83 protein-coding genes are annotated in these 88,507 nt (G+C 38.0%); 48 read left to right on the top strand and 35 right to left on the bottom strand.

Translation table 11 applies throughout. The features are described 5' to 3' along the window. Positions 1 to 443 precede the first annotated feature (443 nt). Positions 444 to 602 (top strand): hypothetical protein, encoded by a 159-nt coding sequence (locus F6K54_RS01755; RefSeq protein WP_293073623.1) that lies wholly within the window; start codon positions 444 to 446, stop codon positions 600 to 602. Positions 603 to 891: 289 nt separating this feature from the next. On the opposite strand, the gene F6K54_RS01750 is transcribed toward F6K54_RS01755, so the two are convergent. Next, a complete protein-coding gene (locus F6K54_RS01750) occupies positions 892 to 2,001 on the bottom strand; it encodes an NAD(P)/FAD-dependent oxidoreductase (protein ID WP_293073621.1) in 1,110 nt (369 codons plus the stop codon). 130 nt (positions 2,002 to 2,131) lie between these two features. On the opposite strand from F6K54_RS01750, the gene F6K54_RS01745 reads away from it, so the two are divergent. Together F6K54_RS01745 and F6K54_RS01740 are read left to right on the top strand one after the other, a co-directional pair. Then, complete coding sequence (locus F6K54_RS01745; protein WP_293073618.1) at positions 2,132 to 2,953, top strand: YaaW family protein; 822 nt, start codon at positions 2,132 to 2,134, stop codon at positions 2,951 to 2,953. A gap of 279 nt (positions 2,954 to 3,232) precedes the next feature. Next, positions 3,233 to 3,982, top strand: coding sequence for a hypothetical protein (locus tag F6K54_RS01740; protein WP_293073615.1), 750 nt, complete (start codon positions 3,233 to 3,235; stop codon positions 3,980 to 3,982). A 401-nt stretch (positions 3,983 to 4,383) separates the two neighbouring features. Here the strand turns inward: F6K54_RS01740 and F6K54_RS01735 are convergent, their stop codons facing one another. The 4 genes from F6K54_RS01735 to F6K54_RS01720 form a co-directional block, all read right to left on the bottom strand. After that, positions 4,384 to 7,485: a CHAT domain-containing protein gene (locus F6K54_RS01735; RefSeq protein WP_293073612.1), complete on the bottom strand. Its 3,102-nt coding sequence runs from the start codon at positions 7,483 to 7,485 to the stop codon at positions 4,384 to 4,386. Positions 7,486 to 7,558: 73 nt separating this feature from the next. Beyond that, positions 7,559 to 7,930, bottom strand: a complete 372-nt coding sequence (locus tag F6K54_RS01730) for a type II toxin-antitoxin system VapC family toxin (RefSeq protein WP_293073609.1) — start codon at positions 7,928 to 7,930, stop codon at positions 7,559 to 7,561. Continuing rightward, entirely contained in the window at positions 7,924 to 8,139 is a 216-nt protein-coding gene (locus F6K54_RS01725; protein WP_293073606.1) for a hypothetical protein, read from the bottom strand. The genes F6K54_RS01730 and F6K54_RS01725 overlap by 7 nt, the downstream gene beginning before the upstream one ends. A 104-nt stretch (positions 8,140 to 8,243) precedes the next feature. Further along, a complete protein-coding gene (locus F6K54_RS01720) occupies positions 8,244 to 9,128 on the bottom strand; it encodes a hypothetical protein (RefSeq protein ID WP_293073603.1) in 885 nt (294 codons plus the stop codon). 289 nt (positions 9,129 to 9,417) lie between these two features. Between F6K54_RS01720 and F6K54_RS01715 the strand changes: the two genes are divergently transcribed. After that, positions 9,418 to 10,083, top strand: a complete 666-nt coding sequence (locus F6K54_RS01715) for a Dna2/Cas4 domain-containing protein (protein ID WP_293073600.1) — start codon at positions 9,418 to 9,420, stop codon at positions 10,081 to 10,083. 137 nt (positions 10,084 to 10,220) lie between these two features. Here the strand turns inward: F6K54_RS01715 and F6K54_RS01710 are convergent, their stop codons facing one another. Then, positions 10,221 to 10,979, bottom strand: coding sequence for a DUF561 domain-containing protein (locus F6K54_RS01710; protein ID WP_293073598.1), 759 nt, complete (start codon positions 10,977 to 10,979; stop codon positions 10,221 to 10,223). A gap of 61 nt (positions 10,980 to 11,040) precedes the next feature. Between F6K54_RS01710 and F6K54_RS01705 the strand changes: the two genes are divergently transcribed. From F6K54_RS01705 to F6K54_RS01670, 8 genes are all read left to right on the top strand, one after another. Then, entirely contained in the window at positions 11,041 to 11,163 is a 123-nt protein-coding gene (locus F6K54_RS01705) for a hypothetical protein (RefSeq protein WP_293073595.1), read from the top strand. A gap of 504 nt (positions 11,164 to 11,667) precedes the next feature. Beyond that, the gene (locus F6K54_RS01700; protein ID WP_293073592.1) at positions 11,668 to 13,005 is read left to right on the top strand and encodes a cytosine deaminase; all 1,338 of its coding nucleotides are present in this window, start codon (positions 11,668 to 11,670) and stop codon (positions 13,003 to 13,005) included. 301 nt (positions 13,006 to 13,306) lie between these two features. Beyond that, positions 13,307 to 13,675 (top strand): hypothetical protein, encoded by a 369-nt coding sequence (locus tag F6K54_RS01695; protein WP_293073589.1) that lies wholly within the window; start codon positions 13,307 to 13,309, stop codon positions 13,673 to 13,675. Between the two features lie 1,192 nt (positions 13,676 to 14,867). Next, positions 14,868 to 16,076 carry a phosphotransferase family protein gene (locus F6K54_RS01690; RefSeq protein WP_293073586.1) on the top strand — a complete coding sequence of 403 codons (1,209 nt, stop codon included), beginning with the start codon at positions 14,868 to 14,870 and terminating at the stop codon, positions 16,074 to 16,076. Positions 16,077 to 16,482: 406 nt separating this feature from the next. Then, the gene (locus tag F6K54_RS01685; protein ID WP_293073583.1) at positions 16,483 to 17,592 is read left to right on the top strand and encodes a T3SS effector HopA1 family protein; all 1,110 of its coding nucleotides are present in this window, start codon (positions 16,483 to 16,485) and stop codon (positions 17,590 to 17,592) included. A gap of 186 nt (positions 17,593 to 17,778) precedes the next feature. After that, complete coding sequence (locus F6K54_RS01680; protein ID WP_293073580.1) at positions 17,779 to 18,087, top strand: hypothetical protein; 309 nt, start codon at positions 17,779 to 17,781, stop codon at positions 18,085 to 18,087. A 61-nt stretch (positions 18,088 to 18,148) separates the two neighbouring features. Beyond that, positions 18,149 to 18,385, top strand: coding sequence for a transposase (locus F6K54_RS01675; protein ID WP_293073577.1), 237 nt, complete (start codon positions 18,149 to 18,151; stop codon positions 18,383 to 18,385). A 185-nt stretch (positions 18,386 to 18,570) separates the two neighbouring features. Beyond that, positions 18,571 to 18,798, top strand: coding sequence for a type II toxin-antitoxin system HicB family antitoxin (locus F6K54_RS01670; RefSeq protein WP_293073574.1), 228 nt, complete (start codon positions 18,571 to 18,573; stop codon positions 18,796 to 18,798). A 117-nt stretch (positions 18,799 to 18,915) separates the two neighbouring features. On the opposite strand, the gene F6K54_RS01665 is transcribed toward F6K54_RS01670, so the two are convergent. Continuing rightward, positions 18,916 to 19,038 (bottom strand): type II toxin-antitoxin system HicB family antitoxin, encoded by a 123-nt coding sequence (locus tag F6K54_RS01665; RefSeq protein ID WP_293073571.1) that lies wholly within the window; start codon positions 19,036 to 19,038, stop codon positions 18,916 to 18,918. Between the two features lie 154 nt (positions 19,039 to 19,192). Continuing rightward, the gene (locus tag F6K54_RS01660) at positions 19,193 to 21,031 is read right to left on the bottom strand and encodes a serine/threonine-protein kinase (protein WP_366558022.1); all 1,839 of its coding nucleotides are present in this window, start codon (positions 21,029 to 21,031) and stop codon (positions 19,193 to 19,195) included. A gap of 1,027 nt (positions 21,032 to 22,058) precedes the next feature. Here F6K54_RS01660 and F6K54_RS01655 point away from each other — a divergent pair. The 3 genes from F6K54_RS01655 to F6K54_RS01645 all read left to right on the top strand — a co-directional run bounded on the left by F6K54_RS01655 (position 22,059) and on the right by F6K54_RS01645 (position 24,462). Further along, positions 22,059 to 23,489: a form I ribulose bisphosphate carboxylase large subunit gene (locus tag F6K54_RS01655; RefSeq protein WP_124155538.1), complete on the top strand. Its 1,431-nt coding sequence runs from the start codon at positions 22,059 to 22,061 to the stop codon at positions 23,487 to 23,489. 139 nt (positions 23,490 to 23,628) lie between these two features. After that, on the top strand, positions 23,629 to 24,009 hold the full coding sequence (locus F6K54_RS01650; RefSeq protein ID WP_293073563.1) for a chaperonin family protein RbcX: 381 nt from the start codon (positions 23,629 to 23,631) through the stop codon (positions 24,007 to 24,009). Between the two features lie 117 nt (positions 24,010 to 24,126). Then, entirely contained in the window at positions 24,127 to 24,462 is a 336-nt protein-coding gene (locus F6K54_RS01645) for a ribulose bisphosphate carboxylase small subunit (protein WP_293073561.1), read from the top strand. A gap of 304 nt (positions 24,463 to 24,766) precedes the next feature. Here F6K54_RS01645 and F6K54_RS01640 read toward each other — a convergent pair whose 3' ends face one another. Then, a complete protein-coding gene (locus F6K54_RS01640) occupies positions 24,767 to 24,889 on the bottom strand; it encodes a hypothetical protein (RefSeq protein ID WP_293073558.1) in 123 nt (40 codons plus the stop codon). Positions 24,890 to 26,001: 1,112 nt separating this feature from the next. On the opposite strand from F6K54_RS01640, the gene F6K54_RS01635 reads away from it, so the two are divergent. Continuing rightward, positions 26,002 to 27,771 carry a methyltransferase domain-containing protein gene (locus tag F6K54_RS01635; protein ID WP_293073556.1) on the top strand — a complete coding sequence of 590 codons (1,770 nt, stop codon included), beginning with the start codon at positions 26,002 to 26,004 and terminating at the stop codon, positions 27,769 to 27,771. An 800-nt stretch (positions 27,772 to 28,571) separates the two neighbouring features. Next, positions 28,572 to 29,357 carry a class II aldolase/adducin family protein gene (locus F6K54_RS01630; protein WP_366558021.1) on the top strand — a complete coding sequence of 262 codons (786 nt, stop codon included), beginning with the start codon at positions 28,572 to 28,574 and terminating at the stop codon, positions 29,355 to 29,357. Positions 29,358 to 29,379: 22 nt separating this feature from the next. Here F6K54_RS01630 and F6K54_RS01625 read toward each other — a convergent pair whose 3' ends face one another. Further along, positions 29,380 to 30,312 carry a glyoxylate/hydroxypyruvate reductase A gene (locus F6K54_RS01625; protein ID WP_293073554.1) on the bottom strand — a complete coding sequence of 311 codons (933 nt, stop codon included), beginning with the start codon at positions 30,310 to 30,312 and terminating at the stop codon, positions 29,380 to 29,382. A gap of 16 nt (positions 30,313 to 30,328) precedes the next feature. Here F6K54_RS01625 and F6K54_RS01620 point away from each other — a divergent pair, with 16 nt between their 5' ends. From F6K54_RS01620 to F6K54_RS01600, 5 genes are all read left to right on the top strand, one after another. After that, complete coding sequence (locus F6K54_RS01620) at positions 30,329 to 31,549, top strand: LL-diaminopimelate aminotransferase (protein WP_293073551.1); 1,221 nt, start codon at positions 30,329 to 30,331, stop codon at positions 31,547 to 31,549. 68 nt (positions 31,550 to 31,617) lie between these two features. Next, the gene (locus tag F6K54_RS01615; RefSeq protein ID WP_293073548.1) at positions 31,618 to 32,205 is read left to right on the top strand and encodes a GNAT family N-acetyltransferase; all 588 of its coding nucleotides are present in this window, start codon (positions 31,618 to 31,620) and stop codon (positions 32,203 to 32,205) included. Next, complete coding sequence (locus F6K54_RS01610; RefSeq protein ID WP_293073545.1) at positions 32,180 to 32,545, top strand: trans-aconitate 2-methyltransferase; 366 nt, start codon at positions 32,180 to 32,182, stop codon at positions 32,543 to 32,545. The genes F6K54_RS01615 and F6K54_RS01610 overlap by 26 nt, the downstream gene beginning before the upstream one ends. A gap of 17 nt (positions 32,546 to 32,562) precedes the next feature. Then, entirely contained in the window at positions 32,563 to 33,489 is a 927-nt protein-coding gene (locus F6K54_RS01605) for a transposase (RefSeq protein ID WP_293073542.1), read from the top strand. Positions 33,490 to 33,502: 13 nt separating this feature from the next. Beyond that, a complete protein-coding gene (locus F6K54_RS01600; RefSeq protein ID WP_293073539.1) occupies positions 33,503 to 33,769 on the top strand; it encodes an RNA-guided endonuclease TnpB family protein in 267 nt (88 codons plus the stop codon). 254 nt (positions 33,770 to 34,023) lie between these two features. Here F6K54_RS01600 and F6K54_RS01595 read toward each other — a convergent pair whose 3' ends face one another. The 3 genes from F6K54_RS01595 to F6K54_RS01585 form a co-directional block, all read right to left on the bottom strand. Continuing rightward, entirely contained in the window at positions 34,024 to 36,072 is a 2,049-nt protein-coding gene (locus tag F6K54_RS01595) for a biotin/lipoyl-binding protein (RefSeq protein ID WP_293073536.1), read from the bottom strand. 608 nt (positions 36,073 to 36,680) lie between these two features. Beyond that, positions 36,681 to 39,404, bottom strand: a complete 2,724-nt coding sequence (locus tag F6K54_RS01590; protein ID WP_293073533.1) for a peptidase domain-containing ABC transporter — start codon at positions 39,402 to 39,404, stop codon at positions 36,681 to 36,683. Between the two features lie 443 nt (positions 39,405 to 39,847). Beyond that, the gene (locus F6K54_RS01585; RefSeq protein WP_293073529.1) at positions 39,848 to 40,420 is read right to left on the bottom strand and encodes a helix-turn-helix domain-containing protein; all 573 of its coding nucleotides are present in this window, start codon (positions 40,418 to 40,420) and stop codon (positions 39,848 to 39,850) included. Positions 40,421 to 41,088: 668 nt separating this feature from the next. Between F6K54_RS01585 and F6K54_RS01580 the strand changes: the two genes are divergently transcribed. The 7 genes from F6K54_RS01580 (at position 41,089) to F6K54_RS01550 (ending at position 50,509) form a co-directional block, all read left to right on the top strand. Beyond that, a complete protein-coding gene (locus tag F6K54_RS01580) occupies positions 41,089 to 43,308 on the top strand; it encodes a pentapeptide repeat-containing protein (protein WP_293073526.1) in 2,220 nt (739 codons plus the stop codon). Between the two features lie 29 nt (positions 43,309 to 43,337). After that, positions 43,338 to 44,105, top strand: a complete 768-nt coding sequence (locus F6K54_RS01575; protein WP_293073523.1) for a hypothetical protein — start codon at positions 43,338 to 43,340, stop codon at positions 44,103 to 44,105. A 153-nt stretch (positions 44,106 to 44,258) separates the two neighbouring features. Beyond that, a complete protein-coding gene (locus F6K54_RS01570; protein WP_293073520.1) occupies positions 44,259 to 45,617 on the top strand; it encodes an FAD-binding oxidoreductase in 1,359 nt (452 codons plus the stop codon). 433 nt (positions 45,618 to 46,050) lie between these two features. Continuing rightward, a complete protein-coding gene (locus F6K54_RS01565) occupies positions 46,051 to 46,800 on the top strand; it encodes a hypothetical protein (protein WP_293073517.1) in 750 nt (249 codons plus the stop codon). Continuing rightward, entirely contained in the window at positions 46,797 to 48,362 is a 1,566-nt protein-coding gene (locus F6K54_RS01560; RefSeq protein WP_293073514.1) for a hypothetical protein, read from the top strand. The genes F6K54_RS01565 and F6K54_RS01560 overlap by 4 nt, the downstream gene beginning before the upstream one ends. Before the next feature lie 19 nt (positions 48,363 to 48,381). Next, positions 48,382 to 49,059: a hypothetical protein gene (locus F6K54_RS01555; protein WP_293073510.1), complete on the top strand. Its 678-nt coding sequence runs from the start codon at positions 48,382 to 48,384 to the stop codon at positions 49,057 to 49,059. A 1,021-nt stretch (positions 49,060 to 50,080) separates the two neighbouring features. Continuing rightward, a complete protein-coding gene (locus tag F6K54_RS01550) occupies positions 50,081 to 50,509 on the top strand; it encodes a hypothetical protein (RefSeq protein WP_293073508.1) in 429 nt (142 codons plus the stop codon). 205 nt (positions 50,510 to 50,714) lie between these two features. Here F6K54_RS01550 and F6K54_RS01545 read toward each other — a convergent pair whose 3' ends face one another. The 6 genes from F6K54_RS01545 to F6K54_RS01520 form a co-directional block, all read right to left on the bottom strand. After that, positions 50,715 to 51,269 (bottom strand): tyrosine-type recombinase/integrase, encoded by a 555-nt coding sequence (locus tag F6K54_RS01545; protein WP_293073505.1) that lies wholly within the window; start codon positions 51,267 to 51,269, stop codon positions 50,715 to 50,717. A gap of 437 nt (positions 51,270 to 51,706) precedes the next feature. Then, positions 51,707 to 52,684, bottom strand: coding sequence for a hypothetical protein (locus F6K54_RS01540; RefSeq protein WP_293073502.1), 978 nt, complete (start codon positions 52,682 to 52,684; stop codon positions 51,707 to 51,709). After that, positions 52,671 to 53,156 carry a hypothetical protein gene (locus tag F6K54_RS01535; protein WP_293073499.1) on the bottom strand — a complete coding sequence of 162 codons (486 nt, stop codon included), beginning with the start codon at positions 53,154 to 53,156 and terminating at the stop codon, positions 52,671 to 52,673. Before F6K54_RS01535 ends, F6K54_RS01540 begins: the two co-directional genes overlap by 14 nt. Continuing rightward, the gene (locus F6K54_RS01530) at positions 53,153 to 53,626 is read right to left on the bottom strand and encodes a hypothetical protein (protein ID WP_293073496.1); all 474 of its coding nucleotides are present in this window, start codon (positions 53,624 to 53,626) and stop codon (positions 53,153 to 53,155) included. Before F6K54_RS01530 ends, F6K54_RS01535 begins: the two co-directional genes overlap by 4 nt. 5 nt (positions 53,627 to 53,631) lie before the next feature. Beyond that, on the bottom strand, positions 53,632 to 54,096 hold the full coding sequence (locus tag F6K54_RS01525; RefSeq protein WP_293073493.1) for a hypothetical protein: 465 nt from the start codon (positions 54,094 to 54,096) through the stop codon (positions 53,632 to 53,634). Positions 54,097 to 54,130: 34 nt separating this feature from the next. After that, a complete protein-coding gene (locus F6K54_RS01520) occupies positions 54,131 to 54,586 on the bottom strand; it encodes a hypothetical protein (protein WP_293073490.1) in 456 nt (151 codons plus the stop codon). Positions 54,587 to 54,598: 12 nt separating this feature from the next. Between F6K54_RS01520 and F6K54_RS42575 the strand changes: the two genes are divergently transcribed. Continuing rightward, positions 54,599 to 54,787: a hypothetical protein gene (locus F6K54_RS42575; RefSeq protein ID WP_366558020.1), complete on the top strand. Its 189-nt coding sequence runs from the start codon at positions 54,599 to 54,601 to the stop codon at positions 54,785 to 54,787. A 48-nt stretch (positions 54,788 to 54,835) separates the two neighbouring features. Here the strand turns inward: F6K54_RS42575 and F6K54_RS42570 are convergent, their stop codons facing one another. Beyond that, the gene (locus F6K54_RS42570) at positions 54,836 to 54,961 is read right to left on the bottom strand and encodes a hypothetical protein (protein WP_366558023.1); all 126 of its coding nucleotides are present in this window, start codon (positions 54,959 to 54,961) and stop codon (positions 54,836 to 54,838) included. A 386-nt stretch (positions 54,962 to 55,347) separates the two neighbouring features. Between F6K54_RS42570 and F6K54_RS01510 the strand changes: the two genes are divergently transcribed. From F6K54_RS01510 to F6K54_RS01480, 7 genes are all read left to right on the top strand, one after another. Next, positions 55,348 to 55,671, top strand: a complete 324-nt coding sequence (locus tag F6K54_RS01510) for a hypothetical protein (RefSeq protein ID WP_293073486.1) — start codon at positions 55,348 to 55,350, stop codon at positions 55,669 to 55,671. Between the two features lie 183 nt (positions 55,672 to 55,854). Further along, complete coding sequence (locus F6K54_RS01505) at positions 55,855 to 56,163, top strand: hypothetical protein (protein WP_293073483.1); 309 nt, start codon at positions 55,855 to 55,857, stop codon at positions 56,161 to 56,163. 72 nt (positions 56,164 to 56,235) lie between these two features. Then, entirely contained in the window at positions 56,236 to 56,535 is a 300-nt protein-coding gene (locus F6K54_RS01500) for a hypothetical protein (RefSeq protein ID WP_293073480.1), read from the top strand. A 54-nt stretch (positions 56,536 to 56,589) separates the two neighbouring features. After that, positions 56,590 to 57,684, top strand: coding sequence for a hypothetical protein (locus F6K54_RS01495; RefSeq protein WP_293073477.1), 1,095 nt, complete (start codon positions 56,590 to 56,592; stop codon positions 57,682 to 57,684). A 65-nt stretch (positions 57,685 to 57,749) separates the two neighbouring features. Beyond that, positions 57,750 to 58,244, top strand: coding sequence for a hypothetical protein (locus F6K54_RS01490; protein ID WP_293073474.1), 495 nt, complete (start codon positions 57,750 to 57,752; stop codon positions 58,242 to 58,244). A 373-nt stretch (positions 58,245 to 58,617) separates the two neighbouring features. Next, positions 58,618 to 59,799: a transposase gene (locus F6K54_RS01485; protein ID WP_293073471.1), complete on the top strand. Its 1,182-nt coding sequence runs from the start codon at positions 58,618 to 58,620 to the stop codon at positions 59,797 to 59,799. Between the two features lie 204 nt (positions 59,800 to 60,003). Next, entirely contained in the window at positions 60,004 to 61,137 is a 1,134-nt protein-coding gene (locus tag F6K54_RS01480) for an agmatine/peptidylarginine deiminase (protein ID WP_293073468.1), read from the top strand. A 32-nt stretch (positions 61,138 to 61,169) separates the two neighbouring features. Here F6K54_RS01480 and F6K54_RS01475 read toward each other — a convergent pair whose 3' ends face one another. The 4 genes from F6K54_RS01475 to F6K54_RS01460 form a co-directional block, all read right to left on the bottom strand. Further along, a complete protein-coding gene (locus F6K54_RS01475) occupies positions 61,170 to 61,664 on the bottom strand; it encodes a hypothetical protein (protein ID WP_293073466.1) in 495 nt (164 codons plus the stop codon). Positions 61,665 to 61,733: 69 nt separating this feature from the next. Then, the gene (locus F6K54_RS01470) at positions 61,734 to 63,104 is read right to left on the bottom strand and encodes an AAA-like domain-containing protein (protein WP_293073463.1); all 1,371 of its coding nucleotides are present in this window, start codon (positions 63,102 to 63,104) and stop codon (positions 61,734 to 61,736) included. 488 nt (positions 63,105 to 63,592) lie between these two features. After that, positions 63,593 to 63,889: a hypothetical protein gene (locus tag F6K54_RS01465; RefSeq protein ID WP_293073461.1), complete on the bottom strand. Its 297-nt coding sequence runs from the start codon at positions 63,887 to 63,889 to the stop codon at positions 63,593 to 63,595. Positions 63,890 to 64,419: 530 nt separating this feature from the next. Beyond that, positions 64,420 to 64,608, bottom strand: coding sequence for a hypothetical protein (locus tag F6K54_RS01460; protein ID WP_293073458.1), 189 nt, complete (start codon positions 64,606 to 64,608; stop codon positions 64,420 to 64,422). Between the two features lie 842 nt (positions 64,609 to 65,450). Between F6K54_RS01460 and F6K54_RS01455 the strand changes: the two genes are divergently transcribed. From F6K54_RS01455 to F6K54_RS01435, 5 genes are all read left to right on the top strand, one after another. After that, positions 65,451 to 66,338 (top strand): ABC transporter permease, encoded by an 888-nt coding sequence (locus tag F6K54_RS01455; RefSeq protein ID WP_293073455.1) that lies wholly within the window; start codon positions 65,451 to 65,453, stop codon positions 66,336 to 66,338. 143 nt (positions 66,339 to 66,481) lie between these two features. After that, positions 66,482 to 67,345, top strand: coding sequence for an ABC transporter permease (locus F6K54_RS01450; protein WP_293073452.1), 864 nt, complete (start codon positions 66,482 to 66,484; stop codon positions 67,343 to 67,345). An 830-nt stretch (positions 67,346 to 68,175) separates the two neighbouring features. Continuing rightward, complete coding sequence (locus tag F6K54_RS01445; RefSeq protein WP_293073449.1) at positions 68,176 to 69,252, top strand: PotD/PotF family extracellular solute-binding protein; 1,077 nt, start codon at positions 68,176 to 68,178, stop codon at positions 69,250 to 69,252. Between the two features lie 1,373 nt (positions 69,253 to 70,625). Then, a complete protein-coding gene (locus F6K54_RS01440; protein ID WP_293073446.1) occupies positions 70,626 to 71,720 on the top strand; it encodes a patatin-like phospholipase family protein in 1,095 nt (364 codons plus the stop codon). Positions 71,721 to 72,496: 776 nt separating this feature from the next. Next, positions 72,497 to 73,636, top strand: coding sequence for an ABC transporter ATP-binding protein (locus F6K54_RS01435; RefSeq protein WP_293073443.1), 1,140 nt, complete (start codon positions 72,497 to 72,499; stop codon positions 73,634 to 73,636). A 94-nt stretch (positions 73,637 to 73,730) separates the two neighbouring features. On the opposite strand, the gene F6K54_RS01430 is transcribed toward F6K54_RS01435, so the two are convergent. The 4 genes from F6K54_RS01430 to F6K54_RS01415 all read right to left on the bottom strand — a co-directional run bounded on the left by F6K54_RS01430 (position 73,731) and on the right by F6K54_RS01415 (position 75,889). Further along, positions 73,731 to 74,039: a DUF433 domain-containing protein gene (locus F6K54_RS01430; RefSeq protein WP_366558019.1), complete on the bottom strand. Its 309-nt coding sequence runs from the start codon at positions 74,037 to 74,039 to the stop codon at positions 73,731 to 73,733. A gap of 517 nt (positions 74,040 to 74,556) precedes the next feature. Beyond that, positions 74,557 to 75,273 (bottom strand): Uma2 family endonuclease, encoded by a 717-nt coding sequence (locus F6K54_RS01425; RefSeq protein WP_293073440.1) that lies wholly within the window; start codon positions 75,271 to 75,273, stop codon positions 74,557 to 74,559. A 177-nt stretch (positions 75,274 to 75,450) separates the two neighbouring features. Continuing rightward, entirely contained in the window at positions 75,451 to 75,678 is a 228-nt protein-coding gene (locus F6K54_RS01420; protein ID WP_293073437.1) for a type II toxin-antitoxin system HicA family toxin, read from the bottom strand. Further along, positions 75,671 to 75,889, bottom strand: a complete 219-nt coding sequence (locus F6K54_RS01415) for a type II toxin-antitoxin system HicB family antitoxin (RefSeq protein ID WP_293073434.1) — start codon at positions 75,887 to 75,889, stop codon at positions 75,671 to 75,673. The genes F6K54_RS01420 and F6K54_RS01415 overlap by 8 nt, the downstream gene beginning before the upstream one ends. A 241-nt stretch (positions 75,890 to 76,130) precedes the next feature. Between F6K54_RS01415 and F6K54_RS01410 the strand changes: the two genes are divergently transcribed. Both F6K54_RS01410 and F6K54_RS01405 read left to right on the top strand, forming a co-directional pair. Next, on the top strand, positions 76,131 to 76,382 hold the full coding sequence (locus F6K54_RS01410; RefSeq protein ID WP_293073431.1) for a CopG family ribbon-helix-helix protein: 252 nt from the start codon (positions 76,131 to 76,133) through the stop codon (positions 76,380 to 76,382). Continuing rightward, positions 76,379 to 76,621, top strand: a complete 243-nt coding sequence (locus tag F6K54_RS01405) for a hypothetical protein (RefSeq protein ID WP_293073428.1) — start codon at positions 76,379 to 76,381, stop codon at positions 76,619 to 76,621. The genes F6K54_RS01410 and F6K54_RS01405 overlap by 4 nt, the downstream gene beginning before the upstream one ends. A 107-nt stretch (positions 76,622 to 76,728) precedes the next feature. On the opposite strand, the gene F6K54_RS01400 is transcribed toward F6K54_RS01405, so the two are convergent. From F6K54_RS01400 to F6K54_RS01390, 3 genes are all read right to left on the bottom strand, one after another. Beyond that, positions 76,729 to 78,096, bottom strand: a complete 1,368-nt coding sequence (locus F6K54_RS01400; RefSeq protein ID WP_293073426.1) for a tetratricopeptide repeat protein — start codon at positions 78,094 to 78,096, stop codon at positions 76,729 to 76,731. Positions 78,097 to 78,256: 160 nt separating this feature from the next. Further along, complete coding sequence (locus tag F6K54_RS01395; protein WP_293073423.1) at positions 78,257 to 80,260, bottom strand: tetratricopeptide repeat protein; 2,004 nt, start codon at positions 80,258 to 80,260, stop codon at positions 78,257 to 78,259. Further along, positions 80,253 to 81,668: an AAA family ATPase gene (locus tag F6K54_RS01390; protein WP_293073421.1), complete on the bottom strand. Its 1,416-nt coding sequence runs from the start codon at positions 81,666 to 81,668 to the stop codon at positions 80,253 to 80,255. The genes F6K54_RS01395 and F6K54_RS01390 overlap by 8 nt, the downstream gene beginning before the upstream one ends. Positions 81,669 to 81,860: 192 nt before the next feature. Between F6K54_RS01390 and F6K54_RS01385 the strand changes: the two genes are divergently transcribed. From F6K54_RS01385 to F6K54_RS01375, 3 genes are all read left to right on the top strand, one after another. After that, the gene (locus F6K54_RS01385) at positions 81,861 to 82,253 is read left to right on the top strand and encodes a hypothetical protein (protein WP_293073418.1); all 393 of its coding nucleotides are present in this window, start codon (positions 81,861 to 81,863) and stop codon (positions 82,251 to 82,253) included. A gap of 104 nt (positions 82,254 to 82,357) precedes the next feature. Then, positions 82,358 to 83,539, top strand: a complete 1,182-nt coding sequence (locus tag F6K54_RS01380; protein ID WP_293073415.1) for an ATP-binding protein — start codon at positions 82,358 to 82,360, stop codon at positions 83,537 to 83,539. A gap of 123 nt (positions 83,540 to 83,662) precedes the next feature. Next, entirely contained in the window at positions 83,663 to 84,457 is a 795-nt protein-coding gene (locus F6K54_RS01375) for a DUF4058 family protein (RefSeq protein WP_293073412.1), read from the top strand. A gap of 237 nt (positions 84,458 to 84,694) precedes the next feature. Here F6K54_RS01375 and F6K54_RS01370 read toward each other — a convergent pair whose 3' ends face one another. From F6K54_RS01370 to F6K54_RS01360, 3 genes are all read right to left on the bottom strand, one after another. Further along, the gene (locus tag F6K54_RS01370; protein WP_293073409.1) at positions 84,695 to 85,045 is read right to left on the bottom strand and encodes a DUF5615 family PIN-like protein; all 351 of its coding nucleotides are present in this window, start codon (positions 85,043 to 85,045) and stop codon (positions 84,695 to 84,697) included. A 110-nt stretch (positions 85,046 to 85,155) separates the two neighbouring features. Next, the gene (locus F6K54_RS01365; RefSeq protein ID WP_293073406.1) at positions 85,156 to 86,238 is read right to left on the bottom strand and encodes an RNA-guided endonuclease TnpB family protein; all 1,083 of its coding nucleotides are present in this window, start codon (positions 86,236 to 86,238) and stop codon (positions 85,156 to 85,158) included. Between the two features lie 80 nt (positions 86,239 to 86,318). Next, positions 86,319 to 86,549: a DUF433 domain-containing protein gene (locus F6K54_RS01360; protein WP_293073403.1), complete on the bottom strand. Its 231-nt coding sequence runs from the start codon at positions 86,547 to 86,549 to the stop codon at positions 86,319 to 86,321. Positions 86,550 to 86,785: 236 nt separating this feature from the next. Between F6K54_RS01360 and F6K54_RS01355 the strand changes: the two genes are divergently transcribed. Next, positions 86,786 to 87,391: a GUN4 domain-containing protein gene (locus tag F6K54_RS01355; protein ID WP_293073400.1), complete on the top strand. Its 606-nt coding sequence runs from the start codon at positions 86,786 to 86,788 to the stop codon at positions 87,389 to 87,391. A 227-nt stretch (positions 87,392 to 87,618) separates the two neighbouring features. Here the strand turns inward: F6K54_RS01355 and F6K54_RS01350 are convergent, their stop codons facing one another. After that, positions 87,619 to 88,221, bottom strand: a complete 603-nt coding sequence (locus F6K54_RS01350; protein ID WP_293073397.1) for a Uma2 family endonuclease — start codon at positions 88,219 to 88,221, stop codon at positions 87,619 to 87,621. Positions 88,222 to 88,507 lie beyond the last annotated feature (286 nt).

The following is an 88,507-nucleotide window of genomic DNA, read 5'->3' as shown; positions in this document are numbered from 1 at the left end:
GGACGATCTTCGGAGCTTATCCGTTAGGATAAACCCAACATTAGTAAGGTTTTGTTGGGTTTCCCTTCGGGAAGCTACGCTAACACTGCCGTTCAACCCAACCTACATTTTTAGGCGTGTCAGTCTACTACAACCAATATCAGTCAATGCTTTGATATTAGACATCTCCAGAAAAGAGGGAGTAGGGAGTAGGGAGTAGGGAGTAGGGAACCCACCCCTCGCCCCTCCCCCTCCCTGGAGGGGAATAATTGACAATTTATGTAGCATAATTGATTTAATTTTTTATTATTGGAGATGTCTATTAGATCGGCAAGCCCTAATTAAGCATAAATACTTGCTCGAACGTTTACTCGATCGCAGCAGCTATGATTTTCTTCTAACATTCTGTCTCCTGTCTCCTGTACGGGCGATTCGCGAATCGCCCCTACTGATATCATGTCCGGTTGAATAGTTACACTTTGGAGGAGGTAAGGCAGCGGGAGCTGGAGGCAGGAGGCAGAAGGAAAGAAAAGGTTATATCATGTTCGGTTGAATACTTACACTTTGGAGGAAGGAAGGCAGCGGGAGCTGGAGGCAGGAGGCAGAAGGGAAGAAAGGATTAAAAGGGATAAAGTTTTTTTATAACTGATTATCCGAACATGATATTAGAAGGGAAAAGGTTTTTTTTATCACTGATTATCCGGACATGATATGATATTAAATCCGGTAGCATCGGTGTAATAAGATTCTGGATTCTGATTCAGAATTCAGAATCCAGAATTCAGAAGGGAAGAGAACTCAGAATTCTTTCCGCTCTAGGTGAAGATGGAATCTTTTTTTATACCAAATTAAACGGATTTGATATGACTCCTTCTTCTATACATTTTGTGGTGCCGAATGTGGGATACAAGATTAAATTTCTCTCAAAAAACTTTCCCCTGGCAATGACAAATTCTGTAGTTTACTATTTACCCAATTTGCTGCTGCTAATCCAGAAGCGAAAGCACCCTCAATATTATCTCCACTACACCAGTCACCTGCACCCACTAATGGCAGTGGCAATTCTGTAGTCAGACAAGAAACAGCTAAAGGTTGACGGCAAAAAGCATAACGCCACCGATGCACTTGCAACCATTCTGGAGATTTTAACCATGGCATCAATTGTTGCGCTGTATACTCTAGTAATTCTTGCCCCACTGGTTGTAAGTCTGTGGTATCGAGGTGGGTAGTGGCAAATTTGGCGTTGCTTTGAATGACAAATACAGGTTGAGTAGAATTGAGGCGCTTACTGCTATCAACACCCACCCAGGCAAGATAGTCATCATCAGGAAAAGCAAGCGATCGCCACTCCGGTAAATTTTCCTGTAGAGCTGGAGAATATCCCGCCATCACAGTAATACAGGGGTCATATTCTACAAAACGCAAATTATTGATAAATTCTGGTGGCGTTTCAGCAACAGGTTTTTCTAAAATCATTAATGCTTGAGGTGCAGGAATAGCTACAACAACTGCTTTCGATATCACTTCTATAGGTTTTTCAGTCGCAGCATCATTAGTAACTTCCAAAGTCAGATGCCAATTTTTCTGCACTGTTGCTTGCATAGTTTCCACTCGCCTACTAAACCAAACCTCTAAATTTTGGGCAAGAAATTTACCCACAGAGTTCATTCCCTGGGGCGCAATATAACAATCTTTGGTCAGAGGAAGTATTCGTCCCTGGGGTTGAGTTAGTTCATAAATTTTATCAGTCCAAAGTTGGAGAATGTGCTGGGAAGAAAGGCCATTTTTTTCTTTTTCTAGATAATTAATTAATTGTTGCAAAAATTTACCTGTGGGTTCGAGGTAACGTAGCCCATGATCTACACGAGTTCCTGATACACGGCGAGTTGCCATCCGTCCCCCCGCTCCCCGAGACTTTTCCAGTACCACCACCGAATAACCAGCCTGCTGGAGTTGTTGAGCGCATACTAAACCAGCCATACCAGCACCAATTACTGTAACATCAAATTGTTGCGATCCCATAATAATTTTCCTGGCGACAATAGATAGTTATGTTATAATAATCTGGAACTTAACCTTAATTTGGTAATTTGCCTCTCAAACTAGAGTAAAATAACTAAGTCATGCTTGGTGGGTGTGGAGGAATGATAAGTTGAATGAACTAAGAGCAGCACTAGAATTAGCAACAGAAGAGGAGTTACAACAGTTAACAGAACTTTTGTTTGGGCGCGGGATCAATCCTTTGGATTATTTCCAGACTCCTCTGCCTATAGATGTACAAAGTCGCGATCGTGATGCTTGGTTAGATGCCCTAGAGCAAAGATTTTGTTATCTGGTGGCAGATGGCATGACGGTATTGCGAGGGCGCACTCAACAAATAACCTATCGGCAAGCTTTAATCAAAATTTGTCGTTATCTGAAAATTTCCTACTCTCAAAAGCTTTCAACTATAGATTTAGAAGCAGAGGTATTTCTTCATGTTTTAAGTCAGGCATGGAAACACCTACCAAAATCAGAACAAGAGGTCTTAAGCCAAAGTATATGTCGATCCCTGGCCGAATCTAATGTGCCTCAGCCTTTACCAATGTTCATACAAAAAAATCCATTAAGTTTACTATTGAAAGGTGGTAGTGCTTTGGCTGTGAGTTCGATTTTGAAACCTATTTTACTCAAGGAATTTGCCCGTCAGTTTGCCATTCATTTTGCTAAATATCAAGTAACAAAAGCAGCATTAGTTAGGGGTGGGGCAACAGCAGCAGCTCAGTTTCAAAATCACATAGCTATGCAAATGGCTAATCGAGGTATGGCCATAAGTGCAGCTCGTTATGGGGCGGCGCGCACAGCTTTAAGCTTTTTAGGCCCGATGCTTTGGACTTGGTTTTTGGCCGATTTGGGTTGGAGAGCGATCGCTACAAATTATGGTCGTGTGATTCCGGCTGTTTTTGTTTTGGCCCAGATTCGGCTGTTGAATTAGCAGGGATACGTTACACTTTGGGCTTTATTTTAGAGTTATGTAAAACTCTAGAACAATTTAATTATTACTAGAACTGTATACAAATAGTTGAATAGAATAGCAGTTCAATTTAGTAATTAGAGAAAATTGCCATGAGAGTAATTGAACTAGGAAATAAAATTATAGTAGAATAAATTTCAGATTATCAATCAATATCTATTAAAGTGGCTCTATGTTATACAATGAGTAAAATACCAAACAAATCTATTGTTTGAATTACCAGTGTTTAGGAAAACAGAAATGAGTTTGAATATTCAAGGTATAGTTAATTCTGTTAAAGAAGAGCTAGCTCCTCAGTTCGAGGAAAAATTACGCAGTTATTTAGTACAACAAGACCGAGAATGGTTAATTGAGCAAATTATACGCTTAACCTTAGATTCTTTATATATAAAAAAGAAAGATATTAAAGCTATTAAAGAACAAAAATATCTAGAGCGACTTTCAAGAATAGAACGCCTGAAAGATATAGCACTGGATAGAAAAAAATTAGATGATTTTCTCAAAAAACATGAAAAAAGAGACCGCAATCAACTAATAGAAGCTGGATATTTAATTAATAATCCTCCAGAAAAAGGAACTGACTTAATAACAGAAAAATATCGGAGTAATCAGGGTAATGAATTACTGATTCTAGCTAAGGATGTGCTTTTTGCACTACTATTTGGGGATGAAAGTAATCATGTTAAATTTACGAGAATTGAACAGGAATTATTAACATTAACTGTGCCCAGATTCAAATCTGAATCATTAAATTTTATGAAAGCAACGACAGAAATTAGTGGTTTGGGAACCTGGCAAGATCCCGATAGTGTATCTAATGATTCACGGGCAGATAATATTATTTTGCAGGTCGAGTATGGAGAGATAGAAGGAGAATTAATAGGCGATGGTATTGTAACTTCTTTAAGCTTAATTAATAATCTAGAAATTAATGAGCAAATTCTTTATGCAAGGATGATAAATGTTGAACAAAGTACCTTAATTACTTAAGTTTGTTAGGACTTAGGTGATATTGTCCTTTTCGTCAAAATCAAATTTCTATTTTGAACTTGTTTTTGCTACAGTCCCCATAAGTATTACCGAAAAATTGTGGTTTAAAGCCTCCCCTTGATCGGGGATAATAAAAAAAAATTTTCATTATTAGTCAATCCTCTTCTTTTCAAGGAGAGGTAATTATTCATTATTCAGAGGACTTACGCAGATACGCTATATATAGAGTTCAAAACTATTGTCCAACAGTTACTTTACTCTATAAATAGTGCCTTTGCGTAAGTCCTGATTCATTATTCATTATTCATTGTTGAACACTGTTCCCTGTTCCCTGCTATAACTGAAAGCCTTTGAAATTATGACTCCTGACTCCTGACTTCATGACTCCTAATTACTCCTAACTACTGTAAACCTTGAGAAACAAATCCTGCCCAATAATAGGGATGTTTAAAATCTTCCCTTTTTCTAAGTTCGAACTGAGCTTTTCGTAATGCTTCTGGGCGAGTTTCTCCCTGGTTGCGAAACTGATAATATAACTGGCAAAACTCAGCAGTCGATTTGTCTTCCACCGCCCACAATGTACTAACTACACTCTGAGCACCTGCACTGAGGAAACCTGCTGCAATAGTTAGAATGTCGTCGTTAAGTTTGTTGATAAAGGTGAGGTTAGTTTCACAACAGGAGAGGAAGACATCGGTTAATTTTGGTAAACGCCAGGTAAACACATCTCCAAGAGTGATTTCCCCATCAAATAATTTGAGTTTTGATTCTAGGGGGTTGATTAAGTCGGCGCTAGCGTGATGACTGGAATGGAGAATTTGTACTTGTTTTGCGAGTTGACGGTAGTTGTTGACTGTTGCTTGTTGATATTTGAGGTGCAGGTTATTCGGCACTTGGAACATTTGTGCGAGGTTTTGGCATTCGTACTGGGTGAACATGAGGTCGCCTGTGGCATTTTCGACTATTCCCATTTTTGGGGAGTCGGTGCTTTTATTGCGGTTATCGCAATAGCTGAGTATTTGGCAACTGGGTAGGACTCGCAAACGGAATTTGTCACTTAGATAGGTTTTGGATATAGTTTTGGTTTGGGTTTGAGTGGAGCGCCGATTAAATTTCATGCCTTTGGTATTATCCACAAGTACGTTGTCTGCGATAGTCACAGTTTCTGTTGTGATGGGTAAAGCAGCAAATGGAATTTGATGCAGGAATATATGAGGCACAATAATTAATTCTTTGATGTCTGTGAGATGTTGAGCAATGAGTCGATCTAGTTGTAAGCGTTGGGCGAGTTGTTGGAGAAATGTTCCCATGTTGTTACGCCATTCTGCTTTATTCTCAATGTAGAGTTTTAGCCAGTTTTGACCTACCCAATTTTGGAAAATCTCAATACCTTCTCCCCTACAGGTATAAAGTTGAATATCCTGCTGACGCACTATAAATATATAGGTATCATTTTTAGTGGTGTAAAAATTGAGTATTGCTGTTTCCTTATCTTTTATTAATCTCTGTATCTGCTGGATACTCATTGAGTCTACCTGCAACTGACCTGCTAATACTGGATCGAAACTACGAATCTCTCGCCAAATTTTTTGTCGTTTTGCTTCTATTTTTTCAATTTCTGCTAACCTCTGCTTTTCAACTTCCCCACTGTCGCGACGTTCAAACCGACTGTGGGTATTTGGTAGGGAGGTTCCATGGAACGTCTCTACAGAATTGGAGCGATGGAGGTTAGAGAGAAGTTGTTGCAGGCGATAATATTCCTCTAGCAGATGTTGGAGTATTTCAGCATTTGGATAGAGGTCTTTACTTGCCATTAATTCTGCAACCATTCGGGAACGGGAACGCTCGGCATATTCTAATGCTTTATCGTATTGCTGGAGATTAACGAAGCATTGGATGATGTTTTGGTAGACTACGATGCTGCCTTCCAGGATTTCTTGACGGCGATCGTCGTCTTTTGACCAACTGCGAATTAGTTCGACTGCGGTTATGGCTTTTTCGTAGGCAGCAATAGCGGGTTTCCAGTTGCCTTCCTTGAAGTGGAGGTTGCCTAAGCTACGGGAAGTTGTGAGATGGTTAATAGGATTTGCGTTAAGAGTATGAACTTCTAATGCTAGATTATATGCAGCAATAGCATCTTCGAGATTCTCTGCCGGATCACCACTGATTCTGTCACTGTAGGCAACAGCTAGATTGTTTTGAGTCCCTGCCCAATCAATAGGGAAATCTTTTTTGGTGCGAATTTCCAATGCACGTTGATAAGCAGCAATAGCATTTTCGAGATTCTCGGCTCGGTTGCCAATGATTCTGTCACTGTAGGCATTGCCAAGATTATCTTGAATCATTGCCCACTCATAGGGGAAGTCTTTTTTGGTGCGAATTTCCAATGCCAAATTATATGCAGCAATAGCTTTTTCTAGATTCTGTACCGGGTCGCCACTGATTCTGTAATTGTAGGCAACGCCAAGATTGTTTTGAGTGGTTGCCCAATCGATGGGGAAATCTTTTTTGGTCAAAACTTCCAGCACCAGATTAAATGCAGCAATAGCTTTTTCTAGATTCTGTACCCGGTCGCCACTGATTCTGTTAGTGTAGGCATTGCCAATATTGTTTTGAGTCTTAGCCCACTCAATCGGGAAATCTTCACGGGTGCAAACTAACAAAGCTTGCTGAAAAGCATCTATTGCTTTTTCTTCGTTTTCTGCTTTGTCATGACGGATTCTCAGACGGTAAGCATTGCCAAGATTGCCTTGAGTCATTGCCCAATCGATGGGGAAATCTGCACGACTGTAAACTAACAAAGCCTGCTGAAAAGCATCAATTGCCTTTTCTAGATTTTTTGCCCGATCGTCACGGATTCTATTGCCGTAGGAAGTGCCAAGATGGTTTTGAATGTTTGCCCACTGTATAGGGAAATCTGCACGGCTGTAAACTGACAAAGCCTGCTGAAAAGCCTCAATAGCTTTTTCTAGATTTTCTGCCCAATCGTCACAGATTTTATCGCGGTAGGAAATGCCAAGATTGTTTTGAATGTTTGCCCACTGCATAGGGAAATCTTTCTTAGTATAAAGTTGCAATGCTAAATTAAATGCAGCAATAGCTTTTTCCATATTCTCTGCGCGATCGCCTCTGATTCTGTCAAGGTAGGCAACGCCAAGATTGTTTTGAGTTATTGCCCAAATTTCCGGTTTACTCTCACGGGTAAAGACTTTGAGCGCTATTTTATAACCTGCAATGACAATTTCCATGTTATGTGCTTTGTTGCCGAGGGGGAAGTCGCTGAGGCAGCTACTGAAATACAAAATAGCATTGGCGATTAATTCTGCTGCGTCTGTTTCTACTTCTGAGAGTTTAATTTTTGCCCAACTTCGCAAGATATTGGCAAAGTTCTCGTCGAGTTTGTCTAGGTTTGCTTGCAGGAGTGGGTAGATTATTTTGGGGTCGCGATTGCTGTCGGCAGTTGCTTGTAGTATATCAATTAAAAAGTTAAATTGTTCATCCATTTTTATTCATTCCTTTGATTAATTCAAATAACTAAAAGCTAGACATGAATATCATCCTTGTCTAGCTCTCCAATCATAAAATTTGTACAGACTCAGTTTTAATTTCTGACAAATTCATCAGTTGAGCATCATTTCTAAACAACTTAGCATTCAATAACTGTGCTGTTGCTGCCACAATAGCATCAGGAAGTTTCAACCTGTAACTTTTCCGTAAAGCGATCGCTAAATCTTTAATCTGACTCTCAATACCAACTATTGTTATTTGAGCGAAAAAATTACGAATTTGTACTTCCTCAACCGGAGTCAAACTGGGATAAGACAATAACTCTATTTCTGTAATTATAGAAATAAAATATCTAGCATCAGGTAAAGGGTTCACTAACTGCCCACCTAAATAATACAAAACCACATTTGTATCTAGCACAATTAAATTTTTTATTACCATTCATCCCGAATTTGTTGTTGATATTCCAAAGGGTCTATACTAAGTTTTATTGTGCCTGCATACTCAGCTAAATCTACATTTTGTTCTTCAATTTTTAACTCACAAGCAGCCAATAAATTTTCAATTTCTTGCCAGTCTTCATAGTCAATTAAAACTGCTACAGGGCGCATAGTTTCATCGGTAACTATTTTCTTCTTAAAATTCCGCATAATTTTCTCCTAATCTATGGATCAACTTTTCAGATAGCTAGGGCGAATGCCATTCGCCCCTACAGATGATGCTTGAAAAGTCAATTTAGTAAGTCCTAAATATATTATCCTACTATTTCAACTTGCCGATAAAATACCTGCCAGTTACTTTGCTTTGCTAAAGCTTCCCACAACTGAATAATCTCATTAGACTGCCAACTTGGAAAAGGGTCGCGATCGCTTGGTTTTAACCAGTCAATATCTAAAGGTTTCTCTAACAAAATTGCCAAATATTCTTCTTTTCCTGGAGCATCAAAATAAATTTTATCCTCATTTGCCCAAGCCTGATTTTGTGGCAGCCAAATAGGAGTTTCAACAATTTTATATTCAGGGGCAAAAGCCAAGGAAGGGCAAACTAAATATCTTGTATCTAATCCCCGATTTAATAATACTAAATAAGCTTCTCTGGGCAAATCAACTTTCATATCGTATCTTTGATTAACCTGCAATCTTTCTTTGAATTTTTCTTTATCAAAAGCCATTGATCTATCTGTACTTATCGGAACAAAATTTAACCAATTAAGAGATTTTTTTGCCTCACCTTGCAATTTTTTCCAAATCCAATCCATCTGCCACTGAGGAAATTTATAATTCCACAACCATTTAAAAACAATTTGCCAAATATTACCCTTACCTCTCTCTGTATTTCTTAAATCATTCAATTCTTTTTCACTGATATTTCCTGATATCTCTTCAGAATATTTATCCCGTATCAGATTAATAACAAACCTCAATATTCTTTGGATATTCTTACCCTTAAATCCTGCCGATTCCATTAATCTATTAATATCTTGTTCAGCCGTATCTTTTTGATTTTGCAAATCATAATTATCTCGACTAAACCGCAACCGAAATAAAACCTCATTAACAGTTTCCCTATCGTTCTCTTTTTCAAATAATTCACCCGCAATATCACTGATGAATTGTTTTTCAAATTCTGTATTAGTCATCTTTTCTCCTTCTCAAAAATATAACCATAACTTACGCAAAGAAACCCCGTTTCTACAGTCAACCATTATTCTTAACAATAGAAATTTACGACAAACCCGGTTTCTGGGTTCCCTATGGGTAAGTTCCGATAACATTTCAATTATAACTATTTTTCCATAACTGAACAGCCATAATTAGAAAATTGTCATTTGCTGTCATTTGAGTGTATTTGCTGTTATTTCAGGTTATTTAATAGCTTAAATTTGTTATATCAATTTATTTACAATTCCTGAATCATAGAGATAAAGTATGAATAGTAAAACTAAATTATTGCTTCAAAAAAATATGAAACACTTACCTAAACAAAGAACAAAACAATTTATCTGGGTGACATGGCTAGCAAAAGTATTAGCAGAAGAGACAAAATGTATATACTCAATCCAACAACTAACTAATTATCAATTTCCTAAACAACCCAATAATTATGACTTCTCCAAACATGATGAAAAAGTAATTCAAAGAGCAATAATTATGGAAGAACAAGATTTTACTGTCTACGTCGAACACCAAAATTCATTCAAAGTTAATGGCAAAACTTATGATGTTTGTGTTTCTGGTAGACCTGATATTGTTGCCGTAAAAGATGATTGGGTAATAGTTGAAGATATCAAAACAGGTAAGCGTAGAAAATCTCATAAAATGCAAGTATTATTGTATATGTTGCTATTACCTTTAGCATCAGAAACTAAAGATATTTGTCAAAAACAAATACCCCACGGACGATTAATATATCCAGATGGTATAGTCGATATTCCTGCTTGGCAAGTTGACGATAAATTTAGAGAATCTCTGAAAGAAGCGATCGCCACCATTACCAGTTCAAAATCTCTCAAACCAAAACCTAGTTCCTGGGAATGTCGTTATTGTTCACTTTCTTACAAACACTGTCAGGCAAAAATGGCAATATTTTCTTAACTTTACTAGATTTCAAATTGACATATCTCTACCATACAGCGTTTTCATTTTAGTAGAGACGTTGCATGCAACGTCCCTACAGGGTTATCATTTTTTAATGTAGTTCATTAACCTGAAAACAATGCAAGTCAACCAAATTAAACAGACATTGCATCTGCTTTCACATAACTAACACTTGCCAAAGCTTCCACCAAACTACGAACTGCAGCTATCATCGCCACTTCATCATTGAGGCGGTTCACCGCAGAACCCACACCAACTCCAGCCGCACCAGCAGCAATAGCTAAAGTCGCAGTTACATTAGAAATACCCGAAGCACACAATACAGGTACAGATACAGCACGAGAAATTTCATAAGCTGCTGCTAGAGTAGGAGCCGCTTTTTCAATTAACCCTAATGTTCCAGGATGAACAGGTTTAGCACTGGCACCACCCTCAGTTTGAATAATATCAGCACCAACTTTCACTAACTCAGTAGCTAGTTGTACTTGTCGATCTAATTCTAAAGTATGGGGAACAGTTACAGAAAGAGTAATATCAGGTAATAAGTCGCGAGTTTGTTGAGTTAACTGCAATACTTCTTCCGCTTCAAAGCGTATACCTTTGGCGTAGAATGGATCGTAGTTACCAATTTCAATCAAATTAGCTCCTGCTTCTACTGCTGGTAAAAATCTAGTGGGTTCGATGGCAGAAACACAGATGGGCAAGTTAGTTAAACTGCGCGCCATTCTCACTAAATTAGGATCGGCAGCAATATCAACGTAGGTTGCACCGCCAAGGGTGGCAGCTTTGACAGTTGCTGCTACTCTGTTTGTATCAAAATTAGTCAAACCACTAATAATTTTTAGAGCTTGGCCATTTTTCAATGCAGTTTGTAATCTAGATTCAGTCATCATTTTAGATTAATCCTTTTGCCGATCTTGTTCTCAACATTATTGTGCCACGGAGGTAGTAGTTATGGCTAAAGTCAAAAGGTTTAAAAAGTCAAAAGTCAAAAGTCAAAAGTCAAAAGTTTTAAAAAGTCAAAAGTCAAAAGCTTTAAAAAGTCAAAAGTCAAAAGTCAAAAGTCAAAAGTTTTAAGTAGAAAGTTTTAAGTAGAAAGATTTGGCAACGATGCTCAGATGGAACATTTTTTTCAGCGCTTTTCAAATTGATGAACTACATCTTCACACATCAAACCTTGTAGGGAAATTCTCATTATTATATCATGTCCGGATAATTAGTGATAAAAAAACTTTCTTCTTCTCCTGTTCTTCCTCTTCCTTCTTTTTTCTTTCCTCCTGACTCCTAAATAATTAGGGTTTGCTGAAAAAAGTTTTTTTGCTGGGGTAGGAGACAGGAGACAGGAGACAGGAGACAGGAGAAATGGGAATTTAGAGGAGATAGGAGTAAGAATTGTAAGAGTGATTTTTCTGCCCAACTATGAGCCTAAAATACTAATTTTTTGAGCGTGAAGAGCTGAAAACCAGGCACTTTTTAAAGGCCCCAAAAAGGCTAAAACCTTTATATGTAAATACTTTTAGATTTAATCAGCAAGCCCTAATTAAGATTAATATCATACACTAATTCACCAACGCCGATATTATGAATAATCAACAATTTTCTGTAATTTATAATAGTTCTCACTATTGGCTCAAAAATGCTCATATACCTGTATGTCTTCTAGAAACTGATTTTGATATACCTAGTCAAACTAGGGAGGGTTTATCATTGGTAGATATCGAAATTACTAAAGGACTTATTACACAAGTTATCTACTCCTCAACACATTTACCCTCTCTGGAAACTGAGAATATTCCTACAATAGACCTCAAAGGTGGCCAGGTTTGGCCGTGTTTTGTGGATATGCACACCCATCTAGATAAAGGTCATATCTGGATGCGATCGCCTAATTCAGATGGTAGTTTTAATGGCGCTTTGGATGCGGGAGCTAGGGATGCTAAAGAATATTGGAATGCTGAAGATATTTATCAGCGGATGGAATTTGGTCTCAAGTGCAGTTATGCTCATGGTACAAAGGCTATTCGGACTCATCTTGACTGTTTTGCAGAACAAGCAAATATTAGTTTGGAAGTATTTCAAACATTGCAAAAAGAGTGGGAAGGTAGATTAATTTTACAACCTGTTTCTTTAGTTACTGGTGATTATTATCTTACTGAAGCTGGAGAAAAATTAGCCGATAAAATTGCCGATCTTGGTGGAATATTAGGAGCAGTTCCATTTATGAATTCAGACTTGGATAATCAATTAGATAGATTATTTAGTCTGGCGAAAGAACGTCAATTAAATTTAGACTTACATACTGATGAAAATGGAGACCCTAATTCTAGAGTTTTATACAAAGTTGCTGATCAGGCAATTAGTCATCAATTTTCTGGCAAAATTATCTGCGGACATTGTTGTAGTTTAGCCGTACAAACTCCGGAACAAGTAACAGCAACTCTCAAATTAGTTAAGGAAGCAAATATTAGTATTGTTAGTCTGCCAATGTGTAATCTTTATCTCCAAAATAGGCAAGATAATCATACTCCGAAATGGCGGGGAGTTACTTTATTACATGAGTTTAAAAAACAGGAAATTTCTGTTGCTGTAGCGAGTGATAATTGTCGCGACCCATTTTTTGGATTTGGCGACCATGATGTTTTGGAAGTGTTTAATATGTCAGTGAGGATTGCTCATTTAGATATGCCTTATGGAGACTGGCCTTGTACTGTTACTAAGACTCCTGCGGATTTAATTGGTTTACCTAATATTGGCAGAATTAAAGTTGGATTACCTGCGGATTTAATTCTGTTTAAAGGGCGGAATTTTAGCGAACTTTTATCACGACCTCAACATGACAGAGTAGTATTAAGAAATGGTCGAATTATTGATACAACTTTACCGGATTATTGTGAATTAGATAGTTTATTTTCGGAATAGACGTAGGTTGGGTTAAGGGACAGCGCAACCCAACAGATACCTAAGTAAGTAGACAAAATTATTTGTATACAAATTTATTGTTAATCCTTTGATGCCTCTATAACAGAGTCATCGAAAATGCACAATTAATTATGTCCAGGTACTTATATTTGTTGTTGTTGTATTTGTTGTTGTTGGGTTTCCTCCGTTAACCCAACCTACAATCCACTAGCTCTACTTTTTCTCTTTTTACCCCAATTTACTGAGGGGATACATTATAATTAAGTTGTGAAGTTATTTAAGCAAATTTTGTGAGGTTTTGATGAAAACAAAACAGCTTATTCTTTCTATTATTACTACAGCTTTAAGTCTCTTTCCTCAAATAGTTAATGCTTCTCCAATACAGTGTTATATTGGCAAGAATAAAGTGTACCAGATTTGTGATATGCAGAAAAAAGGAGGGTCACAATTCCTAATTACTTGGCCTGATACTGACAAGACATTAATTACCCTTGTCTCAACACAGTCAGGTGAATACGCAGATATACTTCATGCCCGTTCCAACGGAGATATTTATGGTAGGGGTACTCGTTATCTAAAATTCCACTACGAGCAGGGCAAGTGGCTTTGTTTTCATAGAAAACCAGGTGGGCAAGGAGGTATTGACTTTTGTATAACAGCTCCGAAGTAGACTCATACCATTTCTCTGTAACAATGCGCTTAATAATTAATAATTAATAATTAATAATTAATAATTAAATAATTCTGGTTTAAAGCCTCCCCTTTTAAGGGGAAAAAAAAGAAATAATATCTCCTTATATTCAATTCCGTAGCGGTTTTAACCAGAGGTAATTATCAATTATCCATTATCCATTATCAATTAATGAACCAGACCAGAATTTTACTGATAGCTATTATCTTTTATTTTCGGAATAGTACCGCTATGCGGAAGTCAAAAGTCAAAAGTATTGATTTTTCAGCAATTAACAATTAACAATTAATAATTAATAATTACCTCTTCTTAAAAGAAGAGGATTGACTAAAAGGATTTTTTTTTGATTTTATTCCATTAAAAGGGGAGGCTTCAAGGCGTGAATTGTTGAATGAATAATTATTAACTATCAACTCTTAATTATTCATTATTAATTATTCATTATTAATTATTCGGTGCAATAGCTGATAGCTGACGGCTGAATGCTTACTTTTCAACATCAGCAATAGCTAAAAAAAAAGACATAATTTTAGCAGTTATGTCAGAATATGGGCGATCGCTCAAAAAGACATAATTTTAGCAGTTATGTCTTTTTTTGATCTCAAAATACTAGCGATTTTATAAAAAATAGGAGGGTGCATCTCATATTTGCAAAAATACTTTTTTTACTATATAGAACCCATTTGGTATCTTCATAAATTTAGCAAGGAGTCAGGAGACAGGAGACAGGAGACAGTAGGGAAGAGGGAAAAGGGAAGATGTGGGGAGAAATAATACACAAAATTCAACACTCCTTCTTCAGATTTTTCCCCAAAATTGATGCGCGAAAAAACTTGACTACCATAATTATATAGATCTCAAATGGGTTCTATATATATTCCCTGTTCCCAGCTCCGGTGTTCCCTGTTCCCTAAAAGCGATAATTTTTTGGCTTTATTCACGCATTGAGATGCACCCAAATAGGAATATAGTCAGGACTGACGAAATTAACCTTTAAAACGCCATATTTAGGGGAGAATGCCATTTGCCCTCACTCGAACTTAAAGACATAATTGTGTTAGTTATATCTGTTTTATTTAATTAAAATGCTTGTCAGTTCAGTAAAATTTTGACAGTATTAAGTAGGTAGATACTGACTGATAATTTATAACTTAATTAGAGGCTAGTTTAAATGAAATTTATTTTAAACTCTCGAAATGTCTATGACTATTTAGTAGAAAATGGTTTATGCGATTCACTACAGGAAGCGGAGCAATATCCCTCCCAGACACCTCAGAGTAATATTGAACGAATTAGTGCTAAAAATTTCAATTTATTGGTGACTTTGCCAGATAATCGAAAACTTCTGGTTAAACAAGAACAATATAATTCTCAAGGAAAAACTGCTGGTGAGTTGTTTGGAGAATGGCGAATCCAAAAATTTTTACAGACATTTCCCGAACTCGAACATTGGCGCAGCTTTCTGCCAGAATTGCTACTTCACGATCCTGAAAAGTCTATTGTAGTCTCAACTTACCTGGATAATTATCGAGATTTAAGCGATTTATATTCCAAGGAAAACAACTTCCCGACAAAAGTTGCTGCTCAAATCGGTAGTTTTATGGCTACTATTCATAGAGATACTTGGAATAGAGAAAATTATCGAGAGTTCTTTGCTAGTGAAGTTGTTCGTGCCAAACCTGAAGTCTCACCACTTTTGGTGGAGAGTCTCGAAAGGATAGGGCCAGAAATTTTTGGTATCGCTCCTGTAGATGGATTGAAATTTTTTGCTCTTTATCAACGATATGACAGTTTGGGGCAAGCGATCGCTCAACTTCGCGAGACTTTATCTCCCACTTGTCTAACTCACAATGACATGAAACTAAATAATATTCTCGTTGCTCAAGAGTGGGAAAATTCTAGTGAAAATATTGTGCGGTTGATTGATTGGGAAAGATCTAGTTGGGGAGATCCTGCTTTTGATTTGGGAACGACGATCAGCAGCTATCTGCAAATTTGGTTGGGTAGTTTGGTGATTAGTAATTCTCTGACTATAGAAGAATCTCTCAAATTTGCCACCACACCCCTGGAATTACTTCAACCTTCTATTGCTGCTTTAGCTCTAGCTTATTTTGACACTTTCCCAGAAATTGTGGAATATCGTCCTGATTTTTTGAGACAAGTAGTACAGTTTGCAGGTTGGGGTTTAATGACAGGAATCTTGTCAATGGTTCAATATCAAAAGACTTTTAATAATACAGGTATTGCCATGCTTCAGGTTGCCAAAGCATTATTATGTCGCCCAGACTCATCAATGTCTACAATTTTTGGTGCTGGTATTGAAGAAGGAGTCAGGAGTCAGGAGTCAGGAGTCAGTAGTAGTAGACGCTCCACACCTTAAATGGTGCATGGGGTAGGGGCGGGTTTCCCCGTTAAATTAACGAGCTTTCACCTAAAGTTAGATAAACCCGCCCCCCAATTAATGTAACGCACCATTTTAGATGAAAAAGTCCAGTAGGGTGCGTTATACGGCTTAAACTCAGAGTATGAAAAGGACTCAGCAATCCGTTGTAACGCACCATTGCGTAAGTATCAGTCCACTACAATCATACTTATTTCTGTTTCCTTCTTCCTTCTTCCTTCTTCCTTCCTGAAAAAATTTTACCGAAAATTTGTGGTTGAAAGCCTCCTCTTTTAAGAGGATAAAAAGAAAAATTTTCCTTTGAGTGAATCCTATCCGTTTTAAAGGAGAGGTAATTCTAAATTCTAAATTCTAAATTCTAAATTCTTGAAGAGGTTTAAAAATTATGCAATTACTTGAGTTTCCATCCCATCACTTCGCCGCTGAAATAACTGGGCGATTAAAAGAAGTTTTATCAGACATTGTTGAGAAAGTAGAAATTTCCTCTGATTTTTCTATTCGTCATCCTGAGTATAAACCTTTAGATTTGCCTGCTGAGGTAGTTGCCCGTTTTCAAGCTTTGCCAAAACAAATGCGGGATAAATATCTGAGTCTACAATTGCGTAGTTTTCTCTATGGTATCTACTACAATGGTTCGATGCAAACTTCCCTAGCATTGGATAGTGAAGAAAATGATCGCCCATTAGATTTGGAGAATAATACTTTTCTTGGAGTAGAGATGGAGTTTTATCTTCAGTTAGATGAAAGTAATAGGGGAAAGGGGTATTTTGATTCTGCTTGGTTGGTGTTGAGAGAAGAAACCGATGGTACTTTAGCTGTCACTAAGAATGGTTTGCGACTGCATATTCAACGGGACAAGCATCTTCAAGAATCTGAGAAAGATGCTGTTATGGGGGATTCGGTAGCAATTCGGATGCCTAAGAATTTGGTGCAAAGTGGTTTCTATATGGCAGTTAGCAATTTGGGTACTCAGAGTAACGTAGACTCAGAAAGTCAATCTGGAACGGTGCGAGTTTATTTTAATGTTACCCCTGAAGGTGCAGTAGCAGTCATGGGTAGCTTGACAGAGAAATTAAATCAGGTTGCTGTTCCTTTCAGTTTTAAAGTGTTGTATAATCCTGCTGATTATAAACGCTACGATTCTGGTGTGCTTTATTTTGATAAAGGTAATTATGAGTTGGTAAGGCAGGTTTTGTCGGATATTTATGGGGAGAATAAATCCTATTTTCAATCAGAAATACCTTTATTTACAATGGAGTTGGCACCGGGTTTGGGATTAGCTGAAGAACCAGACAAAAAATTTGCTAGTCAGGAAAGTTTTGGTATGAATAGGTGTCAGATTATAGCAAATGGATTATTGACAGCTTGGCAACAGGGAGATAATTCCACCGAGGGCAAAATGAAGGCGATTTTGGAACAGTTTTCTGTATTGGGGATTGATTTGCAGCGTCCTTATTTGAATGCTAATTCTGAAGATATTTACAGAAAATTATAGTCTCTGTAGTGGCGTGTCAAGCTTGAAATAGTGTTTTAGGAAAATTCTCCAAACCTTAGTCAGGGCAAGAATTATACTCAAAAATTTAATACACATTTTCAGCTTGACACGCCACTACTGGACTGTTTCATCGTTTTATACCTTTGACAAACATTGTACCACCTTGATAAGAATTGAGACCCTGGAGTGCGTACTTTTATCACTGGATATGATGGGGAAAAAATTGTGGAATTTGGCAATAGAGATATGGGAAAAATTCAAAGGTTGTGTTCCCATTTAGATAATTTAATGAGTCGCATTGACTTAAGCGTGGCTAAACGTCAACGACGAGCAATGCGTAAAGCAAGTTATCGCATTAGGGAAAAAATTCAAAGTCTAGTTAAGGATTTGCGTATGGAAAGTTGCACAGTTTTTAGTAAAAGAATACAAAGTTATCTTTTTGCCTACTTTTTCTACATCTTCCATGGTAGTCAAGTCTGGCCGCAAACTAAATAAACGGACGGCTCGAAATATGCTCTCATGGAGCCATTACAAGTTTCAGCAGCATTTAATCCAGATGGCTAATAGACATAATGTTTTATTAGTATTGTGTAATGAATCCTATACTTCAAAAACTTGTCCTGAATGCGGTCATGTTCACAAGCAATTAGGTGGAAATAAAAAGTTTCAATGTCCGCAGTGCGGATATACTGCACACCGGGATTGGAACGGCGCTCGTAATATTATGCTACGAGCTTTGCCGGCAACAGCCATCACTTTAACTGGTGATGCTATACAGATTCAAGGTGAATAGCTTTGAGTAGGTTAAATGTTGCACTAACGACTATTATCATAAAACAATTTGCAACTGTCGGATTTTCTATCAAATCTAAAGTTTGAACCTCATTAGACATCTCCAGAAAAGAGGGAGTAGATAGAAAAAGAAGTTAATCGCAAATTGGAAATGTTAAAAACCATCGAACAACAGGAGTCAGAAGAATGAAATTACCCTATACAGTCGTCATTTTTTGGTCGGATGAGGATAACTGTTATCTGGTTCATTTACCAGAATTTCCTTCTCAAAAATTTCATACCCACGGAAATTCTTATGAAGAAGCAATACAAAATGCTTGCGAAGTATTAGAGCTGTTAGTTGAAGAATATCGGCAAGAAGGTAAAAGCCTTCCACAACCTAAAAATATAGAACAAACTCTTCAATTAGCATAAAGATGACAGGAGCGATCGCTCCCCATTTCTCAACTATCAAACAAGAGCGTGAGCGCTAGTGGTTCGGAGCATTATCGCTCTATTTTTTCAATTGGTTCAAGGTAAAGTTCTATAGCTTCATTGAATATTAGTCAGTGCCTCCTCAATAGTTTCTCCTTCACTAATACAACCGGGAAGTGATGGAACGTCAACGGTATATCCACCTTCTTCACTTGGTTCTAATACTACTTTTATATTCATAATTATACCCGTTAACTGACTTATTTACTTTAGAACCAGAGTTTGGGATTCTATCAAGCTAGGCAAACAGGGAACGGGCAAGATGCCCATTCCACAAAAACAATAGCTGATGGCTGAATGCTGTTTGCGCAGCATTCCGGAGGAAATGCTTACCTTATCGTAAACCCAACCACCGTAAAATAGGAACGATCGCATAATGACTCACACCCAAACAAAAACCACCAATGCAACCTAACAAACTGAAAAAAGTTATACTCGCAAAAAATTCTAATAAATTAGGTTGACTGTGATTCATTGCAGTAAACTGTAAAAATAACTCTGGAACAATATTAAATTGCTCTAAACCAAAAAAAACTATCGCTGTCAAACTACCAACTATCAAAGCATAAATAAAATTATGCTTTCTTAAACCCAGTCCTAGAGTAACAACACCAGTAGCTACCCCCACAGATAACTTACCCATAATTTCTAGGATAATTAAATCTTCTTTTGTCGTGTAGACGCTACTGCCAACTTGGGAAAATTGCCAACATAACCCACCCAAAATGTAACCAATAATTCCCATAAATGCAGCCCACCCATAACGACGACGTTGACCTAAACCTCCCACATCTGTTAAACCAACTCCCGTTCCCAAACCTGCCAAACCAAAGACAAGTATTTCCGGACCAATATTTAGGGGAACATCCCACACAAGAAAAATTAGATTCGTAAATATACTAGCGAGGCGATCGCCTATTCCTGACCAATAAGCAAAAATTAATCCGAATGTTGCCCCAATACTCCCCCCAATTGCCCCCAGTACCATTTCCCAAATTGTATCTACACAACCTGAAACTATTTGATTAAAAATTTTAGACAGGGTAAAAAATAACCTATTAATATTCTCACTGAGATTTTTCAACTGAGCTATTAATGAATTTTTAACAGTTGTAGCTAATGTAGCTAAGGAATATATTCTCAGAGACCTCTTTTGCCGTCGATAAATTTTAGCTAAACGGACTTGCACTTCTGCTGCTGTTGCTGGTCGTTGGGTAACATCTAAGCTCACCATATCATCAAGTAAATTAGCCAAAGCTGGATGAACAGGCTTAAGTTGACGCCACTTTAGCTTACCTGTTGAGGGGTCTTCCAATTCTGCTGGATATTGACCAGTTAGTAAATGAATGCAAGTACGGCCCAAAGCATAAAAATCTGTAAAAGGGCCTATTTCACTTCCATTAATTTGTTCTGGAGGGCTATATCCAGGAGAAACTAATCTGGTTGTGCTGCGTTTTGCTAAAGTTTCTCTAGGTTGGATTCTATAACTACTAATTTGTTTCACCCCTCCGAAGTCAATTATGACCAGTTGACCTCTTTTTTTTCGTTGATGATGAAAAGAATAGGATAAAGAAGATTTTGTCAAAGTTGAAGGTTGGATTTCCCGCAACATTAAATTAGAAGGCTTTATGTCCCTGTGAATAATTTTCCGGCGGTGTAATTCCCATAAAATTTCTACCGCTTGGGAAAGCCAATTGATTACATAGAAATCTGGACATCCTTGGGGATATTGTTCCAGAATTTCTTCTAGGGTACAACCATCAATTTTTTCCATGACTAGGCATGGGAGAAACCATTGGCTAGAGTGGCCAATTGCTGGCTGACTATTTCGCTTGCGTAGATGAAAATAGTCTCCTGTTTCTACTCTAGGAATACCTGAATGACGCATATTGGCTAGCACCCACGCCTCTTGGTCGAATAGTTCGAGTGCTTTGGGAGAGCTTTCTAATAATACTTTCAGAATACGTTCGGTTTGAGTTTCTTGGTCCCAAACAATGTAGATTTTCGCAAATCCACCAGCGCTTAATTTTCGCAGGGGAATGTAGCGATCGTTAATTAGTAGTGGGGTTCCACAACTTTGACAAAAGTTATTTCCCCATGCCTGGATTGGACTTAGACAATGGGGATTGATACAGTGGACTTTTGATAAAACAGACTGATGTACAGTCATCATAAACTTTCGATAAGTGGGAAACTACAGTCTTTTAAGCTGTGGATGGAAACGACTCGATTGGCAATAAAGCGTAGTCAAGTTGGCATTTCAGCGTGATTTTCGCTATTAGATGTATTATAGGTGCGAAAATTAATTATGTATCTGACCCAAAAGAACAAAATTAGAAATCTGTCTAGCCAGGATTTTAAAGCCTTAAAGCAATTGTCCAAGAATATGTACAACGTAGGACTTTAACGCTGAAGATATATATTTCTTAATTTCTCTCCACACTCCCCACTCGCGAGCGAGACGCTCGCACTGCACTGATACGCTCCTCATCTCCCCACACTGTCTGTACCATTACTATGCACCACAACCAGGAAATTTAATTATATTTTCACTACAAATAATAGGCAACAGGTAATAGTGCGAAACAAATTTATTAAAAGTCAAGAATAATTAGACCTAATTATTCTTGACTTTGCGGACAAAAATGCAAGTTAAATGTAGATTGCTTGAGTCAGACTGTGGTAGTAGTTCTAAATAGAAAGGTGCTTAATAATGAGCGCTCTATCAAAATTAATTTACCGATTTTTTCTTGTCTTAAATGCTTATTTTTTCTAGAAAAAGTAATTATGTTATCTTGATAATAGCAATAATTTCTACATAAAATTAGAGTCAAATTTTTCCCGATCGGTTAGCTACTATAACCTTGCATTTTTAGTGAATCTATCATTTTTTTACTGATAACTGATAACTGATAACTGATAACTAAAATGACGATCCCTTGTACTTGTTCAATATTTAATCTTGAATAATTAAGGTTGTTTTTACATTGCATATCTGTGTTTTTTTGTCAATAAGTAATTATTCACTTGATTTATTTTTGATTATTATGGCGATAAAGTTAACAAATGTAACAAACAGATTAAAAAAAATTATTAATAAAAAAATAATCTTTAAAGTGGAAAAGTTCTAATTCTTGATATTATCTAAAAAAGTATGCTGAATAGCAGAAAGAAGTGAAAAGATTCTTAGGAAAGAATATATGAGTTACGCTAAAACACAAAGTCAGTCTAAGTCTGGGTATCAGGCTGGAGTAAAAGACTATAAACTAACTTATTACACCCCTGATTACATACCAAAAGATACAGATGTTCTGGCAGCCTTCCGGATGACTCCTCAGCCTGGAGTTCCTCCAGAAGAAGCTGGTGCTGCGGTAGCTGCTGAATCTTCTACTGGTACTTGGACAACAGTATGGACTGACTTGTTGACTGACCTCGATCGCTACAAAGGTCGTTGCTATGATATTGAATCAGTTCCCGGTGAAGATAATCAATACATTTGCTATGTGGCCTATCCTCTAGATTTGTTTGAGGAAGGTTCTGTAACTAATATGTTGACCTCTATTGTAGGTAACGTATTTGGTTTTAAAGCATTACGAGCGCTACGTCTGGAAGATATGCGGATTCCTGTAGCTTATCTCAAGACTTTTGAAGGTCCTCCTCATGGTATTACTGTAGAGCGTGACAAATTAAACAAGTATGGTCGTCCTCTATTAGGTTGTACTATTAAGCCTAAGTTGGGTCTATCTGCTAAGAACTACGGTAGAGCAGTATATGAATGCTTGCGCGGTGGTTTGGACTTCACAAAGGATGACGAAAATATTAACTCTCAGCCTTTCATGCGTTGGCGCGATCGCTTCCTGTTTGTTCAAGAAGCTATTGAAAAGGCCCAAGCTGAAACTGGTGAAATTAAGGGCCACTACCTCAACGTAACTGCCCCCACCGTTGAACAAATGATGGAGCGTGCTGAGTTTGCTAAGGAAATTGGCACTCCAATCATCATGCACGACTACCTAACTGGTGGTTTTACTGCAAATACAACTTTGGCCAAATGGTGTCGTCGTAACGGTGTGTTATTACACATCCACCGGGCAATGCACGCTGTAATTGACCGTCAGAAAGCTCATGGTATTCACTTCCGCGTTTTGGCTAAGTGCTTGAGAATGTCTGGTGGAGACCACCTACACTCTGGTACAGTTGTTGGTAAGCTCGAAGGTGAAAAAGGTATCACTATGGGCTTTGTTGACCTAATGCGGGAAGACCACATCGAGCAAGACCGCGAACGTGGTATTTACTTTACTCAAGATTGGGCGTCCATGCCTGGTGTAATGCCAGTTGCTTCTGGTGGTATTCACGTTTGGCATATGCCAGCTTTGGTTGAAATCTTTGGTGATGATTCCTGCCTACAGTTCGGTGGTGGTACTTTGGGTCACCCTTGGGGTAATGCTCCTGGTGCAACAGCTAACCGTGTAGCTCTAGAAGCTTGTATCCAAGCTCGTAACGAAGGTCGTAACCTCTTCAAAGAAGGTGGCGATGTAATTCGTGAAGCTGCTAAGTGGTCTCCTGACTTGGCCGTTGCTTGCGAACTATGGAAAGAAATCAAGTTCGAGTTCGAGGCAATGGATACCCTCTAAGTCTATCTTTGAGATGTGGGATTTTAGATTTTAGATGGCAATTATGAGATAGATATGTCAAACTTGTCTGCTAAAGGATTAGATCGATCCTCAATCTAAAATCTAAAGTCTAACAAGAATATTCAGGCTGGGGTCAAAAATGGATATTAAAAAAGTTGCGAAAGATACTGCAAAGGTACTGACGAGCTACCTGACCTATCAAGCTGTGCGGACTGTAACTGCTCAGTTACGAGAGACGAACCCTCCCTTAGCAATTTGGTTAAGTGGTTTTTCCTCAACAGGCAAAATTCAAGATGGAGAAGCTTACCTACAAGAGTTGCTCCAGGAAAATAAAGAATTAGCATTTAGAGTGATGACCGTTCGAGAGCATTTAGCAGAGGAAGTGACTGAGTATTTACCAGAGATGGTTCGCAGTGGTATTCAGAAAGATAATATGGAACATCGCCGTCGGTATCTTGAGAAGATAACGCAACTGGAAATAGCAGACCCTAGTTTAGATCCAGAGCAACAAACAGATTAGCCACGAAAATTTGCGGTTAAAAATTCCCTCCACGGAGAGACCGGGGGCTGAGGTCTAAAATCTTGATTGATTTAAAATTCAGCTTCCTAGCACATTTATTAAACAGTCAAAAAATCAATGAGAACATTACCAAAAGAGCGTCGTTTTGAAACCCTTTCCTATTTGCCTCCTCTGACAGATATGCAAACTCGCAAGCAGATTGGGTATATTCTAGAGCAAGGTTTCATCCCTGGTGTAGAATTCAGCGAGTCTTCTGCACCAGAAATGCACTACTGGACTTTGTGGAAGTTACCTATATTCCATGCCAAAACAGTTGAAGAAGTTTTGATGGAAATTGATGCTTGCCGTAGTGAAAATCCTGATTGCTTTATTCGTGTAATGGGTTTTGATAACGTGAAGCAATGTCAAGTATTGAGCTTCATCGTACACAAGCCTAATCAAAGAAGATACTAATTCATTGCTAAATTAATTTAGTTATAGTGGGGTAGGTAACCTTGTCTGCTCCACTATTTTTTTGTATCATTCCGCTAAGTGGAACTGAATCGCGAGTCTCTGTCTTTATCAGAGCGCGTTTTCTATTGCGAACACTGCAATTTTAGTTGCGATTGCTCCGCAACGCTAGCGCGAACGAGATTTGTTTGCGTAGCATTCCGTAGGAAATGCAGCATTAAATCTAGCTATGGCGGTCAATTCGACCGTGACAGCTTGTGGACTGGATAGCGCCGACGTTACCAGGTAGAAGCAAGAATAGAACAGATTATTTAGAGAAAATCATAGATTTATATAGATAATCGTAGGTTTCTAAGAACGGATGTTCAATGGAACGTTTCTGTGGGTTGGAAAAACCAATTTTCAATGATATAGCAATGTGCGCTGGCATATTTAGGGCTTGTTGATTAAATCTAAAAGTCTTTATAGATAAAGGTTTTAGCCTTTTTAAGTATCAAAAAGTGTGAGGTTTTAAGTGGTAATGGTTCAAAAATTTAGGATTTTGGTCAAGATTTGGGCAGAACAATCTTGGGACAATTCTTACTTCTACCTCCTCGCTCCCGAACCATTTCTCCTGTCTCCTGTTTTCCCCTCCCCTCCTGGGAGGGGCTAGGGGTGGGTTGGGAGGGGGAGGGGCGAGGTGTGGGTTGTCTCCTGTCTCCTACCCCTACTAAAAGACTTTTTCAGTAAACCCTATTTACAAATTACAGGAGGTGTCCAATAGCTAAAATCTTATATTGCTTTTTATTCCCCCTGTAGCGTTGTTGATTTGAGGTATTATATAGCAATGTGCGCTGGCATATTTACAAATTACAGGAGGTGTCCAATAGCTAAAAATGTTATATTATAGGTTTTTTATTCCCCCAGATAAGCTGTTGCCTGTTGCCTGCGCACAGCGCTATATCTTGTCCTGATAAGAACGCGAACAAAAAACTTTCTCCTTCTGCTACTCTTTCTTCTTCTTTCTTCCCTCCTGACTCCTAAATAATTAGGGCTTGCTGATTAAATATTAAAGCATTGACTGATATTGGTTTCAGCCTTTTTTGGTCGAAAAAAGTGCGCATATTTTCGGTCTAGGGGTCTCAAAAAGCTAGTATTTTGGGACGATTATGGCAGAGCAATCTTGGGACGATTTTTCTGACTACTTCTTCTATAATTCCCATTCCTCCTGAATTATGGATTCTGAATTCTGACTCCTACCCCTACCACTCATACTTTATTCAGCAAACCCTAATTAAGATTAATATCATACCCTAATTTACTAACCCTCCCCCAGATGAGCTGTTGCCTGTTGCCTGTTACCTGCGCACAGCGCTATAATATCATGTCCGGTAGCATCGGAGCGTGTATAAAATAAAGGTGACACTCTTGAGAAAACCTTCTGCCTCCTGCCTCCTGCCTCCTGCCTTCGGACAACCATTGTCTAATTATTCAACCGGACATGATATGACTGACTTGAAGGACAAAATTAGCGAAATTCTCAATCCTTACCTGATTTTTAAAATGAAAACTCAATACAAATTTCCAGAGAACTTGAAATCTTCTGACATAGATCGTCAGTCGCCACACCATCAAAAATTTGTCGCTCCACCACTGGATGATGAGTTTTACGCTGAGAGTTATGAGTTACGCAAGGCAGCTTCGACGATGACAGTTGCTGCCATTGAGTGGTTCCGCAATAATGTCACAGAATTACTGGAGGGGAGTTATTCACCCTCACAGAAAGACGATACCTTCTCGGTACTCAGTATTGGTAGTGGTGAAGGCGATATTGATATCGAAATTATACAGAGTCTGATTCCCAGACTTAACCCACAGTGGAAACAGTTAAAATATGTAGCACTTGAACCCAACCCTATCCATAGCAGACGCTTTCTAGAACGGCTCGATCGGGTATCTTTAGGCCCAAATGTAGAAGTATCCGTGCGTGATGAGTATTTTGAACCCGATAGGTTTGAAAAGGAACAGAAGTACGATTTAGTGCTGTTGACCCATGTTTTATATTACTTTGACAAGCCTTACGAAGCAATTCAGAGAGCTTTAAAGCAAACGAAGGAAGGCGGACGGGTGGTGATTGTTCACCAAACAGCTACAGGTATTCCTCAAATTCAGCGTGAGTTTATGCTGGAAGCAAAAGGGAACCAAAACGAGATGTTTACAGCAGAGGACATTAGAAATTTACTGGATACTCAATCTCATCCGCATCAGTATCACCATGTTGATGCTCGCTTGGATGTGACTGAATGTCTCCAAGGGTTGGAAACTGGCGTTAAAATTATGTCCTTTTGTATGGAATGCGATTTACGCCAACTTCAGGAAACCAAATTTTTCAAAATTCTCCAGGGATTTTGGAGATTGGCTGAGATTGAGGACAGTGGGAAAGCTTTTATAAATGAACCGATAGGGGTTTTTGTATTGCCAGTTCCTAGTGTTACTGTTCAACAAAGAAGTCCAGAAGACAAAGATCCAGTAATTGATTATTGGCAATTGGCGCAGCGTTTTGACTGGTTGAGTACCTTTTTCTCACAATATCATCAAGGCGAAAATTCATCTCTGAGATTACTGGATGTTGCCTGTGGGACAGGGCGCTGGTTGCAAGCTTTTAGTCACTACATCCAACTTGATGAAAAAATTGGCAATATTGTCTACGATTGCTTAGATCCTTCTGGGAGTTCAATTGCTCAAGCTAGTCAGAAAATACATCTTCCCTTACAGCGAGGGAACCAATATGTTAATACAATTCAATCGGCTAATCTGGAAAAAAATGCTTACGACTTATTGTGGTCGATGCACGGCTTTTATATGATTCCACGCCAGGATTTGCCATCTGTATTGAAAAAGTGTGCTAGTTTGCTGAAGGATACGGGAATTGGATTTATTGCTTTGGCTACTCGTAAATCTTTTTACGTCGATTTCTACGAGCAATATCTGCAAATTTTTAAAGAGGGAAAAGGGGAAGGATTTACCTCCGCTGAAGATGTCATAGAGATTATGGATGAATGTGGGATTCAGCATCAAGTCCATAGGGTATTCTATGAAGAGCCAATCAAAGCAGATGACCATGCAGGTTTAGAGCATTACATCAAACACGAGGCAACAGTTAACTGCTTTAACAAGGATAAGGAAACAGAGCAGTTATCTGAATCACACGAGATTACCTTGGAAGAATTACTGTCTCATCCAGAGATGGAGAGATACCTAAGCTCATTGATGAGAAACTCTGTCTATTACTTTCCTGAAGAGATTTTGCTGATTTCATTTAATGCTAATTAGGGTTTGCTTATGGAAGTCTTTCTTCAGGAGTAGGGGAGCGGGGGAGTAGGGGAGTAGGGGAGTAGGGGAGTAGGGGAGAATTTTTTTGCCCAACTCAGCAGCAAAAATGCTAACTTTTTGAGCATGAAGAGCTGAAAACCAAGGTATTTCAGACCTAAAAAGGCACTTACCTTTATTTGTAAATGCTTTTAGATTTAATCAGCAAGCCCTAATTAGGGTCTGCTTATGGAAGTCTTTTGGTAAGGGTAGGAGTCAACCCACCCCTCGCCCCTCCCCCTCCCAGGAGGGGAAGTCAGGAGTCAGGATGAATGGGAGTTATAGAAGAAGTAGTCTTCATTAATTGATAATGGATAATGGATAATGAATAATGGATAATTACCTCTGGTTAAAACCGTTACGGAATTGAATATAAGGAAATCTTACAGCGCTTTCCGTTGTTATGAGGTACACTCATCGCGGGCAAGATGCCCGCACTACAATATTTTCATCATTTACCCTGTAGCTCATTTGCCCGAAATATGCTGTATTTCTTTCTTCTCCTTAAAATAAAGAGGCTTTAAAGCTAGATTCGATTAATTATCAATTATCAATTATCCATTATCCATTAGACATCTCCAAAAATCAAAAATAAAATCAATTCTTACCCATAAATTATCAATTAGTCCCCTCCTGGGAGGGGTTAGGGGTGGGTTTCCCCTGTTCCCTGTTCCCTGTTCCCTCTTTTCTGGAGATGTCTATTAGTAAAATCTGTCAATGATTTTAAATTAGATCTGTAAGCCCTAATTAACATTGGTTTAACTATGAATACAAGTATGAGCATTACAAAAACTAGGGAAACTGCAACCAAGTCCTACTCCCAGGATGAACAGAACTTGCGCGAAGACCTTGCTGCTGCATACCGCTTGATTCACCACTACGGTATGACGGATATGATCTACAGCCATATTTCTGTGCGCATTCAGGAGGAACCAGCTATATTCCTTCTTAATCCCCATGGTCTGCTTTTCGATGAGATATGTGCATCAAATTTAGTGCGAGTTGATATCAATGGCAACAAAATTGATGCTACAGATGCTGAGGTAAATCCGGCCGGATTTACCATCCATAGCGCTATTCATTTAGGTTGTCCTAATGCTCATGCGATCGCCCACAGTCATACTATTAGTGGTATGGCAGTTGCTGCTATGGAAGAAGGTTTGTTGCCACTTAACCAAGCATCAATGGAATTCTATAATCGTGTTGCCTACCATGATTATGAGGGCATATCACTAGACCTTGATGAGCGCGAGCGAATTGTTGCATCCCTGGGGGAAAAGAAATGTTTAATCCTGCGTAACCACGGACTTTTAACTGTGGGGCGAACCGTCGCCGAAGCATTTTACTATATGTATTATCTGAATCAAGCGTGCCAGATCCAGGTCAACGTCCTAAGTAGTGGAGCCAAAACCATTATACCAGCACCTGACATTTGTGAACATACCGCCCGCCAGTTTGAGGAACCAAGCTTCCATAACCAGGAGGTTGCAAGGGTATGGGAAGCAAATCGCCGTTTGCTCGATCGCCTCGATTCCTCATATCGTCAGTAGTAGTCTTTATTGAATGGAAACCTTAGTAACCTTGTTCACAATTCACGACATTCTTCACAGGAAGACCATCACGAAGGCAAAAAATAGCATCTATAATCGGTTTTGTCCAATATTCAGAATCAGTTTGAGTTGCTACATGGGGTGTGATTGTAATTTGAGGGTGTGACCAAAATGGATGACTTTCTGGCAAAGGTTCCCTAGAGAAAACATCTAGACAAGCGCCTGAAAGTTGACCTGAATCTAATGCTTCTAATAAATCGGTTTCTACTAAGTGTTGCCCCCGTGCAACATTAATCAAATAACTTCCTTTAGGCATGGCTGAAAATGTTTCACCATTAAGAATCCCTTCTGTTTCTGGGGTTAAGGGAAGTAAACACACTAGCACTCGACATTTACTCAAGCAAAGTTTTAACTGGTCTGGTCCATGAAAACACTCTATACCATCAATGTTCTTTGGTGTCCGACTCCAACCCCGAATCGGGAAACCAAGAGTCTTGAGTTTCACAGCAGCATCTGTTCCAAGAACACCAAGACCCAAAATTCCTATATTACAGGAACTGGTTTCTGGTAGAGGTAAAGGTTCCCAATTTCGTGCTTTTTGAAATGTTTGATATTGAAATGCTTGTCTGTGAAAACGAAGAACAGCTAACAATATGTATTCAGTCATTCTTGATGTCAGACAAGGTTCAACAATACGAACAATGGGTACATTTTGGGGAAGATGGGGGTCTCTTAAAATCTGTTCTACTCCCGCTCCCAGGGAAATAATTCCTTTGAGGTTCGGAAATTTTTCCATTATTCCTAGAGGAGGTTTCCATGTTAATATGGCTTCTATTTTCTCTGGGTTCTCTACTTCTGGCCAGAATTGGATATCGATATCTGGTATACTTGCCTTGAGCTCCGTAACCAATAGTTCCAGATTTTCAGCTTCATAAATTATAAGTATTGAAAACATAACCAAAATCCTAAATATGACTACAACAAATCCAAATCTGAGTCAATTGTTTGCTTCTGATACCTTCGCCGATATGATTAAAAACAAGCTAATTAAGACGGTTGAAGATCATCAAGCATCCAATCCCCAAAAAGAAATATACATGATGGCGTGGGGTGATACAACTCATCCTATACCATCAAAAGTTGTTGAAGCTTTAGTTGATGCTGCTACAAAGCTTGGTCATCAATCAACTTATACAGGATATGGGGAACTTGATGGAAATATTAAGTTAAGAGAAGCGATCTGCAACAACTACTATAAGCCTCGTGGAGTTAATCTAAAACCGGAGGAAATTTTTGTTAGTGATGGGGCGCAGTCAGGTACTTTTGGTATTCAAGAACTCTTTGGTCTAGATAATGTTATTGCGCTACAAGACCCGATTTACCCCCCATATTTAGAAACAAATTTGTTGGCAGGTCGAAATAATATTATTTATCTAGAGTGCAACGATAAAAATAATTTTGTGCCAGATGTTCCTCAGTCAAAAGTGGATGTAATTTATCTCTGTTTTCCTAATAACCCGACAGGAGGAGTTGCTAGCAAAGAACAACTCAAAGCTTTTGTGGATTATGCCAGAAACCATAAGTCTCTGATTATTTTTGATGCGGTTTATAGTGCTTTTATTACTGATCCGAACATTCCTAGAAGTATTTATGAAATAGAGGGGGCAACTGAATGTGCGATCGAAGTTGGTAGTTTTTCTAAAACGGCTGGATTTTCTGGATTAAGATTAGGTTGGTCTGTGGTTCCTGTTGAGCTAACTATTGAAAGCACTGTAGCAGGAGAGTTGAACGAGATGTTTAGAATTAGTCAATCTATCCGGTTTTGGGGAGCTTCTAATTTAGCACAACAAGGGGGAATTGCTGCTTTGTCGGAACAGTGTCAACAAGAATGCCAAGAAATTGTTAAGTACTACCTAGAAAATGCTAGAATTCTTAGGGAAGGTTTAGAAGCTTTTGGACTGACCTGTTTTGGTGGAACTAATAATCCCTATATATGGGTCAAAGGAGTGGAGGGAATGAGTTCTTGGGATGTTTTTAATCAACTGTTGTTGAAAGCAGGTATTGTTGGTGTACCTGGTTCATTGTTTGGTTCGAGTGGAGAAGGTTTTTTACGCTTAAGCACTTTGGGTCGTCGGGAAGATATGGAGAAAGCTTGTGGCATACTTGTCGGATGTGCGACTATTTTAGTTTAATGACTACGAAAATTTCTGTTGTCAAACCCATTAGCTTTGAATGGCTAAATTCAAGTTATAACAGAATTATGAATGAAAGAATATTATTAGAGCAAGAACATAAAGCAGCAGGATCGAAGTTTTTTTTAGCTTCTATGGCAAATAGTCATGTTAAGCACTTAATTAAGCTTGCTCAAGACGAAAGTTTAATAGATTTACTTGGTTGGAATACATTCTTTAATCCTGATGAGACGGAAGAATTTATAGAGGCAATTTCAAGTTACGCTTTCCCCTATTCTCGCAAAAGTCAGCCTCTACCATTTGGAATTTATCTAAACAAAGACAATTTTCCCATTGGATATGTAGTATTAAAAGGCTTAAACATGGATTTGTTAACTACTGAAATTGGTATAGCAATTATGGATAAAAAATACAGAAATAAAGGCTATGGAACCCTAGCATTAAAACGACTAATTCTTTATGCATTCCAGGAATTGCATATTCAAACAATTGGAGCCGTAATTTTGCTATCAAATAACAGGTCAATTAATATGTTTAAAAATCTCGATTTTGTAGTTAGAGAAATCATGTATAAATCATGGCCGATGCCTAATGGAGAACTAGCAGATATGGTATTGATGGAATTGAAAAATGATAACATTACAGCCTGGAAATAGGAAGGAGAAACAACTTATGAATAAATACGATGACATTGCCCAGTATTATGACTTACTTATGGAGAGTGGGTATTACGACTATCCGAAAGAATCTCAGTCCCTCGACTCTATCCTCAAAGGTCGGAAAAAACTGCTCGAAATAGGTGTAGGAACGGGATTACTTGCAGAAAAACTACTCGAATTAGATTCCAGCTATGAGATAACTGGCATAGATTTTAGTCCTGCTATGTTAGAGCGGGGTAAAGCTCGTTTGGGAAATCGGGTAAAAGTAGTAGAAGGTAATGTGTTATCAATGGAACTGCAAGAATCTTTTGATGGGATATATTCCCATGGGGGCTAACTACTGAAGCCGAATAATTGGACAAAGTTAGAAAAATCTCAATAAATCTTGAAAACCTGCTGATTATCTGCTATGGTATATTCAATTCTCCTAATTTATCAAATGCTTTTTTTCATGGTTTACCAGTTCCAATGAAATCAATCAAGACCAAGTTAAAACTTAACAATCAACAAAAAACAATACTTGCCAAACACGCAGGAGTTGCACGTCATGCTTATAATTGGGGGTTAGCAACTTGTATAAAAGAGTACGAAGAAACTAAAAAACGCCCAAGCGCAATTACCTTGCATAAACGTTTAGTAGCCGAAGTCAAATCAATTAATCCATGGTATTATGAGGTATCTAAATGTGCCCCACAACAAGCATTAAGAGATTTAGACAGAGCATTTAAAAACTTTCTAACTATTCCTGAACGTGGATTCCCAAAATTCAAGAAAAAAGGAAGAAAAGACAGCTTTTACTTAGAAGGAAGTATTAAGATTTTCCAAGGAAACTACATACAATTACCCAGAATAGGAGTAGTAAAAACTTATGAAATCTTACCTCCAGTACCAGTAAAAAACGTCACCGTAGCCTCTTTCAGAGGAGCTTCGCTAACAAAAAAAGCAGATAGTTGGTACATCAGTTTTAAATACAATTTTGAACCCTGTCCAACAGAAAAAGCCCGAGAAACTATAGGTGTAGATATAGGAATAAATACATTAGCAACCTGTTCCGATGGAACTAAATTTGCCAATGTTAAAGCCTACAGGCAAGCAAAAAAAAGATTAGTTCGTCATCAACGTGCAGTCAGTAAAAAAGTTATTGGCTCCAAAAACAGACGCAAAGCAGTAAAAAAACTAGCAAAACTCCACAAGAAAGTAGCTGATATTAGAGCAGATGCATTACATAAACTCACATCATGGTTAGCTAAAAACCACAGCACCATAGTAATTGAGGTATGACAATGTAAGTGGAATGCTCAAAAACCATAAACTAGCAAGTGCCATAGCAGACTGTGGTTTTTATGAATTTAAACGTCAACTTACATACAAAAGTGAATGGTACGGCAGTGAATTAGTCATAGCGGATAGATATTATCCAAGTTCTCAAATATGTTCAAACTGTGGGCATCAACAGAAAATGCCGTTACACTTGAGAACTTATGAGTGTAGTGAATGCGGCTTTGAAGCTGATAGAGATTTGAATGCTGCTATCAACCTGAAAAACTATGTGAATCAGTAGCTTGAGTCAAGAGCGAATTTAAGCCTGTGGAGAAGATAAGTTTGCAGACTGTGGTCGGTGGTCTTCAGTGAAACANGTCTTTTTCTCGCTCTTACTATTGGTAACATTCTTTTTTCAAATTGGTATTATCCTTATGTTTACTCCCCCACTCCCCCACTCCCCTACTCCCCTACTCCCCCCCTCCCCTACTCCCCTACTCCCCTACTCCCCCCCTCCCCTACTCCCGAATGCACCATTTTAGATGAAACAGTCCACTACAACTCTAAACCTCCTTTTTGTAACTTCTTAAACGGGTCAAGAATAAAATCAATCAGACGCCGCTGACGCACAACAACCTCAGCCGTTGCCGTATCCCCCGGACGCAAAGCAATACACTCATTAGCCGCAGGAATACAAGTCTCATCCAACTCAATTTCTAACTCATAAATTGCTATATTCCCCTCAGCAGTTTCCTGCACTTGTGAAGTAGGAGAAATCTTTTTTAACGTTCCCTCTATTATACCATAATCCTGAAAAGGATAAGCGTCAAATTTCATTTTTACTTCCATTCCTTTCTTTAATGAACCACTTTCTGAAGTTGCCATTTGCGCCTTCAAAAAAAGATTTTTACCTTGTGGTGATACTTCCACAATCATTTCTCCTTGTTGTACAACATCTCCGACTCCTTCAATGGGCAAATTAAAAATAGTACCTCCTTGTTGCGCCCTAACTACTCGTTGCTCCAACTCAAAATTTAAAGAATCAATCTCTTTTTTTGTCTGAGAAATTTCACCCTGAGCGCTAATAATTTGACTATCCATATTCTTAAGCTGCTCTTTGATTTTTGACATGGCAATATCTCCAGAATGAGTAATAGTTTGAGAATTATTTTCTTGTTCTGTTAAACGTAATTCTGCTTGCTCAATATCTGCTTTTGCTTGATTAATTGTTCTTTCATAACTACTCTTTTGTTCTGCTAAACGTAACTCTGCTTGCTCAATATCTGCTTCTGCTTGATTAATTGTTCTTTCATAACTACCTTTTTGTTCTGTTAAACGTAATTCTGCTTGTTTAATATCCGCCTCTGCTTGATTAATAATTCTTTCATAACTACCTTTTTGCTCTGCTAAACGTAACTCAGCTTGCTCAATATCTGCTTCTGCTTGATGAATAACCCGATCATAACTACCTTCTTGCTCTTCTATTCTTAATTTTGCTTGTTCCCTGTCTGCTTGACTTTGTTCCCATATTCTTTGTCTTTCTTCTCCTATATTTTCCTTTTCAACTACCTGAATTTCTGTCACCGCACCTTGCTCCCAAAGATTACGATAACGTTCAACTTCTCTGAGAGATTTTTGCCAGCGAATTTCTGATAATTTATAAGCAGTATTACTATCGTCTAACTGTTGTTTTGCTTGATTAACTTGAGCTAATTTTTCTTCCTTTTGTAAATTTAATATTCTCCTAGCAGCTTCTAAATTTTGTTCTGCTTGATGAACTTGTGCTAGCTTTTCTTCCCTCTGTAAATTTAATGTTCTTCTAAGAGCTTCAAGATTTTGTTGTGCTTGATGAACTTGAGCTAATTTTTCTTCTCTTTGTAAATTTAATGTTCTTCTGAGAGCTTCAAGATTTTGTTGTGCTTGATGAACTTGTGCTAGCTTTTCTTCTTCTTGTAAATTGTAGGTCGTATTCAGAGATTGAAAGTTGCGTCGTACTTGCTCTACCTGAGCTACTTTTTCTAATGTTTGCGATTGATTTTGTCGTTCTTGGGTACGAAGTTCAGTTTCTAATTGACTTTTTTGTTGTTCAATTTTACTGAGTCTATTTTGTTGACTTTGCAGTTGAATATTAAGTTGAGCAAGTCGGTCGCGAATAGGGCGAGATTCTAATTCTATTAAAATATCTCCAGCTTCAATTTTGTCTCCTTCTTTAACATAAACTTTCTCAATTTTTGCCGTTTGTGTATATACTGTTGCAGCCGTAAATGTCAAATTTAACTCTTGTTTAAGAGTACCACCTTGAGGTTCTAAACGTCCTCTAGCAGTACCAGTTTCATCTACTTTAGAAAACATTCCCCAGGGGAGAGCGATCGCTACAAATATTATTAAAAGATATAGTAATCCTCGCGTCCAACGTTGGGGTAAAGCATCTAATAATTCTTTAGTAGCAAAAGACCAATCATCAACAGATGTATTTGTATCTAGTTTCGTAACATCTGGCTCTGAAATTTTGGAATTATTTAAACTTTTTTCTAGTGTTAGTAAGTCAGTCTCTAAAGGTTGATGACCGTTTGATTCTGCAGTTACGTTTAATTGTTGTGGCATAATTTTTATCAGTTATCAGTTCAGTTTTGGTCTTGTGGAATGGGCATCTTGCCCGTTCCAGTTAAATGTAAATAGGAGAGAACTTTGTAGGTTGGGTTGAGGAACGTTAGCGGAGCTGATCCGTAGGATAAACCCAACACACACTTACGGTTGTTGGGTTGCGCTGTCGCTTAACCCAACCTACTGGTCTAAAATCTTACTTTTGACTTTTGACTTTTCAAAGGTTTATGACTGTTTGAATCTACAGTTACGTTGAATTGTTGTGGCATAATTTTTATCAGTTATTAGATACATCAGGAACGAAATCCAACAGATACTTACAGTTGTTGGGTTGCGCTATCGCTTAACCCAACCTACTACTTTTGACTTTTCATTTGAAACCCTAAAATCTTACTTTTGACTTTTGACTTTTGACTTTTGAATTCATTTCTTACTTTTGACTTTTGAATTCAAAATTTTGACTTTTAACTTTTGAATTCATTTCTTACTTTTGACTTTTGACTTTTGACTTTTGAATTCATTGCTGACTTTTGACTTTTGAATTCATTGCTGACTTTTGAATTCATTTCTTACTTTTGACTTTTGACTTTTGAATTTTGAATTTCCATTTAACTTGCCAATTGTTGACGATTCAAATAATAATAATGCCCCCGTTTCGCCATCAATTCTTCATGATTTCCCTGTTCAATTAACACCCCCCTATCCAACACCAAAATTACATCAGCTTTTCTCACAGTAGATAAACGGTGAGCAATAATTAACGTAGTGCGACCTTGGAGAATACTATTCAAATTAGTCTGAATAATACGCTCCGACTCAACATCCAGATGAGAAGTCGCCTCATCAAAAACCAACAAACTGGGATTTCCCAACAAAGCACGAGCGATCGCTAATCTTTGCCGTTGGCCACCAGATAACAAACCCCCACCTTCGCCAATCTGAGTTTCATAACCCATCGGCAACCTTTGAATAAATTCATCAGCACCAGCTAACCTTGCTGCTCGTACAATATCCTCAAGAGTTGCAGAGGGATGAGCAATAGTCAGATTTTCCCGAATAGTGCCACCAAATAAAAAAGTATCCTGGTCAACCACACCTACTTTGTTGCGCAGGGATGGCAACGAAATCGTCGTCATATCATAACCATCAATCAAAATTTTCCCATCAGTAGGCGGATATAACCCCAACACCAACTTAGAAATCGTTGTTTTCCCAGACCCAGAACGCCCCACTAAAGCCACAGTTTGTCCAGCTTTCACCTCAAAACTCAAATTTTCCAAAACATTAATATCGCTTTCTGGATGGTAACGGAAAGTCACATTATCAAAAATAATATTACCCCGTAACTCTACCAAATACTGACGCCCTTCTGATTGTAAATCTTCCTCTGGTTCAGTATCAATCACATCATTGATGCGCTCCACCGCAATAACTACCTCCTGTAACTGATTCCACAAAACCGTCAGTCGCTGAAAAGGACTAATCACAGTACCAATCAACATATTAAAAGCCACCAACTGCCCAATAGTTAACTCCCCTTGAATCACCAACCAAGCTCCAAACCAGAGTAACCCCGTCGTTACTAAAGATTCAATAGTTAAACTGAATATTTGTAGTCGGTTACTAATCACCTGTCCAGAAAAGTTTTTTCTGATTGACTTATTCAGAAATTCCTCCCATCGCCAGCGTACTGTTTGCTCAACTGCTAGAGACTTAACAGTACTTACACCAGTCAGAGATTGAATCAGATAACTACTTTCTTCAGCTAGAGCTGCAAATATTTCTCTAGAGATTTTTTGCAAGAACGGTGTGGCAATAAGTGCTAATAAAAAAAACGGTGGCACAATAACCAATGCTAGTAAAGCCATTTTCCAACTATACCAGAACATTAGCCCTAAGTAAATGAAAACTGTCAGCAAATCCAACACAATAGAAAGAGCTTCCCCAGTGAGGAAATTCTCAATTTTCCGATTTTCTTGAACCCGAGCAATAATATCCCCCACATAACGAGACTCGAAAAAACTCATGGGTAGTCGGAATGTGTGACGAATAAACCCCACAATCATTGCCAAATGGACTTTATTAGCTGTGTGATCGAGGAGATATTGTCGCAAACCAGTCATTGCCACCTTAAATAAACCAAAGATGACTAAACCCAATCCCACTGCGGTTAGAGTAAGGGTGCTACCTTGAACAACTACCCTATCTAGTAGTAGTTGAGTAAATAGAGGCGTAATTAATCCAAATATCTGAATTAGTAGAGAAGTGATAAATACTTCCAGTAGCACTTGTCCATGAGGACTTACCAACTCAAAGAATTGCCAGAAAGGAGTAGTGGAATTTTTGAGTTGTTTGATTAAAGCAGTAGGTTGCAGGAGTAGGGTGTAACCAGTCCAACAAGCTTTAAATTCTGGGTAAGTGAGATGGCGTTGACCAATAGCGGGGTCAGCAATGATGACCTGTTTGGGAGTTATTTCATAGACTACTATATAATGTTTGCCTTCCCAGTGGGCGATCGCTGGTAATTTTTGTTTAGCTAGTTGGTCAAGACTTGCCTTAACTGGCCTAGTGGAAAATCCGATACTTTCTGCTGCTGCAGATAATCCTCGCAGTGAAGCACCGTTACGGTCTACGTTGGCAATGTCCCGCACGCGATTGACGCTGAAATTTTTGCCCCAGTAACGAGCGACCATAACTAAAGAAGCAGCACCGCAGTCAGAACCGCTTTGTTGAGCAAAGAAGGGATAGCGTCTGGTGATACGCTGCCAGAGATGACCTACTCGTTGGGTGGGACTAGGGAAGTAGGCTTTGTTAATAGTTTTTTGTGGTTTAACCTCTGGTTGCCGATATTCAGTTATGTTCGCTTCTGGCAGATTTTCATCAGAGGAATGGGCCGTTTCTGGCTCACCTTTTTTCTGTAGAGAATCGAGTTTGAGAGCAACTTGATGAAGATGTTCTCGGATTTCAGGGTGTTTTTGAATTAGTGGAAGAAGGGTTTCTTCAGGGAGATAGGAAAGTTTGAGGTTTACTGATGCTCTTGCTGAGTAGAGTTGAAATAAATGATTAGGAAATAGGGTAGATTCCCCAAATGACGCTCCTGCATTGAGGGTAGTAATTAATTCACCCTGACTATCTAAAAGCCTAACTTTGCCCACAGTTACAACATATATGCCTGGTTGAGCATCTGCTGCTTGCCAAAACTGACCAACTTTTGGTGTCAAATGTTGTGTAGTTTTAAGGCAATTTTCTATTTCTTTTTGTGAAAGTTGATATCCTAAGACATCAGTGAGCTGCCCCTGAGTTAAAGCAGGAGTTGATGCATTTTGAACCATAACTCAAAATTTTATGTACTAAATATTTACTATTAGCTGTTAAAGAAGCGGTCACCAATCAGTAGGAGCATTTTTTTTGACCTAAAAATTTTGGTCTCAAACCTCCTCTTTTAAGGGGATAAAAAAAAGAGAATATCCTATATTTCAACCCTCCTTATTGCAGAGGTACTGATAACTGTTAACGCAGTTCCTCCGATCGGAGGCTAACTGATAACTGATAACTGAAATGTTGATATCCCAAGACATCAGAGAGCTGCCCCTGAGTCAAAGCAGGAGTGGGTGCATTTTGAACCATAACTCAAAATTTTATTTACTAAATATTTACTAATTAGCTGTTAAAGAAGCAGTCAGCAATCAGTAGTCTCATTTTTGTGGCCATCATTGTTTACTGAGCATTCCGGACCAAAAGGGGATTTTAACCCAGAGCTGCTAAAAGCTGATAGCTAGTTAAAAGTGTTGAAACTTAACATTCCTAAAGATTTGCTTTGATTAATATCAAAGTTCAGATCCCGAATGACAATGTTTTTCCCATTAATATCTTGACCAGACATTTCTTCTGTTTTCGGTGGCTTTGGTTTGGTCGATAAACCCATTTGTTTGAGTAAACGGTTAATATGGCGATCGCTTAACTCAATATCAAACTCTTTTGCTAAATGTTTGCTCAACCAATTAGCAGTCCACCGCTGGAATACATAACCAAATTCCTTGGGACTATTAGTTACTAACTCTTTCAAGCGTTCTAAATATTGTTCGTTAACCTCTTGGGGACGACCTATAGGATGATTGTTCCATTTGTGAGCTTCACCAGACTTAGCAATAAGTATCCAATGTCTAGCCGTACCGGGAGAACAACCTATAGCTTTACAAATTTGACTTTGGGTTTTGCCTTCATCTGCTAGCAGCATAATTTCTATTCTCTGACGATATTGCCACGACAACTTATCATCTAGATTTTTTTCTAGAAGTTTACGCTGAAAAGATGTTAAACAGTTTCCATGGACATCTGACTTACTCATTTTGATTTGGGAGTTTGAGTGATCGGACAGCATAGGTTTATTGTTTATAGCTATTTGTTAATAACTCCGTTTATTCTTGGAGTACGGAGCGTTAAATCATTCACTGGGTAATTGTAGCCTCCTAACGCATCCTACTGGAATGGACTTAAGCTACGAGAGCAAGATGCTCCCACTACCCAATATCTCATTGTTGACGATTCAGATAATAATAATGTCCCCGTTTCGCCATCAATTCTGCGTGATTTCCCTGTTCAATGGATAGTATTCCCTGAATCAAACACTAAAATTACATCAGCATAGGTTGATAATTATTTATTAATAACTCCGTTTATTCTTGGAGTAAATATATTTCTCAGCTACAGTTACTTATGCAATTTTATGGATTGAAAAAAGTAGACCACAGTAGGGCAAATGGCCATTTGCTAACGCAAAGCTCCGCTTTATATGTTGCGGAGGAAAACGCCCCGACACGATTTGTGGCTCATCAATCAGCAAAAGCGCTGTAAGATTCAGACAACACGAGATTTTTTATTCTCTCCTAGATAATAAGTGCTTTTTTTGAAAATTAAGTGTTTTCTTCCTTCTTCCTTAACAACTATTGTTAAGTTTTTTGAAACCAGTCGTCAATTTTCTTTTAGTTAATTTTTATTGCTGGATAGATACAAAATATGAATAAGTGTAAACGTGAAATATTGCAACTATATCAACAAGGTGAACGAAATTTCCAAAGAGAAAATCTTAGAGGTTTGTCTTTTAAGGGAAAAGATTTGTCTGATGCAGATTTTAGTTTTGCTGATATTAGGAGTACTAATTTTCGTGGGGCAATTCTAAGGGGGGCTAAGTTTTGTGGAGCTAAGGCAGGATTACAGAAGCGTTGGGCAGTTCTCTTGGTAGCGATGTCACTTTTAGTGTCGGCGCTATTAGGAGCAGCATCTGGGTTAGCTGGTCTTATTGCTTCTGGTATGCTACAGCCTGCATTCATTCAAAAACCTCATCCTATTGTTCTAGGTGTGATTGTCTTTGTATCATTAGCTGTTTTCTTTATTTTTAGTATTCAACAAGGATATATGCCTGCTATAATTACCGTAGGTTTTTCTCTGGCTACAGCTGTAGCTATAGGTGGAATTTTTTACGGGACAGTGGCGGGAATTGGAGCAGGAACAGCGGCTGTAGCCATTTTGACTATTGTAGTTGGGGCTTTGGCTGTAATAATAACCTTGACTATTTTTGTAGCTAGAGTCATGTCTGGGGCGTTTGTTGCTGTTGTAGGTATAACGGTAGCAGCTATGGTAGCAGCCAAAATTGTAGTTGTAGCTAAAAAGCTCGAAGGGGCTATGCGTTATGCTGTGAATGCTGTTGACTCCTGGGAGAGTAAAGCAATAGCTGGTGGTGTAGCTGTGGCAGCAGTATTGCTAGGAAGTTACATTGGTTGGCAAGCTAATAGTGAAGATGAGAAGCACAGTCTAGTTCGGAAAATTGCTATTGCCTTTGCTGCCGTAGGCGGAACCTGTTTCAGAGATGCAACTTTAACTGATGCTGACTTCACTGATGCTATTCTCAAAAGTACAGATTTTAGAGGAGCTAACATAACTGGTACTTGTTGGAAAAACACTATAAAACTAGACCGCATACGACCAGGAGAAACTTATCTAAAATATACCAAAGTCAGAGAGTTAGTAAAAACTGGTGAAGGTGAAAATATCAACTTAAATCGCTTTAACCTCCAAGGAATCAATCTTAAGGGAGTAAACCTAACTAATGCCAGTTTCATAGAAGCGAATCTCAACTCAGCCAATCTTCAATATGCTAACCTTTCTCGTGCCAAATTAGTAAAAACATTTTTAGACCAAGCTAATTTAACAGGTACAACATTAACCGGAGCTTTTCTTGAGGACTGGGGGATAACAACCACAACTAAACTAGACGGTATCAAATGTGATTATGTTTATATGCGCCTGCCTCCAGAAAAGAGACCAGACTTTCTCAAACTTTCAACAGAAGAAAGTTTGGATGAGCGTCTGCGCCGAAAACCTGCCGATGAAGATAAATATTTTGAAGAAGGGGAATTTGTAGAGTTTATCAAACCTTTAGTGAATACCTTAGACCTTTATCATAATCAAGCAGTAGACCCCCGAATGGCTGCATATTCATTTCAGAAACTACAAAAAGACCATCCAGAAGCAGGAATAAAAATGCGTTCTGTGGAGCTTCGAGGGGAAAATAATGACAAACTATTGATTAGAGCTGACACTACACCTGAAGCTAACCATTCAGTTTTAGATAAAGAATATTTCGATACTTATAACAGATTAAAAGCACTTTCAACAGAACAACTTCGAGCAGTATTGGCAGAGAGAGAAAAGGATATTGAATGGTATAAAGGTGTATTAAGTGCAGCAGTTAATCGCCCTGGTGTTAATATAGAAAAGTATATTAATAAAGGAAATACAATTATGGCAGAAAATATTGGAGACCAAATTCATGGTAATGAAATTCATGGAGTAGTTGGTGACGTGGGAGAGATTCATGGAGCAGTTGGCAAACAAGGAGAAATTTATGGTGCAGTTGGCAACAAAGGAAAAATTAAAGACTCAAAGTTTGCTCGAACAATTAACGAATCTCAGGAACAACAAAATTTAGCACAAGCAGCAAAAGATATTCAAGAATTATTAGCTCAACTAGATGAAACTTACCCGTCAGATACAACTATGGACAGAATGAAAATTGCTACAGAAGTAATTACACAAATTGATAATAATCAAACTAAGGCACAAAGAATATTAAGTGCTATAAAATCTGGTGGAATTGCTGCTGTTAAACAATCACTTAATCATCCTGCTAGTACCTTTGTTATTGCAGCGTTGGAAGATTGGAAAAAGAGTAAATAAATTAAAAAATGTCATATAATATAAATAAAATGTCAAATTCTAAAATATCTGAAGATGAAATTCGACACCAATTACTTGATACTCAAAAACAATTTGAAACGCTTGATAAATTCAGAAGCGAAAACATTAAGACACTTAAATATGAATCACGAGTTGAAATAGAAAAGAAGCTAATCGGACTTCACATTCAGTGCAAAATGTTTAAACATATGTTGTGGAAATTTCAAGAAGCAAAATTTGAAAGTATGTTTAAAGAAGTATCTTTAAAAGATTTGAAGCAAGCAATAGAAAATCACCCTGGTATCAATATTGATATCAATGAAAATTATGGTATAGCTAATAATGAGGGAAATATTTATAACTCAAAGTTCGCTCGTATAATAAATGAAAATAATCAAACTGTTAGTGGAGAAAATAATATAACAGATCAAGGCAACAACAGTACATTTAATCAGAGTCAAGTTTCTCAAAGTGCAGATGAACAAATAACTACAACTGAAGTATTTGAAATGTTAACTCACTTAGAAGAAAAAATACAGAGCTTTGCTGCACTATCTGAAGTTGACAGAGAAAAGTCTGTAAAGCGTTTGGAAGCTTCTAAAGTTGAGGTACAAGAATCTGAGCCAGATAAAGAGTCTATTGTTAAGAATTTGAAACGAGTAAATGAAACTTTGAATGAGGCAGGTAAGACAACTAAAGAAGTGAAAGAGTTGGTAAATGAACTTTTTCCTACTGTCACAAAACTTGCCAGATACTTGGGATATGCGGCTGGAACAATTTGGAATATGTTACCTTGATTATTACAGCAGATTCCACTTTAATGAGGTACATCCGTCGCGGGCAAGATGCCCGCACTTGCATTCATTTAATTGTTAATCTTTGTACTTCATATACTAGGAATTCGCTGTATCAATTAAGAAAAGCTGAATTTTATATTACTCAAAATACCAATGACAACAACTAAAACAACACAAATAAATTGGGATGCCCTAGCATCAGAACTAACAGATATCGAAATTATTACCGAGCCAAATCAAGTCACCAAACTCTCCTTAGACTATTATCATTTTAGCCCTATTTTAGAATCCCAACTGAAAGACAAAAGAGCTAATTTAATTGTTCGCCCCACCAATGAAACAGAAGTTTTACAAATAGCTAAAACTTGCGTTAAACATCAAGCACCTTTAACAGTTAGAGGTGCCGGAACTGGTAACTACGGACAATGTATTCCTTTAGAAGGAGGAGTAGTTCTCGACACTACAAAAATGAATAATATTAACTGGATAAAACCAGGTTTATCCTGTGTCGAGCCAGGAGTAAAATTAGTAGCATTAGATAAAAAAGCCAGAGAAATTGGTTGGGAAATCAGGATGTTTCCTTCAACTTACCGCACTGCTACAATTGGCGGTTTTATTGGTGGTGGTAGTAGTGGAATTGGCTCAATTAATTATGGTGGATTACGTCATCGTGGCAATGTTTCTGCTGTGCGAGTTGTAACAATGGAAGACGAACCAAGAGTTATAGAATTGCGGGGTGATGACATACAAAAAGTTAATCATGCCTATGGAACAAATGGAATTATTACTCAATTAGAAATACCTCTAGCTCCTACTTATCCTTGGGCAGAATTAATAGTAACTTTTGACGACTTTATGACCTGTGCAAAATTCGCTCAAGCATTGGGAGATAGTGATGGAATTGTCAAAAAATTAATTACTGTTTTTGCTTGGCCGATACCTAGTTTTTTTGCTGGGGTAAAAAATTCAATTCCTGAAGGAAAACATTGTGCTTTTTTGATGGTTTCTGAATATAGTTTGTCATCTTTTCAGGATTTAGTTAAAGAATTTAACGGTGAAATTTGTTATGAAAAAATTGCTGAAGAGGCAAGTAAGGGTACGCCAATATATGAATTTACTTGGAATCATACAACATTACACGCTCGAAGTGTAGATACAAATTTAACTTATTTACAAAGTGGTTTTCCAACTGATAGAAATCTTGAACTTGTAGAAAAAATGTATCGGCATTTTGGTGATGAGGTAATCATGCACTTAGAATTTATGCGAATTGATGGTCAAACTACACCAGTAGGATTACAAATTGTTCGTTATAGTTCTGAAGAAAGGTTGAATGAAATTATTGAGTATCACGAAGAAAATGGAGTAAATATTTTTAATCCTCATACCTATATTTTGGAAGATGGAGGAATGAAAACCACAGACTTTGAACAGTTAGAATTTAAGCAAAAAGTAGACCCTTATGGATTATTAAATCCGGGAAAAATGAAAGCTTGGTTAGAGAAAGGTTGACTAATATAGCATTTCTCATAAAGATGAGGTACATTTACGATCCCCCTAAATCCCCCTTGAAAAGGGGGACTTTGAAACCTCTCCCTTTTTTAAGCGGTTCCCCCCTTATTAAGGGGGGGCTGTTTCAAAATATTGTAGATTAAGGATGCGCGGGAGAATGGGAGTAATGGGCATAGTGGAACAGTGAAATTTGCCAAAATTTGCCGATTTTGAGCGCAAAGTACGCGTCTTTAAGCTCTGAGAGAATATTTGGTTCAGATAAATAAATAACTACGGAGGAGTCAGGAGTCAGTCCTCAGGAGTCAGGAGTAAAGAGGGAAGAAAGAAGAAGAACTGGAGTTGAAGGAGAAAGTTTTTTTATAACTAATTATCCGGACATGATATTACTGGCACTGCTGAAAAATCTCAATACCCAGGGGAAGTACCCGAATTATTGACAGACTCTGAATCTCCAATGAAGGAAATACTCAACATAGCAGACTGGCATCTACACCGATTTGACATGATGGATGAGTTATTCGGCCAATTCCCGATTGATTTTGAGATTGAGGGAGAGGATGCCAATCCTGATAATGTGGCAGAAGCCTTAGCCGAGATTTACGGATTGTCGATCGATCTAAAAGCAGAGGTCTACGAAAACAAGATGGCGGTTGCTCGGTGTTTACTGGAAGTTGGCCTGGCTCGTCTGGTTGTTAACCGAATCTTTAAAAATATTGAAGCCGCTATCGAATACATCGACTTTGAGAGAGAAGAGGCGGAAGAGGATGTAGAGCTAACTTTCAATCCTCTAGCTTACGAAGACAAGGATAACGATGGTGATATTGACGATGACAGCCTTGAGAAATTTTTACAGCCCAGCAAGCAGCCAATCAAATATTGGAAGTCGCCTGACGGAAGTGCGGACTCATTGAGGAAGGCGATTTCCTTACTACAAGAAGCTGCACAAATAACCAAGTCCTTACACTGGCATAGAATGCCACGGGACCCAGGGGCAGCTAAAGACATCTTAAGAAATCTCATCAATTTGGGAGTAGATGTAGCTAAAGATTTTGCACAATATAAAGGAGAATCCGATGACTCCTGGCAAGATTTTATTGAAAATATTGAGGAGAACTGGAAAGACAAGACAGGCGCAATCTCAGACGATTCAAGTGATAACCCAAGAATCAAAGAAATAAAATGACTTTAGCCTTTACCAGAGAGCGAACCAGTCTCCGCAGTAGAGCTGCCAGACTAAGAGCCACCAACAATCAATCAGTTCGTAGATGGAGCCGCACGCCGTCTAACAGTGGTGGGGGTATTCAAAATATTTTTAAAAATTGGGGTGGTAAGTTGGTCGGCTGGATAAGTGGCGGATTGAGCGCACTGGTGAAAAGGTTGAGGTCAATCAGTGTCACCCAGGTATTTCAGATGATACTGTCAGCAGGTAATTTACTGTTGAACTTCAACTGGCAGGTGACGGACAAACAAATCGAATCTCAGATTGATGCCATTAATAAATCAATCGTCGAGCGTGGTTTTGGGGCAATCGGCCGTACTCTGGGTAGCACCATCTGTGGACTGGGGGGTGCAGCAGTTATTACTAAGTTTAACCCAGCATTGGGATATCATGTGATGAGTAATGTTGCCCCTGAAGTTGCCGAGGAATTGCTACAAGAGTGGAGTCAAGCACTTTCTCAGGTTGGTGCGCAATATTCGGTAGCTCGTGCTTTAGAGTTTTATAAAGGTGCGAGAAAATTCCTTAAAGATCCAAACAACCCCATCGGGAAAGTACTACGGAGTTTGGTGGGCGACGAAACTATCAGTAAGTGGGGGAACCCTGGCAATGACGAGTGGAGTTTTAAAAAGGGAATTGGTAATGTAGTCAAGCGAGTCATCAAGGATGAGGATATGCGGGAAGCCCTCGAGGAAGGGTGGGAGGAGTTTAGCGATGCCTGCATAGAAGCAGGATTTATTATCGCTGGCAGTATAGATGACTGGATTGGGATGCAGAGTTATCAGCGGGAGGGCTTGCTCGGTAGGGAGCGTACAATAGAAGTCACTCCTAACAAGGAAGTGCCAGAGGAACGATTTATATTAACAGGAAATCAGTCAACTATCAGGACAGCAACTACGGCTATAATTGCGCAACAACAACTGTTGAATAATCGGGATGTTGGCACTATAGTTATTGATAGTAGTTCAGAGGAAGTTGTTACTACGAGTAATGGTATAGAAATTGTATTAGAATTCTTTGCTTATGAACAGCCTCCATATTGGTCTAACGAGAGAGAAAAGAAAAATGCTAGAAGTAGGTTGACAGTTCCTAATTGCAAAAAAACTAAGATAAATTGGAGTGAGATAAAGCAACTTTTTGGTAATAACAAAAAATCTCATGATAAGGGAGATTTGGCAGTAGAAGCAGACTTATCTAATGGTAAAATGCTAAAAGCTTGGGTTCACACGAAACAGGATGGCAAGACAATCATAGAGAGAATGGCTTCACTTTCTGAAGCAGAATTAATTCGTCCTTTCCGTTACATAGAGAAGGACGAATATGACCCAGAGGGAAAGCTTAAGCCAAAGGAGGTAAGGCCACAATATTTAGCTCATATGCACATTTTGAATTGGGATAGAAAGACAAAATATGAGACGGCAGTTGCTGGCACCAAGAAAAAACGTAAGTCGGCACGGGTCGAGTTTTATTACGAAACAAAACCTAGTTGGATGGATGATAAGATTAATGAGTTACTAAAGACAACCTAGGAAAAAATAGGGAGAGAAAATGCCAGGATACATTAAAGAAAGCAATTCAGATGTTTTAGTGCAAGCCGTCAGGTCCATTCAATCGGAGCTAAGTGCGCTTAAATTTAATTTTCCCGATGAAATCACTGTTAAAGTTCCAGCGTTGGAGACTCCACCCGAACCGCAGGAGCTAATCACAGGGATTGGTGAAATGGAACTCATCTTTATGGATAAATCTGGAACAGATTATCCAGCAGATTTGCAGCCTCGAATTGAGCCAACGGTCAATGAGTTCAGATATCATCAGTTTGATAGCAGGGATAATCTCTATCAAATTTTCGGTAACTATGTGGCGTCAAATGTTCAACAGGTACAAGTAGACCTGGAGGCTTATAACACAGAGAATCGCACAAGTCTTGTTGCAGAGACAAAAGAGAAGCTCCGTTTGCCGTTCACAAATAGCTCAAGCTTCAATATTCCATTAAATCTTTACGCTGAACATTTGTGGACGAATACAAGTAGTGGAAGCGAGATTGATTGGCTAGAACCTGTTACCGCTACGTGGAAAGCTGGCACTGATATCGTCGAACTTAACTATAGGAAGGGCGAGTACGCTGTACTCTTTGGGGGAAATCAAACGTGGAATATTAACTTATCTTTTTCGGGAATCGTTAACCTACCCACAATCTCCACTATGAGCCAAACGGTCGAAGCATAACCTGGGTGTCAAACCTTACCCGGACTATGCTTTTGTTAGTACCCTGTCTGCTGTCTACTAGGTAGATGTCTATCACTAGACACCTAGCACTAGACGCACAGAGATAGATGCTTGTTCTCTAGGCTTTAGTTCATAGGGTATTCAGCCATTTACTTCCCCTGGCGCATGGTTCTATAGGTGTCTAGTGGCAGCTAGACACCTAGCCAAAAATGCTCCTCATTGTAAAGTTTATCATGGCTTCCCGTTTAAGTATCGGTATTAATCAAGGTACTTAAATACACAGCAAGCAATCCAACCATAAGGAGCGATTGGATAAAAAAAATAATCGATATTTGTTGAAATTTTTACTCAAGTTCTTTCAATTTTAGACGCTACAAATAAACTTAAAACTACGGGGAAGATTTGAAAGTAAAAGTCTGACAGGCAGGCGTTTAGGCTAAATATGCAGTTCGGAAACTGCTTTGAGAATATGTGTAGCAATGTGGAAAAATCTGTAGAGTTCTACTCAATAGGATATATTGGTACAAGTTATGTAGGTAGACTCAGAATAGAATATTGTCCTATGAGGGCGCAAATGTATCGAGACATAGGAAATTTAATGAATATGAACTATATCGCAATATTGAGAAACTCAGAAGAGTGGAAATACCTAGATGAGGTCCCGGATAATGAGATACATCAGTATGAGGTACACAGGTGGACTGAAAGTGAGGGCCCGTCGGGCAAAGATTTAGAGGAGTTGACAATTAAGAGAAAAGGTGAAAGATACCGTACAAATATAGTAAGTACCCCCCAAGGATACTGGGAAGGGTGGGGTTTGGGGTGAAGTGTGTCGCGATCGCGAGAATTTTCAAAGGCTGGTGTTATTTATACGAATTCTCAGAATCACTGAAGATTTTAAGGGGAAGCTAATATAATGAGTCAACAGGCAAGTAAATTTGTGGACTTTGCTCTCGGCAAAAAGAATTGTATCATCTTTGAAGCAAATGTTTAGTCAACTCAATGTTGAGGATCTATTAAATTGAAACCAATCAAGGCTAACTTGTCTTTTCTGGAAAATTCTTTTCGTTTCGAGTCAAGGGGAGAAGGTCAACACTCGTATATATTTACGAATAGGCAGCAGCATAGACTTACTCTTAAGTCTTCTATTCCAAACCCTTTTGACGGGGAGGTAGTTTTGGGAGTTCGTATGGTATTTGGGAAAAATCATCAAAGCGAGTATCCCGTCGGAGTAGAACTTTATGTTTGCGGAGTGGATGAGCTTCGAGGGCATTCTTCTCTCGCGCGTGGAGGGGTTATGTTGGAAAAATTTGAAAAATGTGCTTATCTTGATATAGATAGTCTCGGTGAAAATAATCGTGAAAGAATCCTCTTCGTTGCCTCTCTACCTTCAACCAAACCGATGGGTGATTCTCTTCAGGTTATAGTATTATCTGATTCTAGTTCATAGTTGCCGGCAGAAAAAAATATGAGCAAAAAGGAAAAGATATGTGTCTGGATAGTGGCTGTCTATATTTTAGCTGTGACAGTTATTGCGTGTATACCTATAGCATTCTCCTTGACGTGTTCGTTATCAGGTAATACTCCTGTTTGGGAGCCGTTTTTCTATCAAAATGTTTACAAAGGCTGCGTTCAAACAGGGCTTAAATAAAAAATTAATTTACTAAGGCTCGCAATGCTCCTGCTGCAAGTTTTGTATAGCGAACGGTATTGTTGATTTCCTTGTGACCTAATAACTGTTGAACCAACCTCAACTCATTTCCATTGTTGATGAGGTGATAACCACAGGAATGCCTTAGTTGATGGGGGTGTATATCTAAACCTATGGTTTTACCTAACTCCTTAATTATCTTATAAATAGCCTTGGCTGTTAAAGGTTTGTTTTTCCAACCCTGCCAGACAGTTCCAAATGAGCGATCGCCACTTTCTCGCTGGTAGTTTCTTAAGGCGACCAACTCATCCTTCCACAATGGAGCAGACCCACTAACGGAACCTTTTGCCCGTTTGATATATATTTCCTCTCCTGGGAAGTTGATATCTTGCCATTGCATAGCTACAGCCTCACTCCGTCTCAGGCCATGTCGATACATAACTAGCAGTAAGGCATAGTTCCTCGTTCCACGGTTGCTAGCCTTGGCGGCTTTGAAGAGGGATTCTAGTTCGTTTCTGTAAAGATAATCCCTCTCTACTTTGGTAGTAGAATTACCCAAAATAAACAAGTTAATTAATTAATTATTTTGCTGAAAGTTACCAACCCGAAAGTTACCAAGGTGATAGAAGTATCCAAAATAAACAAATGAGTTAACTAACTATCTTACGGAAAATTAGCACTTCCAGCAGTTTTTTAGTGCTAAAAGTTCCTAAAATAATTATTTTGGAGACTTTTAAAAAAGAAAAAAATAATAGCTGCTGGAACTAGGGGGTGGAGCAGCTCTGAGGGAGTAGAGTGCTTAAGCTTTATCGGTTCTTAATACCTCAAAAGCTACTCTAGCCACGGCTTAAGCTACTGACAGGGAGTTTGTCGGGTGCTTGCCGGGTGCTTACAAAGATGAAACATTGCATCACACCTAGGGTAAGCGCTTACCTGGACACCGCGATACAATAATGTCCAGGTAAGACCACGGCTCTCCCATAGTGTGATTATAACCTAAAACTCAACTTCTTCAACTTCTTCAACCTGTTGGCTATGTTGTGAGGAAAGGAGATAGTTTTCAATTTGGGAGACTGGGGCTTCACTCTTGATTAGTTCCCTGACTTTTTGTACCCTTCCTGTGGGTATAGGAGTCTTTTTGACTTTTTGCCTACGACAATAATAATAGTTCGTGGTTGCCATCTGGCTATTAAACCTAGTGTCAATCCAACCAGAGGCTGGCTTTTTGTTGGTAGAGCCTCTAGGTCTGCCTTTGCTTTTACCCTGATACCTCGTGGAGCATTTAATGTCTATTCCTCCAGTACCAGTGTTTTTGAATATTTGCTCCACAGAATTTTCCGGAGAAGGGAGTCGGTTTAGGCGATCGCTCTCTTCCAATCGAGAATTCGTGGAGCATTTAATATCTGTTCCTTCAGTATCGGTACTTTTGAATATTTGCTCCACAGAATTTTCCGGAGAAGGGAGTCGGTTTAAGCGATCGCTCTCTTCCAATCGAGAATTCGTGGAGCATTTAATATCCGCTCCCTCAGTATCGGTACTTTTTAATATTTGCTCCACAGAGCTTTCCGGAGAAGGGGATGGATTTAGGCGATCGCTCTCTTTAGGAGAATAATCTGTGGAGCATTTAATGCCTGTTCCTTCAATACCAGTGCTTTTGAATATTTGCTCCACAATCTCCTCGCCTAATATTTGTTCCACAAATCTACGGTCGATAGTGCCGTTAATACTTTTATATCTTTCTATCAAAGATTTAATTTTGGCCACTATACTGTTGGGAATAGTTGGTGGTGTCGGAACATCTTTTGGTTTTAGAGTGAGCTCTGCTTCGTGGAATTTTAAATCTACAGACCCAGTGGCCTCATGGTAAACTGAGAACCTCCCACTATCAACTTCCAGCACTTCCAACACTTCGTTTTTTAGAGGGTGTTTGTGAGCTGTAATTTTCACCCAATCGCCTTGTCTAATCGTTGCCATAATTATCTGACCCTCTTTGCTTTGCTGCAATCAACATCTCAATTGTTGTGAAGCTGGATGAGTAAGGGAGCTTTTTCCTACCTCCGGTGGATAAGCTTGCTAACTCTTCTAGGGTGTTGGAAAGTTCTGACCCAACATAGTCGGAGATTATTTTGGAGATTTTATGCTGGATTCTCTCCGGCGGTGGTCTATCCTTTGAGTGACTCAGGTTCAAAATCACAGACTTGCAATCTCTTGTCCGAGGATGAAACTCGGTCAAACTTATTATTTCGAGTTTTTTTCTTTGATACACTGCCGAATGTACCGCATATATGGTGGGGTTCATCTGGAAGTTTTCATAGATACTTAACTCTGAGCAGTAACCATTACATCGGTTTAGAATCAGTTTTACTCTTTCATCCCAAAGCATGAGCGGTCCGAGATGTTCGACTTTTCCTTTGGGTAAAAATCCCCAGTTCCGAATTATTCTCATTCTTCAAATTTTCCCTCATATAGCAACATCAATGTTTGAATAGTGGTGTAGGAGGATGAGTACGGAGTCTTCTTCTTCTCACCGGAGTGTACAGCTATTATTTCCTTTACTACACTGACAATTTCTGTATCAACGTATCTCACGATCGCCTTATTGAACCTTCCCTTGATTTCTTCCGGAGGTATGGCCTCGTTAGGGGAAGCCAGTCCAACGATTGCTGAGGCGTTAGTTCCTGTGGTGATTTGAAAATCTGTAAAACTCATCATGTCAAAATGCGTGCCTTTGTATTTAGCCGAATGTACGGCATAGATATTTGGGGTTAGACCAAGTGCCGATTCAATATTTACTTCTGGATGCCAGCCATAACATTTCTCCAGGAAAAGTTCTATCCTTTCATCCCAAAGCATAAGGGGTCCGAATAGTTCGATAGTTCCCCGGTCATTGACGGTGTAGATTGATTTGTTTTCCATTTTTATTAAGACTTACTTTGTTCTAACATCAATGCTTCCATGGTCATTACACTGGCTGAATACGGAATTTTTCTCTCAGCACCCAAACTGCCAGCTACAATGTCTTGCCCTATGCGGTCAATACTTGTTTTGATGTGACCAAGGACTGCACTACTGAAACCCTCCTGCACTTTCTCTGGGAGTTCGAGTTTTGTGCGATGCCTGAAAACTATAACCGTGGAACGAAAATCTTCTGTGCTTAGTTGGAAGTCGGTGACACTGAGGATAGCAAAGTGCCTGTTTCTATACATAGCTGGATGGATGGCGTAAATATTCGGGGTCAACCCAAAGTACTCATTGACGTCTCCTCCTATATGTGAGTCTTCAATTGCCTGTACAAATCGCTTAACTTTTTCATCCCAGAGTAAAAGCTCTCCAAATTTTTCGATCTTTGCTCCACCCGGAATTGCATAGGTTCGTTTATTTTTCATCTTTCACTAAGTATTGTTGTTTGCAAATGTCTCTTCAGCTTTCGGCTAATTGGCCTATCTGCATGAGTCGAAAAATTTCTAGGTTAATAAATGTGGAACTGAAGTTATGCGTAAGGGGTTGATTTTTTACTGCCTCGCTCAGAGTGTCTAGACCTTCTTGGATTTGCTCATGGACAGCCTCCCTAATCTTTCTAGCAAGTATTTCCTGTCCAAGTGCTGAGGGTACAATGCTGCTGGGGAAGGGGAGGGCTAGCACTTCTGTTTTTGCCAGGAGGCCATCCTTAGTAATGACAGTGAAGGACGCTATCGGGAGTACGCTCCCTTCAATTATTGCGGAATGACCAGCCCAAAAGTGGGGCTTCATGCCGATTAGGTCGTAAAGGTCGGTTTCTGGATGCCAGTCGCTGGACTGTTTCAATACTTCGATGACTCCGGGATGCCATAGGCAAAGTTGGCCTATTTTTAGCTGTTCGACGATGGTTTGGGTCATGTCTATATATATATGTGTGAATGTGCAATAAAATTACCGACCGCTGATGCAGCGATCGGCATTCCTGATTGGTTTATTCTTCTTCGGTGGGGTTTGTTGGCAATTTTTCAGCCTGCTCAAGCAGACGGGCTATTTCTCTCTCCAAAGCAGCAGTTTTTTCCAAATAACTCGCTCTCTTTTGCGAATGCTCAATTAATCTAGTTTCAAGCCTTTCACCATGAGAATCTATATACTCTAGCCCCTCTTTCGCTACTTCTCGGAGCAGGCTAAGGACTCCCCCAACAATCCCAAGGAGTCCATTTGCTCCCATGCTCGCGTCCATTTCTCCACCAACTCGCTGCGACTGATGTTTAGTGCTTCCGCAATCTGATCCATTCTTTCCAAGGTTTCCGGGGTCAAGGAAAGGTTCGTCCGTTTCTTCGGACTCTTGTATTTCGGTTTTCCGGCCATTTACTCTTTGCTCAGTCATTGTTTGTGTACAAAATGATTTTACTCAAACTACTTGACATCATTTCATACACAATACATGATAACAATCAAGGATTACACAACAGATGTTTAGGGGGGAAAAGCCTGGAGGACCAGGAGCAGCATGGACCAAAATCTCAATCTGACATAAGCACTCAGGCGAGGCAAACTGTCCTTGGTTCCTCGCCTTCCTTAGATATTGCGGTCAGTTAGAGTTGAAGAATAAATTATCTGTTTGCATACTCATTCATGGTGAATTTAGGGGACAAAGCCTCCGCTATAGTCCCCCTTCCTTGAATCAAACTTTCATCACAGCAAGAAATTTATCCATAACATTTTTACCTATAACAAAAGGAGCGATCGTGGAAGAAAACTTAAAAACTAGCGAAGTGACCGAAGCAAAGATAGAAAAGATAAAAGCCAAAGCTGCTGAGGACCGCCATTTAATGTTTCAGATATTCAAAGATTTGGCAGTAAACATCGCAGATAGGCATGGTACTGAGGTAAGCGAACGTAGAGTAGAACAATTGTACCAGGCAGCGGAGTTTGCTAGAGCTGCAATGATCACATTTGCGGTATATCCTAGCAAGACCCGCCTACCAGAGGAAAACTCATGAGTATTCGTTTAACACTAGATGTCCGTATCATTGGTGACAGGCAAGAGGTTGAAAAATTCATTGCCTCCATGGATAACTGGTTGAAGAGGGACGGTTACAGGCTAGCAAAACAGCCTGCATTCCGTCCCTCCAGGAAAGAGCCTACCGATGATATCGCCTACACAGAATGGGTCGCAGAGTAGCATGAAACTTGAAGAAATAGAGTTTGAATATAGTTTCCGGGTTAAATGGGCAAGCGATCGCCTTAAGATTCGTCTACGGGCAACAACTGTAGAGAAAAAACTTGCAGGCATAGATATAGTCAAGTTTCGCGTTTGTCTCTATCTGCCCGGTTCTTGGATTCCTTTGTGCGATGACTTTGTCTTCGGTATTTACCCCGACCTTTGGTTATGCTCCTTCCTCTGCCGAGCCTATCCTTTCCTCAAATCCCTACTCCCTAATAATTGGTACTATCACCTACCCCTTGAAGGAGAAGACTGGATTCCATTCTAATAAAAACTGCCTTTGATTAAAACCAAAGGCATCTGAGCTAAAGGGTAACTTAAATATTCTACCAATCATAACATGAAAAGAGAATACGAAGTAACAGCAAAAATTAGAGTGACAGTAGACATCAATGTCCCTATAGCAAAGGACCTTCCCGCCTACGAATACAATGGTGAGATTTTTGACTACAACGGCATGATGGAAGCGATCGTAGATGACTATATTCAATCTTCCGAAGTCACCGTTGACGCTTACTTCGCCTCCCTTGACATAGATGCTACTCACCAAGCGAGGGTTTCGTCTGAAGTCTGGAACCCAATAGTACCAGTGATGCCGGGCAAAACAGGACAGATGCTACTAGAGGCATCTCACAATTAAAACATCCATCAGGCACAAGCACATCCACATCAAAAAGCACCAAAAGATTGAGACATGTTACCCTTACCAACATTTGAAAAAATAGAAACAGCACAGCAGACTCCTGGCTGGGTTCAATACATAGAGGAATGTCGGCAGCACTGGGGCATGGTCTCAAGGGTGACTTCGGAGCAAGCGCAAGTATTGCATGAAGAGTTGTCTAGGACTACCTATAGCTATATAGAACGGGGTATTTTACTCAAAGCAGTTGTGACTACAAAATCTTACAAACAACTGGGGTTTGATAATTTTGCCGACTATTGCCATAGACATTTCAAGCATAGTGATGGATATGCTAGGAGGATAATGAGGGCAGCTAGGGTAGCCATAGATTTGATTCGTTGTGGGTTTGAAGTCCTGCCTACCTGTATTGCTCAGGCAGATATAGTAGGCAAGGGATACCAAGGTTTCACCAAGAAGCAAGCTGAAGATGCGAGGGAATGGCTTGCTTATCGGTGGCAAGCCTGTCTAGCCAGAGCTGAAGGCGACAAGTGCCCTATCACTCATTCATTCATAGTTAAAGTGCTAGAACCTCAAGACCACTCCCATCGCACCGTCAAGGTGAACAAAGAAACTTGGGAGCAACTAGAGGAACTAGCAGCAGCGGAGGATTATTACAGTTTTGCCAAAGACCGAAAGACCACACCAGAGGAATGTCTGACAACGCTAGTGCGCAAAGAATATTCAGAAGGAGCAGCTTACAAACCCAAGGTCGAACTTGACAAAAATGTTTGGGGTAAAGCGAGCGACTTAGCTAGACTATTTCAGCTCACAGCCAGTCAAACTTTCACCTGGATGATAGAAGAAGCTCACGATCGCTTTTTCCGAAAGCAAAAATCTGACAACAATACCACAAACGGGGACTCACCTGACGAGTCCCTGGACCAAGATAAACAAGAATCAACACCTAACGAGGAACCTAACAATGGAACGACTACGGACAGTCAAACAGTACCGGTAGCTTTTGGTAAAGCACTCGTGCAAGTATTGGAAACTGAAAACCCAGACAAACGTCCTAAGTGGAGCAATGATAATGATGCTCACTATAGCAGCGGTGATGGCAACGATGACAGTGACAACGATAATGGCAACATGCTTGATTATTATTAATTCACTGATTCATTACACTTGAGCCATTGACTTACTAGCAAAAATAACAGGAGGAAATATACTGCATGAAAATATTGAGAACTAAGCTGAAATTTGAGTATTGTCTACCTAGTGGCAATGTACTTACTGCCGAGAATGAATATGGTTTTGAAGAAGATGAAGATATCAATTTGGGTCTGTCTAACGCCAGGGAATTGCTGGCAGCGACTATAGCTAATGAACGGCCTGACATTCTTGAGCATTGTCTCAAAGAGTTAGGGGTTGAATATTCCGCAGCATCCTTGGAAAAAGCTCGGATAAACTTTCATAATACTTGCAAAGAAATTGATACCGCAAAGCTTTACTTTCTCACAGCCAAAAACAGATTAGTACTTCTAGAACAAGCGATAGAGCGTGCTGAAATATTAGAAGGACGAGGTCAGAAAACGGGTCTTCCTGAGCAGTATTTCAAATTACTGAGAGAAATTCTTTTTACAGCGGGGACTGAAGATTACGCAGAGTATATGTCAAACCTTTTACAAGAAGACGAGCCACAGGACTCGTCCGCCGAACCGACTTAATCAGATACCCAAAGGAAAGGCGCTTTTCTTTTGGGCATCCTAGCTTGGGGTATCCCAATTCACCCCAAGCTAACTTGAGCATAGGTTTGGGCAGCAAAGGACTTGCTTAAACCTTGACCGCCTGATGAAGTGTAACAGGCTGCACAGAAACTACTGATAACAACCATCAGCAGTCGCGGGTTCGCCTGCATACACTCAGTGAGTCACCTGCTTTGATGATAAAATGAGTGCTTGCACTTTTTAAATTTTATGAGCAAGCTCGCTGAGTTTATAGCTTCTGCTCTTTGAGAGTAAATTGAGTGGTTTACAAAAAAACTATTTTCAGGTGATTTGTGAGCGCAGAAGTTTTTATTTTTTTATATCACCATTACAAATGAATAAACGAGTTATTGGGGGCGATGTCTGTAAGTCCTCTATTGTTTGCTGGGAACTTTTTGAAATTCCCACCGATTTACGCTGCGAGTTTAAAAAAAATAAGCGAACCAAGAAGACTGACCCACTTACCTTTTGTCTAAACCGAGAAAGTGTGAAGGAGTTCGTTGAATTTTTGGAAGATGCTGATGCTTTGGTGATGGAACCAACCGGAGGTAATTATAGTTTCTTGTGGGCCAAGATTGCTGAGAGTCACAAAATATTTGTCAGGTGGGTGGGGCATCCAGAGGTTAAATACCTCAGAAAATCGGAGCGGTTGCCCGATAAAAATGACCAAGCAGATGCTCTAGCTTTAGCAGTTTATGCTTTGAAAAACTGGGACAAACCTCATGCTTTTTTGAGGTTTGAGCCGGGTTTGATTAAGGAAATTAGCGATCGCTACTTGCAACTTCATTCTATTTCTAGAATTCAATCGCCCATTATAAATAGATTGAGGCAACAATTAGCTAAGGAGTTTCCAGAGATAGCCAGCATCAAATCTACTCCAGGTCCTGATGGATTATCCCCTCTTTGGGCTTGGATTACTGAACGGGAAAGATACACGGATGTGGGTGAAAAACTTTATAACAAAAAATATCAAAACTCCGTCGCTCCTCAATATGGCGTGGAAATTTCTGAATTTACTAAGTTTCTGGCCAACCAGCTATGTGACTTGCATTTGTCAGAATTTGGCCTCCGCCGAGAGTTAACTAATTTGATTTATTCTCAAGAATTTCAAAAGTTTAATGAAGTTTTTGATTTATATGGTTTTGGGTTGATGGCTCGTGCAATGCTGTTAATCCGTTGTTATCCCTTGAGCCGTTTTGAAAGTGAGGGTGCATTTAAAAGGCGTTTGGGTTTTGGCAGTGAGGAGAGGTCGTCAGGGGAGATAGAACGTTTTAGAGCTGCTGGCTCATCATTGGCCAGAAAGGAATTATATCTGTGGTGCTTGACTGTTGTAGGGAAGAAAAGGTTGATTTCTGGGGTCGGTCTGGAGATAATGGCCAAGTTTGAACATCACAAGCAGCAGCTTCAGAAAGATTCGACGAAAGGGAAGAAATTCACCAACTTAGTTAGGTCTCGAACTGTGGCCTTTATGCTTCGACGATTGTTTCGGGACTTGAAGAATAATTGTACAGATTGAACCAAACTCCCTTTTAGCTTCGTAGAGTAAAATTTATCAGGAAAGGCAGAGGGCATCCCCCCCCCCTTGGAAAGCGGGGGAGAATGCAGAAGAGAATTCTGACTCCTGACCTCTGCCCGTGACCGAAGGGAACAAGGGTATAAAACCCCATCTAATTGTTCCTTCTACCCTCTACCCTCTGCCCTCTGCCTTCTAACTTAGTTTATGAATAGACGATTTTTTCTCCAATTAATATCGACCACATCAAGCTACATTTTTCTCAAGAATTTAGCCAGCTTTGCCACAACTAATCCTAAATTATCAAATCATACATTATCTTCTATGTCATCAAATTCCTCGTTTTATATGCCAGATGAAACCGAACCTCATTTGTGTACTTGGATGGCATTTAGCGCAAGTAAAGATATTTGGGGACGTAAATACTATTCTGGTGTACAAGATAATCTAGCAAACATTGCCAGAGCGATCGCTGAATATGAACCTGTAAAAATGTTAGTTCGTGAGACAGACTATGATGTAGCCGCAGCCAAATGTGGCTCTAGTGTAGAGTTGATTGTTTGTCCTATAGATGATCTTTGGATGAGGGATACAGGGCCAGTTTTTGTTGTGAATGAAGCAGGTCAAAAAGCGGCCATTGATTTTAATTTTAATGGTTGGGGAAACAAACAATATCACGACCGCGATGCTGAGGTTGCTCGGTTTGTGGCAAAAAAATCAGGAGTACCGCTAATAAATACAGAACTTGTATTTGAAGGAGGTGGTATTGAAGTTGATGGTCGTGGCACAGCGATCGTGACTGAAAGTTGTATTATCAATAATAATCGTAATCCTGGTTGGAGCAAAATTGATTGCGAAACAGAATTGAAGGCTTTATTGGGGTTGCGTAAAATTATTTGGCTACCAGGTATTAGAGGTTACGATATTACCGATGGACATACAGATTTTTATGCCCGTTTTGTTAGTCCTGGTGTTGTTGTTGCGGGATACGATCCAAATCCTAAATCTTTTGATCATGCTGTTACCAAAAAACATTTAGAAATTTTGCGGTCGTCAACGGATGCGGATGGGAAAAAACTAGAAGTTGTTGTGCTGGAAGCACCGAATAGAATACGACCGGGATATGAAAGCGATGACTTTGCAGCCGGATATATTAATTTTTATGTGATTAATGATGCTGTTATTGCACCAGAATTTGGCGATCGCCAGGCAGATAGGCGTGCTAAAGAGACTCTAGCAGAACTTTTTCCCAGTCGAGATATTGTGCAAATTAATATTGATGAAATTGCTGCCGGAGGCGGAGGAATACATTGCACAACTCAGCAAGAACCATTAGTTTAGCTAGAGGGTTTAAGGAATAAAGAAGGGAAATTTCACTCCTCTGTTATTGCTTCAGAACGACCCCACAAAGTTGACTGGTGATTCAGTTCGGGGGGAAAATCTCCTGTTTCTACTTGTCCTCGCACATCCTCTACATTTTTCCAAGCTAATAACTCAATATATCGTCGCGCTGCACCCAGGAGATTTCCATCCAAATCATAAGCTTCCAACCAACCATCATCACCATCGGTAACGACATAAATAATCTCTATCGCTTCTTCTTCTACTTCCATCCTGTAAGCCAATACAGATCCCCAATCTCCCATTTCCACTGTTTCTTTATAAAATTGATAGGCAGCATCAGCGTTTTCAGATAACTCTTCGGGGTTAAGTTCGCGATCGTCCCAAATTTGTTCATCAGTATCTCGATCTTCAATAAATTCTGTATAGCGCTTTTGCCAATAATCTAACAATTCAGTTGCTATTGCTTGTCGAATTTTAGTCTCGCGGTCTTCAAGGGGCAACCTAGAAGAATGATCGAATGTCATAATTATCCTCCTTATCCAAGTGAAAAAATTAACAAATATTTTCTACTACCTAAATCCTAAATTTCCCAACTACATACCAAAAAATACATTATAAAAGTATCGCCTGTATAAGTCACAACTAGGCAGGACTAAATTACCTTCTAATTGTACAACCAAGCCCATACTTTTTAACTTAAATGCCAGTACCTGCTCTAACTCTACAGGAGCTACAGTCCGCAATACCTGTTCAAAAGCTGTTTTCAGTTCTGGATATTGTTGCAGATTTTGTAAATGTTGGTGCAAATGATTACTATAAATACCTGTGTCTGTAGCTGCTGTTTTGATTAAGCTTTCTAAACTGGCATGATGACATTTAATATGATAAAAAGTAGTATTAATTAAAAAGGGATGACCTCCTACTAATCGCATTAGTTTATCTTGTTCTTGTGGTAATAAATCTATTTGATAACGTTCTGCTAATTCCTGGATTTGTCCGAGAGTAAATGGGGATAAATCTATAGCTATCCCCATATTAAAAGGTGATTTATTAATATTCATTGCAATATAAGCTTCTGTAGATTTTACTAATACTATCCGCAGTTTTTGCCAGAGCTTAACTTCCTTTGCTTCTCCATACCAAGAATGTAACATTGACAGAAAATCATTAGCTATTTCTGGAGACTGAAAAATATAATCTACTTTATCTATTGCTAAAACTATGGGATTATCTGTGATAGAAAGCAAATATTCTTGAAAGTATAAAGTGCAGCTTTCTATACTACCAATATCTTCGTCCCAATATTCATTCAACTTTGATTCTAGCTGTAATTTTCTGGTTACACTAGCACAAAACCATCTTAAAAATTTATTGATATCTTTGATAACTGTACTATCAACTCTTTGTAAACTTAATCGTACTGTATGATATTGTTGTTTGATAGCATAACTAATAGTTCTCATTAATAGAGAAGTTTTTCCCATTTGTCTGGGTGCTTTTATACGCAGAAACGATCCTGGTTTATTAATTTCTGAATAACATATTAATTGCTCCGCACGTTCTATATAATATGGAGAACCTATGGGGATTCTACCATCTAGTAATTTACAATCATTTATTTCGGAAATTTCTGAATATTGGATTGTATTTCTATTAATTAAGTTGGTCAGTGTAGGTTGCTTTCTACTTGTTTGATAAATAAATAGTTGTCTTTCTAATACAGAAAGGCAGTTAGTTTTGCTAATTCTTTCTTTGAGAATATTACTGAGCAATTTCCATAATTTAGGAGCCACATTTTGGCTAATATAATCTCTAGAGTAATCTGATTTGGAGGCTATTTGACTATAGGTTTCTCCAGATAAAGACAGTCGTAGAACTTCTCTTTCAATGTCTGACAGAGATTTACCTGTTTTAGCTCTTACTAACTCTTCAGTAAATAATGATATTGATTCGATAGCTGCCATACTAACTCCGACCCTCCACTTGATGAGGGTATAGAGCGATTTTTATAAAAATCATCAGAATCCATTTACAATTTGTATTATAACATACTATTTTTTCTCTCACACTTTTTAATTTACACTTTTACAAAAAAAACGTGCAGTTGAAAGCTAAGTGGCTTTAGCCCTTGGATGAAAACAAGTTGTGGGAATTTATTCCCAAGTATCCCAAAACGTTGGATAATACTAATAAATGTGAGTAAGAACAAGGTTTGTCCCATAGACTCTTTGCTAGTAGGGGTGAAACTCCTGTCGGGAAGAAATTAGTAGCATGGTTCTACCAAGACACTCGGCACAGACAAACAGGCAGCAAGGATAGGGATTTATAGCTCACTCCTTGAGTAAAACCACTCTAAAAGCGAGACAAAAGTAAGGGCGATGTATGTGGCATTATTGTCAGCATATTTGAGTCTGTAGGTGGTATATGAGCTACCACCACTGGAAAAAATTAATCAAGTCCAGTGACAGCTAGTGGCCTTTGAGAATCGTGTTTTTAAACCGATTCGGAACAACTGCTTAGAATCACCTGTACTTGAGTCGGGTGAGAAGTCAAATATAAATATATTATTATAGCTATAGCGGTTAAAAATAAGTTGTGAGATGGGTGTTGTCTCCCCTACTTGGTTATCATTCTCATTGGTATCATCAATCATTAGTTGATGGCTTATAGATATTTTGAAAATAGTTTTGATGTTTTGTATATAAGTAGGTAGGGTTTGCTGAAAAAGTCTGATGGTGATGATTGGCAACAGCTCATCTGGTAACAGTTCAGACTATCTGCTTTTGAGCTAGTAAATTCTCTTTTTTTATCAAAGGGACATTTTCTGTAAAGTATTTAGATCACTTATTATTCGTAACATTCTTTTTTCACATTCGTATTACAAAATCCTAAAAGCCTTACCAATCAATACTTTTGACTTTTGAACTTTGATTTTTAATTTTTGACTTTTGATTTCTGCATACCGACACTAGATCATTAAGACTAATGTCATACACTAATTCAGCAATACCTAAGATTTTTATACGATTATTATAATCATTATTAATCTATTTAAGAATAGAATTATCCAGACATTTGTCTATACATATCTATAAGTATTTGTCTCTATATAATTAATTTATTAGGGCGTGTTTGATTTTTTAAAGTACTTCCTTAAAAAACAGATTGAATAAAAAAAAATTCCAAAAATTTAATTTTTGGAAACTATAATACCTATGAAAATTTGTACGATCGCCAATCTTTTTCAGACAAGCGGATCGATATAGATAGAAATTATTTTTACAAAGAGCTAGAAACTACCCAAACCTTTGAGGTAAAGGATTTTGATGTAGATTGATCAAAAGCCATATTTGCTACTTGAGCTACAACTTTTACTTCCTGTATATTCCGGAAGTATCCTTTTCTTTTGGTTTTAACTATATGTTTTTTCCAAATACCTTCTTGATTACTTTTAGCGAAATTTTTCATCTTTTTTATTGAAGAGAGAGTATCTTTCATTTCCATAGAAAGCATTAATATTTTTTCTTCTTCAATTATGCCAATTACTACTCAGGATGAAAATATATAAAAGTTGATATCTTCGATTTTTTAAGATAGTCTATACCTTTATTAAATCTTTAAAAAAAATCTCTATAATTTTACGGATTCTTTGCATGGCATAGTTGCTTTGATTCGTAAAATTACCGATAATTTTTTTTTTGCACAAAACTGTTATTTTGTCAATATATAAAAGTTGATAGAATTTAAGAGTTTGGACCCTACAAGATCTAGATAGCAGTTTAAGATCATAAAAATGTAAATTTGTCAATATGTAAAAATTTATTTATATTGATACTCATCACTATCCGATAGTATTGTTCAGGTATAGCAAAGAAAGAGTTGGTCAGGAAATATACTGTAATGAAATTTAAAAAGGGAGATTTTTTCCGACTGTTGCATTCTGGAGATTTTTCCTGCTATCGGAGATATTTTGGCGATCGCGTAGAATACTGATAGTGATATCTCAGTTCTATCTATCAAGTAAGGATTATAGTAGTTTTTACTTAGCCGGACTTTAGATAGCGTAGGGTGCGAAGCGTGTGCAGAGGTACTGATAACTGATAACTGAAATGACAATCAGACTTTTTCAGGAGTAGGGGAGTAGGGGAGTAGGGGAGTAGGGGAGAATTTTTTTGCCCAACTATGCGCTAAAAATGCGCTCCATGCATGAGCATGAAGAGCTGAAAACCATGTACTTTTTCAATACCTAAAAAGGCTAAAACTTTTATCTGGTAATTATTTGAGATTTAATCAGCAAACCCTAATTAAATATGTGGCAAACTCATAAAAAACAATCAACATCAACCATTGAAACTCGGAAACTAACCAATTTACTAATTCTGTTATTTCCAGCAACTATCTGGATCTTAATTTTCTTCATCATCCCTTTAATAATTGTACTTATTTATAGCTTCTTAGAAAGAGGTACTTATGGTGGCGTTGTTTGGGAATTTACCCTAGATAATTATCAACGACTAGCTCAAGGAATATATTGGGGAATATTTGGGCGGTCTTTATTTTTAGCTTTAATTACAACTATTATTTGTTTACTAATTGGTTACCCCTTAGCATATTTTATTGCTACCCGTAGACCACCTTTGCGCAATATATTACTAATGCTAATAATTATCCCTTTTTGGACTAATTTTTTAGTTCGTACTTATGCTTGGATTGTATTACTTCGTACTGAAGGAGTCTTTAATATTGCCCTACAAAGTTTACAGTTAATAGATGAACCTTTGACTATTCTTTTTACTCCATTTGCCGTGATTATTGGTTTGGTTTATGGTTATTTACCATTTATGATATTACCCTTATATGCCACAATTGAACGTTTCAATTTTTCTTTGTTAGAAGCTGCTCAAGATTTGGGTGCTAATGATTTACGAACTTTTTTTCGTATAGTTTTACCATTGACAATCAAAGGAATAGTTGCTGGTTCATTACTCGTTTTTATTCCAGCATTTGGTGCTTTTATTACTCCTGATATTTTAGGCGGTGCCAAAACTATGATGGTGGGAAATCTAATTCAAAATCAGTTTATTAAAGCGAGAAATTGGCCGTTTGGTTCAGCCTTATCAATTTTATTAATGGTAATTGTATTAATCCCAGTTATTATATATTTCCGAATTTCAGAAGACAAAAAAAACTCACTCTAAAAACTATAGCAATCCTAAATAAGTTGTGACAAATCAAAAAGTAGATCAAAAAACTGAAACTTCCATCTGTTCCCTGTTCCCTATTCCCTGTTCCCTAAAAGCGGTAAGATTTTTATACACAAATAAAATAGGATTGCTATAGAATGAAACAATTAGATTTACTCATTCGTTCTCTTGGTAAATTTGGGTTATGGCTAAATGCTGCTCTGGGTTTTGCCTTTCTCTATTTACCAATTTTTATATTAGTAATTTACTCTTTCAATAATTCTCGTTTTAATGCTATTTGGCGAGGCTTCACTTTAGATTGGTATCGGAATTTATTACAAGGAGCAACTAATGACACTATTACTGATGTGATGATTTGGGAGGCTTTAAAAAACAGTCTTTTAGTAGCAGTAATTTCGACAATCATCGCCACAATTTTTGGTACTATGATTGCCTTAGCATTGGAACGTTTTCGTTTTCCCGGACGGACTATATTGGAGGCAATACTTTTTCTACCAATTATTATTCCAGAAATTACTATAGGACTTTCTTTATTAGTTTTCTTTTCTCTAAGTTTTCAACTAATAGAAAATTTTTTAGGCATTCGTCTAGTGCTAGGTTTACCAACAGTAATTATTGGTCATATAGCATTTTGTATCTCTTTTGTTGTGGTAACTGTAAGAGCGCGGGTAGCGGAACTTGATCCAGCTTTAGAGGAAGCAGCTTTAGACTTAGGTGCTAATGAATGGAGAACCTTTTTTCGTATTACTTTACCTTTGATTTGGCCGGGAATTTTTAGTGCTGCTTTATTAGCTTTTACTTTGTCACTAGATGATTTTGTAATAACTTTTTTTACTGCTGGAGTAGGTTCGACGACATTACCATTATTTGTTTATGGTATGATTAAATTTTCAGTAACACCAGCAATTAATGCTATATCTACTTTGATGTTAATAGCTTCTTTAATGTTGGTAATATCTGCCCTTTTTGTTGAACAATTAGGGAATCAAAAAAAGACCTAAAATAACGTAAGCAAACAGCCGTCAGCTAGCCTCCTATCGGAGGAACTGCGTTATCAGCCATGAGCTATTAACTTAATTGCCCTTTTTTTGAGTAATCAGAGTTAAAAGATTTAACAGAATTAAAAGTCTGAAATAAATTAGCTACTTGCTTACGACTCAATATTACTCAAATCCCCAAACTACTAATTCCTTAAAGCTGACGTAAGCATTCAGCCGTCAGCCAGCCTCCTACCGGAGGAACTGCGTTATCAGCCATCAGCTATTGCTTTTAGTTTAGGATAAAAGCAATATTTAATTGTCTTACTATAAAAGTTGACTCCCTTGCCCTTAAAGTCTATTTTAATTTAGACACTGTCCTTAAGGAGAGAGTCTTGTTGCTGTTAACGAAGTTCCTCCGGAGGAGGCTAGCTGACAGCTAATAGCTGTTTGCGCAGCATTCCGTAGGAAATGCTTACAAGCTGACTGCTAATGGCTGTTTGCGCAGCATTCCGCAGGAAATTCTTACAAAATGACTAAGAGGATATCTGAAAAGTTGTTTAGGGAATAGCAGAAAATAAATTATCCCAATTTTTGTACTTAGTATCCTTAACTAGCTACTCTCTACTTCCTTACTTTTTCAATTTCTTCCCTACTGCCTTACTTTCATAGCTAATGGGATAATTTTTTATTTTGAAGTCCCTTAATACTGAATTTTGCCCCCCTAGCCCCCCAATTCTGGGGGGAAAAAGAATCCATTAGCTGGTAAAAGTCCCCCAATTTTGAGGGATTTAGGGGGCTTTGATATAGCAAATGAGACTTCTTAGATAACCTCTAAATAAATATCTGTAAATATGAAAAAACTGATTACTTTTCTGCTGCTATTTACTATGGCTGTAATTTTACCAATAGGTTGTAGTAATAATAGTCCTAATACTTCAGAAATTAGCAATAATAACATCCTGAGTATTTATAATTGGTCAACATATATTGCTCCTGAAGTAATTACTGAATTTGAAAATAAATTTAATGTCAAAATTAAATACGATACCTACGAAAGTAATGAAGACCTCTATGCCAAAATCAAGCCAGGAAATCCTGGTTATGATGTAGCTTTTCCGGGTGATTATATGGTGGAAATTATGGTGTCTGAAGGATTGTTAGAAGAACTAAATCAAGAAAATATTCCTAATATGAAAAATCTCAATGAAAAATTTATTAATCCTCCTTACGACCCTGGAAATAAATATAGTATGGCTTATCAATGGGGCACAATGGGAATAGGCTATAACATCAAAGCTACTGAAGGTGAAATTAATAGTTGGTCAACTATGTTTGACCCTAAATTTAAAGGCAGAGTTGCTCTATTAGATGATATGCGAAGTAGCTTTTCAATTGCCTTAATTTCCCTTGGTTATGACCACAATACAACTAACCCGAAAGAAATTAATGAAGCTAGAGATTTTCTAATTAAAAATAAAGAAGCGATCGCTGCTTTTGCGCCCGATACAGGTCAAAATTTATTAGACCAAGGAGAGGTAGATTTAACCTGTGAATGGAGTGGGGATATTTTCCAGATTATGAAAGAAAATCCCGACCTTCGTTACGCTATTCCCAAAGAAGGAAGTGTTCTTTTAACTGATAATATGGTTATTCTTAAAGGCAGTAATAATAAAGAGCTTGCAGAAAAATTTATTAACTTCATTCTCGAACCAGAAATAGGGGCAAAAATTTCCAATTTCATTAAGTATGCAACCCCAAACCAAACTGCAAAAGATTTAGGTTTAATCGAACCTGTCGATTTGAATAATCCTGCCATTTATCCCCCACAAGAATTATTTGCAAAACTTGATTATATTCAAGATGTTGGTAAAGCCACAATTCTATATGATGAAGCTTGGACAGAAGTTAAATTAGGAGTTGGTAATTAGTAATTTTTAGCTCAACTTTAGAGAGAGATTTATATTAAAAATAACGTAAGCATTCAGCTATTAGCTGTCAGCTATCAGCAACAAGACTCTCTTCTTAAGGACAGTGTTTAAATTAACAACTGACTTTAAGGGTAGGGGAGCCAACTTTTGTAGTAAGACAATTAATAAAGCCTTTTATCCTAAATTAAAAGCAATAGCTGATAGCTGATGGCTGACGGCTGAATGCTTACAAAATAACAGGGAAAAAGGAACAGTAGGAACACATTTCTCTGCCTAAAAATTACTATCAATCTATTTATAGCTATACAGCAGATTTCAACCTAATGCGGTACAATTATTTTTCCCTTTTTTTCAATATTTATCCCTTCTTCCTTCTTTCCTTTTCCTTCTTTCGTAGGGACGTTGTATGCAACGTCCCTACCATTTGTAACAAACATTTCTCAAATTAGTGCGATACAGTTATTTTTCTTTGTTTCTATCCCCTGTTTTCCGAATTACTATTCCCTAAGCTGTTGTACATTTAAAGCACTTATATCATGTCCAGTTGAATAGTTATAAATAAACGACGGAGGAGTCAGGAGTCCGGAGGACAAAAAGAAGGAAGAAGCAAGAAAAAAGAGAAAGTTTTTTTTATCACTAATTATCCGGACATAATATTATTTGTTGTGTACTTAATTAAAAGTACAACCTCCTATTACTTCCGACTTTTGACTTCTAACTTATGAATTGCTAAGGGGCATTTTAAATGCGTCTTAGTCTGCTCCATACTCCCTAAAAAAAAGGAATTTTGTACTTCACACTTCTTGGGAATTGCTATATATCAATGATAGAATTGAGTAGTTCAATAATTATATTTAGGGCTTGCTGAAAAAGTCTTATGGGTGAAGGTAGGAGACAGGAGACAACCCACCCCTCGCCCCTCCCCCTCCCAGGAGGGCAGGGCTGTTTCATTCTCCATAGACACGGGGACGCGGAGACACGGAGACACGGGGATAGGGGCTTTTAAGCGGCGTTGAAACAAATATCATCTCAGAGCTTAACGACGCTTATTAGCTGAAAAATCGGCAAATTTTGACAAATTTCACTGTTCCTCTATGTCTATTACTCCCATTCTCCCTAAATCGTTAATATACTATACTTTGAAATAGTCCTGCTCCCAGGAGGGGGAGAGGAGAAATGGGAATTTGGAGGAGGTAGGAGCGGGCGTTTTTTCCCAAGATTGTTCTGCCCAACTCTTGAGCAAAATCCTGAATTTTTGAACCATTACCACCTAAAATCTCGCACTTTTTTCAGGTCTAAAATTGCTCAAATCAATATCAGTCAATAAGCGCGATATTTAATCAGCAAACCCTATTTATAAAGGCAAAACTATAATGACTTTCAAAATTCTTAGTTTAGATGGCGGTGGAATTCGTGGAGTAATTGCAGCACGAATTCTGATAGAAATTGAAAAACAAATTAAAGAACAAAAAGGTCAGTCTTTACATCAATACTTTGACTTAGTAGCTGGTACTTCCACTGGTTCAATTATCGCAACGTTAGTTGCTACAGGAACAGAAAGCGCTAATATTCTCAAACTATATCAGGAAGAAGGAATCAATATTTTTCCATACCAAAGTCGCTTATCGCCCAAAAGATTACCCTTAATATTGAAATATGGAATTTCTGCTCCTAAGTTTTCCAATGAAGGCTTAATTAAAGTCTTGAAAAAATACTTTTTACGACAAGATGGAACAGCAATTAGACTTCAAGAAATTAATGAAATAAACTTATTAATTGTAGCTTACAATATGTTTTTGGAATCTCCGACTATTTTTGTAAATAATCATCCAGAAATACCTAAACAAACCATTTGGTATGACAATCTCCCTCTGTGGGAAATTTGTGCTAGTTCTTCATCAGCTCCTACTTATTTTCCAGCTTATGAATTGAAAAATGGAGACTTGAGTCTACCACATATAGATGGAGGAATAGCAGCAAATAATCCCACATTAGCAGCAATAAGTCATGGAATTAAACTAGGTCATAAACTAGAAGATATTTCGATAATTTCTATTGGCACAGGTGAAACTAGCCAGCCATATAGTTATAAGCAAATAGTGGAATGGGGACTAGCTGAATGGGCAATCAAACTAATTGATATATTGATGAATTCTCAGTCTTCAGCGAATAGCCTTGTAGCAGAACAAATTATGTCTACAAAGAATCCTGAAGGTTACTTACGTTTACAGTTTGAATTAAATAATATTTTTCAGCAAGGAACAAATAAGAAAAAGGTAATTAACTCTTATATAAATGAAAAAGTAAGTGAAGCAATAGATGATGCTAGAGAACCTCAGATTAATCAACTAATCAGAGTTACAGAAGCATTTATTGAGCAAGGAAAAGTTGCTTATGTAGACTTAGAAAATCAAGTAAATTATCCCTTAGTTAAAGAAGCGATCGCCCGTTTTATTAATCTTAATTAGGGTTTGCTGAAAAAGTATGAGTGGTAAGGGGAGGAGTCAGGAGTTAGGAGTTAGGAGTTAGGGGAATTATAGAGGAGGTAGTTGGAAAAATTATCCCTGGATTGTTCTGTCATAATCATCCCAAAATACTTACTTTTTGTAGCTCTGAGGCACTGAAAACCAGGCACTTTTTTTGCTCCTAAAAAGACTAAATCCTTCATCTGTAAATGCTTTGAGATGTAATCAGCAAACCCTAATTAGTAAATAATAAATCTGTAGATAATTTGTCCCTAGTTTAATTAATACTATTACGCTTGCAGGACTGCCAAAATATTATACAGTAGCATTTTAAATGCTTGAAAAATACCAGAATAAATAAGGAAGAATGAAAAATATGACGTTGTCTGAGATTTAAGTTTTTTATACCAATTTGAAAAAAGAACACTATGCTTACAGCATTTTTGAGGATAGTGAGGTACAGTTATAAGACCATTTATTCCTTCCCTGTTCCCTAGAGCAATAAAACTTTGTATCTCATCAACTCAATAACTGGTGTAAGTGATACTTCAATTATTAAGTAATTAACTCATACTGAATAACTTTCTTGATAATTAACACGCCAGTTATTGTTAATTATTCTTATTTTTATATAAAATACGGTTATATAATATATGTTTATAATTCTATAATTACTTCAATCTCCCCTACTCCCCTACTCCCCCACTCCCCTACTCCCCTACTCCCCTACTCCCCCACTCTCAACTATATAATAAGTATTTAACCAGATTTGATATAATATGCTATCTCAGACCGTCGAACTCATCAACATATCCAAAGTATTCAAAAGTCAAAATCAAAAAAAATTTATCGCTGTAAATAATATAAATCTCCAAATAAAAAAATCGGAATTCTTTTCTATATTAGGTCCTTCTGGGTGTGGTAAAACAACCACATTAAGAATGATAGCTGGTTTTGAAATGCCCACATCCGGAGAAATTTATATTCAAGGTCAACTAATAGGAAATAGTCCGCCATTTCATCGCCCAGTCAATACAGTTTTTCAGAATTATGCTTTATTTCCCCATCTCACAGTGGCAGAAAATATTGCCTTTGGATTAGAAATGGAAAATATTTCACGCCCAGAAATAAATCGTCGGGTAACTGATACTTTAGCTCAAGTAAAATTAACAGATATGGAAAGACGTTATCCCCGACAATTATCTGGTGGACAACAACAGAGAGTCGCCTTAGCAAGAGCATTAATTAAACAACCAGCAGTATTATTATTTGATGAACCTTTAGGTGCTTTAGACTTGAAATTACGCAAAGAAATGCAGTTGGAATTAAAGCAAATGCAGCAAAGGTTAGGTATTACTTTTATATATGTTACTCACGACCAAGAAGAAGCTTTAACAATGTCTGACCGAATAGCAGTTATGTACCAAGGAGAAGTTCTACAAGTAGGAACTCCGGTCGAGATTTATGAGCAACCAAAAACTCGTTTTGTGGCTGAATTTATCGGAGAAAGTAACTTTTTAACAGGGCGAATAACTGCACATCAAGAGGATAAAAGTTTGGTGCTAATAGATGGAAATTTACCATTGTTAATATCCGCAGTTCATCATCTGCCAATAGATACAATTATTACCTTAGTTGTCAGACCGGAAAAAATAGAAATTTACCCATCAACTTCTACAGAAAAAGCAGATTTTTCAGGGATAATAGAAAATATTGTTTATATTGGTACAGACACTCGTTATGTAGTGCGTTTAACAGACAAAACTAAGATAGTTATCCGCAGACAAAATATTAATCCTTTTCATCTGAATCAATATGCTATAGGTGAGCAAGTTAAAGTTAATATTCCTGTGGAAAATATTAGTGTACTGGAAGAAAATTTGTCAGAAAAAGAAAGGTTGAAGTTGGGCAAAAATTAGAGTCACCAAGTCACCAAGGATTGAAATCCTTGGCTAATAGCTTAAGTCATCTCAAAGATGACTTCGATTTGTATGACATCTTTTTATATAGTGGTTAATACCTTTGATAATTTTTTGAATTAAAGATGGTTTGTTGCCTTGTAATTTTTTGGCAAAAGCTTCTCCCTCTTCTAATTTGTTGCCTAATTTCTGCTCGATGATCATGGTAATAAGCTAAAGCTGCATAAACATCTGCTAGGGTAATAGTAGGATGGTGATAAATAATTTCATCCGGCGACATTCCCATTCTTTCATGCCAAATAACAATATCTTGAACCTTAATTCGATGTCCGGCAATACGAGGTTTTCCATCACAAATACCCTCAGTAATTTCTATGTGCTGTGAGATAATTGAAGAAGACATAATTACCGAATAATGAATAATGAATAATGAATAATGAATAATGAATAATGAATAATGAATAATGAATAATGAATAATGAATAATTAAGAGTTGATAGTTAATAATTATTTATTCAACAATTCACGCCTTGAAGCCTCCCCTTTTAACGGAATAAAATAAAAAAAAATCCTTTTAGTCAATCCTATCCGTTTTAAGAAGAGGTAATTATTAATTGCTGAATTACTTTTAATATTGATAAATTTTGATAATTATAGCATTTTTTCCAGAAAGAGAAATCAGGGGCGATCGCTCTTTAACTTAAGAAGTTGTTGTTGTGTTTCCTACGTTAACCCAACCTACACTTATTGCACTAAATCCAATGAAGGCGTTAGCGGAGCTTTGCGTTAGCAAATGCCATTCGCCCCTAAATATATAGCAGTCGCCACTATAGTTAGGACATCGGGTAATTATGATGATTTATGACGCGAGCAAGATGCTCGCACTAATTGTCCTAACCGCCTTGGCGGTTGCTATATAGCTACAACTGTTCTGGATCGACACCAAGGGAACGTAACATTTGTTCAAGTTGTTCAGCACGTTGCCGTTCCTTTTCAGCTCGTTGTCTTTCCTGAAGTGCTTCCTCTTCTGGAGTCATAAACCTGTTCCCTTCAGAGTCATACCAATACAACAACTCTCGTTTATAACGGTAATAATTATTAACTTCAGTTCCTATCCCCAGACCTATTTCTGGCATCCACACGGGATTTCCTTGTAAACGTTGATATGCTCCATTTAACAAACGATACACCTCAAAACGCTCATGTTTATCTCGCTTGAAATAGTCTGGGTTATAAACAACATAATACAATACTCCCAACCGAGCGTAATCAGTCATTTTTTCATCGTATTCGTTGCCATAAGTTTTAGAAACAATCTCTAATACGAATATCGGAACAATATAGTTTTCCTCCCAAAGAATATAGGAAGAGCGCAATTGATCATTTTTCAGTGTTGGAACTCCTAGACTGAGGAAACCATCAGGGACTATAGCAACTCTAGGATTTGAGCCAGTGGTGTGGAAAATTCCCATATTTATGCCAAAAAACCAATCAGAGCGATCGCCCCATAACTGATTTAAAATTAGCCATAGCAGGTTAGGAATTAGGATTTGTATTTCGTGATCCACGGGTTTGTCGTCTGAATCAGGTAATTCGTCACTTGATGGTAGGTTGAGTAATTGGTTGTTGTTTACCATAATAATTTGGTTGTGACATTTTAATTATTTAATTTTAGCAAATAATTTGATGATTATAGAAAAAATCGTAGGGTGCATATTTACGGCTCAAATTTAGACTGTGGAAGACATTTGACAATTCGTCGTCACGCACCATTTTGGATGCGTCTGTCTATGTCAATTCTTTTTTTCTGCCCATCATAAATTGGCGATAAACTCATCCGGGGTAATTTTAGCTTGTTTGAGAACGCCGCTAAGAGTACCAATTTTTAATTCGTTATGCAGTGGTACGACACAAACAATTTTTCCATCTGGTAAGGGTTTTTTAAGCACAACGTGACTTCCTGTTTGCCTGACTTGCTCAAAACCCAGACGCTCTAGGGTGCGAATTGCTTCTTTGCTTGAGATTCTTGGCAGTCTAGGCATAACTAACCTCAATATTGGTAACAAATCTTGGGGTTATTTCATCCGGTGGCGGACACTCTTCGAGATATAGTCTTGTTGCTTCTTTAAGATTTGCTAGTGCTTCTTCTATTGTGGCACCTTGGTCAACTGTACCAATTTCAGGACATTCAGCTATATACATATCCTCTTCTCGGTAAACTATGGCAGTAAAGCTTTTAGTTTTCATGGGCATTTTTTGGGAAGTGGTTTTCTCTATAGTAGGATACTTAAAAGGAGCAGTTTTGGCAAGAGAGGAAATGAGGAGCGATCGCTCATCTACTCAATAAGTTAAATTTTTGTTTGTAATTGGGCTTTAGCCTCTCCTGTATCTTATCTGGGAGGTACACCTATAGCGGGCAAGATGCCCGCACTATAAATTGCTACAATTATGATATAGTAGGAAATAGCTAAACTTAAAAATAAATTGATAGTCTATGTTTACTTACGAGCAGGTACTAAATCAAGTATATCATCTTTCCTATACAGATCGACTGAGATTACTAGAAGAATTACAAAAAATGCTTAATGATGAGGTGAAAGTAGTAGAAGATGACGCGAACAATGATTATTTGCAACTGCAAGAGTGGCAGGTAGAGCATATTAAAGAAGGTTTACGCCAGGCGGATGCTGGTGAATTTGCAAGTGAGGAAGAAGTTGCTGCTGCTTTAGCAAGGTGGCGACAATGAAAATAGTTTGGACTCGTCTAGCTGTGTATAATCTTTCTACTGCAGATCGACTGAGATTACTAGAAGCATTGCAACAGATGGTTAATGAGGGGGTAGAAATAGAAGTAGATTCCGAGGTAATTCCTATTTCTGAAATAAATGAAAGTGAATTAGCGTGGCAAGATTATTTGGCAGGTCGCGATCGCGGCATTTCCTCAAAAGAATTAAAATTGAAACTTTTTGGAGAAAAAATTGACTGACTATATTCTTTTGAAAGCTGCACAACGATATATGGGAGGTACACCTATAGCGGGTAAGATGTCCGCATTATAAATTGGTACAATTTTGATGATTTTAGGATTTTTTTTCACTCAGGTAATTTAAACTTAGTGTAGAACCTCCACCACAACATTTGCATCGAATAAGCAATTGTGACAAAGGGAAATCCTATTAACACAAATAAGAGGAATAAAGTTAGCTTAAATCTACCTCTTTGACTAAATTTGAGGAATGATTCATACCATCTTGGCAATGGTAAAGCATTTACTGTTACTCCAGATTCTGCCATTATCTTACGATATTTATGAGACGCAGTAAAACCTTGTTGAAATTTACCACACCTATAATAACACTGACTCAGATTGAATAATATAGTAGCTTCACCTCGGCGATCGCTTATCTCTCTTGCAATATTTAAAGCTTTTTCAAAATACTCTCTTGCTGGAGTTAAATTTCCTAATTCAAATTCAATTAAACCTAGATTTAGTAGAGCAGTTTCCTCCCCATTCAAGTCGCCCATTTGTTTCGTCAATTCTAAAGTTTTTTGAAGATAAGTAATAGCTGCAGAGTATTCTTTGAGGGAGAAGTAAGCACCTCCAATATTTCCTGATGCACTTTTGATACTTTGGCGATCGCCTATTTCTTCTGCTATTTCTAAATGTTGGAAATGATAAGTAATTGCTTCTTGATACTTTTGCTGAGAATAGTAATAACTTCCTAATCCTCCTAATGCTGCTCCTTCTACGCTACGATTATTTGTTTCTTGAGATATTATCAAAGCTTGCTGAAAATAATCTCGTGCTAGATTGTATTTTCCCAGAGAATCATAGAGATGACCAAAATTGACTAATATACCTGCTTCTGTGAAGCGATCGCCCGTTTTTTTCGCCAGTTCTAAACTTTGTTGTAAATAAGAGTTCGCCTGATTGTAATTTCCTAAACCGTAATATGCAGAACCCAGATTTTGTAAGATTCGGTAATTTTTTTCTAGATAATTTTTATTGGCAATTTTCAAACCTTGTTCAAAGTAATCAATAGCTAATTGATAACTACCTGCATAAAAGTGACAATTACCGAGACCATTTAAAAAAATACATTCCCACTTATTATCTAATTTACCTAAAAGTCCCTCGTAAATTTCTTTTTGTTGTTGGTAATAACCCCAAGTACCTAATATATCACGTAATTTTTCATTAGTGGGAGTGTTCAGAGTAATATCAATAATTGTCGTAGCTCTTTCCCAATCTTCCACTTCATACAAATGATGAAAAGCTTCTAAATAACCTTTCACCTGCTCCAAATTAGAAGCATTTGCATGGGGTTTATATTTTGTCAGCCAGTTAATAACTGCCCGATACTGAATCCTTTTCTGGCATGGTTTAATTGACTTAATAGTTGCTGATTCGAGACTAATTTCTCTCAATACTAACTCGCCATTTGGTGTAATATTGGTCATTATTCTATTGACTCATTAATTGTTTTTTTAATTCTTGACATTCTTTCAATTATGGCATTCCTAATTCTGTGAAAATAGTCAACGCCTCAATAAATAGCGATCGCTCATCTACTTAATACGCTCTAATTCACCATCCGTGTATCCGTGGCAAAATCAGTTTCTAGCCCAACTTCTCCCGCAACTCCTGACATTCTTTCAATTCTGGCACTCCTAATTCTGTGAAAATAGCCAACGCCTCATCGCAATACTGTCGTGCTGCATCTAAATTTCCTAAGTGTTGATGGGTTTCTGCTATATTCTTGAGAGCTACTGCTTCGCCATGACGAAAACCTATCTGCTGAAATATCTCTAATGCTGCTTGTGAATATTCCAGAGATTCGGCATACTTTTCTAACTTGAGCAGAGTTTCTCCCCAGTTTGCAAAAGCAATACCCTCGCAAGAACGATTGCCTATTTTCCTAGCTATTTGTAAAAACTGCTGATGATACTTAATGGCTCTGTGATGTTCTCCTAGGTCATCGTAAACACCTCCCAAATTCCCCAAAGCACGACCCTCCTCAAAACGGCTGCCTATTTCCCTGGCTATTTGTAAATGCTGCTGATGGTACTCTATAGCTTTGTAATATTCTCCTAGGGATTTGTAAGCATTACCCAAACTTCCTAAAGCACTACCCTCTTCAAGACGATTGCTTGTTTCCCTGGCTATTTGTAAACTCTGCTGAAAATACTTGATGGCTTTGCCATGTTCTCCTAGGTCATTGTAAACACTCCCCAAATTCCCCAAAGCACTGCCCTCCTCAGAACGGCTGCCTATTTCCCTAGCTATTTGTAAATACTGCTGAAAATACTCCATGGCTTTGTCATATTTTCCTAGGGAATAGTAAGCACTACCCAAATTCCCAAAAGCATTACCCTCCCCAAGGCGATCGTGTATTTCCCTGGCTATTTGTAAACTCTGTTGATAGTACTCCATGGCTTTATCATATTTTCCTAGGGAATAGTAAGCATTACCCAAACTCCCCAAAGCACGACTCTTCTCAGAATGGTTACCTATTTTCCTAGCTATTTGTAAACTCTGTTGATAATAATCCATAGCTTTGTGGTGTTCTCCTAGGAAATCGTAAGCAACACCCAAATTCCCCAAAACAGCACCCTCGCCAAAACGGTAGTCTATTTCCCTAACTATTTGTAAACTCTGTTGATAGTACTCCATAGCTTTGTGATATTCTCTTAGGGAATCGTAAGCATTGCCTAAACCCACCAAAGCAGTACCCTCCCCATAACGGTCACCTGTTTCCCTAGCTATTTGTAAATACTGCTGATGATACTCGATGGCCTTGCCATATTCTCCTAGGGAACAGTAAACATTACCCAAATTCCCCAAAGTACGACCCTCCCCAGAACGGTCGCCTACTTCTTTGGTTATTTGTAAATCCTGCTGATGATACTCAATAGCCTTGTCATATTCTCCTAGGGAATCGTAAGCATTGCCTAAATTCCCTAAAGCACAGCCCTCCAAAGAAGGATAACCTACTTCTCTGGTTATTTGTAAAAGCTGCTGAAAATACTCAATAGCTCTGTGATATTCTCCTAAGCCATCGTAAGCAAGACCCAAACCATTTAAACAAATACAGTCGCTGTATTGGTTTAATTTACCTAATAGTCTACTGTTGAGTTGAATACATTCCTCATAGTAACCCCACCTCAGTAGTTGAGTCTTTAAATCTTCATCAACTGGCGGTACTTCAATAGAAAGAATTTTCCTTGCTCGTTCCCAGTCTTCCACTTCACAAAGATGATAAAATGCTTCTAGATAGCCTTTCACCACCTCTCTTTTCTCATTTACTTCTTGCGGATATTTGTAGTTAGTCACCCAATTAATAACTGCCCGATATTGGTGACGCTTAGAACTTGGCTCAATTAACTTCAGAGCATCTCTGTCAAGCTTCAATAATTTCAAGACATAATCAGCAGGAGGTAAACTAGCTCTTCCTGCCTGATTATTTTTAACTTTCGACTTTAAATTAGGGCTTTGTTGCATGAAGGTGCTAGAAGCATTATAAAGCAAAGGTTTATTGAGAAATCTTATTAATGATAAAGCATTAGACTGCAAGGATTTCAGGATATTCATGCCAAAAAGCCTTAAATTAGGTAAATCAACCATTTTCCCCATCCAACCTCTTTAAATTTTCCAACGACACACTACGAATTAAATTATGTTGTCTCAGTAGAAACTGACCATTTTCATCAACTCCCACTTCCTCAACCAAAAAGCGATCGCGCAAAGTCAGCAACGCCACTTCCTGCTCATCCTTACTACAACTCCAGTCTTCCAAATGACTCAACCAAAAACTCTCTGGCACCTCGCACCTATATATTCCAGTAGCACAAATCAACCGATAAGCATTAAGCGCGTCTTTCTGCAACCGGAAAAAAGTCTTATCAAGTCGCGACTTGACCTTTTTCCGCAACAGACGAGTATATCTGTCTAACTGAAATCGATCGTCAGCACCAGTTATCCCCTTACTCTTTGCCTCCTCAATACCCTTTTCCACCTCCTCAATTTCATTACCATACCTTTTCCAATAAGCTACCACATTACCATTAAAAGGTTTGCTGCCAATTTCTCCCGCAATCACCCGCAACGCCAAAGGATGACCCTCGTAAGCATTACCAATACGTTGTAAATAGGGTAGGTTAGGAGAATTTTCCTCAACCTCCAACCCAGCTTTCCCAAATAACTGCAACTGCTCCGACTTGCTCAAACCAGTCAAAGGTTGAGACACCCAAAAATTCTGATAACGTTCGGGAATTTGCCCAGGCAAATCTTGGGAAGTCAAGATAATGCGACTTTGACATTCTGGAGCAGCCAAAATTTGCTCAAAAAATCTCACCCACAACTCATCCTGAAAATCACTCCATCCCTCATCCTCATTTCCCACCAAAATATTTTCCAGAGAATCAATAATTATCAGATACCGATGTTGTCGCAAACGATTAACTAATTTATAGAGTAACCTTTCCACATCTTGATAATCATCTTGAGTGAGAGACTCTCCCCACTTTTTCAACCACCGGAGAGCAACACTACGAAAATCTCTAGTTTCTTGCTCATTATCAAAATTTTCCTGGCGAAAGTTGCTCCAGTCTCCCTGCAAAAATTCTTGGTGTAGCTCCACCGCCAATTTTTCTGCCAAAGCAGTCTTACCAATACCACTAATACCAACAAGAATAAGTAAGCGACAAGACTCTTTAACCTTTGTAGTAAGTTCAGCTATCAGGTTTTCTCTACCCACCCAAACATCATCATAAGCAAAAAATTCAACAGTGGAATTTTGAGGAGAGGGAGGAGCGTCGTCCACAATTTCTTCCCAGTTAATTCCTACAGTTTTACAAATACCAATAAAAGCATCTCGCTCAATAGGAAGACCGCGCCAAAAACGTTTTAAAGTTGCTTGTGAAGTTAGTGCTAGTTCCCGCCAAGCTTTCTCTGTTTTTGTCCAACCCTTCTTTTTTCTAGCTATATCAACCTTTTCTAGCCCCTCTTTAGAAGCTCTGAGAGTAACAGCCATAAAATATTTTCATATATTGATTGGTTCAATTTTAGCTCACTTTTGGTAACTGAGTTAAAACTGCTTGATTAGTTCCCAAAAATATGAGCCGAAACTGAGGTTTACGGGCAATTGAGTTCATTTATGATTAGTAGTATCAAAGTTGAAACCCAGGCAAACAAGGCCATCAATTTATTTAGTAAGAGGAAAAAAATGCTCACACAACTTACACCAATATTTTTTGCCGTAGATCCTATAATAACTCCCATTCTTGTTGGCAAAATATTGACTTGGTTAACATTAGGCACTGCTGTAGCAAGTATTGTTATAACGGTACTCGATCCTGTAGTTGAAAAAGAGTGGAAGCGACTTAGTAATAGTCAAAAACAGAAAGTGAAGAAGATTAAGGCTACTGCTTATAAATTTTGGGAAAACCATGGTCCAAAAATCAAATTCGTCGTTAATTTTTTATCGCCTTGGGGTACAGTATTCACAAGCGCTGAAAGTCTATATTCTTGGAGCTCATTTTCTCCGGAGGTGCAGAATACTTTGACTAATCAAGGATCGATTAGTCAAGATTACGCAGTCAATTCAAGAATCGATTAGTCAAGATTACACAGTTAGTTAATTTCACAACTATTAGGGGGAATAAGCAATTTATTTCTCCTTATAAAACAAATTTATTCCAACTAAATTAGGAGACAAAAAAAATGGCAAAAGTAGACACCACTTGGCAGAAAAATGTTAAGCCAATATTTGGTCAGGAAAAACAAATGCAAGTAACTGTCAAGGAATTACCCAGTCATGGCAACTCTCATAACCCAGACCCAAAAGTTAGGAGCCATGTAGAAGAAAAGATGGTTAAACATATTTTTTCTGCCCTAGAAAAATATCCAGAAATAGAAGGGGCGCCCACTCCAAAAAAAGTAACCATTCAGTTTACAGATAGCCCCAATCAAACTACCAATAATTCTGCTCAAGAACAAATTCAAGAACAAAAAATTCCTGGAGAAATAGATGCCAGTTTATTAATTAAAGACCCACGAAATTCTCTAGAGAAAATTATCATTCCTCCTACTACAAAAAAAAGGATTCAAGAAATCCTAAATTTGTGTCAAAAAATAGGCTTAATCAAGTCATGGGGTTATGATGATGTCTCAGGAATGATTATATTAGAAGGTCTTCCTGGAACTGGTAAAACAAGTATTGCTCATGGCATAGCTAAAGCTCTAGGTAAGAAAATTTTAGAAGCTAATAACGGACAATTTTCTAGTCGATATGTAGGTCAAACAGAAAACAATATTTGCAGAATTTTTGCAGAGGCAGAAAAGCAAGATGCGGTAGTTTTTCTAGACGAAGTTGACACAGCGGCGGGCAAGCGTTTATCCAACCCTGAAGATACTGCTGCCAGAGGTATAAATTCATCTGTAAATACTCTCCTTGCCGAAATAGAAAAGTTTTCTGGCCTAGTAATAGTAGCAACAAATAATGCTCAAGTTTTAGACGCTGCCTTTGTCGATCGCGGCCTAGATGCTATTTCTATTAGTTTGCCAGATGTGCAATGTCGGCAACGTATTTTTGAAGTTCATATCTCCAAAAAACATCCCCTTGCCCCAGATATATCTTTAGCAAAATTAGCAGATTTTACTGAAGGATTTTCTGGTCGAGAAATCAAGAAAGTCGTCAAAAAAGTAGTATTAAAAACTGCCTCCAGAAATTATGAAAATGAACAAAATATTTCGACAATGAATGATTTTCTAGAAGCAATTGAACAAGTGCGTCACACAAAAAATATCATCTCAAATAGCCAAGATTCCCAAACAAAAAATTGGATGTTAAGCCAAGCAATGGAAATCACAAATGGTCAGAATAATGATAATCATAAGTCATAGGTAATGACTAATTGCTAAGGTCAAATTACCATGATAAAATAGATGAGGGTAGGTGTAACACTTACCTTTTTTTTATGATGTAAAATACAAAAAAACTAGCGATCGCTCAAAGGATAAAAAATTATGCCATCCCCATTTCCTGGTATGGACCCATATTTAGAACATCCCGATTTATGGCCGGGATTACATCTACATCTAACTGTGAAGATGGCTGACTTATTATCTCCCCAACTATATCCTAAATATTTTGTTTCCCTACAAGTAAGAATGTATGAAGAAAAAGATATAGAATCTTTATTTGTAGATATTCCAGATGTTTCAGTGCTGTCAAAAAAAAGCCAAATTAACACTTCAAATTATACAGAATCTCAAGTTGCAATAATAGAACCTTCCACAAAACCTATAACAGTAACTCTGCCAATACCTATAACTATTCGCCAAGGATATTTGGAAATTCAAGAAGTAGCAACTAAGGAAGTTGTAACTACCATAGAAATATTATCTCCTTCTAATAAAAAAGGTGGAAAAGGTAGAGAAATTTATCTAGAAAAACGAGAAAAAATTTTAGATAGTTTGACTAATTTTATCGAAATAGATTTACTGCGTCGCGGTCAACGAATGCCTATTTCAAATCATAAAAATAAAAGTCATTATCAGATTTTAGTGAGTCGCGTAAAGCAACGACCAAGAGCTGATTTATATGCCTTTAATATCCAAAATAAAATCCCTGAATTTCCATTACCATTACGCCCAGAAGATACAGAACCAATTATAGATTTACAAGCTTTATTAACTAATATTTATGATGTTGGCAGTTACGATTTAAAAATAGATTACACTCAAAAACCAGTACCAAAATTATCAGAAAATGATGCAACTTGGGCAGATACTTGGTTGCGACAAGAAGGAATAAGATAAGCATTTCCTGCGGGATACTGCGCAAACAGCTATTACCTGCCCAATATATGCTGTATAATCCACAGGACTTATGCAGAAACCGGGTTTATCAAAATAACATGGGTCTAAAACCCCGCCTTTTAAGGCGTAATATTTTTGGAGAGTTGCTCAAAATCCCCGTTACAAAAATAACTTCTGACTTCTGACTTCTGACTTCTGACTTCGTTAACAACCCGGTTTATTGGTGGACAATGAACTTCAATTACTACGAATTCTCACTCTTCCTGGCGATGCCGTAACAATAGCTCCTGCCTGTAGTTCGCGATTGTAACGCATAAGAACTTCAACACAAACTTCTGCCTGTTTTTTAGTCGCTATATTCACCAAACGGATAATTCCGTAGTGAGGTTGACCGCGAACTATTGCTATTTCACCGAAATCTTTGTCAAGAGTAACTAAAGTTCGCTGTTCCTGGTAAGCTATTGCCAAAATTTCGTTATCACCTGGATCTTCTAACCAGTCACCTGTATATATGACATCGTAACCGTTAGTTTGCAGTTGCTCACGAATTCCACCCGAAACGCAAGTATCAAGTAGCAGCTTGATCATTTATTTTCTATTAGTAATGGTTCGACTGCTTCATAAAACCGATATAAAACGTCAAATAAGTGACATTTTAATGTTTACTTCCTGCTTCCACTGAGGCCGTCAGCGGTTACTCATCCACAGGCATTCACGGTCAAGCCGACCGCATCTCTCAAATTTATACTGGCGTTTAAATCTCTATCTATTGACAAGCCACATTCAGGGCAATCATAAGTCCTTACATTTAATGGCATATCTTGAACGTGACCGCAGTGTGAGCAAGTTTTTGATGATGGAAAAAACCTGTCAACTACCACTAGCTCAGAACCGTACCATTCGCACTTATATTCTAGCTGTCGTCTAAATTCATAAAATCCTTGGTCGGCTATTGATTTCGCTAGTTTATGATTGCGTAACATTCCGCTGACATTCAAATCTTCAATTGAGACAGTGCCGTGGTTTTTGGCTAAGTATGTTGTCAATTTATGAATTGCGTCTTTGCGGATGTTAGCTACTTTTGCGTGTAGCTTGGCAATTTTCAGTTGTGCTTTTTTCCAGTTGGCAGAGCCTACCTCTTTATGACGATTTAGGTATTGCAATCGAGACAACTTAGCTTCAAATCTGCGATAAGATTTTACGCTCTCAAATACTTTTCCATCACTCAAAGTCGCTAAGGTTTTCACCCCTAAATCTACACCAACTACATCAGTTTTTTTGGGCGTGGTTGTGGGATTCCATTCATAGCTACAACTGAGATACCAATCACCCGCTTGCCTACTAATAGTTATTTTTTTAGTCGTTGCCTCAATCGGTTCATAAGTTTTTACCCAACCTATAAAAGGTAACTTGTGAGACCAACCATTAAGTTCTATTGGTTTTCCACAATTATCTATTGTGAATGAATCCGACCTACCTTTTTTCTTAAACCTTGGGTATTTTCCTAACCCTTTAAAGAATCTTTTGAAGGCTTCACCTAAATTTATGAAAGCGTATTGGTAAACTCTAGATGACAAATTTTTCATCCAGGGATATAAAGCCTTTGTATGATTGGTAAAAACTTCTCTCAGCTTACGGGTATTAGGCTTATAACCAGCCTTGTAAGCAGCATTCCACAAGCTTAAACCCCAATTATAACACCAACGTGAGTAGCCTGCGTGTTGAGCCATCAGAGTTTTCTGCTTATTATTAAGTTTGAGCTTGGTTCTAATGGATTTCATGTTATGTGTGTTTTGTATGCGCAGCAAACAGAGTCTGTTTAATAGTACGCTTTATAATTTATTATATCGTTATTCTTGGATTAAGTCAATCCTCTCTCGTGACTGACTAATTTATAAGCATAGAGCAGACAAGCTTGGATATCTTCTGGTTCTAACCAAGCATAACCTTCTAAGATGGTCTCAGGGGTGTCTCCTGCTGCTAACATTCCCAAGATATGTTCCACTGCCAAACGACGACCCCGAATTATAGGTTTGCCGTTGAAAATTTTAGGATTGACAGAGATTCTGTCTAATAGTTTGATGTCGTCCATATATCAACAATTAATATTATATCTGGCTGAATACTTAATTATATTATAAAGACTTTTTTCTCGAAACATAATATTATTTCTACAATCGTTCTGGGTGTCGTTACGATAGTGACTGTAATAGTTACTACTACGATGTTGGTTTTCGTGTAGTTTGCAATGTTTAAATGTGGCGATCGCCCTTGACAACCAAAAACAGTTAATATTATTCTGAGTCGAGTTTCTAAATTTTGAATAAAATGAAATATTTACCTCGTATCTTTGGTATAACATTCCTAGTATTAACTCTAGTAAATTATTCTGGACGATTATTTTCAGAAGAAATAGCTTCGGGATTGGAATCTAATAATGAACCTCTAATTTTAGCTCAGAAGGTTGACTATACAAGGCTGCGTGATTTATTGAGGAGGGGACAATGGCAAGAAGCAGACAAAGAAACAAGGATGGTAATTTTAAGACTGGCAGGCTATTCAAGAAGATCGGCATGGTTGAGAGATAGAGATGCTAGGAATTTTTCTTGCCAAGATTTAAGCACGATTGACAAACTTTGGCTGAAATATAGTAAAGGTAATTTTGGCTTTTCTGTGCAAAAGCAAATTTATCGGAGTCTAGGTGGTATGAGAGGTCTGGATGCCAGACGTGCTTACGAAGTTTGGAAAAAGTTTGGAGACAGAGTAGGATGGCGTAAAGGAGGAAAATGGTTACTGTATAAAAGATTAACTTATAGTAAAATGCGTAGGGGATTTCTACCAATCAGAATGAATGTCGCTGGTAGTCCCAGTACAGGAATGGGGGTAAGAAATGGCCGATTTTGGCGGATTCTTGCTCGATGTAAAAATTTATAGAATTTAACATATAGTTGTTTAGTTGTTTCAGACTTCAATAGAAAAAAGTTTGAGGAAGCCAATTTTACGGTTTTTGACGGTAACGTTAGATAAGCGATCGCCTCTTTCTCTAACCACTGTTGTACTTCTTCAAAAAAATAATAACAATGCACAACCATTACGATGCACCACCAAGGTAGGAAAAATATTAATTTCATTACTGTTTTTTCATGTAATAGATGTTTTTACTAACCCCAAACTTCTGTCAAATCTAAAACAAATCCAGGTAATACATCTTCCCCAGATAAACTATTAGGATTTTCTAATATTTCCACGTCTCTATTTTGGCGATAAATCTCCACTTGCCGATTTTTACTATCAATTAACCAACCTAATTTTGCACCATTTGATTGATACTCTTTCATCTTTTTCTGTAATTCGGAAATAGTATCATTTTTAGAGCGTAATTCTATTACAAAATCAGGACATAAAGGTGCGAAAGTTTCCTTTTGTTCTCTAGTCAAACTATCCCATCTTTCCTGTTTTACCCAAGCAGCATCGGGAGAACGACTACTACCATTAGGTAGATGAAAACCACTAGAAGAATCAAAAGTTTTCCCCAGTTTTGTTTGATAGTTCCATAACCAAAGTTGTCCTGTAATACTTGAGTTACGATTTCCCGTACCGCTTCCTGTTGGTGCCATAACAATTAATTCTCCTTTGGCAGTTCTTTCTAATTGCAAATCTCGGTTTACCAGTGCTAACTCAACAAATTGTTCGTGAGTAATTTTGAGATTAATTTCTTTAGGAATATTAACAGCTATTGTCTGAACTAAGTTAGTTGTCACCATAATTTTTTACCTTTGCTGAAAATAACAATAGAGTCTTTTCTCCAATTCTAAAACAGTTAATTTTTTTATCTTATATTCTATTCTACCAAAGTGGAAAAAATATTGCTATATTAAATTTTTTATGGTCGTGCATGGCTTTGTTGCATGAAAATATATAGTTGCCGCACTTGATCCGCATATGTACTTCATAACGCGCGGAAACTACTGTAACTATTGGACAATAGATCAATAGAACATCAATGTTTGAGGTGAAAAAGACTGAAACTTTTACCTGTAAGAGCTTTGA

Origin of the sequence: Okeania sp. SIO3B5 (assembly GCF_010692555.1) — a bacterium.
In the GTDB taxonomy this organism is placed as follows: Bacteria; Cyanobacteriota; Cyanobacteriia; order Cyanobacteriales; family Microcoleaceae; genus Okeania.
The sequence above is the reverse complement of the archived record's forward strand: the minus strand, read 5'-3'. Positions and strand labels throughout refer to the sequence as shown.

What these genes read in the sequence shown, in the direction of transcription:
- F6K54_RS01750 (WP_293073621.1), bottom strand. Translation starts at nt 2,001, where the DNA reads ATGGGATCGCAACAATTTGATGTTACAGTAATTGGTGCTGGTATGGCT.
- F6K54_RS01740 (WP_293073615.1), top strand. Translation starts at nt 3,233, where the DNA reads ATGAGTTTGAATATTCAAGGTATAGTTAATTCTGTTAAAGAAGAGCTA.
- F6K54_RS01735 (WP_293073612.1), bottom strand. Translation starts at nt 7,485, where the DNA reads ATGGATGAACAATTTAACTTTTTAATTGATATACTACAAGCAACTGCC.
- F6K54_RS01730 (WP_293073609.1), bottom strand. Translation starts at nt 7,930, where the DNA reads ATGGTAATAAAAAATTTAATTGTGCTAGATACAAATGTGGTTTTGTAT.
- F6K54_RS01725 (WP_293073606.1), bottom strand. Translation starts at nt 8,139, where the DNA reads ATGCGGAATTTTAAGAAGAAAATAGTTACCGATGAAACTATGCGCCCT.
- F6K54_RS01720 (WP_293073603.1), bottom strand. Translation starts at nt 9,128, where the DNA reads ATGACTAATACAGAATTTGAAAAACAATTCATCAGTGATATTGCGGGT.
- F6K54_RS01715 (WP_293073600.1), top strand. Translation starts at nt 9,418, where the DNA reads ATGAATAGTAAAACTAAATTATTGCTTCAAAAAAATATGAAACACTTA.
- F6K54_RS01710 (WP_293073598.1), bottom strand. Translation starts at nt 10,979, where the DNA reads ATGATGACTGAATCTAGATTACAAACTGCATTGAAAAATGGCCAAGCT.
- F6K54_RS01705 (WP_293073595.1), top strand. Translation starts at nt 11,041, where the DNA reads ATGGCTAAAGTCAAAAGGTTTAAAAAGTCAAAAGTCAAAAGTCAAAAG.
- F6K54_RS01700 (WP_293073592.1), top strand. Translation starts at nt 11,668, where the DNA reads ATGAATAATCAACAATTTTCTGTAATTTATAATAGTTCTCACTATTGG.
- F6K54_RS01695 (WP_293073589.1), top strand. Translation starts at nt 13,307, where the DNA reads ATGAAAACAAAACAGCTTATTCTTTCTATTATTACTACAGCTTTAAGT.
- F6K54_RS01690 (WP_293073586.1), top strand. Translation starts at nt 14,868, where the DNA reads ATGAAATTTATTTTAAACTCTCGAAATGTCTATGACTATTTAGTAGAA.
- F6K54_RS01685 (WP_293073583.1), top strand. Translation starts at nt 16,483, where the DNA reads ATGCAATTACTTGAGTTTCCATCCCATCACTTCGCCGCTGAAATAACT.
- F6K54_RS01675 (WP_293073577.1), top strand. Translation starts at nt 18,149, where the DNA reads ATGGCTAATAGACATAATGTTTTATTAGTATTGTGTAATGAATCCTAT.
- F6K54_RS01670 (WP_293073574.1), top strand. Translation starts at nt 18,571, where the DNA reads ATGAAATTACCCTATACAGTCGTCATTTTTTGGTCGGATGAGGATAAC.
- F6K54_RS01665 (WP_293073571.1), bottom strand. Translation starts at nt 19,038, where the DNA reads ATGAATATAAAAGTAGTATTAGAACCAAGTGAAGAAGGTGGATATACC.
- F6K54_RS01660 (WP_366558022.1), bottom strand. Translation starts at nt 21,031, where the DNA reads ATGATGACTGTACATCAGTCTGTTTTATCAAAAGTCCACTGTATCAAT.
- F6K54_RS01655 (WP_124155538.1), top strand. Translation starts at nt 22,059, where the DNA reads ATGAGTTACGCTAAAACACAAAGTCAGTCTAAGTCTGGGTATCAGGCT.
- F6K54_RS01650 (WP_293073563.1), top strand. Translation starts at nt 23,629, where the DNA reads ATGGATATTAAAAAAGTTGCGAAAGATACTGCAAAGGTACTGACGAGC.
- F6K54_RS01645 (WP_293073561.1), top strand. Translation starts at nt 24,127, where the DNA reads ATGAGAACATTACCAAAAGAGCGTCGTTTTGAAACCCTTTCCTATTTG.
- F6K54_RS01640 (WP_293073558.1), bottom strand. Translation starts at nt 24,889, where the DNA reads ATGCCAGCGCACATTGCTATATCATTGAAAATTGGTTTTTCCAACCCA.
- F6K54_RS01635 (WP_293073556.1), top strand. Translation starts at nt 26,002, where the DNA reads ATGAAAACTCAATACAAATTTCCAGAGAACTTGAAATCTTCTGACATA.
- F6K54_RS01630 (WP_366558021.1), top strand. Translation starts at nt 28,572, where the DNA reads ATGAATACAAGTATGAGCATTACAAAAACTAGGGAAACTGCAACCAAG.
- F6K54_RS01625 (WP_293073554.1), bottom strand. Translation starts at nt 30,312, where the DNA reads ATGTTTTCAATACTTATAATTTATGAAGCTGAAAATCTGGAACTATTG.
- F6K54_RS01620 (WP_293073551.1), top strand. Translation starts at nt 30,329, where the DNA reads ATGACTACAACAAATCCAAATCTGAGTCAATTGTTTGCTTCTGATACC.
- F6K54_RS01615 (WP_293073548.1), top strand. Translation starts at nt 31,618, where the DNA reads ATGAATGAAAGAATATTATTAGAGCAAGAACATAAAGCAGCAGGATCG.
- F6K54_RS01610 (WP_293073545.1), top strand. Translation starts at nt 32,180, where the DNA reads ATGATAACATTACAGCCTGGAAATAGGAAGGAGAAACAACTTATGAAT.
- F6K54_RS01600 (WP_293073539.1), top strand. Translation starts at nt 33,503, where the DNA reads ATGCTCAAAAACCATAAACTAGCAAGTGCCATAGCAGACTGTGGTTTT.
- F6K54_RS01595 (WP_293073536.1), bottom strand. Translation starts at nt 36,072, where the DNA reads ATGCCACAACAATTAAACGTAACTGCAGAATCAAACGGTCATCAACCT.
- F6K54_RS01590 (WP_293073533.1), bottom strand. Translation starts at nt 39,404, where the DNA reads ATGGTTCAAAATGCATCAACTCCTGCTTTAACTCAGGGGCAGCTCACT.
- F6K54_RS01585 (WP_293073529.1), bottom strand. Translation starts at nt 40,420, where the DNA reads ATGAGTAAGTCAGATGTCCATGGAAACTGTTTAACATCTTTTCAGCGT.
- F6K54_RS01580 (WP_293073526.1), top strand. Translation starts at nt 41,089, where the DNA reads ATGAATAAGTGTAAACGTGAAATATTGCAACTATATCAACAAGGTGAA.
- F6K54_RS01575 (WP_293073523.1), top strand. Translation starts at nt 43,338, where the DNA reads ATGTCAAATTCTAAAATATCTGAAGATGAAATTCGACACCAATTACTT.
- F6K54_RS01570 (WP_293073520.1), top strand. Translation starts at nt 44,259, where the DNA reads ATGACAACAACTAAAACAACACAAATAAATTGGGATGCCCTAGCATCA.
- F6K54_RS01560 (WP_293073514.1), top strand. Translation starts at nt 46,797, where the DNA reads ATGACTTTAGCCTTTACCAGAGAGCGAACCAGTCTCCGCAGTAGAGCT.
- F6K54_RS01555 (WP_293073510.1), top strand. Translation starts at nt 48,382, where the DNA reads ATGCCAGGATACATTAAAGAAAGCAATTCAGATGTTTTAGTGCAAGCC.
- F6K54_RS01540 (WP_293073502.1), bottom strand. Translation starts at nt 52,684, where the DNA reads ATGGCAACGATTAGACAAGGCGATTGGGTGAAAATTACAGCTCACAAA.
- F6K54_RS01535 (WP_293073499.1), bottom strand. Translation starts at nt 53,156, where the DNA reads ATGAGAATAATTCGGAACTGGGGATTTTTACCCAAAGGAAAAGTCGAA.
- F6K54_RS01530 (WP_293073496.1), bottom strand. Translation starts at nt 53,626, where the DNA reads ATGGAAAACAAATCAATCTACACCGTCAATGACCGGGGAACTATCGAA.
- F6K54_RS01525 (WP_293073493.1), bottom strand. Translation starts at nt 54,096, where the DNA reads ATGAAAAATAAACGAACCTATGCAATTCCGGGTGGAGCAAAGATCGAA.
- F6K54_RS01520 (WP_293073490.1), bottom strand. Translation starts at nt 54,586, where the DNA reads ATGACCCAAACCATCGTCGAACAGCTAAAAATAGGCCAACTTTGCCTA.
- F6K54_RS42575 (WP_366558020.1), top strand. Translation starts at nt 54,599, where the DNA reads ATGTGTGAATGTGCAATAAAATTACCGACCGCTGATGCAGCGATCGGC.
- F6K54_RS42570 (WP_366558023.1), bottom strand. Translation starts at nt 54,961, where the DNA reads ATGGATCAGATTGCGGAAGCACTAAACATCAGTCGCAGCGAGTTGGTG.
- F6K54_RS01505 (WP_293073483.1), top strand. Translation starts at nt 55,855, where the DNA reads ATGAAACTTGAAGAAATAGAGTTTGAATATAGTTTCCGGGTTAAATGG.
- F6K54_RS01500 (WP_293073480.1), top strand. Translation starts at nt 56,236, where the DNA reads ATGAAAAGAGAATACGAAGTAACAGCAAAAATTAGAGTGACAGTAGAC.
- F6K54_RS01495 (WP_293073477.1), top strand. Translation starts at nt 56,590, where the DNA reads ATGTTACCCTTACCAACATTTGAAAAAATAGAAACAGCACAGCAGACT.
- F6K54_RS01490 (WP_293073474.1), top strand. Translation starts at nt 57,750, where the DNA reads ATGAAAATATTGAGAACTAAGCTGAAATTTGAGTATTGTCTACCTAGT.
- F6K54_RS01485 (WP_293073471.1), top strand. Translation starts at nt 58,618, where the DNA reads ATGAATAAACGAGTTATTGGGGGCGATGTCTGTAAGTCCTCTATTGTT.
- F6K54_RS01480 (WP_293073468.1), top strand. Translation starts at nt 60,004, where the DNA reads ATGAATAGACGATTTTTTCTCCAATTAATATCGACCACATCAAGCTAC.
- F6K54_RS01475 (WP_293073466.1), bottom strand. Translation starts at nt 61,664, where the DNA reads ATGACATTCGATCATTCTTCTAGGTTGCCCCTTGAAGACCGCGAGACT.
- F6K54_RS01470 (WP_293073463.1), bottom strand. Translation starts at nt 63,104, where the DNA reads ATGGCAGCTATCGAATCAATATCATTATTTACTGAAGAGTTAGTAAGA.
- F6K54_RS01460 (WP_293073458.1), bottom strand. Translation starts at nt 64,608, where the DNA reads ATGAAAAATTTCGCTAAAAGTAATCAAGAAGGTATTTGGAAAAAACAT.
- F6K54_RS01455 (WP_293073455.1), top strand. Translation starts at nt 65,451, where the DNA reads ATGTGGCAAACTCATAAAAAACAATCAACATCAACCATTGAAACTCGG.
- F6K54_RS01450 (WP_293073452.1), top strand. Translation starts at nt 66,482, where the DNA reads ATGAAACAATTAGATTTACTCATTCGTTCTCTTGGTAAATTTGGGTTA.
- F6K54_RS01445 (WP_293073449.1), top strand. Translation starts at nt 68,176, where the DNA reads ATGAAAAAACTGATTACTTTTCTGCTGCTATTTACTATGGCTGTAATT.
- F6K54_RS01440 (WP_293073446.1), top strand. Translation starts at nt 70,626, where the DNA reads ATGACTTTCAAAATTCTTAGTTTAGATGGCGGTGGAATTCGTGGAGTA.
- F6K54_RS01435 (WP_293073443.1), top strand. Translation starts at nt 72,497, where the DNA reads ATGCTATCTCAGACCGTCGAACTCATCAACATATCCAAAGTATTCAAA.
- F6K54_RS01430 (WP_366558019.1), bottom strand. Translation starts at nt 74,039, where the DNA reads ATGTCTTCTTCAATTATCTCACAGCACATAGAAATTACTGAGGGTATT.
- F6K54_RS01425 (WP_293073440.1), bottom strand. Translation starts at nt 75,273, where the DNA reads ATGGTAAACAACAACCAATTACTCAACCTACCATCAAGTGACGAATTA.
- F6K54_RS01420 (WP_293073437.1), bottom strand. Translation starts at nt 75,678, where the DNA reads ATGCCTAGACTGCCAAGAATCTCAAGCAAAGAAGCAATTCGCACCCTA.
- F6K54_RS01415 (WP_293073434.1), bottom strand. Translation starts at nt 75,889, where the DNA reads ATGCCCATGAAAACTAAAAGCTTTACTGCCATAGTTTACCGAGAAGAG.
- F6K54_RS01410 (WP_293073431.1), top strand. Translation starts at nt 76,131, where the DNA reads ATGTTTACTTACGAGCAGGTACTAAATCAAGTATATCATCTTTCCTAT.
- F6K54_RS01405 (WP_293073428.1), top strand. Translation starts at nt 76,379, where the DNA reads ATGAAAATAGTTTGGACTCGTCTAGCTGTGTATAATCTTTCTACTGCA.
- F6K54_RS01400 (WP_293073426.1), bottom strand. Translation starts at nt 78,096, where the DNA reads ATGACCAATATTACACCAAATGGCGAGTTAGTATTGAGAGAAATTAGT.
- F6K54_RS01395 (WP_293073423.1), bottom strand. Translation starts at nt 80,260, where the DNA reads ATGGTTGATTTACCTAATTTAAGGCTTTTTGGCATGAATATCCTGAAA.
- F6K54_RS01390 (WP_293073421.1), bottom strand. Translation starts at nt 81,668, where the DNA reads ATGGCTGTTACTCTCAGAGCTTCTAAAGAGGGGCTAGAAAAGGTTGAT.
- F6K54_RS01385 (WP_293073418.1), top strand. Translation starts at nt 81,861, where the DNA reads ATGCTCACACAACTTACACCAATATTTTTTGCCGTAGATCCTATAATA.
- F6K54_RS01380 (WP_293073415.1), top strand. Translation starts at nt 82,358, where the DNA reads ATGGCAAAAGTAGACACCACTTGGCAGAAAAATGTTAAGCCAATATTT.
- F6K54_RS01375 (WP_293073412.1), top strand. Translation starts at nt 83,663, where the DNA reads ATGCCATCCCCATTTCCTGGTATGGACCCATATTTAGAACATCCCGAT.
- F6K54_RS01370 (WP_293073409.1), bottom strand. Translation starts at nt 85,045, where the DNA reads ATGATCAAGCTGCTACTTGATACTTGCGTTTCGGGTGGAATTCGTGAG.
- F6K54_RS01365 (WP_293073406.1), bottom strand. Translation starts at nt 86,238, where the DNA reads ATGAAATCCATTAGAACCAAGCTCAAACTTAATAATAAGCAGAAAACT.
- F6K54_RS01360 (WP_293073403.1), bottom strand. Translation starts at nt 86,549, where the DNA reads ATGGACGACATCAAACTATTAGACAGAATCTCTGTCAATCCTAAAATT.
- F6K54_RS01355 (WP_293073400.1), top strand. Translation starts at nt 86,786, where the DNA reads ATGAAATATTTACCTCGTATCTTTGGTATAACATTCCTAGTATTAACT.
- F6K54_RS01350 (WP_293073397.1), bottom strand. Translation starts at nt 88,221, where the DNA reads ATGGTGACAACTAACTTAGTTCAGACAATAGCTGTTAATATTCCTAAA.